118 protein-coding genes, 1 tRNA gene, 1 other RNA gene and 2 pseudogenes (1 of these 122 only partly in view) are annotated in these 111290 nt (G+C 54.3%); 49 read left to right on the top strand and 73 right to left on the bottom strand.

The genetic code is table 11. The features are described from left to right. The first annotated feature begins 250 nt into the window (after positions 1 to 250). Positions 251 to 326: transfer RNA gene (locus QZH36_RS11230), tRNA-Ile, on the top strand. A 142-nt stretch (positions 327 to 468) separates the two neighbouring features. On the opposite strand, the gene QZH36_RS11235 is transcribed toward QZH36_RS11230, so the two are convergent. The 16 genes from QZH36_RS11235 to QZH36_RS11310 form a co-directional block, all read right to left on the bottom strand. Next, positions 469 to 687 (bottom strand): ogr/Delta-like zinc finger family protein, encoded by a 219-nt coding sequence (locus QZH36_RS11235; RefSeq protein ID WP_124234400.1) that lies wholly within the window; start codon positions 685 to 687, stop codon positions 469 to 471. A gap of 78 nt (positions 688 to 765) precedes the next feature. Continuing rightward, positions 766 to 1923, bottom strand: a complete 1158-nt coding sequence (locus tag QZH36_RS11240) for a phage late control D family tail protein (RefSeq protein WP_301730231.1) — start codon at positions 1921 to 1923, stop codon at positions 766 to 768. Continuing rightward, positions 1920 to 2447 (bottom strand): phage tail protein, encoded by a 528-nt coding sequence (locus QZH36_RS11245; RefSeq protein ID WP_301730233.1) that lies wholly within the window; start codon positions 2445 to 2447, stop codon positions 1920 to 1922. Before QZH36_RS11245 ends, QZH36_RS11240 begins: the two co-directional genes overlap by 4 nt. Before the next feature lies 1 nt (position 2448). Further along, positions 2449 to 4908, bottom strand: a complete 2460-nt coding sequence (locus QZH36_RS11250) for a phage tail tape measure protein (RefSeq protein WP_301730234.1) — start codon at positions 4906 to 4908, stop codon at positions 2449 to 2451. Then, the gene (locus QZH36_RS11255; RefSeq protein WP_301730236.1) at positions 4901 to 5023 is read right to left on the bottom strand and encodes a GpE family phage tail protein; all 123 of its coding nucleotides are present in this window, start codon (positions 5021 to 5023) and stop codon (positions 4901 to 4903) included. The genes QZH36_RS11250 and QZH36_RS11255 overlap by 8 nt, the downstream gene beginning before the upstream one ends. A gap of 32 nt (positions 5024 to 5055) precedes the next feature. Then, positions 5056 to 5334 (bottom strand): phage tail assembly protein, encoded by a 279-nt coding sequence (locus QZH36_RS11260; RefSeq protein WP_301730237.1) that lies wholly within the window; start codon positions 5332 to 5334, stop codon positions 5056 to 5058. Between the two features lie 54 nt (positions 5335 to 5388). Next, entirely contained in the window at positions 5389 to 5898 is a 510-nt protein-coding gene (locus QZH36_RS11265; protein ID WP_301730238.1) for a phage major tail tube protein, read from the bottom strand. 10 nt (positions 5899 to 5908) lie between these two features. After that, positions 5909 to 7078: a phage tail sheath protein gene (locus QZH36_RS11270; RefSeq protein WP_301730239.1), complete on the bottom strand. Its 1170-nt coding sequence runs from the start codon at positions 7076 to 7078 to the stop codon at positions 5909 to 5911. Between the two features lie 167 nt (positions 7079 to 7245). Next, positions 7246 to 7557 carry a DUF1493 family protein gene (locus tag QZH36_RS11275; RefSeq protein ID WP_301730240.1) on the bottom strand — a complete coding sequence of 104 codons (312 nt, stop codon included), beginning with the start codon at positions 7555 to 7557 and terminating at the stop codon, positions 7246 to 7248. Positions 7558 to 7564: 7 nt separating this feature from the next. Next, positions 7565 to 8008, bottom strand: a complete 444-nt coding sequence (locus QZH36_RS11280; protein WP_301730241.1) for an STM2901 family protein — start codon at positions 8006 to 8008, stop codon at positions 7565 to 7567. Positions 8009 to 8135: 127 nt separating this feature from the next. Beyond that, positions 8136 to 8723, bottom strand: coding sequence for a tail fiber assembly protein (locus tag QZH36_RS11285; protein ID WP_301730242.1), 588 nt, complete (start codon positions 8721 to 8723; stop codon positions 8136 to 8138). After that, the gene (locus tag QZH36_RS11290) at positions 8723 to 9838 is read right to left on the bottom strand and encodes a phage tail-collar fiber domain-containing protein (protein WP_301730243.1); all 1116 of its coding nucleotides are present in this window, start codon (positions 9836 to 9838) and stop codon (positions 8723 to 8725) included. Before QZH36_RS11290 ends, QZH36_RS11285 begins: the two co-directional genes overlap by 1 nt. After that, complete coding sequence (locus QZH36_RS11295) at positions 9835 to 10443, bottom strand: phage tail protein I (protein WP_301730245.1); 609 nt, start codon at positions 10441 to 10443, stop codon at positions 9835 to 9837. The genes QZH36_RS11290 and QZH36_RS11295 overlap by 4 nt, the downstream gene beginning before the upstream one ends. Continuing rightward, positions 10436 to 11344: a baseplate assembly protein gene (locus QZH36_RS11300; protein WP_301730246.1), complete on the bottom strand. Its 909-nt coding sequence runs from the start codon at positions 11342 to 11344 to the stop codon at positions 10436 to 10438. The genes QZH36_RS11295 and QZH36_RS11300 overlap by 8 nt, the downstream gene beginning before the upstream one ends. Before the next feature lies 1 nt (position 11345). Beyond that, positions 11346 to 11693: a GPW/gp25 family protein gene (locus QZH36_RS11305; protein WP_301730248.1), complete on the bottom strand. Its 348-nt coding sequence runs from the start codon at positions 11691 to 11693 to the stop codon at positions 11346 to 11348. After that, entirely contained in the window at positions 11693 to 12283 is a 591-nt protein-coding gene (locus tag QZH36_RS11310; protein ID WP_301730250.1) for a phage baseplate assembly protein V, read from the bottom strand. The genes QZH36_RS11305 and QZH36_RS11310 overlap by 1 nt, the downstream gene beginning before the upstream one ends. A 338-nt stretch (positions 12284 to 12621) precedes the next feature. On the opposite strand from QZH36_RS11310, the gene QZH36_RS11315 reads away from it, so the two are divergent. Both QZH36_RS11315 and QZH36_RS11320 read left to right on the top strand, forming a co-directional pair. Further along, positions 12622 to 13083, top strand: coding sequence for a hypothetical protein (locus tag QZH36_RS11315; protein ID WP_301730251.1), 462 nt, complete (start codon positions 12622 to 12624; stop codon positions 13081 to 13083). Between the two features lie 7 nt (positions 13084 to 13090). Continuing rightward, a complete protein-coding gene (locus QZH36_RS11320) occupies positions 13091 to 15850 on the top strand; it encodes a tyrosine-protein kinase family protein (protein WP_301730252.1) in 2760 nt (919 codons plus the stop codon). Between the two features lie 226 nt (positions 15851 to 16076). Here the strand turns inward: QZH36_RS11320 and QZH36_RS11325 are convergent, their stop codons facing one another. The 11 genes and pseudogenes from QZH36_RS11325 to QZH36_RS11375 all read right to left on the bottom strand — a co-directional run bounded on the left by QZH36_RS11325 (position 16077) and on the right by QZH36_RS11375 (position 21607). Further along, complete coding sequence (locus QZH36_RS11325; RefSeq protein WP_301730367.1) at positions 16077 to 16523, bottom strand: phage virion morphogenesis protein; 447 nt, start codon at positions 16521 to 16523, stop codon at positions 16077 to 16079. Then, positions 16520 to 16987: a phage tail protein gene (locus QZH36_RS11330; protein ID WP_301730253.1), complete on the bottom strand. Its 468-nt coding sequence runs from the start codon at positions 16985 to 16987 to the stop codon at positions 16520 to 16522. Before QZH36_RS11330 ends, QZH36_RS11325 begins: the two co-directional genes overlap by 4 nt. Beyond that, entirely contained in the window at positions 16920 to 17240 is a 321-nt protein-coding gene (gene lysC / locus QZH36_RS11335) for an Rz1-like lysis system protein LysC (protein WP_301730254.1), read from the bottom strand. The genes QZH36_RS11330 and lysC overlap by 68 nt, the downstream gene beginning before the upstream one ends. Then, positions 17161 to 17532 (bottom strand): annotated as a pseudogene (locus QZH36_RS11340) (Rz-like lysis system protein LysB); the annotation flags it as partial. The gene lysC and the pseudogene QZH36_RS11340, both read right to left, overlap by 80 nt. Further along, positions 17508 to 18014, bottom strand: a complete 507-nt coding sequence (locus QZH36_RS11345; protein WP_301730255.1) for a lysozyme — start codon at positions 18012 to 18014, stop codon at positions 17508 to 17510. The gene QZH36_RS11345 and the pseudogene QZH36_RS11340, both read right to left, overlap by 25 nt. Then, positions 18001 to 18213 (bottom strand): HP1 family phage holin, encoded by a 213-nt coding sequence (locus tag QZH36_RS11350; protein WP_301730256.1) that lies wholly within the window; start codon positions 18211 to 18213, stop codon positions 18001 to 18003. The genes QZH36_RS11345 and QZH36_RS11350 overlap by 14 nt, the downstream gene beginning before the upstream one ends. 5 nt (positions 18214 to 18218) lie before the next feature. Then, positions 18219 to 18422: a tail protein X gene (locus tag QZH36_RS11355; protein ID WP_301730257.1), complete on the bottom strand. Its 204-nt coding sequence runs from the start codon at positions 18420 to 18422 to the stop codon at positions 18219 to 18221. Then, positions 18419 to 18883 (bottom strand): head completion/stabilization protein, encoded by a 465-nt coding sequence (locus QZH36_RS11360; RefSeq protein WP_301730258.1) that lies wholly within the window; start codon positions 18881 to 18883, stop codon positions 18419 to 18421. Before QZH36_RS11360 ends, QZH36_RS11355 begins: the two co-directional genes overlap by 4 nt. Positions 18884 to 18972: 89 nt before the next feature. Next, positions 18973 to 19641, bottom strand: a complete 669-nt coding sequence (locus QZH36_RS11365) for a phage terminase small subunit (RefSeq protein WP_301730259.1) — start codon at positions 19639 to 19641, stop codon at positions 18973 to 18975. Between the two features lie 3 nt (positions 19642 to 19644). Further along, the gene (locus tag QZH36_RS11370) at positions 19645 to 20727 is read right to left on the bottom strand and encodes a phage major capsid protein, P2 family (RefSeq protein ID WP_301730260.1); all 1083 of its coding nucleotides are present in this window, start codon (positions 20725 to 20727) and stop codon (positions 19645 to 19647) included. Positions 20728 to 20758: 31 nt separating this feature from the next. After that, positions 20759 to 21607: a GPO family capsid scaffolding protein gene (locus QZH36_RS11375; protein WP_301730261.1), complete on the bottom strand. Its 849-nt coding sequence runs from the start codon at positions 21605 to 21607 to the stop codon at positions 20759 to 20761. Between the two features lie 143 nt (positions 21608 to 21750). Here QZH36_RS11375 and QZH36_RS11380 point away from each other — a divergent pair, with 143 nt between their 5' ends. Next, positions 21751 to 23508, top strand: a complete 1758-nt coding sequence (locus QZH36_RS11380) for a terminase ATPase subunit family protein (RefSeq protein ID WP_301730263.1) — start codon at positions 21751 to 21753, stop codon at positions 23506 to 23508. Beyond that, complete coding sequence (locus tag QZH36_RS11385) at positions 23505 to 24524, top strand: phage portal protein (RefSeq protein WP_301730368.1); 1020 nt, start codon at positions 23505 to 23507, stop codon at positions 24522 to 24524. Before QZH36_RS11380 ends, QZH36_RS11385 begins: the two co-directional genes overlap by 4 nt. Positions 24525 to 24555: 31 nt before the next feature. Here QZH36_RS11385 and QZH36_RS11390 read toward each other — a convergent pair whose 3' ends face one another. The 10 genes from QZH36_RS11390 to QZH36_RS11435 all read right to left on the bottom strand — a co-directional run bounded on the left by QZH36_RS11390 (position 24556) and on the right by QZH36_RS11435 (position 32022). Further along, on the bottom strand, positions 24556 to 26331 hold the full coding sequence (locus QZH36_RS11390) for a DUF262 domain-containing protein (RefSeq protein ID WP_301730265.1): 1776 nt from the start codon (positions 26329 to 26331) through the stop codon (positions 24556 to 24558). 286 nt (positions 26332 to 26617) lie between these two features. Continuing rightward, entirely contained in the window at positions 26618 to 26809 is a 192-nt protein-coding gene (locus QZH36_RS11395) for a hypothetical protein (RefSeq protein ID WP_301730266.1), read from the bottom strand. 178 nt (positions 26810 to 26987) lie between these two features. After that, on the bottom strand, positions 26988 to 29237 hold the full coding sequence (locus QZH36_RS11400) for a replication endonuclease (protein WP_301730369.1): 2250 nt from the start codon (positions 29235 to 29237) through the stop codon (positions 26988 to 26990). Continuing rightward, on the bottom strand, positions 29237 to 30241 hold the full coding sequence (locus QZH36_RS11405) for a phosphoadenosine phosphosulfate reductase domain-containing protein (RefSeq protein WP_301730267.1): 1005 nt from the start codon (positions 30239 to 30241) through the stop codon (positions 29237 to 29239). The genes QZH36_RS11400 and QZH36_RS11405 overlap by 1 nt, the downstream gene beginning before the upstream one ends. After that, positions 30238 to 30465, bottom strand: a complete 228-nt coding sequence (locus QZH36_RS11410; RefSeq protein ID WP_301730268.1) for a TraR/DksA family transcriptional regulator — start codon at positions 30463 to 30465, stop codon at positions 30238 to 30240. The genes QZH36_RS11405 and QZH36_RS11410 overlap by 4 nt, the downstream gene beginning before the upstream one ends. Beyond that, complete coding sequence (locus QZH36_RS11415) at positions 30465 to 30692, bottom strand: DUF2732 family protein (protein ID WP_301730269.1); 228 nt, start codon at positions 30690 to 30692, stop codon at positions 30465 to 30467. The genes QZH36_RS11410 and QZH36_RS11415 overlap by 1 nt, the downstream gene beginning before the upstream one ends. Before the next feature lie 68 nt (positions 30693 to 30760). Then, positions 30761 to 31102, bottom strand: coding sequence for a DUF5347 domain-containing protein (locus tag QZH36_RS11420; protein WP_301730271.1), 342 nt, complete (start codon positions 31100 to 31102; stop codon positions 30761 to 30763). After that, positions 31066 to 31257: a phage filamentation protein Fil family protein gene (locus QZH36_RS11425; protein WP_367652771.1), complete on the bottom strand. Its 192-nt coding sequence runs from the start codon at positions 31255 to 31257 to the stop codon at positions 31066 to 31068. Before QZH36_RS11425 ends, QZH36_RS11420 begins: the two co-directional genes overlap by 37 nt. Positions 31258 to 31259: 2 nt before the next feature. Continuing rightward, positions 31260 to 31769, bottom strand: coding sequence for a phage regulatory CII family protein (locus tag QZH36_RS11430; RefSeq protein WP_301730272.1), 510 nt, complete (start codon positions 31767 to 31769; stop codon positions 31260 to 31262). Between the two features lie 31 nt (positions 31770 to 31800). After that, on the bottom strand, positions 31801 to 32022 hold the full coding sequence (locus QZH36_RS11435) for a regulator (protein ID WP_253455671.1): 222 nt from the start codon (positions 32020 to 32022) through the stop codon (positions 31801 to 31803). A gap of 120 nt (positions 32023 to 32142) precedes the next feature. On the opposite strand from QZH36_RS11435, the gene QZH36_RS11440 reads away from it, so the two are divergent. The 9 genes from QZH36_RS11440 (at position 32143) to QZH36_RS11480 (ending at position 40088) form a co-directional block, all read left to right on the top strand. Further along, the gene (locus tag QZH36_RS11440; protein WP_301730274.1) at positions 32143 to 32727 is read left to right on the top strand and encodes a phage repressor protein CI; all 585 of its coding nucleotides are present in this window, start codon (positions 32143 to 32145) and stop codon (positions 32725 to 32727) included. Between the two features lie 14 nt (positions 32728 to 32741). Then, positions 32742 to 33293, top strand: coding sequence for a PH domain-containing protein (locus QZH36_RS11445; RefSeq protein ID WP_301730275.1), 552 nt, complete (start codon positions 32742 to 32744; stop codon positions 33291 to 33293). 2 nt (positions 33294 to 33295) lie between these two features. Beyond that, entirely contained in the window at positions 33296 to 34336 is a 1041-nt protein-coding gene (locus QZH36_RS11450; protein WP_301730276.1) for a phage integrase, read from the top strand. 1111 nt (positions 34337 to 35447) lie between these two features. Continuing rightward, the gene (locus QZH36_RS11455) at positions 35448 to 35828 is read left to right on the top strand and encodes a hypothetical protein (RefSeq protein ID WP_253455684.1); all 381 of its coding nucleotides are present in this window, start codon (positions 35448 to 35450) and stop codon (positions 35826 to 35828) included. 19 nt (positions 35829 to 35847) lie between these two features. Next, positions 35848 to 36066, top strand: a complete 219-nt coding sequence (locus tag QZH36_RS11460; protein ID WP_301252963.1) for a hypothetical protein — start codon at positions 35848 to 35850, stop codon at positions 36064 to 36066. A 664-nt stretch (positions 36067 to 36730) separates the two neighbouring features. Further along, positions 36731 to 37645, top strand: a complete 915-nt coding sequence (locus QZH36_RS11465; protein WP_301730278.1) for a TauD/TfdA family dioxygenase — start codon at positions 36731 to 36733, stop codon at positions 37643 to 37645. Positions 37646 to 37656: 11 nt separating this feature from the next. Continuing rightward, positions 37657 to 38469 carry a sulfite exporter TauE/SafE family protein gene (locus tag QZH36_RS11470; protein WP_253455693.1) on the top strand — a complete coding sequence of 271 codons (813 nt, stop codon included), beginning with the start codon at positions 37657 to 37659 and terminating at the stop codon, positions 38467 to 38469. After that, positions 38469 to 39047, top strand: coding sequence for a GNAT family N-acetyltransferase (locus QZH36_RS11475; protein ID WP_301730279.1), 579 nt, complete (start codon positions 38469 to 38471; stop codon positions 39045 to 39047). The genes QZH36_RS11470 and QZH36_RS11475 overlap by 1 nt, the downstream gene beginning before the upstream one ends. A 153-nt stretch (positions 39048 to 39200) precedes the next feature. Beyond that, positions 39201 to 40088, top strand: a complete 888-nt coding sequence (locus tag QZH36_RS11480) for a LysR family transcriptional regulator (protein WP_301730280.1) — start codon at positions 39201 to 39203, stop codon at positions 40086 to 40088. 119 nt (positions 40089 to 40207) lie between these two features. Here the strand turns inward: QZH36_RS11480 and QZH36_RS11485 are convergent, their stop codons facing one another. The 5 genes from QZH36_RS11485 to QZH36_RS11505 form a co-directional block, all read right to left on the bottom strand. Beyond that, positions 40208 to 41422 (bottom strand): acyltransferase family protein, encoded by a 1215-nt coding sequence (locus tag QZH36_RS11485; protein ID WP_253455702.1) that lies wholly within the window; start codon positions 41420 to 41422, stop codon positions 40208 to 40210. A gap of 156 nt (positions 41423 to 41578) precedes the next feature. After that, positions 41579 to 42418: an MBL fold metallo-hydrolase gene (locus tag QZH36_RS11490; protein ID WP_253455704.1), complete on the bottom strand. Its 840-nt coding sequence runs from the start codon at positions 42416 to 42418 to the stop codon at positions 41579 to 41581. 10 nt (positions 42419 to 42428) lie between these two features. Next, entirely contained in the window at positions 42429 to 42755 is a 327-nt protein-coding gene (locus tag QZH36_RS11495; protein WP_301252961.1) for a hypothetical protein, read from the bottom strand. Positions 42756 to 42781: 26 nt separating this feature from the next. Next, the gene (locus QZH36_RS11500; protein WP_253455710.1) at positions 42782 to 43345 is read right to left on the bottom strand and encodes a peptidylprolyl isomerase; all 564 of its coding nucleotides are present in this window, start codon (positions 43343 to 43345) and stop codon (positions 42782 to 42784) included. A gap of 62 nt (positions 43346 to 43407) precedes the next feature. Next, complete coding sequence (locus QZH36_RS11505; RefSeq protein ID WP_253455713.1) at positions 43408 to 44190, bottom strand: alpha/beta fold hydrolase; 783 nt, start codon at positions 44188 to 44190, stop codon at positions 43408 to 43410. A gap of 545 nt (positions 44191 to 44735) precedes the next feature. On the opposite strand from QZH36_RS11505, the gene QZH36_RS11510 reads away from it, so the two are divergent. From QZH36_RS11510 to QZH36_RS11540, 7 genes and pseudogenes are all read left to right on the top strand, one after another. Continuing rightward, the gene (locus QZH36_RS11510) at positions 44736 to 46163 is read left to right on the top strand and encodes a bifunctional 2-methylcitrate dehydratase/aconitate hydratase (RefSeq protein WP_253455715.1); all 1428 of its coding nucleotides are present in this window, start codon (positions 44736 to 44738) and stop codon (positions 46161 to 46163) included. Between the two features lie 44 nt (positions 46164 to 46207). After that, entirely contained in the window at positions 46208 to 47350 is a 1143-nt protein-coding gene (locus tag QZH36_RS11515; RefSeq protein ID WP_253455718.1) for a hypothetical protein, read from the top strand. Continuing rightward, positions 47347 to 48327 (top strand): aminoglycoside phosphotransferase family protein, encoded by a 981-nt coding sequence (locus tag QZH36_RS11520; protein WP_253455721.1) that lies wholly within the window; start codon positions 47347 to 47349, stop codon positions 48325 to 48327. Before QZH36_RS11515 ends, QZH36_RS11520 begins: the two co-directional genes overlap by 4 nt. 27 nt (positions 48328 to 48354) lie before the next feature. Then, positions 48355 to 49737 (top strand): DHA2 family efflux MFS transporter permease subunit, encoded by a 1383-nt coding sequence (locus QZH36_RS11525; RefSeq protein ID WP_253455724.1) that lies wholly within the window; start codon positions 48355 to 48357, stop codon positions 49735 to 49737. A 154-nt stretch (positions 49738 to 49891) separates the two neighbouring features. Next, the gene (locus QZH36_RS11530; RefSeq protein WP_253455727.1) at positions 49892 to 50257 is read left to right on the top strand and encodes a hypothetical protein; all 366 of its coding nucleotides are present in this window, start codon (positions 49892 to 49894) and stop codon (positions 50255 to 50257) included. A gap of 49 nt (positions 50258 to 50306) precedes the next feature. After that, positions 50307 to 51518: pseudogene (locus QZH36_RS11535) on the top strand (FAD-dependent oxidoreductase). Between the two features lie 618 nt (positions 51519 to 52136). Continuing rightward, positions 52137 to 53342 carry an FAD-dependent oxidoreductase gene (locus tag QZH36_RS11540; protein WP_301252957.1) on the top strand — a complete coding sequence of 402 codons (1206 nt, stop codon included), beginning with the start codon at positions 52137 to 52139 and terminating at the stop codon, positions 53340 to 53342. 26 nt (positions 53343 to 53368) lie between these two features. On the opposite strand, the gene QZH36_RS11545 is transcribed toward QZH36_RS11540, so the two are convergent. From QZH36_RS11545 to QZH36_RS11555, 3 genes are all read right to left on the bottom strand, one after another. Beyond that, positions 53369 to 54478, bottom strand: coding sequence for an AI-2E family transporter (locus tag QZH36_RS11545; protein WP_301730281.1), 1110 nt, complete (start codon positions 54476 to 54478; stop codon positions 53369 to 53371). Between the two features lie 639 nt (positions 54479 to 55117). After that, positions 55118 to 55273 (bottom strand): Hok/Gef family protein, encoded by a 156-nt coding sequence (locus QZH36_RS11550; protein WP_253455735.1) that lies wholly within the window; start codon positions 55271 to 55273, stop codon positions 55118 to 55120. 317 nt (positions 55274 to 55590) lie between these two features. Next, entirely contained in the window at positions 55591 to 55881 is a 291-nt protein-coding gene (locus QZH36_RS11555) for a hypothetical protein (protein WP_301730282.1), read from the bottom strand. Positions 55882 to 56052: 171 nt separating this feature from the next. Between QZH36_RS11555 and QZH36_RS11560 the strand changes: the two genes are divergently transcribed. Both QZH36_RS11560 and QZH36_RS11565 read left to right on the top strand, forming a co-directional pair. Beyond that, entirely contained in the window at positions 56053 to 58056 is a 2004-nt protein-coding gene (locus tag QZH36_RS11560; protein WP_253455737.1) for an NADPH-dependent 2,4-dienoyl-CoA reductase, read from the top strand. 111 nt (positions 58057 to 58167) lie between these two features. Then, on the top strand, positions 58168 to 58881 hold the full coding sequence (locus tag QZH36_RS11565; protein WP_301252952.1) for a purine nucleoside phosphorylase YfiH/LACC1 family protein: 714 nt from the start codon (positions 58168 to 58170) through the stop codon (positions 58879 to 58881). On the opposite strand, the gene rlmG is transcribed toward QZH36_RS11565, so the two are convergent. Beyond that, positions 58878 to 60005: a 23S rRNA (guanine(1835)-N(2))-methyltransferase RlmG gene (gene rlmG / locus QZH36_RS11570; protein ID WP_301252951.1), complete on the bottom strand. Its 1128-nt coding sequence runs from the start codon at positions 60003 to 60005 to the stop codon at positions 58878 to 58880. The genes QZH36_RS11565 and rlmG overlap by 4 nt on opposite strands. Before the next feature lie 195 nt (positions 60006 to 60200). Then, entirely contained in the window at positions 60201 to 60716 is a 516-nt protein-coding gene (locus QZH36_RS11575) for a thioredoxin family protein (protein ID WP_301252949.1), read from the bottom strand. 146 nt (positions 60717 to 60862) lie between these two features. Between QZH36_RS11575 and QZH36_RS11580 the strand changes: the two genes are divergently transcribed. Then, positions 60863 to 61363, top strand: coding sequence for a M48 metallopeptidase family protein (locus tag QZH36_RS11580; RefSeq protein ID WP_253455745.1), 501 nt, complete (start codon positions 60863 to 60865; stop codon positions 61361 to 61363). A 45-nt stretch (positions 61364 to 61408) separates the two neighbouring features. On the opposite strand, the gene QZH36_RS11585 is transcribed toward QZH36_RS11580, so the two are convergent. Then, positions 61409 to 63100 (bottom strand): chloride channel protein, encoded by a 1692-nt coding sequence (locus tag QZH36_RS11585; protein ID WP_301252947.1) that lies wholly within the window; start codon positions 63098 to 63100, stop codon positions 61409 to 61411. A gap of 166 nt (positions 63101 to 63266) precedes the next feature. Between QZH36_RS11585 and QZH36_RS11590 the strand changes: the two genes are divergently transcribed. The 3 genes from QZH36_RS11590 to sstT all read left to right on the top strand — a co-directional run bounded on the left by QZH36_RS11590 (position 63267) and on the right by sstT (position 66885). Continuing rightward, on the top strand, positions 63267 to 64256 hold the full coding sequence (locus QZH36_RS11590) for a Gfo/Idh/MocA family protein (protein ID WP_301252945.1): 990 nt from the start codon (positions 63267 to 63269) through the stop codon (positions 64254 to 64256). A gap of 244 nt (positions 64257 to 64500) precedes the next feature. After that, on the top strand, positions 64501 to 65469 hold the full coding sequence (locus tag QZH36_RS11595; protein ID WP_253455751.1) for a TerC family protein: 969 nt from the start codon (positions 64501 to 64503) through the stop codon (positions 65467 to 65469). A gap of 177 nt (positions 65470 to 65646) precedes the next feature. Continuing rightward, entirely contained in the window at positions 65647 to 66885 is a 1239-nt protein-coding gene (gene sstT / locus QZH36_RS11600; protein WP_301730283.1) for a serine/threonine transporter SstT, read from the top strand. A 99-nt stretch (positions 66886 to 66984) separates the two neighbouring features. On the opposite strand, the gene QZH36_RS11605 is transcribed toward sstT, so the two are convergent. Together QZH36_RS11605 and uxaC are read right to left on the bottom strand one after the other, a co-directional pair. Further along, positions 66985 to 68475, bottom strand: coding sequence for a UxaA family hydrolase (locus tag QZH36_RS11605; RefSeq protein WP_301730284.1), 1491 nt, complete (start codon positions 68473 to 68475; stop codon positions 66985 to 66987). Positions 68476 to 68654: 179 nt separating this feature from the next. After that, positions 68655 to 70064, bottom strand: coding sequence for a glucuronate isomerase (gene uxaC / locus QZH36_RS11610; RefSeq protein WP_253455758.1), 1410 nt, complete (start codon positions 70062 to 70064; stop codon positions 68655 to 68657). A 352-nt stretch (positions 70065 to 70416) separates the two neighbouring features. On the opposite strand from uxaC, the gene QZH36_RS11615 reads away from it, so the two are divergent. The 9 genes from QZH36_RS11615 to QZH36_RS11655 all read left to right on the top strand — a co-directional run bounded on the left by QZH36_RS11615 (position 70417) and on the right by QZH36_RS11655 (position 76077). Then, entirely contained in the window at positions 70417 to 71718 is a 1302-nt protein-coding gene (locus tag QZH36_RS11615) for an MFS transporter (RefSeq protein WP_253455761.1), read from the top strand. Between the two features lie 67 nt (positions 71719 to 71785). Then, positions 71786 to 72562 carry a transcriptional regulator ExuR gene (gene exuR / locus QZH36_RS11620; RefSeq protein WP_301252938.1) on the top strand — a complete coding sequence of 259 codons (777 nt, stop codon included), beginning with the start codon at positions 71786 to 71788 and terminating at the stop codon, positions 72560 to 72562. Between the two features lie 304 nt (positions 72563 to 72866). After that, on the top strand, positions 72867 to 73541 hold the full coding sequence (locus tag QZH36_RS11625; protein WP_253455768.1) for a DedA family protein: 675 nt from the start codon (positions 72867 to 72869) through the stop codon (positions 73539 to 73541). After that, a complete protein-coding gene (gene mzrA / locus QZH36_RS11630) occupies positions 73538 to 73912 on the top strand; it encodes an EnvZ/OmpR regulon moderator MzrA (protein WP_253455772.1) in 375 nt (124 codons plus the stop codon). The genes QZH36_RS11625 and mzrA overlap by 4 nt, the downstream gene beginning before the upstream one ends. 165 nt (positions 73913 to 74077) lie before the next feature. After that, a complete protein-coding gene (locus QZH36_RS11635; RefSeq protein ID WP_148101255.1) occupies positions 74078 to 74452 on the top strand; it encodes a DUF1090 domain-containing protein in 375 nt (124 codons plus the stop codon). Between the two features lie 41 nt (positions 74453 to 74493). Next, positions 74494 to 74799, top strand: coding sequence for an ElaB/YgaM/YqjD family protein (locus tag QZH36_RS11640; protein ID WP_125290365.1), 306 nt, complete (start codon positions 74494 to 74496; stop codon positions 74797 to 74799). Between the two features lie 2 nt (positions 74800 to 74801). After that, positions 74802 to 75194 (top strand): phage holin family protein, encoded by a 393-nt coding sequence (locus tag QZH36_RS11645; protein WP_125290364.1) that lies wholly within the window; start codon positions 74802 to 74804, stop codon positions 75192 to 75194. Continuing rightward, complete coding sequence (locus QZH36_RS11650; RefSeq protein ID WP_253455775.1) at positions 75194 to 75475, top strand: YqjK-like family protein; 282 nt, start codon at positions 75194 to 75196, stop codon at positions 75473 to 75475. The genes QZH36_RS11645 and QZH36_RS11650 overlap by 1 nt, the downstream gene beginning before the upstream one ends. A gap of 209 nt (positions 75476 to 75684) precedes the next feature. Then, positions 75685 to 76077: a DoxX family protein gene (locus QZH36_RS11655; RefSeq protein WP_125290362.1), complete on the top strand. Its 393-nt coding sequence runs from the start codon at positions 75685 to 75687 to the stop codon at positions 76075 to 76077. Between the two features lie 160 nt (positions 76078 to 76237). On the opposite strand, the gene QZH36_RS11660 is transcribed toward QZH36_RS11655, so the two are convergent. Continuing rightward, positions 76238 to 76525, bottom strand: coding sequence for a hypothetical protein (locus tag QZH36_RS11660; protein ID WP_301730285.1), 288 nt, complete (start codon positions 76523 to 76525; stop codon positions 76238 to 76240). Positions 76526 to 76853: 328 nt separating this feature from the next. Here QZH36_RS11660 and QZH36_RS11665 point away from each other — a divergent pair, with 328 nt between their 5' ends. After that, positions 76854 to 77840 (top strand): glutathione S-transferase family protein, encoded by a 987-nt coding sequence (locus tag QZH36_RS11665; RefSeq protein WP_301730287.1) that lies wholly within the window; start codon positions 76854 to 76856, stop codon positions 77838 to 77840. A 6-nt stretch (positions 77841 to 77846) separates the two neighbouring features. On the opposite strand, the gene QZH36_RS11670 is transcribed toward QZH36_RS11665, so the two are convergent. After that, on the bottom strand, positions 77847 to 78761 hold the full coding sequence (locus QZH36_RS11670; protein ID WP_125290359.1) for a LysR family transcriptional regulator: 915 nt from the start codon (positions 78759 to 78761) through the stop codon (positions 77847 to 77849). Between the two features lie 128 nt (positions 78762 to 78889). Between QZH36_RS11670 and QZH36_RS11675 the strand changes: the two genes are divergently transcribed. Next, a complete protein-coding gene (locus QZH36_RS11675; protein WP_253455784.1) occupies positions 78890 to 79594 on the top strand; it encodes a pirin family protein in 705 nt (234 codons plus the stop codon). Between the two features lie 47 nt (positions 79595 to 79641). Here QZH36_RS11675 and QZH36_RS11680 read toward each other — a convergent pair whose 3' ends face one another. Then, complete coding sequence (locus QZH36_RS11680; protein ID WP_253455785.1) at positions 79642 to 79869, bottom strand: hypothetical protein; 228 nt, start codon at positions 79867 to 79869, stop codon at positions 79642 to 79644. A 148-nt stretch (positions 79870 to 80017) separates the two neighbouring features. On the opposite strand from QZH36_RS11680, the gene QZH36_RS11685 reads away from it, so the two are divergent. Then, positions 80018 to 80374: a hypothetical protein gene (locus QZH36_RS11685; protein ID WP_253455787.1), complete on the top strand. Its 357-nt coding sequence runs from the start codon at positions 80018 to 80020 to the stop codon at positions 80372 to 80374. Positions 80375 to 80699: 325 nt separating this feature from the next. Here QZH36_RS11685 and rnpB read toward each other — a convergent pair. Further along, an RNA gene (gene rnpB / locus QZH36_RS11690) (RNase P RNA component class A) lies at positions 80700 to 81077 on the bottom strand. Between the two features lie 32 nt (positions 81078 to 81109). Further along, on the bottom strand, positions 81110 to 81967 hold the full coding sequence (gene rsmI / locus QZH36_RS11695) for a 16S rRNA (cytidine(1402)-2'-O)-methyltransferase (RefSeq protein ID WP_253455789.1): 858 nt from the start codon (positions 81965 to 81967) through the stop codon (positions 81110 to 81112). A 62-nt stretch (positions 81968 to 82029) separates the two neighbouring features. Between rsmI and QZH36_RS11700 the strand changes: the two genes are divergently transcribed. From QZH36_RS11700 to dolP, 4 genes are read left to right on the top strand one after another with little or no spacing between them, the layout of a single operon-like run. Further along, positions 82030 to 84063: a penicillin-binding protein activator gene (locus QZH36_RS11700; protein WP_301730288.1), complete on the top strand. Its 2034-nt coding sequence runs from the start codon at positions 82030 to 82032 to the stop codon at positions 84061 to 84063. After that, positions 84021 to 84413, top strand: coding sequence for a YraN family protein (locus QZH36_RS11705; protein WP_253455794.1), 393 nt, complete (start codon positions 84021 to 84023; stop codon positions 84411 to 84413). Before QZH36_RS11700 ends, QZH36_RS11705 begins: the two co-directional genes overlap by 43 nt. Positions 84414 to 84442: 29 nt before the next feature. Beyond that, the gene (gene diaA / locus QZH36_RS11710; protein ID WP_125290352.1) at positions 84443 to 85033 is read left to right on the top strand and encodes a DnaA initiator-associating protein DiaA; all 591 of its coding nucleotides are present in this window, start codon (positions 84443 to 84445) and stop codon (positions 85031 to 85033) included. Between the two features lie 9 nt (positions 85034 to 85042). Further along, entirely contained in the window at positions 85043 to 85615 is a 573-nt protein-coding gene (gene dolP / locus QZH36_RS11715; protein WP_301730289.1) for a division/outer membrane stress-associated lipid-binding lipoprotein, read from the top strand. 55 nt (positions 85616 to 85670) lie between these two features. Here the strand turns inward: dolP and QZH36_RS11720 are convergent, their stop codons facing one another. From QZH36_RS11720 to pmbA, 12 genes are all read right to left on the bottom strand, one after another. Beyond that, the gene (locus QZH36_RS11720; protein ID WP_253455800.1) at positions 85671 to 87581 is read right to left on the bottom strand and encodes a BglG family transcription antiterminator; all 1911 of its coding nucleotides are present in this window, start codon (positions 87579 to 87581) and stop codon (positions 85671 to 85673) included. A 72-nt stretch (positions 87582 to 87653) separates the two neighbouring features. After that, on the bottom strand, positions 87654 to 88394 hold the full coding sequence (gene dagF / locus QZH36_RS11725; protein ID WP_301730290.1) for a 2-dehydro-3-deoxy-phosphogluconate aldolase: 741 nt from the start codon (positions 88392 to 88394) through the stop codon (positions 87654 to 87656). Next, positions 88391 to 89512, bottom strand: a complete 1122-nt coding sequence (locus QZH36_RS11730; protein WP_301730291.1) for a DgaE family pyridoxal phosphate-dependent ammonia lyase — start codon at positions 89510 to 89512, stop codon at positions 88391 to 88393. Before QZH36_RS11730 ends, dagF begins: the two co-directional genes overlap by 4 nt. Beyond that, on the bottom strand, positions 89496 to 90629 hold the full coding sequence (locus QZH36_RS11735) for an amidohydrolase/deacetylase family metallohydrolase (RefSeq protein WP_301730292.1): 1134 nt from the start codon (positions 90627 to 90629) through the stop codon (positions 89496 to 89498). Before QZH36_RS11735 ends, QZH36_RS11730 begins: the two co-directional genes overlap by 17 nt. A 58-nt stretch (positions 90630 to 90687) precedes the next feature. Then, complete coding sequence (locus QZH36_RS11740) at positions 90688 to 91329, bottom strand: DUF4310 family protein (protein ID WP_301730293.1); 642 nt, start codon at positions 91327 to 91329, stop codon at positions 90688 to 90690. Between the two features lie 10 nt (positions 91330 to 91339). Further along, a complete protein-coding gene (locus tag QZH36_RS11745) occupies positions 91340 to 92116 on the bottom strand; it encodes a DUF4311 domain-containing protein (protein ID WP_253455811.1) in 777 nt (258 codons plus the stop codon). Positions 92117 to 92167: 51 nt separating this feature from the next. Beyond that, the gene (locus tag QZH36_RS11750; protein ID WP_125290344.1) at positions 92168 to 92464 is read right to left on the bottom strand and encodes a DUF4312 family protein; all 297 of its coding nucleotides are present in this window, start codon (positions 92462 to 92464) and stop codon (positions 92168 to 92170) included. Positions 92465 to 92467: 3 nt separating this feature from the next. Further along, entirely contained in the window at positions 92468 to 92830 is a 363-nt protein-coding gene (locus QZH36_RS11755) for an SFCGS family glycine-rich protein (RefSeq protein WP_125290343.1), read from the bottom strand. A 24-nt stretch (positions 92831 to 92854) separates the two neighbouring features. Next, a complete protein-coding gene (locus tag QZH36_RS11760) occupies positions 92855 to 93196 on the bottom strand; it encodes a glycine dehydrogenase (RefSeq protein ID WP_301730294.1) in 342 nt (113 codons plus the stop codon). Between the two features lie 407 nt (positions 93197 to 93603). Next, complete coding sequence (locus QZH36_RS11765) at positions 93604 to 94035, bottom strand: hypothetical protein (RefSeq protein WP_301730295.1); 432 nt, start codon at positions 94033 to 94035, stop codon at positions 93604 to 93606. Continuing rightward, entirely contained in the window at positions 94032 to 94400 is a 369-nt protein-coding gene (locus QZH36_RS11770; protein ID WP_125290340.1) for a tlde1 domain-containing protein, read from the bottom strand. The genes QZH36_RS11765 and QZH36_RS11770 overlap by 4 nt, the downstream gene beginning before the upstream one ends. Positions 94401 to 94972: 572 nt before the next feature. Then, positions 94973 to 96313, bottom strand: coding sequence for a metalloprotease PmbA (gene pmbA, locus QZH36_RS11775; protein WP_125290339.1), 1341 nt, complete (start codon positions 96311 to 96313; stop codon positions 94973 to 94975). A 162-nt stretch (positions 96314 to 96475) separates the two neighbouring features. On the opposite strand from pmbA, the gene yjgA reads away from it, so the two are divergent. Next, positions 96476 to 97018, top strand: a complete 543-nt coding sequence (gene yjgA / locus QZH36_RS11780; protein WP_253455830.1) for a ribosome biogenesis factor YjgA — start codon at positions 96476 to 96478, stop codon at positions 97016 to 97018. Positions 97019 to 97063: 45 nt separating this feature from the next. Here the strand turns inward: yjgA and mpl are convergent, their stop codons facing one another. Continuing rightward, complete coding sequence (gene mpl, locus QZH36_RS11785; protein WP_301730296.1) at positions 97064 to 98416, bottom strand: UDP-N-acetylmuramate:L-alanyl-gamma-D-glutamyl-meso-diaminopimelate ligase; 1353 nt, start codon at positions 98414 to 98416, stop codon at positions 97064 to 97066. Positions 98417 to 98585: 169 nt separating this feature from the next. Here mpl and fbp point away from each other — a divergent pair, with 169 nt between their 5' ends. Beyond that, a complete protein-coding gene (gene fbp / locus QZH36_RS11790; RefSeq protein WP_253455834.1) occupies positions 98586 to 99584 on the top strand; it encodes a class 1 fructose-bisphosphatase in 999 nt (332 codons plus the stop codon). Between the two features lie 186 nt (positions 99585 to 99770). Then, entirely contained in the window at positions 99771 to 100298 is a 528-nt protein-coding gene (ppa, locus tag QZH36_RS11795; protein ID WP_125290335.1) for an inorganic diphosphatase, read from the top strand. A 68-nt stretch (positions 100299 to 100366) separates the two neighbouring features. Here ppa and QZH36_RS11800 read toward each other — a convergent pair whose 3' ends face one another. From QZH36_RS11800 to tamA, 3 genes are read right to left on the bottom strand one after another with little or no spacing between them, the layout of a single operon-like run. Next, complete coding sequence (locus QZH36_RS11800) at positions 100367 to 100720, bottom strand: gamma-glutamylcyclotransferase family protein (protein ID WP_125290334.1); 354 nt, start codon at positions 100718 to 100720, stop codon at positions 100367 to 100369. Positions 100721 to 100722: 2 nt separating this feature from the next. Continuing rightward, positions 100723 to 104496, bottom strand: coding sequence for an autotransporter assembly complex protein TamB (tamB, locus tag QZH36_RS11805; protein WP_301252910.1), 3774 nt, complete (start codon positions 104494 to 104496; stop codon positions 100723 to 100725). Further along, positions 104493 to 106208 (bottom strand): autotransporter assembly complex protein TamA, encoded by a 1716-nt coding sequence (tamA, locus tag QZH36_RS11810; protein WP_301730372.1) that lies wholly within the window; start codon positions 106206 to 106208, stop codon positions 104493 to 104495. Before tamA ends, tamB begins: the two co-directional genes overlap by 4 nt. A 524-nt stretch (positions 106209 to 106732) precedes the next feature. Between tamA and paeA the strand changes: the two genes are divergently transcribed. Continuing rightward, a complete protein-coding gene (gene paeA / locus QZH36_RS11815; protein WP_253455841.1) occupies positions 106733 to 108058 on the top strand; it encodes a polyamine export protein PaeA in 1326 nt (441 codons plus the stop codon). 56 nt (positions 108059 to 108114) lie between these two features. On the opposite strand, the gene QZH36_RS11820 is transcribed toward paeA, so the two are convergent. Continuing rightward, complete coding sequence (locus QZH36_RS11820; protein WP_246760837.1) at positions 108115 to 108321, bottom strand: stringent response modulator YtfK; 207 nt, start codon at positions 108319 to 108321, stop codon at positions 108115 to 108117. Positions 108322 to 108611: 290 nt separating this feature from the next. Here QZH36_RS11820 and QZH36_RS11825 point away from each other — a divergent pair, with 290 nt between their 5' ends. Next, positions 108612 to 109166, top strand: coding sequence for a YtfJ family protein (locus QZH36_RS11825; protein ID WP_369895295.1), 555 nt, complete (start codon positions 108612 to 108614; stop codon positions 109164 to 109166). Positions 109167 to 109205: 39 nt separating this feature from the next. Here QZH36_RS11825 and cysQ read toward each other — a convergent pair whose 3' ends face one another. Beyond that, positions 109206 to 109946: a 3'(2'),5'-bisphosphate nucleotidase CysQ gene (gene cysQ / locus QZH36_RS11830; protein ID WP_301730297.1), complete on the bottom strand. Its 741-nt coding sequence runs from the start codon at positions 109944 to 109946 to the stop codon at positions 109206 to 109208. 318 nt (positions 109947 to 110264) lie between these two features. On the opposite strand from cysQ, the gene QZH36_RS11835 reads away from it, so the two are divergent. Beyond that, positions 110265 to 111290: the 5' portion of a bifunctional 2',3'-cyclic-nucleotide 2'-phosphodiesterase/3'-nucleotidase gene (locus QZH36_RS11835; RefSeq protein ID WP_301730298.1), read on the top strand. The gene runs 912 nt beyond the window's last position; the window shows 1026 of its 1938 coding nt (coding positions 1-1026); its start codon is at positions 110265 to 110267; the stop codon falls past the right edge of the window.

Raw genomic sequence — 111290 nt, forward strand, 5'->3', positions numbered from 1 at the left:
CAGGTGGCAGGTGGCAGGTGGCAGGTGGCAGGTGGCAGGTGGCAGGTGGCAGGTGGCAGGTGGCAGGTGGCAGGTGGCAGGTGGCAGGTGGCAGGTGGCAGGTGGCAGGTGGCAGGTGGCAGGTGGCAGGTGGCAGGATAATAGTTTGTTATTCAATCATTTCTACATTTAACCTGATGCCTAAAAAACAGACAAACAGTGGTGGATAGCTGGATTGCATCCGCAAGTTACTTTATAATCCCGCGCCACAGGCCCCTTAGCTCAGTGGTTAGAGCAGGCGACTCATAATCGCTTGGTCGCTGGTTCAAGTCCAGCAGGGGCCACCAGATTTAATGATGTAAATCATGCAGTTAAGCCACTTCGCAAGGAGTGGCTTTTTTGTTTGTGGTAGCCAGTGTCGCAAAAGTGTCGCATGACTTTTTTGGCCCTTCTGAACGCAGGTACAAAAAAACCCGCTTTCGCGGGCTGTCAGTGAAGCAATGATGGCTGTCTGTCGTTGTGTGTAAAAATTGGCACCTTGTTAGTCTGGCCCGGCGAGACGATCATCCCCGCTATGCTTTCGTGCGTTTTGAAGGTACAGCTGCAGTTAATGTTCTGGCACTGGTGATAACGTTCTTTTGTCTCGCGTGAGATATAGCGGCTGCTTTTGGCATGGGCAGCGGTCTGGCAAAGCGGGCAATGCATCATGGTAGCGTTCTCCTTGTGTACACTGCCTTAATAACTCAAACCTACAAAAATAACAATAAAATTCACTTAAGGTGAGTTTTAATTTTCTGATTCAGTTTCATACTCAACATCCAACAGCAACACCTCAAACTCCAGCGCTGTCGTATATCCGCTGCCGCTCAGGCTGTGCGTTACCTTGCTGATTAGCCACGGCTGCGCGTCGATCACTGCCTTAAACCCGCTGACTTTTACCGGCGTTTCCGGGAAGAGATCCGCCCGCCCCATTGCAAGCGTCAGCGAGAACTCAGCAACGCCACGCTGCAGCTTGTCCCATTTGGCCTTTGCGGCCCGCATCGCAGCGGCTTTGGTTGCGTAAACCGTAGTCAGCGCAAACACGTTATCTTCCGTGCCGGCCAGATAGTCGCCCTCCTTTGCCTCCGGCGTTTTGGCTGCTGTGGCCTTTTTCTTTTTCGCCGCCGGGTGCTCCAGCGCGCGCAGGTGCTGCTCTTTCGGCTTGCGCTTCACCTTTACCTTTTTCGGCTTCGGGTCTTTGGTGTGCAGCCAGCTGGCCGATACGCCGGTATATGCGCCACGGTCGGCAATGCTGAAGCTGTGCCGGTCGCCGTCCTGCCGGGTAAGGGTCAGCTGCGGAATGGGCTTGCCGCTGACCGTGACGCCGCTGCCCGGCCGCAGAAACAGCAGCTTTCCGGCTTTTACCGCCGCCACCGCGCCATACAGCGTGGCAAGCCGCGTCAGGAATGCCGCATCGGTTTCCTGCGTCTGGTCAATATGGCTCACTGCCTGCGCGGCGAAGCCGTCGGCCAGCACGGGGCTTAGCTTGTTGCGCTCCGCTATCTGCTTCACGACCTCGCCCAGGGTGGTATTGTGATACGACACCTCACGCCGGGAATTCAGCGAGCCGCGAAAGTCCGCGCTGCGCGCCCGAATCGTCATGGTATCTGGCGCGCCGTGGTGCTCCACCTCATCCACCGTAAACTCGCCTTTGCGGACCAGCGCCTGCCCCTTCCAGCCGAGAAACAGCTTAATCACCGCGCCGCGCACCGGCATCGCCAGCAGCCCGTCAGCGTCGTCCAGCTCAAGGTCGAGCTGGTCGGCCTCAAAGCCACGGTTATCCGTCAGCGTCAGCGAGATAAGCCGGTCGCGGATATTGGCCGTTACGTCTTTGGAGTTCACCGACAGCATAAAGTCCGGGGCCATCTGCGCGCCCGCCTGTATTGCCATGCTGCTGATACTCATGACAGCAGCCCGCCCACGGTTGCGCTCACGCTGGCGGCGGCATTTTTTACCTGGCTGATTGCCGACGTGACCTGGCCCGGCAGGCTCCTCGCGCCGCTTATCAGCCCGTCGGCCTGCTTCTGCAGGTCGCCGAACATCGACGTCAGCGACTCGTCAACGCGCTTCAGGCTCAGCGTGAAGGTGATTTTCAGCGCGCTACCATTGCTTAAAAACTCGCTGTGCGAGGCGGAAAAGTTCTCCATCACATACATGCCGTAAATGGTGCCGTTACCGCCAATCAGCGGCCACGCCCGGCCCTCGTCGGCCAGCAGCTTAAAGCTCAGTAGTGAAACCGCACCACCGGTCACCTCCGGGCGTAGCTCGCCGGTTAGCGTGATTTTTTCATCGCCCACGCCGAGGAACTGCGCCGACGCCCGCTGCCCGACGCGGCTGTTTGTGGGCCAGCGGTAGTCGATATTCTGCTGCATGTCCGAATAGGGCAGCGTCTGGCGCATAAACGGTAGCAGCCCGTAAATCATCATCATGTTATTCCCATCCCATTTTGCTGCGCTGCTGCGCCTGGCGTTTGCGTTGCTCGCGGGCCTGATGCTCCGCCATCAGTGCCAGCGCGTCGTCTTTGGTCATGCCCGGATGCATGTGGATATCGTACTGATAGCTGTTCTGGCTCTGGTCGCTGTAGCCGCCCGCCGCCGGTGACGTTACCGGCTTATACGGTGTGCCGGTATCGGCCAGGCTCCACGGCAGGCCGTTCGGCGCGACCGGGTCATGCTTATCCTTTGGATTGCTCGGATCGCCTCCCGGCACCTTGTCTTTAAGGTCGTCGGATTTTGAGTCGATAAGGTGCAGCTTTTCCAGCATCCAGCTGATGCCGCTTGTAAGCTGGTCGAGCGCCTTGCCGGGTATCTTCAGCCCCTCGGCCAGCGCATTGCCGAACTTTTTACCCATATCCCCGGCGCTTTTCAGCTCCGCCTGCGTGGATTTCACCGGCTCCAGTAGCTTTTTAAACCAGTTCCATGCGGCCTTAATTTTTTCCATCAGCCAGTCAAAGACGGGCTTTAGCGGCGCAAAGGCGTCGCTTATTGGCCCTGCTGCAGCCTTAAAGCCCTCGGCCACGCCGCCTATAAATGCCTTGATGGGCTGCCAGTATTTACGGATAAGCAGCGCCCCGGCCACGATGGCGGCGACCACAAGCACGACCGGCAGCGTGATAGCGCCAAGCGCGGTGGTAATCGCGCCGCCTACCACGCTAAATACGGTGCCCAGCAGGCCCACGCCCGCAATAATGGCGTTTACCCCGGCCATGACCGGCCAGGCAATCAGGCCGATAGCGCCCAGCGCGCCCACAAAAATCAGGCCCGCCGTCGCGGCTTTCGCAATACCTCCGGCCAGCACCGGGTTTTTCTGGATCCAGCCGTCCACGTTCAGCAAAAATTCCGTGGTTTCTTTGGTCAGCGAACGCAGGGTTTTATCGAGGCCGTCAAAGAGATCGGTGCCAATAGCCTCTTTCGCCGACTGCAGCTCCTTTAAGTCGCCGCCGAGGTTATCCTGCTGCACGTTAACCAGCTTTGCCGTGCTGCCGTCCGATCCCTGAAAGGTTTTTGTCAGCTCGTCAAGCTGGCCGCTGGCAGCGGACTTCATCAGCGTGACCGCCGAAGACGCGGCTTCCTCGCCGAAAATGGTCTTCAGGTATTCCGCCTGCTGCGCCGTGCCGAGCTTGTTCTTTTCAAAGGATTTTTGCATCTCCTTCAGGATGGTGAAGAACGGCCGCATATTGCCCTTGCTGTCGGCGGTATTTACGCCCAGCTCTTTTATCGCCTTTCCCGCTTCGCCGGTTGGCGCCTGCACGCGCAGCAGCATGGCGCGCACGCCCGTCCCGGCCATGCTGCCGGTGGTGCCTTCTTTCGCCAGTGCGCCGATCATTGCCGTGGTCTGCTCCACGCTGACGCCCGCATTTTTGGCAACTGGCGCGATGTAGGTTAACGCGTCGTTCAGCCCGTCAAAATCCGCCGCCGTTTTGTTGAGCGTGTTGGAAATCACGTCGCCCAGGTGCGCGACCTGGCTGTTAGCCAGTCCGAAGGCATTCTTCGTGCTCATTAAGAGCTTTGCGCTTTCCTCCATCGTGCGGTTGTTCGCCAGCGACATATTCAGCGTTACCGGCGTGGCCGCCCTGATGTCGTCAACGCTTCCGCCCGATTTAGCGATAACGATCTGCGCCTGCGCGGCGTCGTTGGCCGAGGCCGCCGTGTTGTCGCCGATGCTGCGCGCCTGGGTGCGCAGCGACTGAAAGTCGGCGGAGTTTTTATCAAGGCCGAGCGTCGCCTGCAGCGTGGAATTGGCCAGCGCAAAGTCGTAGCCCGGACGCAGAACGGAAGAGGCCGCGACCGCGCCAACCGTGGCGGCACCAACACCGGCCGCGCCAACGTTGCGCATCTTCGCCGACATTTCCTGGCCCTTACGGTAGCGCTCGCCGGTCTGGTTCAGCCGCTCCTGCTGCTGACTCAGGCGCTGCAGCTCCATTTTCTGACGGCTCAGGGTGACGGTCGCCTGTGCGGCGGCGGTTTTCAGCCGCTGCTGCTCGTTGCCGAGGCTTTTGGTAGAGATACCTGCGGCGTTCAGCGCCTCGCGCTGCTGCTGCACCGACAGGCGCAGGCCGTTGGTTTTGGTCTGCAGCGCGCTGGCCGCCTGCCGGGCTTTCTCCAGCGCGCGGGCCTGCGCCGTGGTGGGCTTTTCAGTGTTTTTAAAGGCCACGGCCAACGCGGCCGCTTCGGCTTTGGCATCCTTCAGGCTCTGCTGCGTGACCGCAAGCTGACCGCTCGCCTTGCGAAAGCCGTCAATCTTTGCCGCCTGTGCGTTCAGCTCCTTCAGGCTGCTTTGCGTGTCGCGGATGCCGCCCGCCAGCGCTTTCGTCTGGTTCTGAATGGCTTTAAACGGGCGCGACGCCTGGTCTACCGCCTTCAGCAGCACCTGCAACTTGAGGTTATTCATCGGTCTTTACTCCGCTGCGCACGACAGCCTTGTGCCGCCAGTCGATAAGCTCGCCCAGCGGCATGTCGTACATTTCAGACGGCGGCCAGTGAAACACGGTAGCTATGTCCGCCATCAGCTCGTTAACGGTCAGCGCTTTGGGCCAGCTTACTCGTCCGACTTCGGCGACAAAAAACCGATCACCTTACCGGCCAGCGCAATCAGGTCAGCCGGATCGAGGTTCAGGCATTCCGCCTTTGTCAGCGTCGGCAGCGTGATGCGCGGCAGCACGGTAATCAGCGCGTCCACGTCCGAGCCTGCAAGGTCGGCAAGACGGGTGCCGCGCAGCGCGCCGGAGTTGGGTTTAATCACCTCAACGGTACTGATTGCCTGCTCGCCGCGCATAACCGGGGTTTCCAGGGTGACGATATTTTCTTTGTTTTCCATGACTGCTCTCTCTGTAAAAGGGGATAAGGCCAGCGCCGGGCGCTGGCTCAGGGGTTAAACGAGGCCGATATTTTTACGACGCTGCTCCAGACGGTCGGTGCCGTTGACCTTTTCCACCATGTTGATGGTGTCGATTTCAATCAGCTCCTTGCCGTTAAAGGTCATTTTGTAATAGGTGCATTTGGTGGTGATTTTGGTTTCGGTATCCTCGCCCTGTTTGGCCTCGCCAAAATCAAACGCCTGATGCTTGCCGCGCACCTCAATCTCCACCGGGATTTCCTCGCCGGTGTCGTCGCGCTGGTAAGAGCCGGTAAAGCGCAGCGGCACGGAAGTTGCGCCCCACTGCGTCAGCACCAGCTCGTCAATACCACCGATGCTCCATTCGATATCCAGCGCGTCGTCGTCCAGGCCCATATCAATATGCGCCGCGCCGCTCATGCCGCCGCCCCGGAATGGGTCGAGCTTGCGGCTCAGCTTCGGCAGCGTGACGCTGGTCACGACGCCCTGATAGCTGTTTGAGTCGTTAAAGAGGTTCATCCCCTTGAGTTTTCGTGGCAGTGCCATTTTTCAGTCCTCAGCTGTTAACGGACGCGGCGAAGTTCGCCAGATAAGAGTCGGTGATACGCTGGCGCAGGGTTAAATCTTCCAGCGGTGGCACCGGCGTGTAGTCGTAGTCAATCGACAGCTTGCCCGCCTTCAGCGTGTCCTTGTCGTTGGCCGCCTCGTCATACCAGCACGACGCGCCCAGCAGATAACCGGCGTTGACCAGCTCGCGGAATTTGGCATTGATGCCCGCGATAATCTCGCGCACCAGTACCGGCGTCAGCGGCTTGTCGTTGGCCCACATATGCGCCTCGGCCATCGTGTCGGCCAGTACCTGCGCAGTGCGGGTGTAGTTCTCAAACGCGAACAGCGGATCGTCGCTGCAGGTGCGGTTGCCCCAGAAGCGAAAGCCGTCCTTGCGGATAAGGGTGGTCACGCAGGCTTCGTTAAGCAGGTCGGCGTCGGTGCCGGTCTGCTGTAAGTCCCAGAAGACGCCCGCCGAAATACCGGTGACGCCGTTCACGCCGACGTTAGAAAGCGTCTTGTGCCAGCCGGTATCGTTGTCGATTTTGGCGCGCAGGCCCAGCGCGCGGGCGGTGGCGTAGGCGGTTTCGGACGCGTTGGCCGTGGTGTTCCAGGCAATGAAATCCGGCCAGATAACCATGATTTCGCGCTGACTGAAGTTCTCTCGGTACTTCATGGCGTCGGAAACGGTTTTACAGTTCCACGCCGAGACGTAGCAGAAGGCGCGCAGCTGCTGCGCGATGCTGGCAAGCGCGGTCGCTACCTCCAGCGAATCGAGGCCCGGCACGCCGAGAATACGTGGCTTGACGTCGAGCTGGGTCTGCGCGCTTAACAGCGCCTTCATGCCGGTATACTGGCCGTTTTCGTCGGTGGTGCCGATGATATTGGAGATGGTTTCCGCTTCGGTCGCGCCTTCAGCCACGCGCACTACTACCGTTACCGGTTTAGACTGGTCGGCAATCGCCTGCAGGGACGCGGCCAGCGTGCCTTTTTTACCGGCTTTCGCAATACCGGCCTGCACGTTGGTTAACAGTACCGGTGTGTTCAGCGGGAAAGCGGTCGCGTCGGCGTCGTCGGCGGTACAGACCAGCCCGACAATCGCCGTGGAGACGGTGGAAATGGTGCGCGTGCCGTCGTTGATTTCGACGACGCGGACACCGTGATGATAATCAGACATCTGATGCACTCCGTGTAATAGGTGCGCTCAGATTGTCAGGTCAGGCGGGGCAGTGCATGCGATTGGGGTTTGCTGAAGGATCAGCGGACAGAAGATGACTCCAGCCAGTTGATATCTGTTTTGCTAAAGATTTTAACGTCTCTTACAAATGGCCTATGTTACAACTATCAGTAAAGCCAACGCCCCGCTTCAGCAGATTCAATCAGCATATGAACTGTTAATGGCTCGGGCTGATTATCATCACTGCGCATAAATTTTGGCAAAATGGCGTTGGGTAAAAACCGAACGCCCTCATTAGGGAAATATTTCCTGAAGTCAAAATTTTTCATATCGACTTGAAGCGAAGAAGCATACTCTTCAATAAAATCACTGGCCTCTTCAGGCAACACGCTTTTCTTACCTGTACTCAGGGAAGCATCATCGGACATCGCCCAAAAATATTTAGCAATCAGGTTGCGTACAGCTTCAGCTTTATTCATACCGTCGTTACCCTCTTACCCCTGTTATTAATTTATATCGGTGAATAACATTCCGGGTAATAATAGAGAGATCGTAAGCCGTTATCGCAGCTCCAATCCACGGAACCCAACGCCCGACATAAGCTCCGACACTTGTCGTATAGGCCCATTCACCACGTAACATTTTCTTCCAGGTAATTGTTCGCCGTGGCTTCTTAAATCTCTGACGAATATACATCCGGCTCATCATTGAAAGGGGGCTTGTTCCCCTAGTCGCTTTTTCGGCGTCCAATTTTCCTCTGACAGGGATAACAGGAAAACTTGATAATATTGAGGCGACAGCCACAATATCTGTGATTTCACTAAATCTTTTTCTGAATTCATCAAGTATTAACCAGAGCAAAAGTTCATCGCCATCAACGCTCATTCCATCGAAGAAATATTTTCCATTCAGCTGCTCTACCGTATCCATACCTTTCCTCTTTATTCTCAATAAACAAGATATCCTAACGCCTGCTTTTTACTCAGTCCATACTAAAACAAAACTTTATAATTCTTCGTGCATGGTTTCCCAAAATGACAAACATAAACGGGTTTGATCACGCAGGCTCTTCCGGCCAGACAATATCCGGTGCGGCGGTATCAACGGCCTGCACGGCCTGCACGTACTTCATCCACGCGGTAAGCGATGCCTTATCCGCATCCGTGATAATGTCGAGCCTCAGCTGCGTCTGCCATGCCTGCGTCGTAGTATTGGCTTCACTGATGCGCGCTGCCTTTTCCGCTTCGGCTTCGCTCACCGCTGCAGCCTGCTGCGCGTCACTGTCCGTTACCCATTTTTCGCCATCCCACTTATCAAACGCGGTTGCCGGTGCCTGCGTGGTGATGCCTGCCGGGTAATCACCCGGCGCAGTGATTGCTGTCGCCGAGCCGTCCGCCGTGAAATAAACTGTTTCGCCCCGGTGATCGGCCACGGTCTGCCAGCCGCCGTCCCGGTAAACTGCTACAAAACCCGACTCTGCAGAAGGCGGCGCGCTGCTGCAGGCGCACGCCGGGACGCCCACGCCCTGCGGTAAATATTCATCCGTTGCGCCGGTAAACTCGCCGGACAGGCTGTCGTAGTTATAAACCTTCAGCGTGCCGGACGCTTTCGCCAGGCCGCTTTTATCCAGGGTAATCGTTGCCATTATGCGGCCCTCACGATGTAGTTAAATGCAATGTTTCGCGGACGTACTGAAATCCACTGGCTGCTTGCCACGCTTCCGCTCTGCTTCTGCTCGGCAACCATGCTGTTATCACTCAAAACCGTCCCCAGCGCGCCATTTGCCGGTGCCTGCGCATCGGCAGGCTGCGAGATGGTTACAGAGTCGGCCTTACTGAAGGCCGTGCCGACCGTGGCGTTTGTAGTGGTGCTGTCAGCGCCGTAATAGTCCAGCGCCGCCGTGCGGATGCTGGTTGCGCCCTGCGCGGTGCCAATCCCGCGCCCGTTATCCACGCCGCGCCCGTCGTCCCAGCCACGAATAAACTCGCCGCGCAGGTCGGGCAGTTTCAGCGACGGATAGACCTTCGCCAGCAGCGGATAGGTCGTGGCACTGAACGATGCGCCGTTGCACTTCAGCCAGCCGTCCGGTGCGGTTGCCGCCGGGTAAGGTAGCGGCACGCCAACTGGCACCGCCGAACCGTCGCCCAGCGCTAAAGCCTCAAGTGCTTCCGTTACCAGTCCGGCCTCTTTGATTTCACTCAATGCGTTAGCCGTTTGCAGGTACTGGCTGTGCGGATTGGCGGCGGCAACGTGCGCGGCCAGTGCCTTGTCAGCGTAAGCCTTCACCTCAATCACCGCGTTGCCCACATACTGCCGCGTTGCCAGCACCACGGACGGGTCGATTTTCAGCGTCACCGCGCTTGTACTGTTGACGATTAAAATCATGCGCACGGTCTGCGTGCGGCCGCTGCCCTCGGCGAGCTGCGGCTTGTAGGTCTCCGCGCAGTTGGCAACCGCAATCAGCACGCCGTCGGCGTCAAACAGCCCGATTTCGCGTATCCAGAAACCGCCCTCGCTTTCGGGGATAATCTGCTCGGCAATAATCTGGCTGCTGTTGGCCGCGTCAATGGTCAGCGCGTTCAGCGAGGCCCGGCGCTTTTCGCCGATAAGCTTTGTCTGCGCCGCATCGGGCGTGGGCAGCGTGCCGCCGCCGTCGCCCACGGCCATTTCGGTAATCTGCAGCTTTGTGCCGAGCGTCGCAGCGTTCGCCAGCTTTGCCGCGCCCTGGCTGGTCAGCAGGGCAAAATATTTCGTGGTCATGTGCTCACCTCCGTCAGGTCAATAAGATGCACCGCCGCGCCGGAATAAACCGGCCCGCCGACGCTGATAAGTTCAGGGGTATAGGGGTAAACCGTCAGCTCGTCGCCGCTGTAGCAGGCGGCACCAACCGGCAGTGCGCCGCTGGCGTCGAGGTTAATCGACAGCCCGATAAGGTGGCGGCTGCACGGCTTCGCGTCGGCAATCAGGCGCTCCAGCTCGTTATACATTTCTTCGGTAATGCCGGTATCCAGCACACCCACATCGAGGCGAAACGTGCCCGGCTCGCCGCCGGTTTTCCACCATTCAACGATGCGGATCAGGTAGCCGAGCGGCTCCACCACGCGCCGGATCGAGCCGAGCGTGCCTTTATGCTTATGCACGTACTGCGAGGCCGACACCACGGCGCGCTTTGTGGACTCGCTCCAGCCGGTATCCCACCGGTCAACCGACCACGCCCAGGCGAGATACGGCAGCAGCTCCACCGGGCAGGTTTGCGGGTTCCATAACCGGCGCAGCGGTGCCGGGATGGCTTCAATCGTGGCGCAGGCTTCGGCGGCGGCCACCTCCAGCGCCGACGAGCTCGACGGCAGCAGGCGATCACTCATCCGCCCCCCCGACCGTAATGCCGTAGCCGGTGCAGTAGGCGGCCTGCGTTTTATCCAGCACCACGTCGGCGGCGGGCTGCGCCAGCTCCACGCGCTGCACGCCTTCAACGTGAAGCGCAGCGTATAAAGCCGATTTGCGGATATCCCGGCCGAGACGGGCCTGCGCGCTGACAAAGGCGGCAAGCTTTTCCTCGGCGGCTGTGCGTATCGGTTCAGCTTCCGGCCCCGGATAGAGGTACAACACGGCTTCAACGGCGTAATCCACAATCGCCGCCGACTGCACCGTTACCCGGTCGGCCACCGGGCGCACGTCCTCATCGTTTAAGGCGGCATCCACCACGGCCAGCAGGTCGTCGGCCGCCTCGCCGTTGCCCTCGCGCGACAGCACGGTGATGGTGACGCAGGCGGGCGACGGGCTGATGGCGGATGCATCGGCCACACGACCGTCGGCGCTTTTTGCGTGGTACTCATACGCGCCGGACGGCCCGGCCACGCTCAGCCCCTCAAAGGCAGCGGCGATGCGCACGCGGTAATCGTCGTCGCTTTCCATCACGGCGGCAGTCGGCGGGGTTGTGGTATCGTCGGCAGCCGTCAGCGTCAGGCGGGTAACGCCGTTGTTTGCGCCGAGCTGGTCTAAATCATCCGCCAGGGCATAGGCCACCATGACGGCCTTTGCCGCCTCGTTGACGCGCTGGCGCAGGATAACCTCGCGGTATGCGTTTTCCTGCAGCAGCTTCACTACCGGCTCGGACTCCAGCGCCAGCGTGCGCGCAACAGCGTCCTGCTGCTCCGCCGGATACAGCGATACCAGCGTGGCCTTGCGCTCATTGAGTAAGGTTTCATAGTCCAGCGCTTCCACCACGTCGGGCGCGGGTAGCTGGCTCAGGTCGATAGTTGCCATATCAGCTCACGGGAACGGTTAGGGAAAAATCCTGCGCGGTGTCGGTGCGGCTGCCAGTGATTTCTACCACCATGCCGCCGTCGAACGCGGATTCGTAGGAAATGCCGGTCAGCCTGATGCGCGGCTCCCATTGCAAAATCGCCATATAGCAGGCCGACATAATCTGCAGGCGCAGCACCTCGTTTTGCGGCTGGTCAATCAGCGCGGATAGCAGCGAGCCGTAGCTGCGGCGCATCACGCGGGAACCGACCGGCGTTAAAAGAATGTCGCGCACGGACTGGCGAATATGGTCAAGGTCGGTCAGCGACCCGCCGGTGTCGCGGCTCATGCCGGAATATCTCACGGTCATTACTGCGGCCCTCCCGATGTGTCGCTGCCGGACTTCACGCCGCCGTGTTTGTGGGAATGCACGACCACGCCGTTAGAGGTAAAGCTGCCGCCGCTGTGCTGAACGTCGCCTTTCATCGTGCCGCCGCCGGTCACTTCCAGCGTGGCGGCTTTCAGCAGCGCCGAGCATTCCACTTCGGGCGAGTCCAGCATGATTTTGACGGCGGCCTGTATGGTTGCGGTCTGTATGCCGGTTGCCTTCAGCGCGCCGCTGGAAGGCTCGTACTCAATCATCGCGCCGTCGGGAAACGACCAGTGCAGCGCGTCAGCGGATGCCGACGGTGCCGGGTTGTCGTCAGAGAACACGCCCGGCAAAATAAAGCCGGTGTCCAGCTCGCCGCCCAGGCACAGGACAAGCACCTGCTCGCCGACCGACGGCGCATTCCATGAACGGGTACGACCGGCACGGGCGGTCAGCCAGTGCAGCCAGTTGGTTGTGTTATTACCGGTATCAACGCGGCACAGCCCGTCGTCGAGATTGACGGCGGACACGGTGCCGATGCGGATCAGGTTGCGCAACAGGCGCAGGATTTCTGGGGTTTGTGAGTTCATATAAGAAGAGTGCCAGTTAATTTAAGCGTACTCAAAAATGGAGTGTTCATTGAAGGTTAGGCAAACAGAACCACTAGTTCCTTGGCACCGCTTATCTAACAATTTTTGAAAACAAAATAGTCATCAGCAAAGAGCCATCAAATCTAACTTAAGCAGTGATAACTTAGGCTCTTAACATGTGAGTTATCTCAGCTTGAACTCACCTTAACTATATGATAATTAATGCATTAACCTCAATTATCCGGTTAGAGGGCTTAGCTTCTAACAATTAATGAACACTTCATTTACAAAAGCACTCCTGCTATGATTGTCAGAAAAGGAAAAATGAGGTTTTTTTGATGAAATATCCTGATTACCTATCGTCTGCCAAAAGGCATAATCATGCATGCAGAGTATTGAATGAAAAAATAGAAATAATAATTGATAATGAGTTAGATACAGACGATTATAAGTTCTTAGTTGGTTCATTATATTATTTAACTGGCTACATTATAGAGTGCTCATTAAAATTTAAAATATTTGAACTTAGCAATTTCGGTAAAGAATTTGAGGTCAATGATACTGAGTGCAATAAGGTAGGAATAAATTATAGAAAACAAATAAAAACACATGATTTCTCTAAACTTCAAAATAGCCTAGATTCGCTGATAGGGGATATGAATCATCTAAGCGATGACGAGGAAATAAATGCATTACTAAGAAGCTGGTCTCCTGAAGTTCGGTACTCCAATATTGCTTTTGATTATAGCAAGGTAAAAGAGCTTTACAAACACACAAATAAATTCCTCAAAAAAATGTAGGTTGATAATGTTAAAATCAGTTGATTTCATAAAAAGACTACATAATGATTTAGTAGAGAATATTAATAAAAAAACCATTAAAAACTTTTACATTGAACTAAGAATAAACCAAGTTGTTGAAGTGTACATTGTTAGTGATGATGTAAAAAGCATTGATGAAATTTACTTTAGTGAAATTGATATTAATGAATTTAATAATAAAAAAATCGAATTATCATTTTTAAGCTTAAAAGCTTCGAAAGATGATGACCACTCCCATCATTTTGAAGGAGAAAGAATATCAATTGGTTTAAGGCGCTCGCTAACTGCGCTTCTTGATATGAAGAACGGCAATGTTCTAAGAAGAGGAAATGTCGTCACATTTTTTAGTTATAAAGGTGGGGTGGGAAGAACTACCTCGCTAGCTTTAACAGCAACCTATTTATCTCGGCAGGGTAAAAAAGTCTTTGTCATTGATTGCGATTTTGAAGCGCCTGGATTAATAAATTTCTTTAACACTTCCCAAGCTGCTATTAATAAGAGCGGCTTAGTAGAGTATCTCAATGATAAAGAGTATACTCAAGATTGTAACATTGAAGATTATATATATAATATAGAAAAAAATTACTCGGGAAGCGGCGTTATAAATATGCTACCTGCAGGTAATATATTACATAATAGCGAGGATTTAACTAGTTACTTAGAAGGACTTGCAAAGATAGACTTGCAAAGCTCAAAGTTAACTAGCGTATTAAATGGCTTATTGGATGACATTAATGAAAAATATAGTCCTGACGTAATATTAATTGACTCCAGAACAGGGTTTAATAATATATTTGGTTGCCTGTGTCAATTATCCAGCACTGTTGTTGTTTTGGCGGGGGATGATGCACAAAACCAGCCTGGTATCGAGTATGTAACTAAAACATTAAACGAAAATAACGTTAATTCTTGCTTTATCCTTTCTATATTGAGCAGTAATTTCAGTCGCCGATACAACAACTTTTCTAATCAGATAAAAGGTTTATCATCATTTGATGCTGAGGTATTCTATTTTGACAGGCAAAACACATTAGAATTTATAGGTACTTCATTAGAAGATAGTGACGATTTAGATGATTTTATAAGTGGTGAAAACGGTTCGATTCAATATCAAAAATTCTTTAAATATATTTATGATGTAACTTCTTACCCAACTCAATCACTTAAAGAAAAAAGTGCACTAGACAATCAAACTAAAGAAGATGATGCACCCTTACTCTCGGATGAGGAAATAGAAATAAATGAAACACAAAATAGTATAAAAAGTATTTCTTTGCAGGATGAAATATTAAATAATGTGAAGGATAAATTGCCTAACCTCTATGCAGAAAACATAGAATATTCTGATGAATATATAAATAGATACTTTTACTTTCGCCCTTGCATGGAAGATTTATTTATACCCGAAAAAAACATTCTCCTTGGGGATAAAGGGACAGGGAAAACCGCATTTTATAAAGCCCTTCAAATAGATAGCTTTTTTAAAATGTTAACATCTAAAGCCCAAAGGGCTCACTTGGATTACCAAGTTTTAAATATCACAAATTTTGAGAAAGACAACTTTGAATTTATAGGCTTCGATAATTACATCAAGGATGAACTATTTATCAAGCGGTTTTGGATGTTTTACATTTGGAATGCCATCTGTGCCAGAGGCAATTATGCCGGAGAAAATAAAGAATTATTAATTAATCTCGGAAATTTCGGTGCGCAGGATAAGATCATAAACCTCATTAATGATCCTATCTCCTACGCAAAAATCGAAGAGGAATTAAGCGATATAAACAATAGGTTAAAGAGCGAGAGTAAAAGATTAGTCATAACATTTGACCAATTGGACAATATTGTAAAACCTTTCCTATGGAATGATGTTGTTTCACCATTGGTTAAAATTGCTATGCGATTTGCTTATGATAACATACATCCTAAATTATTCTTGCGACGCGACCTTTATGAACGGTTAGGTAATCTTACTAACAAGAGCTCTTTTAGTGCAAGAATAATAAACTTAGAGTGGTCTCAAGATGAGATATTTTCATACTTTCTAAAAATAGTTTTCAATTACTCCAAGGATAGTTTCTTTAAATTTCTGGGTAACTCACTGGCAAGTCCGGCACTCATATCGCAAATTAGAAGAAAATTAAAAACCAAAGATTTTGAGCATAATCAACTCCCTCTAGATAAATATTTAATTCAACCTGTGATCAATGTTTTCTTCGGAGATCCACGGGTAAAAAATAATGGTAGAGTAAGCACGGCTTATGAAGACCTGTATCGCAACATACAAAGCGCGGATAAAACTGTAAACTTACGTCCTTTTATTGATTTACTTACACATGCAATAAAGGTTCAAGATGAACAGGATATCGAAAAGAAATTTAGAAAAAACGCCGTGTTAGGGTTGGCTTATTGTACCAGCAGTCAAGTTAGGAAAAGTGCAGTTGTTAACTACTTAGAGGACTTATGGAATGAAAAAGGAAATGAGTTTGTTAAATATTTCTGCCTAGACATTTCCAATAACCAAGTCAATTCGGATTACAAAAGGAATGTATTAAATGAATACTCGTTTGATAAATTACTTGAGGAAGTAAAAACTAATCATAGTGAGGATGAAACTATAAGAAATGGAACTTTAGATGAATTCAAACAAGTTTTAATAGCTAATAAAATTATAACACCCTATATGGTTGGAAGTAAGACAAAGTATGGATTTGCTTACCTCTATACTAACTATCTAGGCATGTAAATACTAGCCAATATGAAAATAATGCTTTAAATTAATTTAAAGCATTATTTATCTAAAAACACCTTAGTAAATAAATTTAACCGCCCCCCACTCTAAAGATTAATGCTCATTTTTAATTACATATAAAGCGCTGGTTTTACTTCCAAATGAGGCAGCTAACATAATTATAAAGATTTAAGTAAACACGCCCTACGAAATCAAACTGATAAAAAATTACGAAAACTTATCATTCTTTAAAATTCTGTAAAATGATTTCATCTATGATAACCAAATCTTTTTCCAATAAACCGAATAGTGGCCGCACCTCATACCGCACTTCTTTCCCTCCACGGGCTGGCCGATCGCGCAGCCCGTAATGATGCACGCGGGCCATGCGCTGCACGTTCCCGGTAAACTCCACCACGGCGTCGTCGGCGGTGCCTTTGGCCTTCATGTATTTAGCCGTCCGCAACTTTGCGAACATCTCGCGCTTTATCCAGCCTTTCTTTTTGCGCGCCGGTGCCTTGCGCGGCTTAAACGACGTGCCGTCCGGCGCCTGCTGGCGCTTTATATTCTGCTGCTGCGTGGCACGCAGACGCTTTGCGATGGTGCGCGCCATCTCCCTGCGGGTAGTAGGCGACAGGTTGACGATTAGCGCGTTTAGCCTGGCGTCGAACGTCTCCAGCCCGTTCATGGCTGCCACTCGCTGACCAGCTCGCCGCCCGCGTAAAGCTGCGTTGGCCGGGCCACATTATCCGGCAGCGGATTTTCGCCCGCGTGGGTAACGTGCAGCGCGCCGCCTTCCTGTTTCACGATCACGCGCTCGGTCAGCTGCAGGTCAATGCTGATATCGCACAGCGTGTCGCTCAACACGTCCACCTTAAAGGTAAAGCCGGTGCGGCGCTTTTCTTCCGTCGCCATTATGTCCGGCTGGTTCTCGCGCAGCCACGCCAGCAGCGGCACCATCAGCAGGTCGATATCGTCGCCGTAGTCGGTTATCACAAGATTAAGCTGATACTGGTACTCAAACGACAGCGAGCTGGCGAGCGTCGAGGCGATGCGCCCGCCGTCGATAAACATATTCAGCCCGTCAGGATTTCGCTGCAGCAGCGGCACGCTGTCGGTCAGCGCCTGCCGTAGCTGTTTCGGCTTCTCCATCGTGCTGCTCCTGGCATTCTTTGATGATTTCAACCTGCAGCCCGCACGACGCAAGCGCAGCCTCTAACTGGCGGTTATCCGCCGCCAGGTCGCCCTGTGTCTGCAGGCTGTTTCCCGGCAGCGGGCAGCTTGTCACGCGCGGACAGCCAGTCCAGATAATCGCGGGCGTTGCGGAATGCGGGCCGCGCGTGCAGCCGGATAACGTCAGCAGGCAGAGCAGCAGCAGACCAGTCGCGTAAAATCGGATTGGCATCGGTTTCCCTCTGTATGGTCATTTCACGGTTAAGGGCCGCAGTACCGGCGCGGCCCTGCAGCAGGCGCAGCGCGGCCTCGCGTTTCTGGCCCGCTTTTGCCTCGTCGTTCAGGCGGGTAATCGCCTTATCTCGGCTTTCGATCCCGACGGACAGCGTGCCGATAATGCGCTGCGCGTCTGTAAGGTGGCCGTTTACCGTATTCAGACGCCAGCCGGTCAGGCCCAGCGCCACGAGCGCCACGGCCAGCAGTGCCGTTAACAGGCGGATCATAACGCCCCCTTTAAACACCATGTTTTTTCCCGCTGGCGGCGGTTTTCCAGCCCGACATTGCTCACGCCGTTCACGTATACCCAGCGGTCGAGCTGGCCGCACGCCTGCCGCCACTGCTGGCGCTTAAGGTAGCCAACCAGCGTTGACCCACAGGCCGCGCCAGTGCCGACGTTAAAGGAGAAGCTCACCAGCGCATCGTAAACGGATTGAGGCATCTCGACCGGCACGCAGACGGCAAGCTGACGTTCAACGCGCATCACGTCATACACCAGATTAACGGCGGCCTGCCGTTCGCTGACCCGACTTTGCGGCGTGACGCCTGCGGTGTGGCCGATGCCGTTAGTCCAGACTCCGGCGCTGCACCGGTACGGCGAGGTGCGGCAGCCCTCCGCATCGGCAATCAGCCGTAATCCGCCGTCGGATATCTTCAGGGCTTTGTACTGCGGCAACAGCGTTGCAATTGCCAGCACGGCGATCACGGCGCAGTGTTTAGCGGCCTTCATGGTTTACCCCCTGTCGCTGTAGCTCATAGGTCTTGCGGCGGTAGTGCCAGTTGATAAAAAACGTGGCGACGTTAATCACCAGCGTCACCACGGCGACGCCGGAGCCGACCATAAAGGCGATATCCTGCGGGGTGTGGCGGCCGAACCACATCAGCACCAGGCCAATCAGGTAGTTAACCAGCGAATTGATTTTCTCCATCTTTTTCAGTCCCACAGGTTGATGGTTTCATCCGCAGCGGCGTCGGGCAGATCGGGCAGCGTCACTTCGCAGCCGTGCATCAGCACCGGCCCGCTTTCGGCCAGCCCCGGATTAGCGGCATAGACCAGTTCGACGGCCTGCGCCGTGCGTCCGTAGTACCGCCAGCAAATCTGGTCTACGGTGTCGCCCTGCTGCGCATAAATAATCACAGCAGGCTCACGATGCAGCCGGAACGCCCGGCAATGCGGCTGATACTGAAGCGCGCGTCGCGCCAGTACTCGTCCGCACTCGCCTCCACCTCGGCACCTTTTTTGCCGCTGGCGTCATAGCCGCGATAGCGCTCCACGATGGCGGCGCCGGTCAGCGCGCTGACGGCAGCGAAGTAGTGCGCGGCCTTTTCGCTTTCGCCGTCGAAGGTTTCCGCCGGAACGTCGGAAAGCTGGTTAAAGCCCGCCGCCATCTGTTCGGCGCGCCAGTCGTACAGCTCGGCATTCACTTCGGAGATGGCCGTTTTTACCGCAAGGCGCAGGCGCTGCGCGGTCACGGTGCCTTCGTAGCGCAGCGTGTTGCGCAGCTGCTGCAGGTTCACGTCAGGCCAGAAAAAGGTGTTCTTTACCGGCGGCTCGGCATCGTCTGCCGGTCGCGGGGCGGGTATCACAATCGTGTTCATAGTCGGCCTTAAAATAGGTGGGCGGTGGAGAGTCGCGCAGGCATTAAAAATACGTTGCGACTCTGCCGCCCGGCGCGGGGCGCGTTCGGTCAGCGGCGGGTAAGGGCCTGCTTTTTCAGGTCAGTAGCCAGCCGCTCAATGTCTTTTTTGACGCCGCAGCCTTCATGCAGCTGCAGCGCTCTTTTTAAATGTTCCATCGCATCCAAAGCCCTGCCCGCATCGCGTAAGACGTACCCGGTTATCTTGTGCAGCTTTGCGCGCACCTGGTCGGGCATGTCTTCGGATTTCGTCAGCTCAAGCGTTGCCAGCAGCGGGGCAACATCAACCGCCTCGCCCAGCGTCCGGGCGCGGGTTGCCGCGTCGGCGACCTCTTCGGCCAGCAGGTAGGTGGTTGCGTCGCGCTTAAAGCCGGACGGCGGCACTAATCCGTGCTGAAGCGCGTAGCGGGCTATATCCAGCGCGCCCGGCACGTCGCCCGCATCCAGCCGCCAGATCATGACGGTCATCAGTACGGCGTCCTGCGTGCCGGTGCCTTTTGCCAGCACGCCCGCCACCCAGGGCAGATACTCAGGCAGCATCTGCCGCTTGAGTTCCGCCTTGCGTTCCTGCGAGCGCACTTTCTTCAGGCGGCGCTTGTCGTCGTTGAGCTTCAGCAGCATCAGCTCGTAGCCGTTGGCGTGGCGCAGCGGGTTGCTGGCCTGCTGTGAAGCCGCTTCCGCCTGCTGGCGCATAAGGTGACGTCGGGCAGGGCTTAACATGCGTTATGCCTCCGGCGTTGCCGCGTCAGTTTCAGTTTTCGCCGCGGCTACCGGCGCGTCGGACAGGGTGATTTTTTCAATCAGGCAGCCCGCCGCGTAATCCTCCACCACGTAGTCCTCGTTGATGGACTCGTAGTTTTCGATGCGGTCGCGCTTCGCCACCTCGTCGATCATGCGGCGGTGCGTGCCTTCCTGAAAATAAATCGACAGGTTGTCCAGGCGGGTGATCAGCATCGCGTCCGCCGGGAAGTACGGTACGCGCACGGCGGGCAGGTTGCCGATACGCTTCTGGCTCACAATCAGATCGCCCGCCAGCGCCTCGGTGTTGGCCTGCACCTGGTTAACCAGCGGGAAATACTTGTCGGCCAGCAACTGACGACCACAGACAACAACCAGCTCCGGGTCTTCCTGATACCACGGCTCGATCAGGGTGTTAGTTGCATCCATCACCACGGCGTCAAGGTTGGCGTAGGTGCGGCCTTTACCGATCAGCACGCCGTCGGTCACGGTGCCGTCTTCCGCCGTGGTTTTGTTCATCACGCGCTCCGGCGCGTCGTTGCGGTACTTCTGCAGCCAGCCAACCGCCACGTCCTGCAGCATCGGATTTTTGGCGCGGTTGGAGGTTTTGGCGCGCGACACGCCGTTAAAGCCGATCATGATGCGGTCGAGCGACTGGCGCTTGATGATGGCGTCACGCAGGCGGGCCTGAAAATCCTCATAGCGCGCCCACAGGTCGAGCGTGTTGTAGCGGATATGAAAGTCGTAGTTAACCTGCACGCACTCATAGCCGGTGCTGTCCAGCGCGGAGAAGTCGGCGGTTTCGCGCTCGTCGCCGCCCGCAGTGTCGGCGGTGCTGGCAATCGAGCCGGACACGCCGATCCCGATTTTCTCGCCCTTCATTTCGGACACCGGCACGATGTTAATGCGGGTCAAAAAGTCCGACGACTCCTGCACGCGGTTCATCAGCGTCTGCGTCACCGCTGGCTCAACGGTGAATTTCTTGTTCATGTCGCCGGTTTCGACGCCGTTCAGCTCGGCCAGGCGGGACATAAAGGCGTTAAATTTAAAGCGGGTGTTCTGGCGCATTTGCGCTCCTGTATTCGGTTAAGTTTTTAAATCAGCAGTCGGTCTGCACGCTGGCGGTGTTGTCGCCGCCGGTCGAGGCCGGGCGACGGGAAAAGCCCGCATCGGTTTTCGCAAGCTGCGCCTGCAGCGCGGTAAAGGCGGCGCGGTCTTCCCCGGCCTGCTGCTCCAGCGCGTCGAGCCGTTCGGTTAACGCGACTTCCAGCGCCGACAGGTTTTGCGCCTGCGTCTCGCCGTTCTGCTGTACCTGCTCGGCAACGGCAGTCACGGCCGCGCTGACGTCGGCAAACTGCAGATCGGCGCCTTTTTTCTTCGCGGAGAACATCGCGGTAACGCGGGCCAGCAGCGACGGCACCGGGTCGGCCTCTTCGGTGAATTCAATCAGCGTTTCTTCGGCGGCGGTAAACAGGTTGTCCTTGTGCTGCTTGCGGGACGCCAGCGGGTTCGCTGCGGCGCTGGCGCTGAAGCTCAGGATTTCGGTGCCGAGGCTCGCCGGATCGTCGGTCACGGCAAGGCCAATCAGGTACGCCTCTCCGGTGTCGGCAAACTTCGGATTGACCTCAATAGAGGTGTAGATTTTCTGGCGGGCTTTGGTCAGTTCGGCCAGCTCCGGCGTCGGGCTGATATCGCCGTACAGCGCCAGCTTGCCTTTCAGCGGGCCGTCCGCGATTTCTTCCGCGCTCAGGGCGGTGACGTCGCCATAGCGGCGAAACGGGCTGTCAGGGGTATAGCCCTTGATGTGTTCCATATTGATGCGCGCGCCGTACATTGCCGGGTCATAGTTCGCCGCCATCTGTGAAATCCAGTCGCGGGAAATCACGCGACCGTCGGTGGTTGCGCCTTCCACGGCGATACGAAAACGCTTTGCTTTGAGTGTTGCCATTAACAGGCTCCGGTTGTGGGTTCGTTCAGGTCGGGGTCAGTTTCACCGCCAAGGCGCATCCGCTCAACGAAAGCCAGCCCGCTCAGCGACCAGCAAACAGGGACAGCGGGCGCGCCTTTTTGCGCCCCGGTAGCCTTGTTGCCATGAACATACAAACCACCATCAGCGATCCGCGCCGTCAGGCCGCACTGCTTTACTGGCAAGGTTATTCCGTGCGCCAGATTGCGGAGACGCTCGGCCAGAAAACACCGACCGTACAGAGCTGGAAGCTGCGCGACGCGTGGGAAGATATCGCGCCCATCAGTCGTGTCGAGGCCAGCATGGAGGCGCGGTTAATTCAGCTCATCATGAAAGAGGTCAAGGGCAACGGGGACTACAAGGAGATAGACGCGCTGGGCCGCCAGATAGAACGTTTGGCCCGCGTCGAGCGCTACCGCAGCTCGGGCAACGAGGCGGATTTAAATCCTAACGTGCGCAACCGCAATAAGGGCGAGCGCCAGCCGGTAATTAAAAACGTCTTCAGCGACGAGCAGACTGACAAGCTTACCGGCCTGTTTATGGATAACTGCTTTCAGTACCAGCTCAACTGGCATAAGGCCGGGCTGGAGAACCGCATCCGCAATATCCTGAAGTCCCGCCAGATTGGCGCGACGTTCTACTTTGCCCGCGAGGCGCTGATTGATGCGCTGACCACCGGGCGCAACCAGATATTTTTATCCGCCAGCAAGGCGCAGGCGCACGTTTTCAAAAACTACATTATCGACTTTGCCCGGCAGGTTGACGTTGACCTGAAGGGCGATCCGATTGTGCTGCCGAACGGCGCGCGCCTGATTTTTTTGGGTACGAACGTGCGCACCGCGCAGAGCTATACCGGCAATCTGTATCTGGATGAATATTTCTGGATCCCGAAATTCCAGGAGCTGCGCAAGGTCGCCAGCGGCATGTCACTACATAAAAAATGGCGCACCACCTACTTTTCCACGCCGTCGAGCCTGTCGCACAGCGCCTATCCGTTCTGGTCGGGGGAATTATTTAACAAGGGCCGCCGCAGCAAGGACGACCGCATCGAGCTGGATTTGTCGCATTCGCATCTGGCGAAAGGCGCGCTGTGCGGCGACGGCCAGTGGCGGCAGATTGTCACGGTTGAGGACGCGCTGACCGGCGGCTGTAACCTGTTTGACCTGGACCAGCTCTCGCTTGAATACAGTCCGTCGGAATATCAGAACCTTTTAATGTGCGAGTTTGTCGACGACGAGGCGAGCGTGTTCCCATTCGCCGAGCTGCAGACCTGCATGATCGACAGCCTGGAAGAATGGACGGACTTTAACCCTTACGCGCTGCGCCCGTTCGATTACCGCCCGGTGTGGATTGGTTACGACCCGTCGCACACCGGGGACAGCGCTGGCTGTGCCGTGATTGCGCCGCCGCTGGTTGCGGGCGGCAAGTTTCGCGTGCTGGAGCATCACCAGTGGCGCGGCATGGACTTTGCCGCGCAGGCGAAATCCATTGAAGACTTAACCAAAAAATACACCGTGGAGTATATCGGCGTGGACGCTACCGGCATCGGCCAGGGCGTGTTTCAGCTTGTCCGCCAGTTCTACCCGGCCGCCCGTGAAATCCGTTACTCGCCGGAAGTCAAAACCGGGATGGTGCTGAAGGCAAAAGACACCATCGGCAGCGGCCGCCTGGAGTACGACGCGGGCAGCACCGATATCACGCAGTCTTTTATGGCTATCCGTAAAACCATGACCGCCAGCGGCAACCGTTCAACCTACGAGGCGAGCCGCAGCGAAGACGCCAGCCACGCCGACGTCGCCTGGGCCATCATGCACGCGCTGTTAAACGAACCGCTGACCGCCGCCAGCGGCGGCGCTAACCCTTCAATTCTGGAATTTTACTGATGAAAAAACGCAGCCGTAAGGCATTTAAGGCAGCACCAGCAGCATCGGCCGCCCCGCAGCAGGTTGAGGCGTTTACCTTCGGCGAGCCGACGCCGGTCATGGATAAGCGCGATATAATGGATTACGCGGAGTGCATCGGCAATGGGCGCTGGTACGAGCCGCCGGTGAGTTTTCACGGACTGGCAAAAAGCCTGCGCTCGGCGGTGCATCACAGCTCGCCCATTTACGTTAAGCGCAATATTCTGGCCTCAACCTTTATCCCGCATCCGATGTTAAGCCAGCAGGAGTTCAGCAAGTTTGCGCTGGACTATCTGGTGTTCGGGAATGCGTTTGCCGAGCTGCGTCGTAACAGCCTCGGCAAGCCGTTCAGGCTGGAAACTACCCCCGCAAAATTTACCCGCAAGGGCGTTAAAGAAGGTGAATACTGGTTTGTGAATGACTGGAAGGAGCCGCACCAGTTTGCAGCCGGCAGCGTGTTTCACCTGCTTGAGCCGGACATTAATCAGGAGCTTTACGGCCTGCCGGAATACCTCAGCGCGCTTAACTCCGCCTGGCTGAACGAGGCGGCCACGCTGTTTCGGCGCAAGTACTATCAGAACGGCGCGCACGCGGGTTACATCCTGTATATGACCGACGCGGCGCAGAGTTCCAGCGACGTCGACCGCATGCGTCAGGCAATGCGCGACACGAAAGGCCTGGGCAACTTCCGTAACCTGTTTATGTATGCGCCCAACGGCAAGCCGGACGGGATTAAAATCCTGCCGCTCAGCGAGGTGGCAACAAAGGATGATTTCTTTAACATCAAGAAGGCCAGCCGCGACGACCTGCTAAGCGCACACCGCGTGCCGCCGCAAATGATGGGGATTATCCCGGATAACTCCGGCGGGTTCGGGGATGCAGTGAAGGCATCACAGGTTTTCGTCAGGAACGAGTTAACGCCTCTGCAGGAGCGGATGAAGGAGATTAACTATTTTTTAGGAAGTGATATAATAAATTTTAAACCCTATAAGTTTTGAAATATGAGGGCGGATAATATCCGCCTCAGTTTTACATCGACTCCAGCATTAATTGTGCCAAGGCTAAACTTCTTGCATCAACTTTTTCTTTAGTCCAGTTATCGTCAGTAGATTCAATGCGTTTAATGAATTCTGAGACAATAGAAAGATTGGACTTCTTATACTCTGGCAACTTCAATAACAATGAATTATCTTTGCAATCTTCATTTATAGAAAAGCATAACGGCAGTAAATTGCCCATTGAGCCAGAATTGCTTTCAAGAAAATTCTTTTGGGAGCCAATGTGCTCTAAAGACACTATATCAAACTTTAATTCCCGAGTACCTTTAAGATGCATTTCTATTTTTTCAAAAATATATATAATTAGTTTTCTTTGAGATGTCTTGCTGTTTATATAATATATATCATTTACAAAGCTGCTTTTGAAAAGTTCGTCGCTAGGAGTTTTCGATTGAAAATATTCATTTGTTTCTTTAGTTCGTATGGCTAACTCGCGTTTATTATCAGCATTGCTAACATTAACTGCAAAAACAGAGTATTTAGCATCAAGTCCAGAAGGCCGCTGACGGCAAACTGCACTAAATTTGAAATGAAAATTCTCAACTCTCTTAAGACAGTCTATGAGATCCGACTGTCTAAGAGTTTTGGGTTTATCTCTTTTCTTCCTTAAAAGTGATAAAATATATGGTCTCGGAATAGATATATTAAAAATAGACAGAGAATTTAAAGCATCAAATATTTCTCGCTGGTCCGCTTGAGGCCAGTCACCTTGCTCAGGGGATATTATTTTAACATATAAATCTACATCTTTGTAAAGCTGTTCTAAGAAGTCAGTTGCTGTTAGTGAAGAGTTATCATCAAGCATTTCCCTTTTAAAAGCTCTATAAAGTTGCTCCTCTCCTATATAGTTATATTTGGACAGCCACCAGCATCTAACGTATTCAGTTATGGTTATACTTTCACTTCTGGATTCAATTTTTTTTACAATATAATCCCATTTCCTTCTTGCTACATCGACCGGGAAGGTTTGAGTGCAGTTTTGAAATATTTTATTTTTAATAAGATCTAATGAGGTTAAGTTTATACCTCGAGCATTTAGAACCTCAAATATATCATATGCATCATCACCTTTATCCACAGATATACGAACCAATTTAAGATAAGATGTAATCATTCGATATAACGCTCTCAAGCAGTATATATGATCAGTTTTATTATACTTACCTTCTTTTTGTAAAATTAAACTACACAAGGATTTCCTCTGCAATTTTCTTTGCAAAAAACTTCCGGCGTAAGATAATTTCCTGTCCTCATCGCATGCCGGTTTTGATGAATGATCTATTCTATCCTGAAACTTCAGTTTAAAATAATCCCTCCCTGAATTCTTCTGGATTTTCTCAACATAAGTTTCGCCATCTTCACCTAAACTATTTCTATCTATAGCGTCACTTATAGTTACAATATAGGTAGTAAATATGTCTTCTGCAATTCCTTCTTGGCCAGCTTTTCTAAGTAGCCTCGAGATAATTGAAAGCAACATTGTTATAACGGAAAGCCGCTGCTGCCCGTCAACAATCTCTAAAACTTCATCACTATCAACACCCGATAAAACTATTGTCCCAATAAAATATTCAGAAAAATTTAGTTGAGTAGTATCATCAAAGCTTATGTTCCTTATAATATCTTGCCAGAATTCATCCAGTTGTAATTTTTCCCAACTAAATTCACGTTGGTTCCTGGGAATAATGTAACGTTGCTTCACTGATAAAATAGAACGGATATTAAGAGGACTAGCATCAAAGTTCATTAACAACCCCATTTTAAGATAATTCTTGTTGATAATTACCAATAAAGGTAAGTTGCTAACATTACTATCATCCTGCTTTAAGAAGCAACATTAATGTGTAGCGCGCAATGCTATCCCCGCCACGCCTGCCCGCTTTGTGCGTCGCTTTTAATGCAGTTGCATGACCCAGCCGGATCCGCGCCAGCTCAGGTCTTCAAGGGGATCCTCAGGAGGGATCGAAGCATGCAAAACCATGCACCTGATGCATGCATGGCTGCTTACCCGTTTTGCTGACAGTCACCTGAAATTATTTTTGACAAGGCATGGTCGAAAATGCGACCGAAAAATTTCCATCTGAAAGCGTGTTGTTGGCTGCTATCTCGGCGATCAGGTTCAGCGCGATTTCTCTGTCCCGCTCTTTACACATCCCTTCTGTTGTCAGCCTGGCTATCAATTCGACACGTTCAAGCGTGACACGCTCTTGTAACTCGTTATCCACATTCCCTCCCATATTCACTGTGTTTTTATACAGTACCATAACCTCAAATCGTAGCGTAAGAAAATTCTTATGCTAAATATCAATTTTTATCTTACTGATTAAAATGGCTTTTCATTCATTAGACGAGTCAGCCGCTTCTACCTGTGATGCTGGATAATCTCGGCCTCAATGTTCGCATCTACTCCAGCGCATTCTTTGTCCTGCCCTTATCCGCCAGTCGGTTGAATCTGCTTAGCAGGCTTTCAGCATCAATACGCTTTTTCGGCCTGAACAGCTCACCACCGGCAGAGCTACGGAACCATTGCCCGTCGATTTTGGTTTCTGTACCGCTGATAAGGCGCACGGCGACCGCCCGGCTAATGGTTTCGCGAGTGATATCGCGTATCTGACCGATCACGTTGTCGCATGCTGCCTCTGTTTTTTCAGAGCGGCGCAGCCGGGTATGCCTCTTTTCCGGTATATCAGCCCTTACCCTGGCTAACATCTGCCGCCGTTCCTTGCGGCTCAGCGCTGTAAAGTCTTTATTACCTCCACTTTCCGGCAGTTTCGAATCCTGCGATCTCAAACCTCCCGTACAGTTATTGACAGAACTCCGAGAGGACGCGGACGCGTCCTTAAAATCAACGGCCAGGTCTACGGCGCGCTTTGGCACAATTTTCCACTGTGCGAGGCGGGTTAAAATTGGGGTATCTTCACCAACTGACGTGGCGTAAACGCCCTTGATACGCACGGTTTCCTCGCCATATTCGTTGCAGTCTTCACTTGCCTGATACCAGGTGCGTACGGCCAGCTCGTCACGCTTAACGAACGGGCCGCCCTGGGCGTTGACGTATTCCGCCCAGTCGCCCGCGTCCGCTGCATCATGCGCGGCGGCAAACTCAATGCTTAAGCCCTGCGCCGTCTCGCTGTCTGCCATACGGCGCAGCTCGCGGTAAACCGTGACCGGTGCACCGCCGACAAACTGGAATTGCCGGATGTGCCAGCGCGCCGCCCAGGCAGACACGGCGGGCGCGGTTTCCTTCAGCTCTTTGCCGCTTTCGTCGTCCAGCTCGCCGTCGAGCGCATAGCCGTCGATGTTTTTGGAGATGTACTTAGCCACATAGCCGGTCGCGCTGCCTTTCTCCGGATCGATAGCCTCAGCATGAAAGCGGGCCTTTCTGGCTTTGTCCGTAGTCAGTTCGTAGCTGTCCTGCTGATACGCGTAATCGCGGATCACCTGCCGCACGCGCTGCACGTCTTCCGGGCGCATGAACATCAGCATATGCCAGTGTGGCGTACCGTCGTGATGCGGCTCGGCCACGCGAATGCCGAAAATGCGGATCTCTTCCCGATGCAGTTTGGCGCGGACCTTCTGCCAGACATTGCAGAGATAGCGCTGCGTTTCCGCCGGGCTGGCACCGCTCCATTTGCGGTTACGATAGCCGGTCTTGATCGTGGCGTGATAGCGGGCGGGCGCGGTCAGCGTATAGAAATCGCCGACAAAACCCATATCGTTGCAGATATTTTCAAAGCCGCGGATGCGGGTCATCAGCTCGCAGCGACGGATCGCCGGGTTTGCCACGCTGCCGTCGTATTTTTCAATCAGGCTGATGCGGTTGCCTTCCTCGTCTTCCAGCTCCATGCCCTTGAGGAATTCACGCGTGCGGCGCTTTTGCTCGCGCCACTCGTTTACGGCCATAGTGCTGGCATAAGGCGTATGCTTTTTACTGACGTTCGCAAGCGCGATTTGCAGGTGTTCACGCCATGAGGCGGCCACGCGGCGCAGGCGGCCTTTCCACCATTTTTCTGTCTGCATACGCATAATGGCGGGCGTTACGTCTTCCGGGCAAAACAGCCGCGAGGTAACTTTTTCCCACAGCGGCGGCGTCTGCTTCAGCTCGCGCGTGATGGCCGCAGCGGTCATGTAAACACGGTGCGTGTATTTGTAGTCCGATTCATCCTCAGACTGGCCATGCGCCTGCACCATTTCCGCCAGGATAAAGCTGGCGATATCCCCGGCCAGTAAATCCACGTCGGCACGGGCCAGATCCGGCAGGCGGTTAAAGCGGTTCATCAGCTCCCACAGCGTACCCGCCGCACCGGCGGCCCCGGTTTTATCAGAGGCGTTGCTGGTAAGCCGCGTAAAGGTGCCGGCGCTCATTTCGCCGAGGCGATACTGCGAGCTGACGCTTTCAACGCGTGGCAATGTGCGCTCGACGAATGTTTTCGTTAAGTACGCATTGGCACGGGCTGTGCCATGTGTTTTCTCCAATTCACCGGTGCGGCGCTTTACGTCAAGTTGTACAAGCGTCGGCTGCTTTTCGAGTAAGTTCTGCGCATGTGACAAAGCCGCAATCATTCGACTGCGGCTGTGCTCCTCTTCATAGGTGCGGTAAGGGCTGGCGATCGCTTCCCGTGGAGCGTTCCACGAGTAAGCGTATTCCTGCATCACTCACATACCCCCAGATATACGCTGCTACAAACGGACTTGTTATCCATTGCTGCCAGCATATCGAACTGACGTCCACCACGCGTGGTCAGCGCCCAGTCGCGATAAGTTTCGATGCCGTGCGAGGCCAGTGTTACCTTGCAGCTGTTCGTCTCTGCCTTTACCGGATCCATGCCTGAATGGAAAAATGCAGCATTACCACGGCGTGAGCACTGAGCTACGATCCTTTCCCACTCGGCCACACGACTTACCTCTTCAGGCCAGCGGGTGAAAATTTCTGCCAGTTCGGCTTTATTCACGTTTACGCACGGCATACAGCCGACACGGCTGCAGCCCTGCTGATAAAGCGGGTTAGGCTTGATACCGTGACGCCTTGCCAAAGCAAAAACATCATCATGTGTCCATTTGAGAATTGGCCGGTAAAGAGACAATCCGGGTCCGAGGTCAAAGCCTTCCTCCCATTCGGGAAGCGCGGCCCGGCTTGCTGATTCCTGCGCACGCACACCCTGCCACGTAATGACTTGCTTTCCTGCAGCAATCAGCCGGTTTACTACCTGTTCCTGCATTGGAATTTGTTTGAGTTCGAAGGAGCAGAATCTGCGCTGACTTGACGGGAACGTGCCTTTCCAGATGCATAAATCAAGAAAAGGAATGCCGGTAGGCTTCAGGACATTCAGGGCGCGACGTACCGTTCGGGTCGCTTCCTCCTCTGTAAAATTTAAATCCCTGACCAGTAAAGTCGGCCATTTATCCTTTACGAAAATTCTTTTATCAGCGATACGCTGTGTGAAATCAGCCCGGACACGCCGCAATGGCCCGAGCTTTGTTTCCAGGTAATCAAGATACTCAACGGTTTCAGGGTGCTCATGACCGGTGTCAGCATGTGCCGCCTGAAACTCAACGCCGGATTCAATAGCAAGCAGCCAGTCGGTCAGACTGTCCTTACCGCCTGAAACAGTCACAAGATTCATTACGCCTGGTGTGAAACAGCGGGCATCGATCATGCTGTACCACCGTTAAACTGAGCATTGATGCGTTCCGCCATTTCCTGACAGGCCACGCAACGTGTAACGCCCTGAACGGCGCGGCGGCGCGCTTCGGGGATGGGCGCATCGCAGTCTTCGCAAAAAGAGGCACTGACCGTTACCGGGCGATAAATTACCTGGGCGATATTACGCGCCAGCATTTCTTCAGTGCGCAGCTGTACCAGATCCATAGAGTCGGCCATCAGTGCAGCTCCTGCGATTCATTGATGTAACGCTCGGCCTCACGGCGGATAAGTTCGGCGGCCTCGGTGCCGTTCAGTTCCTGCTGATGGATATGTACGGCCAGCTCAACCAGGCGATCGGAAACGGCCAGCGCACGGTCTTTACGCTCTTCAATGCGGGCCTTATTCAGCAGCGCGGTCAGCGCCTCTGTTTCGCTGTCAAAATTACGGGTTTCGATATTTCTCATTTCTCTTTTTCCTGAATGCGGGCAAAGGGATGCCCGACGGGTTGACGTCATTTATTTAAAAAGGATGATTAGTTGGGCAGAGTCATTCTCTTGGGAAATAAGCTCACAACTGCACGAAAATGGTTCATCGCACGGATAAGCGCGCTTCTTTCATCAGTGGTCAGCTCACTGAAATCAAGCTCATGCCGCTCAGTCCGAATATTCGCCAGATAGAAAATAGCGCTTAATGCCCGCTTGTTTTCCTGATAGTTCCGGTCAGTGGTATCGCGCATTTCATCAAAAAAGCGGGTGATATCTTTTCCGCAGTCATTGCCCCAAAATTTAGAGCGCAGCTCGGCAACGTGATTCAGTCCTGCCACTCGCGCGCCTGTTTTTATTTCAGCCAGTGCTGTTTCAGCTTCGATAGCCATGATTTACCTCTTTTGCTTACTGCCATATTTTCGGCGGGTTGCTGCTTGCTTAATGTCGGGTGCCAGCGCTGGCCTTCTTTAGTGATAATCCAGCCATGACCGTATGCGGGCAGCGGGCTTCGGCGCTTTAATAACGCAGCCATTGAAATCGTCATAATTAACTCAGTCCCATGGAGGCACTGAGGCCGCTAATTGCATCAACGGTGTTAGCCAGGGCGGGATTAGAATGCACACGGGCGTGAACGCTTAGACCGATCAGCGACAGACAACGGATGCCTGCATTGATGTTTTCCATAAAAGCGCTCTTACAGGAAGGCGTCATTTTCTGACCTGACACAGCAGCAGCGGCCACCTTCCCTATTTCCGACGTTGCCTGTAAAACGTAGTGCGTCATACGTTCGGCTTTTGCTTCATTGACCGGCACCGCTGGCATGCATTTCATTTGTGCCAGCAAACCATCTATCAGCGTTGCGTCCTCGGTAATATCGGTAATCGCCGCTATCTCCATCGCTGTAAGTTGATGCGCCTGTTCCGGGTTCAGCTTGTTACGCAATGTCTGGTGCTTCATCCCTAACCTGTCGGCCAGCTCACGAATGTTATGGCGGCTGGCAAAAGCCTGACAGGCGTTATCGAAGTGCGGTTGTATGGAAACCTGATAATCAAACATGATTCGCTTCATCCTAGCTGATACGATCTTTTTACGCCTGAAGTGAGACGTTGCATTCACTTAGCGCCTGAATAGTCAGCGCCGCCATGTTCACTTCTACTAAGGCCTTTTTCTGTTTTCCTTTAGCCTTGATAGGCAGTTTTCCGTACTCAATCAGGTTCTTAGCTGTCTCTTTGTTTGTGCCTGTCCTGCGGCAGTACTCATCCAGCGGCAGATAAGGTTCGGGTATCACAATTGTAATGTTGGGACGCATGGGGCAAACTCCGTTGGTTAATCCGATAGGTCAATATCGGGCAATAAGCGTTAATACTTCCTTAAACCTACAAAGCGAAGTTTAAACTCACTTCGTGAAAACTTGCAAGGTCAAACTTTCGTGAACCTACAAATAAACTTCACTCAGGGCGGAGCTGCGGTACTGGATCGGGTTATCGAAGCGTACGGTTTTAGTACAAAACTTGCTCTGGCCGACCACCTTGGGATCGCAAGTAGTAGTCTCGCCAATCGTTATAAGCGTGACTTTTTCCCTGCTGATGTTGTGGTGAGATGTATGGCGGAAACAGGTGCGACGCTGGAATGGCTGGTTACGGGTCAGGGGCTTAAGCACAGCGACGGCGAGCTGGATGTGTTGAGTTTTCCGCGCCATAAAATTGTGGATGGGCAGCTTTTTGATGATGGCACTTTTATGCTTGATAAGAACGCATTCTTGCCCGGAAAGGCTTTACCAAAAGATCCTGTCTGTGTGGTAGAAGGCTCAACGCAGTACATTATCGATAAAGATTTTGGTGAAATTTACGATAACAGTTGGTTGATTGAGATTGAAGGTAAAACCAGCGTAAGAGTACTTACACGTATTCCTGTTAAAAAAGTGCGCGTGTCCGGTGTTGGCGCAGGAGCATCTTTCGACTGCTCGCTTGATGAAATCAATATAATCGGCCGCGTTGCTTTAACGATAAATTAGCTAAAGGATTGATTATGTTAGACTACACAAAGGCAACTGAAGCACAATTAAAAGAAGAATTTAAAAGGCTTGCACAGGTTGTAGGCGATATTCCTTTCGGGACGAAGAAAGAATTTTTCCACTTACCGAAAATCCTGAATGCATCGGAGCAGCCTTTAGCCATTGCCAGCGGAATGATGGATGGTAATACCTGGCTAATAACCCTGACCAATCAGCGCATCATATTCCTGGATAAAGGGATGCTATTCGGCGTGAAGCAGGTTGATGTGAACCTCAGAAACGTTGTCAGTGTCGGGGGCAAAACTGGTGTACTTCTCGGTGAGATTTTTATCAGCACAAGCGGGCAAAATTACACCATTAAAAACGTGCAAAAAGGTACGGTTGTCCCTTTCACTAACCTAATCAATGCGACCCGCAATGCGATGGACGAAAAGCCGCGAGCACCAGAAAGCGGCGCGCCTACAGATATCGTCTCCCAACTTGAACGGCTTGCTACGCTGAAAGAGAAAGGCATCTTGAGTGATGAGGAATTTCAGCAGCAGAAACAAAGGATTTTAAACAGCTAATTATGCCAGTCAGAAAGCTCCCCAACGGTCAATGGATCGCTGATTTCTACACTATTGACCGTAGCAGCGGAAAAGAAGGTAAGCGCGTCCGCAAGAAGTTTGCGACCAAAGGCGAAGCCCTGGCGTTTGAAAGCTATACGCTTGAGAAAATAGAAGCGGCTCCTTGGTTGGGTGAAGCGAAAGAAACGCGCCGCTTAACTGACCTGGTAGAACTTTGGTTCAGCCGTCACGGTATTACGCTCAAGGATGGCGAAAAGCGTAAAGCCGCTATGACGTGGGCGTGTGAATGTATGGGCTTTCCGCTTGCAGCAGAATTCAATGCACAGCTTTTCACTTCCTATCGAGCTAAACGGCTTGAAGGTCATTTCGCTCGCACTAAGCGAATAAGTAAGGTCGCGCCGCGAACCTTGAATCTGGAACTAGCTTATTTTCTTGCCGTATTTAATGAACTTAAAAGGTTAGGCGAATGGACGTTACCGAATCCCCTCGAGAACGTCCGCCATTTTCGCGTCGATGAAAGCGAAATGGCTTACCTGACTACAGATCAAATCGCATTGTTATTAAACGCCTGCGAAGCCAGTTCAGCGAAAGACCTACTGATGATCGTTAAGCTATGTCTGGCGACCGGCGCGCGATGGAGCGAGGCGGAAGGACTGAAACGTTCACAGGTTTCAGGACAGCGTATTACCTTCGTCAAAACCAAAGGGAAGAAGAATCGCACCATTCCCATTTCTTCAGCCTTGGCCGAAGAACTGCCTAAAAAGAACGGCGCGCTTTTTACACCTTGCTATTACGCGTTCCGTTCAGCTCTGGAGCGGGCCGAAATCGAGCTGCCTGATGGGCAAATGACGCATGTGTTGCGGCATACTTTTGCCAGTCACTTTATGATGAATGGCGGGAACATTTTGGTACTGCAGCGAATACTCGGCCATACCGATATCAAAATGACGATGCGTTATGCGCATTTTGCGCCCGATCACTTTGAAGATGCCGTTAAGCTCAACCCTTTGGAAATGTGTCGCAAAAGTGTCGCTGAAGATTAGGTTTATTGCCCTATATTGCCTTATATTAACTTCATAACTTATTGATTTTAAGGTAAGTCATTGTTTTTATATAGCGCCTGATAGTTCTCATAATCGCTTGGTCGCTGGTTCAAGTCCAGCAGGGGCCACCAGATTTAATGATGAAAATCATGCAGTTAAGCCACCCTTTATGGGTGGCTTTTTTGTTTGTGTTTTTTGAGTGGCGATGAAATGGCGATGTATTTTTCATTCCTCTGAAATTAGCGACAAAAAATCCCGCTTTCACGAGCCCTTCATCAGAGCAATCATGCTTTGTCTGTCATTGTACTAAAAAATCGACACCTTTCCGTCTGGCCGGGCAAACGCTCTCCCCGTCACGCCTGTCCGTTTTGTAAATCAATTTTTCATACAGCCATATCGAGCCATTAAAACGGTGCTAATACAGGTCGGCAATATCAAAAATGAGAGGAAGTAATGCATGTATAATAATGCACTCAATGCATGCATAACTTTGATGAAGGTGATTATCGGTAATGCATGCTTCACTTGCTCTCAGGGCGTGACCATGATCGATAGATTTTGCTCACAGCGGAGACAGTGAGAAAAGCCAAGACGACGGAAAAAAGGCCCAGGAAAATTATTAGCGAGAGTAAGGGGTTCATCGCTCCCCCTAAGCTCGTAAAATCACTCATCCTCGCGAGCTGCTCAGGCGTTAATACACGAAGAATGACCTCCGGTATAATTAAAAATAAAATAATAACAGTCGAGACATAAATCAGCAATTTTTTTGTTTTTCCCATCTTCTTTCTTGCTCTTGTTGGTGAATATGATCAAAAATTGGGCGAATAACACAACAAGGATCTAAGGTAGATCACAAACCTATTTGCAATTGAAGATGCAGGCCAATAAGAAATTAGCTATTGCATTAACAAACTCTCTAAATGACCTCAATGATGATTATATGTCTACTATCGAAAAGATAAAGCTGGGTGAGCTGCGTATTATTAATTATGGATCTTGCCTTGTTCCAAATTAATATTATCGTAGTTCATGCCGCGATACATTCAGAGAAGATAAACGGTTAGTCTTTTCTTTAAGTGAGATATATAGAAGAAACAATATAGCTCTGGATATGGTTGAAATTTACTTCCGCAAAACATTAGCAAGACCTGGAGATGAAAAAAGCTATAAACTTGCATCTCATATCCAAAATTTGTTAGGTAAAGCAGCAGAGCATGCATCAACCAAAGCCAGCAAATTGGTTCTGTCCTTCACAATTGCTAACCTGGTACTTAATAGTGCCGAATTCAAAGAAAATCATATAAGAATTGTTAATTCTTTTTCAACGTGGTTTGTGAATGCCGCGACACTTTATGCAAAAGCGCAAGTAGCTGCATCAGCCGCAAACAGGCTAAAGTTCCAGAACCCTTCATATTATCAAGCGCTATGTAAAGAAAACATTGAAATGCTTTATTTTCTTATTGAATCCCAAACATCTGAAATAATCTATTAGGTAAACTCTGAAGATAACAATGAAGAAAAAATTGCAGATGCGCTGTATGAGATTTTACGCAAATGAAGCGCGCATTATTATGGCTACTTCAGTAATTTTTTATTTGGTACCTGCCGCAATCATTGTGGCAGGCGTGTATGTTTTTATACGTTTCATCCCTGGCTATGCCGCACCTCTTATTTTATTATGGGTAATTATCGTTTCTTTGGTATATGTCAGGTATAATAAATGGTATTAATAATACCCAGCCCCCTAAAAGTTAGCTTGTAAGGGCAGTTATTAAAATTATTATAAGATGCTGTATTATGCGCTCATAGAAAATATCATCATGTTTAATAAGGCGTATAACACCATTCCTGAAAAGTAGATCCTCAGCCTTTTGATGCTGGCAAACATCGTTATATTCATCGGTGAAACAAGATGTGTAATACAGCAGACGGGTAGCTCCTTTTTTCAACTCTCAGCTTGATTAGCAACCGGCTGCCCGACCGCAGAAACAGCCTAGTAAAGCTGAGCACTGCCACCATGAAAACGCCGCCCCGGAAAGATGAATAATTTTGTTGTGGGGAACAGCCCTGTAAAAAACTCACACCCCGAAAGACTCCACTAATCGCTGGCCCTACTCCACCATTACAAGCATCTCAAATACGGGTTTCCCCGCTGCTAAAGCGCCTCAGAAACCTTCTCATAACGTCGGAACAAAAATTTGTTAGCGCACCTTCTGCAAGAACTTTCGACTGTAAAGAAACGTAGTTAAATGTAAATAAACCAATTTTTAGATAAACGTTATTTATGCATTTGCCGCACGTTAATCATATGTTAAATATATATCCACCTTCAAATCAGCATTTTATCTTAGTTGAATCAGAGCTATTTCTATTGAAAGGTTGGCAGTTCAAATAATGAAGAATGGACTAATTTTAACAAAAGCGGGCAGGATACGTGATGCACTGCCGATGAGTACCGTGGAATTTACCACCGGGTTAAAAAGAGAGTGTTTTGTATTATGGTCTTCGCCGCAATTCAGGGCAGACGAGCTTACCAAAACGCCTCTTTTTCCATCAGATGCAGATCTTGTTGAAAGTAAAAATTCAGATTTACACGGGGCTTTATTATCGGCGCATTTCGAGGCTGGCCTGTGGCCCGTAGTCTATCAGGGTGAGAATAACGGCCATTTAATCCGCCACGTCTGTCCGATGATGAAAGCAGAAGATAAAATCAGTTCTCAGGGAGGAAAGTATGATTTTTATCCGCACGTCGATAATCCCGATCTGCCGATTACCGGAGAAACGCCGTTTTCAACCTTAGGTAATTGTCCCGATACGCTGACGCTTCTTTGTTTACGAAAAGAAGATAATGTCAGGACCAGTTTACTGAAGCTGGATTCAGTCATCGCCCTTCTGTCTGAAGAAACAAAATTTATTCTGACGCAGCCGTTTTTTAAAGTCGACAGGCCGGCAAGCTTTGAAGGAAATGCTTCTGTAGAAGGCGTCCCTGTTCTTGTAGCAGAGAGCGGCGTATGGTACTCGCGCTTCGACTGGCACAATACCAGCGGCATGAATCCTGAAGCAGAAAACGCGCTGAAAATTATGCGTGAACTCACTCTGGACCGAAGCCTGTGGTTTGATGCGCCGCTCAATCCCGGCGATGCCATTACTTTTTTAAACCAGAGAACCATGCATACCCGAAATGCATTTCAGCCACGTTTTGACGGCACGGACAGATGGCTGCTGCGGGTCTTTGGTTTACTCAATCGTCCGCTTAACAGTCAGCTGCTTGACGCTGCAAACTGCCTTCATCACTTACGCACTATTTAACGGAAAGAAGTATGCCTGAATTATTTAATTCCTCATTTTTTATTGAGGGAAGCCTCATTGCCCACTATTTTTTTATTGGCTTAATTCTGCTGGTCGCAGCCTCTTTTGTCGCTGGTTATATTGATGCCATTGCCGGTGGAGCGGGTCTGATTCTTATTCCTGCCTTTATTTTAACCGGGCTTCCTCCGCAGCTCGCGCTCGGTCAGGAAAAATTAGTCAGTACCATAGGCACCATTGCAGCAATAAAAAACTTTATTAAAAACAAGTCAGTAATATGGAGTGTCGTACCAGCCGGTCTGATATCTGCGCTCGTTGGCGCCTATGTCGGTGCCCGGGTAATACTTTTATTACCTGCTGAGGCGCTATCTCTGGTTATCGTTGCGTTGCTGCCTGTCGGCTTACTGGCCGCCACCATCAAAGGCAGGGTAAAAACCACGGCGCAATCTGCAGGTAATGCCTCGTTTCTGGCCGTGTTCCTGGTTTGCTTTACCGTGGGTTTTTATGATGGTTTCTTCGGGCCGGGCACGGGGAGCCTGTTTATTATTGCGTTGACGGTAATTAATAAGTTTGGGCTTTTACAGGCCTCTGCTACCAGTAAAATATTCAATTTCTCTTCAAATATCGGCGCGTTTGTGGCTTTCGCCATTGCCGGAAAAATGGCTTATCTTATCGGCATTCCAATGATCGTTGCCAGTCTGCTGGGCAATCATATTGGCAGCCTGCACGCGATACGCACTAACGGTGAAATAATAAGAAAAGTTCTTTTTGTTTCCGTTGGCGTGATGATGATTACTTTACTGGTTAAATATTTTACGGGTTTTTAATGATGAAAAATTGTGCTGAAAATATCACTTACCGTTTGGCAACCCACGATGATATCGCCGGAGTTAAACAGCTGCTGGAGCGGCATCACGTTAAGAATCTGAATAGCGACCAGCGTGAGAACGGCTTTGTTACTACCGATATGACCGAGCAGCAGCTACAGGATTTAAGCGATAGAGAGAACGGCGTGACCATTGCTTACGATGAAAAAGAGAAAAAAGTCGTTGGCCTGTTATTAGGGGCATCATGGGTTTTTTTAAAACCCTGGCCGATGTTCGATTATATGGCGAGCATTCTTAAAGATTATTCGTTCAATGGCGAGGCGCTTTCCGCCGATACTTCCTATCAGTACGGGCCTGTTTGTATTGATGTTGCCTACAGAAGCCAGGGAATTGGCGAGAAATTGCTGGCCCATCAGCGTAAGGTTTTTGCCTCTCGTTATAAGCACACCGTGACTTTTGTTAATGTGCTTAATCCTCGCTCTTACGCTTTCCACCACAGGAATAATTTCGAAGACTTAGGCTTCTTCGAATTCAACAGCAATAAATATTATATGCTGGCCATTAACACCGCAGAGTAAAAAGCTTTTCAACCCGGCCCTGGCGACGTCAGGGCTTTAGTCTGAAAGTGAATTGTCCGTACGGCCACAGAAGCAAAAGAAAGTGACAAATTTATTAATAAACCTTATAAATTGTTTTGTGCCGATGGTTTGGTTTTTAGCATGGGGTATTAAATGAAGTTAAATGAACTTCTTGCGTTCGTAACGGTTGTGGAGACAGGAAATATTACTCAGGCCGCCGAGCGTCTGAATCGCGTGCAGTCGAGCATTTCACACCGAATCAGAAGCCTTGAAGATAATCTGGATGTCACCCTGCTCGACCGGAAAAGCGATGGCTGTTCGCTGACGGCGCAAGGCCAGATACTCTACGACTATGCAGTTAAAATACTGAACCTCGCGGATGACTGTAAAAGCAACATCTTCCACTCCAGAAGCAGCCAGGTGAACATGCGTATTGGCATAATCGAATGCCTGCCCGCGTGGGTGATCAGTTCAATGATCGACTCAGGTTACGATCTGGGCTGGAACATCGATGTGTCGATTGGCAATACTATCAGCCTGCTCAACGCTTTCGATCAGAATGAATATGATACAGTAATCATTGGTGCCGGTTTCTCTAATGCGCAGCATACGCGGTCGACTTTGCTATCCAGCGAGCTGGTCATCATTACAGAAAAGGATTTTCCGACCATCACGGATATCTCCACGCTGGATGACGAAGTTTTTATGCTTAGCAGCAAAAAGTGTGCAACCTCGACCCGCAACTATACCACTTTGTTCAAAGAAGGCCGTATCACCCCAAGACGAATTGTCGAGTGCGGCTCTTATCCCGTGCTGTTTTCAAGCGTTGCTGCGGGTAAAGGCGTCTCTCTGGTATTGCGCTGTTCAATCAGCAGCGAGGTACAGAACAAAATTAAAATCCATGAGCTCTCCGGCCAGTTTAACGACTTCAGAATCGAGCTCGTTTACCGTGCCGATTGCGCTAACCTGGACAGCACGAAATTCAGAAGCGTGATGACATCCGTTTTTCAGGATCCCCGTCTGCACAATCCCGGTCATTAAGACCTGGCCTTTCCGCCAAAGCGCATACGGACTTCCTGCTGAGCCAGCAGGAAGTCCGTAATCTGCTACATGCTCTCAACCTGAATAACCGAGCTGTTTGTTGATCCCGTTGCCTTAAGTTATGAAGGCTTACGCACAATGACCAGCGCCTTGGTTCGGCACTTTTCCAGAATCAATTTCATCACTGGCACTTCAAAATACTTGTACATAAATGACGCCAGCGAAACGGAGAGCACCAGCGCAACGGCGATCAGCGCGATACCTTCCGGCAGGCTGAATTTTCTTCCCGCCGTAAGGTTTAAAAAATAGAACAGTACTAAAAAGTGAACCATATAGAACGCATAGGATATTTCTCCCAGCCATACCGAGGTCTGATTATTCAGCACGGTCTTTCTGGTTTTCAAATCATCGCCAGCCATAGAGATAATCAACAGGCAAACAGGAATGATGAATACCACGCTCATGCTGAACTGGTAGGGAATATACATTGAGCCGACGTAAGTCGCCGCCAGAATGGCAAGCGAGGCCGTTTTACTCAGCACCAGTGCCCGACCGTTAATCAACAACCTGGCGGCAAACATACCGGCGAGAAACTCAAATATACGCGCCGGGGGAAAAATATATGACACCCAAAAATGCTGCTGCGAAATCGGAAATGCGCCCATCATGTGGTTCGGCTCAACCCAGAGATAAATGCCGGTCTGCACCAGCAGGGAGGCAGCAGTAACGGCGATTAATCCGGGCAGGTCAAATTTTGCCGGTATCGCTTTCATGACCCTGAAGAGGAAAGGAAAGGAGAGGTAAAACATCGCTTCGATGCACAGTGACCAGCTGGGGCGGTTGCCCACAAAGAAATAATGTACATCATCAAACCAGGTATTCAGCAGCAGCAGGTTCACGGACCACAGCTTATATTGATAAAGGCTGGTCGCGCCAATAATAAACGCCATCACCCAGGTGAGGCAGTGGGTAGGATAGATCTTGGCAAAACGACGCAGATAGAAATCGCCAGGCGTATCGTTATTTTTCGCTGACCATACCATGATAAAGCCGCTGAGTATGAAGAAGTAGGAAACGCCGAGCCAGCCCGCTTTCCCTACCATCACCGTAAAGATGTGCTGGATGTTGGCATCAGCAAACGGCGCCAGATCGCTTGGCAACGATGAATGAAATAAAAAAACTAAAAAGGCGGCCCAGAATCTGCTCCCTGTTAATGAGGGAAGTTTAGGCAGCCTGGGAAGTTCTCCTGGGCCCAGCGATTGACCGTCATTAAAATGATTCACCTCGCCGCAAGCGGCATTAACACCTGTTTCTCTATTAAGCGCAGAATTCATTATATTCCCTATAAGGATAGTATTGAGATACCAAAATATATTCTGAAAGATAGCGATATGCAGAAAAAAGCAGCGATGACAAAGCAGCCTGAATAAATACTGCCTTGCCATTCGATAAAACAATTATTTTCAGAGCATGAAGCTCATTACGTTTTTTTATTTTTTAATATTGACGACTCCGTATCCTGAATTGCCCTTTTCAATATGGCCAAAGCCGTATTCTCCGAAATGCATGCCGCCAATAAGAACGCGATCGGAGCTGACCATATCGAGCACGCGAGAACGAGTTTCTGCCGCCATCTGAGCGTCGTAATCAAAGGCGATCGTCACTTCCGGTTTCTGCAATTGAATGTGCGGAAAATGTACAATATCGCCCCAAATCAGCAGGCTCTCCTGACTGCCTTCAATTCTGTAGCCCGTATGGCCCGGCGTGTGGCCTTTCAGCGGCATGGCAAAAATACCGGGCAGTACCTCACCTTTATCGAACGGGCGAAAATTCTGCTGATACTTTTCAAATATGCTGCGCGCCAGCAGGAAATTCCCCTTAACCCGATCGGCGACCGCCGCAAAATTTTTGTCATCCTCCAGATAGCGATATTCCTCATTATTGATCACCAGTTCGGCATTGCTGAAGACCGCTTCACCTTCCGCATTGAGCAGGCCACCGATATGATCGGGATGCGCATGTGTCAGCAGCACCGCGTCGATATTTCCCGGCTCCAGCCCCATTTTTGCCAGGTTAGCCACCAGCCCGCCTCCCCAGCCCTTAATGCCGCCGGCTCCGCTATCGATAAGAATATTTTTGCCCTGGCGGCGCACCAGGAAAGTATTGATATGCACATCGTTAAGCCCGTTTACCCGTGCGCCATTCTGAATGTTTTCGCACTCTGCTGCGTTGACGTTAGCCAGCATGCCAAAGTCAACCTGCAGATAGCCGTCGCTCACCGCAGTAATCGACATATCACCGAGTTCGAGGGTGGGAAATAGTGTACTCATAGCCTGTTCCTTAGTTTTTTACACAGATGTTATTTACGTCATAAGAGAAACAGCGGATCCTCGCAACGACCCCCATTTTCTCCCTAATTAATTCATCAACCTGATGCAAAAATTCTTCCAGTACCGGCGCGGTACGAAATGTTTCCTGCCTTAGCTTTGCTTCAAAGTATACCGGCGTACCAAAACCTATTTCGGCCGTAAGGTAACTAATATGAATATTGTTTTCTTTTGCCTTTAATACCTTCATAGCAATATGAGTTAACGAGGCTGAAAATTCCGCAAAGGCATCGTGGTTAATGCGATGGGCCGCGGATGTATAAAGGGTAATACTGGGCATTTTACCTCGCTCCTGCGAATGGATATTTACGCTGCTTTCAGTGGGATTAATCTCATGCTTTTTATAACGTCAGGATTGACCACCGTACCGAGTTCAGAACATCCACGGCGAAGCCCATCGATCAGTTCCATTCCGCGCGTCACTTTGCCAAAAGCGGTGTAATTTTGATCCATAAAGCGCGAGCGGGCGGATGTGATAAAAAACTGATGGCTGGCACTGTGCGGATGTCTGGATCGGGCCATGCCGAGAGTGCCGCGTTCAAACGGCAGGCTGTTAAATTCTGCCGCCAGTTTCGGTAGCCTTAAATAATCCAGGCCAGTCTCTTTTACCGGATCTCCCGTTTGTGCCATAAAGCCTTCAATAACTCGCGCGAACGGCATGCCGTCATAGAATCTGGCCTGCACCAGAGTTTTAATGCGATCCACGTGATTAGGAGCCAGCTCGGGAAACAGGCTTATGGTTACCGTTCCACTGTGCAGCTTCATTTCAATGAGATCATGACGGTTATTTGCCCGGTTAATCATGCCGGGCAATATCAGCGCCCCGGCACACAGGCCCAGGCTACCGCCAATGAACTTCCGACGATTCATAGTGTTACTCCAGTTGCGCGGCCGGATCTTGCCGGGCATAGTTTGCTCAGCCCGAACCTGCCTCAGGATGGCTTATCGGCACCAATAAACGAGAGAATTTCATTCGTAAGGGCATCAGGCTGCTCAAAATTGGGCAGGTGTGCCGCCCCAGGTATGGTGTGCAGCTCTGCGTGCCATTTTTCAGCCAGGCGTCGCGCATAATCTGGCGGCGTGAGCAGATCGTCCGCACCTCTCACCACTACCGCCCTGACGCGTGGAAAAGTCATATTGGTCAGATCGGTATCGGCGATGGCATAAGAACAGCCGGCGAAGGCTTCAACCGTGGTGCGGCGCAGCATCTGCTTCATGCCGTCTGCGTAGGGCGAGTCGATAAACTTCGGCGTGACCCATTTACCCAAAATACCCGTTTCAAGATGTTCAACACCGTGGTGAAAAACATCTTCCGCTCTGGCTCGCCAAAGTGAAGGCGGAGCGGCATTGACCAGCGAGGTATCGACAATCACCAGTCCCTGTACACGCTCAGGTATCTTGAATCCGATCCACTGCGCGATGGTTCCACCAATTGACACTCCCGCAACCGAAAACTCAGTGATGTGCAGATGGTCCAGCGCGGCGATGACATCGTCGGCCAAATCGGCCATGGAGAATGGCAGCGCGTCGATTGCGCTTAAACCGTGGCCTCGAATATCCAGCCGCACCACGCGATAGCGTTCGGTTAAACGCGGCATTTGCAAATCCCACAGGTGCAAATCCGTGCCCAGCGAATGAAGAAGTACCAACGTTTTCGCATTTTCTGGCCCCTGCACGTCTACATGCTGAGTTATTTTAAGCGGCCGAATAAACATTCAATACTCCCCATTTTTATTTTTTCTTTCTCTTCGGTTCCATCGCTTGCACTATTTGAATTTGCAATATTTACTTATGGAATCCGTGAATTTTTTTGAGCTGCAGGACTATGCTGCCGCTCTTATTAATAGGGTAATCCGGCCGTTTGCCCTAATGGATAATTTCGATACCGCTATCGAAATTATTGAGTCGCCCCGAAAATTCGCACCGACGCTGATGTTAAACAGCACCAAACGGATAGCTTCTCCTGCCAGGATAATATAAGTAATCAAAAAATATTCAGCCCGATCTCCCGATTTTTTTCGTAATGCTGCCCATCTCATTAGCCATCTTCCATTTTCAGAATATCGCCAGAATATTCATATTTTCGATGAAGATCTCGATTTTATTCGCTGGCGTTTACCTGACGTGAAAAATAACATCTGGCGAACAAGACCCGGCGATAACTCACAGGTTAATGCTTTATTTTAATTCTCTGCATATAGCCGTAGCGGATCGCCGTTGCTGATTTCCTTTAAATCTGTTTTAGCGTATGGGATAAATTATGGCGCAGGCCGAATTTGATAAAATAATGGTTGAACTGGTTGATTATGCCTATGAGCAGTCAACCTTTGATGATGAGACTTTGCGCCTGGCGCGTTTCTGTCTGCTGGATTCCGTCGGCTGCGCGATTGCCGCCTCCAGCGATGACGACTGCTTAAAACTGATGCGCAGCGCACAGTTCAGTAAGAGCAGCGAGGGTGTTCCGGTGATGGGGACCGCCCTGAAGCTGGGACCGATTGAGGCTGCCTTTCAAATCGGGTCGATGATCCGCTGGCTTGAGTATAACGATACCTGGCTGGCGCAGGAGTGGGGACATCCCTCCGATAACCTGGGCGCAATCCTGGCCGCCGCAGCATGGCATAGCCTGACAGACGGTAGCCAGCAGGAACCCGATATGGCAGCCGTATTAAATACGCTGATTCGCGCCTACGAGATCCATGGCGTGCTCTGCCTGTCTAACTGCTTTAACGCGCTGGGCATCGATCATGTTGTGCTGGTCAAGCTGGCCTCGGCGATCGCCTCAGCTCAGCTGCTTGGCCTGTCAAAAGCGCAGGCGCTAAGCGCCCTTTCCAACGCCATTATCGATGGCCATTCTCTCAGAACCTACCGGCATGCGCCCAATGCAGGCACGCGTAAATCCTGGGCGGCGGGTGACGCGACAGCACGCGGGCTTCAGCTGGCGCTGTTCGCTCAGACCGGCGAAATGGGCTATCCCTCCGCGCTTACCGCCAGCCGTTGGGGATTTGATGATGCGGTTTTACGCGGAAAGCCCTTTAATTTGTCACGCGGCCTCTCCGACTTTGTTATCAAAAATATCCTGTTCAAGGTTCCCAATCCTGCGGAATACCATGCGCAGACCGCAGTGGAGGCGGCGATTAACCTGCGCGAGCGGATAGTCGCCGCCGGATTCTCGCCCGAAAGCATTGAATATGTCCGCGTGGAAACGACGCGACCGGCCATGCAGATTATTGATAAGTCAGGGCCGCTTAAAAACGCCGCCGATCGCGATCACTGCCTTCAGTACATGATTGCGGTTGGGCTGCAGACCGGAAATCTCACCGTACAGGATTTTCACGAACCGCTCGCCGCCGATCCGCAGCTGGATGCACTACGCATGAAAATTACCTGCACCGAGCGGCCTGCTTTTACCGAGAGCTACTACGACCCGGAAAAACGCGCCATTCCCAATGCGCTTTACCTGAAGTGTCGCGGCATGACGGAAGAGATCGCTGAAACCATCCACTATCCGCGCGGCCATGTACGTCGTCGTGGAGAGTGTTTCGATGCGCTGCTGGCCAAATTCCATCTGAATCTTTCAGACAGCCCGCTGCGCAACCGTGCGTCGGTTCTGGCCGACACCCTGATTTCTGAATCAAAGCTGGATGCGATGCCCGTTACCGACTTCCTGAAGATGTTCTCATGGCTATAGATCCCATAAAAACAACATCCGTTAATTTATTTCGAGGTGATGAAGTGAAAAAAGCAATACTGGTTGGCTGCGGCGCGGAGATCGGCGCAAACCTGCTGATTCAAAACGATCCGGCAAAAGATGGCTTCGCTATTCAAACCGTGGTGACCAATCCGCCGTCTTTAGATAAGCATTATCCGGACCTGCGCCCGATTGACGGCATCATTGCCCGCCTGGCGATGGCGCAACCCGGCATGCAATCGCGTATTGAGATTATTAGCGACAATACGCTCAACATCGAAGGTCGCGAAGTTCACTTCTTCTTTGGCAATTTAGCCGAAGAGCTTCCGCCGCAAAGCGGCCGCTTCGACATCGGTTTTATCGCCACCAGCAAGCTGGATATGGACAGAAACAGCCCGGTTGCCCGTAATATGCTGGAGCTCGCCGACGTGGTGCTGGGCGTTGCAGAGGCAAACGAGCTGCCGAGCATTTATGGCTGCCTGGAGGATCTGACCAGCGATGAGATCGGCACCATTCAGCGCCGGGTGGTTGATTCCGGGATGTACTGCCTCGGCTCCTGCCAGACGAACGGCATGCATGCCTCGCTACGTGTCGTGACCGAGGCGCTGAAAGCCGTTCATTGCAATGCCTCGCATATTATTTCGGTAGAAACCGATATTGTGCATCCCGATACGCCTAACGGCGTGCTCGGCACGCGATCTTTTGAAGGGCGCATGCAGGACGCACGCGACAATCTGCGTCCCAGCTTCTCGCAAATCGCCATGAGTCAGGAGAAAGTTATGCCCTGGGCGCCGCTGGTGAATACCGTTTCACTACGCGCGCCCGTCCACGCGCCTGGCTATCAGATTAACCGTTTTATCGTCCGGGACAGCGGCGCGTTAAGTCTCGATCTTATCAAGACGGCGATCGAGCGCGTGAGTGAAACGCATCCGCACGTCGTCAGAGCATCCCAGACGCCTTTGGGCAGCCGTGCCTATGCCTGGGAGCGCCGCTGCTCCACCATCCTTTCCGACAAGAATCACCTACTTATCCTGCGTCCGGCCTGGCTGGCAGAGCAGAATTTAAGTGAGATTATCGTTCAGTCATTTGTAAACAATACGGTTGGCTATAGCGCAGTCGTTCGCTCCGTCGCGCGCAGCGTCGCGCTTGGCCTGCCCGTCGCCACTTTCCAGGGGATTGAAAAATGACACGCTCCCACACGGTCGATCTGTTGAGTTCAGGCCTTGTCGTTAAGACGGCCAGCTCCGCCACGTTTAACGGCAAACTAAAAGCTGAAGTCGATCAGATACGCGCGCTGCACGATATTTACCCGGATTTGATGGTTCCGGTATTGCACGACGGGCTGGCCGCCGGACGGCAGTTCTATATTCTGGAAAAGATCGACGCCCTTCCGCTGTCGAAAATCGTGTTTGACGACGGGCGCCCGCTGGCTGAACGCAGAACAATTGTTATCAACGCGCTGGAAAACGTTCAGCGAGCCATCGGCATGGAGCTGGATAATCAGCTGGCGACGTTCGACGATATGCCGGCCAGGCTACGGGAAGAGTGGGAAGGCGCGCGTTTCGCCCATGACCTGTTCGATAAGCCGATTCTGCTTAACGGGGCGAGGTGCAACCGAACCGCCCGCGAGATCGTCGAAAAGTCGCTGGAGCTGGCGCGAACGGAAAAATTCAGATCGGTGGAAAAAGCCCACTTCAATTTTCACTTTGGCAACGTGCTTTACAACGAGGAACAGGCGCAGACCCGCTTTATCGATCCCGATTTTTCAGTGCGGGGACTCGATCCGCTTTTCGGTTTCTCCCGATTTGCCTTTTCTTTTTGGCACGAACTTGCCGCCGAAGTGAAGGATGCGGTGAAAGTGGTGCCGATGGCTGACGCGTTGATGTTCGTGCTGGCGAAGCCCGACTACGGCAACATTCTCGGTGCCATCCCGGAGCTGGGAGGCATTGCCGGGCTGCTGCCGCTGATGGGCGAAAGCATGCGGAATCGGTTCTACGTGCTCACCACCTACTGCTTCCTGAGAAGTATCCGCATCAACGGCAGTAAAACGCTCTGGAAAGCCCCACGCTCCCCTATGGTAGCCAGCCCGGAAGAAGTGCTGATGCTGGGCCTGGTGGCTTACCTCGAAGGGGCGAATGTTGAAACTGAAAGTCTCTGTGCATAATTTTCACCCACTACAGGATGTTAAGGCATGTCGTTGGTAAGCAGCAGTACCCTGGAACAGGGATTTGAGGCCCCGAGACGCTATCTGGCGGCAGCGGCTATTTTAATCGGTGTGATCATGGCGGCGCTCGACAGCTCCATCGTTAATATCTCGCTGCCCTCAATCGCCGCAGCCTTACAGGTGGATTCAGCCTCTGTTATCTGGGTTACCAACGGCTATCAGGTTGCCAGCGCGGCGGCGATGTTGATTTGCGCCTCGCTGGGTTCGAGGATTGGGGAGCGGCGCTTCTACACGGCGGGAATGATTCTGTTTACGCTGGCGTCGCTGGGCTGCAGCCTCTCCCCAACCTTTGGCGTTCTGGTGGCGATGCGGGTGCTCCAGGGAATCAGCTACGCCGTTATGATTAGCGTCGGGCTGGGACTTTATCGGGTTATCTTTCCGCCGCACATGCTGGGCACCATACTGGGGCTGAACGCGCTGGCGTTTGCGGTGGGAACGGCGATTGGCCCTGCGCTGGGCGGGCTGATCATCTCTTATCTCTCGTGGCCCTGGCTGTTCTATATCAATCTTCCGCTGGGGGCGCTTGCCATCGTGTTTTCGTTTGTCTCTCTGGGCGTGGATGCGGAGAAGGAAAAAGGCTTCGACTGGGGAGGCGCGATAACGTCGGCCGCTGCATTAGGCCTGATGGTTGTCGCAGTCGATCAGATCGGCCGCTGGGATAGCCGCACGCTCGTGCTGTGCGGCGTCGCATCGGCAGTGCTGATCGCCATTTTTGTTAACGCGCAGAGGCGTTCAAAACATCCGCTGCTGCCTTTTGATATCTTCCATTCCCGGCAATACACCTTTGCGGTGCTCTCTTCCGTCTCCATGTTTGTGGCGCAGGGGATGGCGCTGGTCGGGCTGCCGTTTGTTCTGCAGCACGCCTTCCACTATTCCGTGCTGGAGGCCGCGTTTATCTTTACGCCATGGCCGATTGCCGTAGCCGTCTGCGCCCCGCTTGCAGGCAGACTTTCTAACCGTTTAAATCCGGCGCAAATTTCTACCGTCGGCGTGGTGATTTTCTGCCTGGGCCTGGGGTCGCTGGCGCTGCTGCCGGAAGCCGCCACGGTCAATGATTTCCTGTGGCGGGTGGCGGTTTGCGGGATCGGCTATGGGCTGTTCCTGCCGCCGAATAACAAAGAGATGTTTTCCAATGTCGCCGCGAACCGTACGGTAACCGCCTCTGGCGTTTTATCAACGGCGAGAACCGCCGGCCAGTCGATCGGCGCGGCGCTGGTGGCGATGGTCATTGCCCTGCTTAACGGATTGAGCGACCCGGCCGGAATGCGGTTCGCCGTCTGGGTATTTGGACTGGCCTGCCTGATATCGGCGCTGTCGGCACTTTCCAGCATGCTGCGCCTGCAGCGATAGCGATTGAGCCACTTCGCAGGAGGTGGCTTTTTTATCTCCTTTTCTTGCTTCAGCGGGAGATTAAAATAGCTTATCGATCCTTCACTTAGAGGGCTTCACATCTCGTAAAAATAAGATTAATCTTAACTGTTCGTTTTTTTTAAGGTTTTTCAGCATGAAAAAATTTCTGGGATTCGCGTTATTTTTTGCCGCCTGCGCGGCTAATGCCGCTTTTGTTCATCCAATGGATTTCGACGGTTCAGAAGCGCAAAAAAAAGGAGTGATTGAATATATTCAGGCCAAAGTTAAGAAGGATTACTGCGAAGGCAGCATCGATATGTGCCAGCCGACCACGCTTCGCATGATGGAAAAGCAGAATCTTAACGCCTTCAAACATCTCACCGCGGCGAAAGATCGAACCATTCTTAACAAGGTCATCAGCGATTACTGCAAGGGCTCAATTGATATGTGCAGTTATGTGACGCTGGATATGATGTATAAGCAGAATCTCAAAGCCAGCAAGGAATCGCTTTCCTGGTAAGCGACAAGATAACTATTATCACGTAATACTTATTTTTGGACGCAATGCCATGACCTCTTCCCGCGCCTCACTCCCCTCATCCTGCTGTATCGCAGGCGCGGGCCCTGCCGGGCTGATGCTCGGTTATCTGCTGGCCCGCAACAGCATTCCCGTCACCGTGCTGGAAAAGCATGCCGATTTTCTGCGCGATTTTCGCGGCGATACTATTCATCCCTCTACGCTGGAAATTATCTGGCGGCTGGGCTTTCTGGAGGAATTTCTGGCGCTGCCGCATCAGAAAGCGGAAAGGCTCTCCGGCGAGATCGACGGTCAGGAAGCCACCATGGCGGATTTCACCCGTCTTCCTACCCAATGCAAATACATCGCCTTTATGCCGCAATGGGATTTCCTGAACTTTATCAACGCGAAGGCCGCAGAACTGCCGGGCTTTACGCTTATTCATAATGCGCAGGTTGATGGGCTGATCGAAGCACAGGGTAAAGTGTGCGGTGTTAAAGCCACCATTGACGGTGAGCAGCAGGAAATTCGTAGCGAGCTGGTGATTGGCTGCGACGGCCGTAACTCGGCAGTGCGTAAACATGCTGACCTGGCCGTACAAAATTTTGGGGCGCCGTGCGATGTGCTGTGGTTGAAAATTGCCAAACTGCCCGACGATCCTGAATAGTCCGTGGGACATCGCGGGCCGAAGAAGCATTTTATTATGATCGATCGCGGCGATTACTGGCAGTGCGGCTACTCCATTCCCAAAGCGAGCCTGGAGGCGCTGCAGCAGGCCGGTTTGCCTTCATTTCTGGAAACGCTGGCGGAGGCATCGCCTTTTACCCTCGCGCGGCTGCGACAGGAAGTAACGGACTGGAATCGGGTAAAGCTGCTGGAGATCCGTATCGATCGCCTGCAGCAGTGAGCAAAGCCGGGACTGCTCTGCATTGGCGATGCGGCCCATGCGATGTCGCCGATTGGCGGCGTTGGCGTCAACCTGGCGATTCAGGATGCCGTTGCCGCTGCCAATCTGCTCTCTGCACCATTAAAGGCCGGTTCGCTTACGCTCAAAGATCTGCAAAAGGTGCAGCGTCGCCGGATTTTCGCCACATGGGCAACGCAGTCGCTGCAAATCATGATAAGCAAGGCAGGGCAGAAACCGCGCCGCAAACCGCCCGGTAACATGGAGAAGTGGCTGCGCAAGCGGAAGTTTTTGCCTTTCCTGTTTGGCCGCCTGATTGGCATCGGCTTTTATCGCGAGCTGCCGAAAGAGCCGCAATAAAAAACGAGATTGTTGACAAAGTCTGGTCAGGTCAGCGGCAAGATCGAGTCTGTGCAGGGAACACGGTCAGATCGGAAAGACGCAAAAAACGTCGTCCCTGACAGCTCGACCCACGCCGTCCATGGCGCGGGACGCTTTCCTCCTCTGCTTGTGTTCCCTGCACCTTGAGTCTATGGGGTGCTGCCAGATTCACCCTGTTCCAGGTTTGTCAGTACGCTAAACGGCCCTTTCGGGCCGTTTAGCGTACTGAGCAAAAAGCGGGCTCAGGCGCCGGAAGGTCGCTGCTGCCGCTATTACGCTACGGCCCTCTTTGCAGCCTTAGAAAGCAGAACAATTAATTGCCATGCTGATCATCCGCTGATGAAACGCTACAAAACTGCTCTTATTTCTAATTAAGTGAAGTAAGGGTTAGCCTGTTAATAATAAAAACACACGCCTTTTCTCATAGCGCTAAAACCTGCCGGACTATGCTAAACCGGTTGCCTGTATCGGCTTGCCGCAGCGCAGCTTTGCCAGCACCAATATGAAACATTAGTGCTGTCCGGCCCGATGTAGTTTGATCTTCTTCCTGACCAATGATAACAATTATCATTTATTGAGTTAGCCGGACGGTCCTGAATGAACACCTCTACCCCTTCTTCCTGCTGCATCGTCGGCGCAGGCCCGGCCGGGCTGATGCTGGGTTATCTGCTGGCGCGCAACGGCATTCCTGTGACGATACTGGAAAAACACGGGGATTTTTTACGGGATTTTCGTGGCGACACTATCCATCCCTCTACGCTGGAAATTATCTGGCGATTGGGTTTTCTGGATGAATTTCTGGCGCTGCCACACCAAAAAGCAGAGAGGCTTTACGGCGAAATCGATGGTCAGCCCGCGACGATGGCGGATTTCACTCGTCTGCCTACCCGCTGTAAATATATCGCTTTTATGCCGCAGTGGGATTTTCTGAACTTCCTGCACGCTAAAGCCTTACAGCTGCCCGGTTTTCAGCTAATCCAGAACGCAAAGGTTGACGCATTAATTGAAGAGCAGGGCCAGATCAAAGGCGTTAAGGCGACAGTGGAAGGCGAAGCGCGCGAATTCCGCAGCAATCTTGTTATTGGCTGCGATGGCCGCCGCTCCGTCATTCGAGAGCTCGCCGGTCTGGAAGTACAGCGTTTCGGCTCGCCACGCGATGTTCTGTGGATGAAAGTCGCTAAACAGGCCGACGATCCTGAATGGTCGCCAGGCCATCGTGGGCCTAAGAACCATTTTATAATGATCGATCGCGGCGACTACTGGCAGTGCGGCTATTCGATTACGCAGGGCAGCTTTACTGCTTTGCAGGAAACCGGACTTTCCGCTTTTCTGCAGCAGGTTGCCAGCGCTTCGCCTTTTTCCCTTGAGCGACTCCAGCTGGAAATTGCCGACTGGGATCGGGTTAAGCTGCTGGAGATCCGCATCGACCGTTTGCAGCAGTGGGCCAAACCTGGCCTGCTGTGTATTGGGGATGCCGCGCACGCCATGTCACCCATCGGCGGCGTGGGGGTCAACCTGGCGATCCAGGATGCCGTAGCGACCGCTAATCTTCTGTCAGGGCCTTTGAGAAAGGGTTCGCTGACGTTGAAAGATCTGGAGAAAGTCCAGCGGCGGCGCGCTTTCGCTACCTGGGCTACGCAGTCGCTGCAAATTATGATTAGCAAAGCGGGGAAAAAGCCTCGACGCAAGCCGCCCGGTCGTATGGAGCTTTGGCTGCGTCGTCGCCCTTTCCTGCCATTTTTATTCGGCAGGCTGATAGGGATGGGATTTTATCGTGAGCTGCCTGAAGAAGCGCAGAAATGAAAGCGGCCCCGCAGGGCCGCATTTAATCAGCTGGCCGACGGTGTTTTGCCTTCCTCAATAAACTCTGGGTCCAGCTCTTCGCTGTTGCCTTCGTGATCGCGTCCGGAAAGCAGGTTCCAGCAGGCAATAAACATTGCGGCAATCAGCGGGCCAATGACAAAACCGTTGATGCCGTAGATTTCCATTCCGCCTAACGTAGAAATGAGGATCAGATAATCCGGCATCTTAGTGTCTTTGCCTACCAGCAACGGCCGCAGGAAGTTATCCACCAGGCCTACAATCACCACAAAGAAAGCGACCAGGAAAATGCCTTTCCAAATTAATCCGGTAGAGAAAAAGAAGATGGCGGCGGGCACCCAGACAATAGCCGAACCTACGGCCGGCACCAGCGACAGGAAAGCAATCAGCGCGCCCCACAGCAGGCTGGCATCAATGCCGGTCACGTAGAAGGCAAAGCCGCCAAGCGCGCCCTGCACCACCGCTACCACGACCGTGCCTTTTACCGTAGCGCGGGCCACCGCAGCGAACTTCGCCAGCAGATGGTGTTTTGCATAGCGTGAAAGCGGCAGCGATTTCAGAATAATGTTGACCAGCCAGGAGCCGTCTTTCAGCAGGAAGAACAGCAGGTAAAGCATGATACCGAAGCCTAACGCAAAGCTCAGGCTGCTTTTCCCGATCAGGAACACGCTGCCGGCCAGATACTGGCTGCCCCGCAACGCAACCTGAGAAAGCTTCTGCTGAATGCCGCCCACGGTATTCAGCTGATGATCGGCCAGGTAATTTTGCGCCCATTGCGGAAGATGGTGCACCGTATTCGTCATCATTGTCGGTAGCGGCGTGCTGTTAGCCTGAATTTTGCTGTAAACGATGTTGAACTCAACCGCCAGCGACGAGAGGATCAGCGCCAGCGGCGTAATAACGATCAGACAGATAATCGCCACGGTCACCAGGGAGGCGGCGCCGTTTCTTTCTCCCATCCACTGGCGGATTTTGTTTTTCATCGGATGGAAAATGACCGCCAGGATCGCTGCCCACAACACAGCGGAATAATAAGGTTGCAGCACCTCGAAAAAAGCGACGGTCACGATAAGCAGGATTAAGAGAAAAAATCCTTTGGTCAGGCCGGGAAATCTCATTTTATGCTCTCTGAAGCAAGAATTTGCTAACGCAGCATAGAGGGCTGTGCTGGTTTTGCAATACCAGCCCAAAGATGAGGCCGTACGCCCGGCCCTTTTATCCACGCTTTTTTCTGAATATGGCTTTAGTGCCGTAAAAAAACTCTCTTTGCAGCAGCGGCATAACAAGATGCGATGGCAATCAGGCGACCTGACACACATCCCTCTCCCTGACTTCCTTCTCCGTTGCTTTTCAGCGGGTAAAAGGCTACCTTCATGTTGTCTGACATAAGGGTTGGCCTCACTTTGATAATATCGGGTGGGGCCTTTCTCTTTCTGTCCTTTGCTATGCCCGGGACCGAAAGATCCAGAGCATCCGCCGCGCAGTTTACCCCTTTCCCTTTGTTATCCCACCGGCAAAGCGCAGAGTTGCGTGACAGCTCGGCAATTCCTGCAACGGCGTCAACGGATCGCATTCCCGATCGTGGGGTCGATCAAAAAATACCGTACTGACCGTTAAAACAGAGCCGCCACAAATATAATCCGCAAGTCCATTTATCAATATTTATGGCCCTAAAAAAAAGAGTAACGTACAAAAAGAAGGGTGCTCGTGGATCATGCCGCAACAGGCGGCGGGACTACGCCCGCCGCCGGGTCGCCTTACCTTCCGGATTCGTAAGCCAGGCTGGCGACAACCTCCGTTCCTCCCTGTCTGATATGCAGTTCACACAGCGAGCCGCGCGTTATCCATGTAAATATCAGTACCGTTACACAGAAGATGAGCAGGCTCAAAAAGAGTAACTTTGCTGCCTTCATTGGCTTCCTTCTCCGTTGCTTTTCAGCGGGTAAAAGGCTACCTTTATGTTGTTGGACATAAGGGTTGGCCTCACTTTGATAATATCGGGTGGGGCCTTTCTCTTTCTGTCCCTTGCCATGCCCGGGACCGAAAGATCCAGAGCACCCGCCGCGCAGTTTACCCCTTTTCCCTTGTTATCCCACCGGCAAAACGCAGAGTTGCGTGACGGCTCGGCAATTCCTGCAACGGCGTCCGGGGAGCCAACACTCAGCTGTGGGGTCAATCAAATAACAGCGATCCGAACGTTATAAAAAGGTCCGCTATAAAATGTAAAATTTTAGTTTTTAATAATATGCACTTGGTACGAAAAGAAGGATGAAAGTACCTGAAGGTTAAAAGCTTCAGCGATGATGGCGAAACGGCTGAGTTCAGCCTCCACCGAATCTACCGAATCTACCGAATCTACCGATTCCGTTAACTCTAACGACCGCACCAAAGCCATCAATTCCAACGACTCCACCAAGTCCAGCGACCATACCAAATCTATCAAGTCCACCAAGTCCACCAAGTCCACCAAGTCCACCAAGTCCACCAAGTCCACCAAGTCCAACCACTCTACCAGGTCCAACGACTACACCAAGTCCAACCACTCTACCCATTCCAACGACTACACCAGGTCCACCCACTCCCGTTTTATCCAATTAGCCGGGCATACATCACAATTTTATCTGCACCGCTTTCGGAAACAGGGCGCCGCCGCTACAGTGGAACTCATCCGACCACTTTGATGATCGCAACTATGAGCCGCTCACTTTTTTCGCCTCTGGATTTAGGGTTCACCCAGTTAAAAAACCGTGTGCTGATGGGATCGATGCATACCGGGCTGGAGGAGCATCCCGACGGCCCGCGCCGCCTGGCCGCTTTTTATGCGGAACGCGCGGCCGCAGGCGTGGCGCTGATTGTTACCGGCGGGATTTCTCCCTCGGCGGAAGGCGTGGTCACGGCTGGCGCTTCCGTCCTCAACCATCCTGACCAGCTTGCGCACCACCGCGTAGTCACCGAAGCCGTGCATCAGGCCGGCGGCAAGATTGCGCTGCAGATTTTACATGCTGGTCGTTACAGCTATCAGCCAGGCCTGGTTGCGCCGTCCGCATTACAGGCGCCCATCAATCCCTTTAAGCCAGCCGTGCTGAGTCATGAGAGCATCCTGACGCTTATCGCTGATTTTGCGCGCTGCGCCGCACTGGCGAAACAGGCAGGCTACGACGGCGTGGAAATCATGGGTTCAGAAGGCTACCTGATTAACCAATTTCTGGCTGCCAGAACCAATCAGCGCGACGACGAATGGGGCGGCGACGAGCAGCGGCGCATGCGGTTCGCGCTGGAAATCGTGCGGGCGGTTCGTCAGGCGGTCGGCGAGGCGTTTATCATTATCTATCGCCTGTCGATGCTCGACCTGGTGGAACAGGGTAACACGCTGCCGCAGACGGTGCGGCTGGCACAAGCCATAGAAAAAGCGGGCGCGACGCTGATTAATACCGGCATAGGCTGGCACGAGGCGCGCATTCCCACTATTGCCACCTCCGTTCCGCGCGGCGCTTTCGGCTGGGTGACAAAGCAGCTGAAACAGCACCTGACCGTGCCGCTGATTACCACTAACCGCATCAATCATCCGGACGTGGCGCAGGCTTTGCTGGATGAAGGCTGCGCCGATATGGTGTCGATGGCGCGTCCTTTCCTGGCCGATGCGGCCTTTGTACGTAAGGCGCAGGAAGGCCGCAGCGATGAAATCAATACCTGCATCGGCTGCAACCAGGCGTGCCTGGATCAGATATTTGCAGGCAAGCTGACCTCCTGCCTCGTTAATCCGCGTGCCTGCCACGAAACCGAAATGGCGATCGCGCCCGCGGCAAAGCCGCAAAACCTGGCCGTAGTCGGTGCCGGGCCGGCCGGACTGGCTTTTGCGGTAAATGCTGCCGCACGAGGACATCGCGTCACGCTGTTCGATCGGGCAGCCGTTATCGGTGGTCAGTTTACGCTTGCCAGGCAAATTCCGGGCAAAGAGGAGTTCAGCGAGACGCTACGCTATTACACGCGCCAGCTGATGCTGAATAACGTTACGCTGCGGCTTAATCATGCCGTCACGGCAGAAGATCTGGCCGGATATGACCAGGTGGTGCTGGCAACCGGCGTATTGCCGCGCACGCCGGAAATCCCCGGTATCGACCATCCCAGCGTGCTGAGCTATCTGGCGGTGCTGCGCGATAAAAAACCGGTGGGCAAGCGCGTGGCGATTATCGGTGCGGGCGGTATTGGTTTTGATATTGCCGAGTATCTGACCCAGCACGGCGAGCCAACCAGTCAGAACATCACGGCTTTCTGTCAGGAATGGGGCATTGACCGCACGCTGCAACAGCCTGGTGGCCTGACAACGCCGCAGCCGCCGCAGAGCGAGCGCCAAATCTGGCTGCTTCAGCGCAGGCCAGGCAAACCCGGCGCCAGCCTTGGCAAAACCACCGGCTGGATCCATCGCGCCAGCCTACAGATGCGTCAGGTCAAGATGTGGGGCGACGTGCAGTATCTGAAAATCGACGATGACGGCCTGCATATTCTGCATCAGGGCGAGCCGGTTCTGCTGGCGGTGGATAACGTGGTGATCTGCGCGGGCCAGCAGTCCGATCGTCGTCTGGCGGAAGCGCTGGGCGACCGTCCGGTGCACATTATCGGCGGCGCGGATCGCGCGTTAGAGCTGGATGCACGGCGCGCTATCGCCCAGGGCACGCGGCTGGCGTTAACGATTTAGCCAGGCCAGCGCGGCGAAGCTTTTCCTGGCGGCGGCAACAAAAGTTATTCGCCGTTCACATCGCCAGGTTAAGCTGTCAGGACTCAGGACATCCGTTAAAAAGGTCGCCCGATGCCGCACGCTTACCATTCCACCCTGCTCTCTTCTCTTGCCTGGCTCGATCATGCTTTTCAGCCCGCTGGCGAGCCGCCGCCGCCGGAAAGCATCATGAATCGTCAGCGCCACACGGCTAATGTCCTGCTGAGCAGCGAAGCGCTGCCGGTGAAAAGCCACGAGGCCGACGGCCTGATTGCCACAGATTTGTACCCCGTTGCGGTCTATACCGCCGACTGCCTGCCGGTGCTGATCGCCGACGTGCGGCAGAAGCAGGTCGCCGCCGTTCATGCCGGGCTGAACGGCGCGCTAAAAGGCGTGCTCATTCAGGCTATCCATCGGCTTTGCGAGCGCGGTGCAACGCCGGACAGCCTGTATCTTGCCGTTGGCCCGTCGATTGGGCCGTGCTGTTATGAACTGGGCGAGGATCGCATCGCGGCTATGCGTCAGGAAAACCCGCACGACCTGCGGCCGTTGCTGGCGTACTCCACGCGGCAATATCGCAATCCGCAGGCGGTAAGAGCGCAGGCGATTGGCACCACGCAGGGCGTCTGGTTCGATCTGCCGCTGCTGGCGAAACGCATGGCGATGCGCGCAGGCGTGCCGGAAGCGCAAATCGAGCTGAGCGGCATCTGCACCTATTGTATGGCGGAAGAACAGGCGAGCTATCGCCGCAACGGCCATTTTCAGCATGGCTATCAGCAGCGATATGCCTGGATCAGGCGGCGTTAACGCAGTTTTACCGAACGCAGGATCACAAACTTTTGGTTAGAGGCGACGGTGGTGCAGTTGCCGAACAGCTTCTTCATTTTGCGATAGTAGTCGAGATGACGGTTGCCGACGATGCGCAGCTCGCCGCCGTATTGCAGACAGCGGCGCGCATCGCGGAACATCTGCCAGGCAATATGATCGGTCAGCGTGTTCTGCTGATGGAAAGGCGGATTGCAAAGCACCGCATGCAGGCGATCGGAAGGGAAACCGGCCAGCGAGTTATTGACCGCAAAGTGGCTGCGCGCCATGTCCTGCGGGCGGTTAACCTCCACGTTCATCCGGCTGCTGGCAACCGCCATCCAGGATTCATCAACGAAATGCACTTCCGCCGTGGGATTCTGCTCCAGCGCCATCAGGCCGATCACGCCGTTGCCGCAGCCCAGATCGACAATTTCACCGTCGATATTATCCGGCAGATGCGCCATAAAGAAACGCGCGCCGACGTCCAGCCCGCTGCGGGCAAACACGTTGGCGTGGTTATGAATGTGGTAAGGCGTGCCGTCCAGCGGCCAGCTGTAGGTTTCCGCGCCTGCGGCCAGTTCCGGCAGCGCTGGCGTACAGTAGATCAGCCGCGCTTTTTTCACCGCCAGCGACGTGGTGGTTTTCCCCAGCACGCGCTCGAACAGCTGTAGCGTCGAGGTATGAATATCTTTTGCTTTACCCGCCGCGATAACCTGCGTTTCCGGCGTTACCACATGGCGCAGCGCGCGCAGCTGTTGCTCCAGCAGCGCAAGGGATTTAGGGATTTTTATCAGCACGCGGCCCGGGCTGGCGGGCAGCGCGGCCAGGCTGTCCAGGAAATGCACGTCGCCTTCGTCCATGCCGTTTTCCAGCAGGTTCTGCCGCGTCGCCTGCTGGCTGATCCACGAGTCGCTGATGCTAAAAAGTTCTTCGCCCACCAGCGCACAGGCCAGCGCGCCAAAGGTGTCGTTAAAGATCAGCGTCGTGCCGTTGGCAGGCTTGTCCGCAACCTGTTGCAGCAAATATTCATCGGCGGCGTCCCACGCCTGTAACGGGCTTTCTTCACGCATCTGGGGAAAACGGTGCAGCGTCAGCGTGCGGTGGCTCAGTTCGAATTGGCTCATGGGATCTCCGGCTGGATAAAAATTCCCGCGAGTTATCCCCTAAAATGCGCCGACAGTAAATGTTTTTCTTGTTCAGGCGCGAGTTGCGACCGCTGTCACCTTTTCTTCTTTTGTCGCCGCCGTGCCGCGCTGACTTTGTTATCGCCTGAAATTGCTGATTTTTTCCTGACGGATCCGCGCTGCCTGCGGCTGCCGTCAGCTGCGGGTTGCCTGATGCTGATGAATAATAGCGAGAATGTCCTCAATGGTTGCGTTTAACAGCCGACCTTCCCGATAGGCCTGTAGCTCGGCTTCACCGCCGTGGATCGCTTTTTCCGGTCTTTCCACAAAAGTGCCGATCGGCTCAAACTTCTCATCCAGCACCACGGTAAAAGGGATCCGCACCTTATCCAGCGCCAGCGCGGGCAGCAGCGTACGTTCCGCCCGGCTTTTGCTGATAATCGCCTGGGAGATGGTCGGCTGTAGCTCGCTGATAAACTGCATCGCGGTCACGTTGCGCTGGCAGTCCGGACACCACAATTCCGCTGCGGTCAGCAGATAATAAGCGCCGCGCACCTGTTTTACCTGCTCCTTCAGCTCGCTGGAAACATACTCTTCCGAGTTCAGCTTCGCGCGCGCCTCTTTGACGGCGGCAATTTCGCCAGCCAGGCCGGTTTTGGCAAAAGCCTCAAAGCCCGCGCCCGCGCTGAACAGCTCTCTGTAATCAATCATGATGACTCCGAATCATTCACTAAACCGACAGTATGCGAAAAGGTCTTAAGGCTTGCAACGTCACGCGCCGTCGACGCAAAGATCCCCCGGCGCGGCGTCCGCATGATAAAATCCGGCTTTCGACCATTATTTATGTGGGAGCGCCTGTGTCTTTACTCTATTTACAAGGTTATCCGGAGTCATTGCTGACTCAGGTGCAGCAGCTAATCGATCAGCAGCGGCTGGGCGAAGTACTGCAAAAACGCTATCCCGACACGCACGCCATCACCAGCGACAAAGCGTTATATGACTACGCGCTGACGCTGAAAAACCAGGCCCTGCGTAACGCGCCGCCGCTGAATAAAGTGATTTACGACAGCAAAATCAAGGTAATGAAACACGCGCTGGGGCTGCACACCGCCATTTCCCGCGTGCAGGGCGGCAAGCTAAAGGCGAAGGCGGAAATCCGCGTGGCGACCATTTTTAAACAGGCGCCGGAGGCATTTTTACGCATGATCGTGGTACACGAGCTGGCGCACATTAAAGAGAAAGATCATAACAAGGCGTTTTATCAGCTTTGCTGCCATATGGAGCCGCAGTATCACCAGCTGGAATTTGATACGCGCCTGTGGCTGACCGAACAGGCGCTGCGCGGCAGAGAAAGCTAGCGCCGCCGCGACGTGCCTCCGTGCTCGCCGCGACCTGCTGTCGCATTATAAAAAGTCCTTTGCTTTCTGGATCAGGCTGGTTTTGGTAAGCGCGCCCAGAAACTTGCGCTCGACAGGATTATTCAGCACCGGCAGACGCTCCAGCGTCACCCTGGCGAAGGCTTCCCAACCTTCCGTAATGGTTTGATTCTCAAAAATATAAGGGAAATTCTCGTCCGTTACGCAGCTTATCGGCGAGTTCAGCGTAATCTCCTTATCCAGCACCTTGCGCGAAATATCGTGGATCGACACCGCGCCCATAAACTGACCGGTTTCGTTAATCACATAGACGAAACGTTCGCGCTTCAGCGAGCTCACCGCCAGCGCCTTGCCGACGGGATCCTGCGGCTGTAGCGCCGCGCCGGAAACGATAAACTGCGAGATAATGCCGTTGTCAAAATCGAACTTGGCGTCCGAACGGCTGAAATGGCGCTGAATAACCGGATAGGTGCTGCTGGATTGCAGACGGTACACCACCATAAAAGCCAGCACGCAGGCGATCATGGTTGGAAACAGCAGGCTGCTGTTTAGCGTCATTTCCAGCACCATCAGCATCGCCATCAGCGGCGCCTGGCTGACCGAGGCCAGCACCGCGCCCATGCCCACAGCGGCGAAAATGACGACGTTATCCACCGGCAGCCCGGCCAGCGCGGCCAGGCTGGCAACCACCACGCCCAACAGCGCGCCGGTCAGCAGCGATGGCGTAAACAGCCCGCCGACAGCGTTGGAGCCAACCGAAATAGCCGTGGCCAGCATCTTTAACAGCAGCAGCGCAATCAGCCCTTTTAGCATAAAGCTGCCGGCCATGATCTCCACAATCACCTCATAGCCGTTGCCGAGCACCTTAGTGCTGCCGATAGCCAGCACGCCCACCATCACGCCACCCAGCCCCAGCCGCAGCGGCAGGCTTTTAACGCGGCTAAAGCGCTTACGGCTCTGCGCGATCAGCCAAATCAGCGTCCAGCCGGCCAGGCCCGCCAGCAGGCCAATCAGCACCGTCAGCAGCATGTTTTCCGGCGTCAGCGCAAACTGCGCGTGGGCAAAAGGGTAGATGGCGGAACGATAGCCCAGCGCGGACATGGTCAGCACGGCCACGCCAGCCGAGATAATCAGCGGGATCAGCCGCTGTAAGGCGGAAATGCCGAACGCGATTTCCGCCACAAAGATAGCCGAGGCAAGCGGCGCATGATAAACGGAAGAGAGCCCGGCTGCCGCGGCCATCGCCACGACGTCCGTGTTCTTCAGCGGCAGATTTTTGAAGCAGAAGCGTCCCATCAGGCTGCCTACCAGCGCCGAAAGCTGCACCATCGGCCCCTCCTTACCAATGGACGCGCCGCTGCTGATGCTGGCGATGGAAGAGAGCGCGCGAAACAGCGAGGTTTTGGTCGGCACCGCGTCCAGCCGGGCGTTGATCACTTCCAGATAATCGGTGCGAACCGTCGCTTTCTGTTCAATAGCGGTGGCGTAGCGCAGAAAAAATCCGGCCAGTACCCCGCCGCCGCCGACAATCAGCGGCCACGTATACCAGGGCCAGACGCCGATGGCCTGGGTCACATCCTGACGGCTGCCGAACATCAGCAGATTGATGCCTTCTATCAGCAAGCGGAAGCCCAGCGTCACCAGCGAAGCCGCCAGCCCCACAGGAATAGCGACCAGCAGGCTGGTCCAGTTAAGTGCATGTTTACTGCCTGTGGACATGAATTTTTTGACCTCGCCGCCGTTAACCTGCTCTTATCGTGAGAGAGGCAGCGTTAAAAATCAAATAGTCAGCGCGCCCGCCGCGCTTTTTTGCCTGCTACGCTGGTAGATAAGGTTACGGCGCGCACGGCGCCCGGCTCAATGAATCAACCGTTCGGGAAAAATTATGATCCGCTTCGCTGTTATTGGAACCAACTGGATTACGCGTCAGTTTGTCGACGCCGCGCACGAAACCGGGAAAATGAAGCTTACCGCCATTTATTCACGCACGCTGGAGCAGGCTCAGGCCTTCAGCCGCGACTATCCCGTTGAGCATTTTTTTACCTCTCTCGATCGGCTGGCGCAGTCGGAGGCGGTAGACGCCGTTTATATCGCCAGCCCCAACGCGCTGCACTGTCAGCAGGCGCTGCTGTTTTTACAGCACAAGAAGCACGTGATTTGTGAGAAGCCGCTCGCCTCTAACCTTCGCGAAGCGGAAGCGATGATCGCCTGCGCGCGCGCTAATCAGGTGGTGCTGTTCGAAGCGTTTAAAACGGCCAGCCTGCCGAACTTTCACATTTTGCGCCAGGCGCTGCCGAAGGTCGGCAAGCTGCGCAAGGCGCTGTTTAGCTACTGCCAGTATTCATCACGCTATCAGCGCTATCTGGAGGGAGAGAACCCGAATACGTTTAATCCGGCCTGGTCAAACGGCTCGATAATGGATATCGGCTACTACTGCCTGGCAGCGGCGGTCAGCCTGTGGGGCGAGCCGGCGCGCGTGGTCGCCACGGCTTCGCTGCTGGAGAGCGGCGTCGACGCCCACGGTACGGTGGTTATGAGCTACGACGGTTTCGACGTGACGCTGCTGCACTCCAAAGTCAGCCAGTCCGATCTGCCCGGCGAAATCCAGGGCGAAGCGGGATCGTTGGTTATCGGGCAGCTGGCCGACTGCCAGCAGATCCATTTCATACCGCGCGGCGCGAAGCCGCAGGATCTTAGCCAGCCTCAGCACATCAACACGTTACTGTACGAAGCGGAAACCTTTGTCCGGCTGGTGGAAGAACACGCTGTAGACCATCCGGGCCTGACCGTGACGCGCATCACAGCGGCGCTGCTGACGGAGATCCGTCGCCAGACCGGCGTGGTTTTTCCTGCCGATGCGCTGGCCGTCGTGTAAATATTGCTAAATATTTCTGCGTAAGATTGACCAATGTGCTCGCGGCCACTATCTTCACTGCTGCAAAGGGGAGTAACTTCTTCGTCGGTCAATCGTCATTACGGTGCGTAAGCGCCCGGTTGCCGGGCAGTCAGCAAGCTGACTGTAAGTGAGACCTTGCCGGAAGGCGAGGTTTGCTCACAGCAAAAATAGTGTGGCTGACGTCTTCCGACGTTGGCCATTTTATTTTTGACAGGACAAAACTATGAATACTGTAGGCACGCCGTTACTTTGGGGCAGCTTTGCTGTCGTGGTGGTGATTATGCTGGCCATCGATCTGCTGATGCAGGGGCGGCGCGGCGCGCAAACCATGTCGATGAAGCAGGCCGCCTTCTGGTCGCTGGTCTGGATTAGCCTCTCGCTGCTGTTCGCCGCCGGGCTGTGGTGGTATCTGAAAGAAACCGTCGGGCCGCAGATCGCCCATACGCAATCCCTCGCCTTTCTGACCGGTTACGTGCTGGAAAAAGCGCTGGCCGTCGATAACGTTTTCGTCTGGCTGATGCTGTTCAGCTACTTCTCCGTTCCTGCTGCGCTTCAGCGCCGCGTGCTGATTTACGGCGTGCTGGGCGCCATCGTGCTGCGTACCATCATGATTTTCGCCGGCAGCTGGCTGGTGTCGGAATTCAGCTGGATCCTCTACCTGTTCGGCGCGTTTCTGCTGTTTACCGGCGTCAAAATGGCGATGGCAGGCGGCGATGAAGGCGCGGTAGGCGATAAGCCGGTGGTGCGCTGGCTGCGTGGCCATCTGCGCATGACCGATAACCTGGAAGGCGAAAAGTTCTTTGTGCGCCGCAACGGCCTGCTCTACGCCACGCCGCTGCTGCTGGTGCTGATTATGGTCGAGCTGAGCGACGTTATTTTCGCCGTGGACAGCATTCCGGCTATTTTTGCCGTTACTACCGATCCCTTTATCGTCCTGACCTCTAACCTGTTCGCTATTCTTGGCCTGCGCGCGATGTACTTCCTGCTGGCTAACGTGGCGGAACGCTTCTCTATGCTGAAATATGGTCTGGCGATCGTGCTGATTTTTATCGGTATCAAGATGCTGATCGTCGATTTCTATCATATTCCGGTGGCGGTTTCGCTGAGCATCGTCGGCGGTATCCTGGCCATTACGCTGCTGATTAACGCTCTGGTTAACCGCCGCAACGATCGTTTAGCGCTGCGGAAATAACTTTTACCCTGACGTAACAGCCAGGCCTGACGGCAGAATATTCCGCCGCCGTCGGGCCACTTTTCGCTTCCCCTGCCAACACATTTCCTTATACTGCCTGCGCAAACACACCGATGCCGTCAGTTCAGCGCACACGACGCTGAGGCGCATTCCATCACTTTTACAGCTGGTTTTTATATGAGTAATGAAAAGAATCGTCCCGGCCTGTTGCAGCGTCTGATGCAGGCAGGCCTGGTTACGCAGATCTTGATCGGTCTGGTCGCTGGCGTGGCGCTGGCGTGGTTTTCCAAAGAGAGCGCGCTTTCCGTCAGCCTGTTCGGCTCGCTGTTTGTCAGCGCGCTGAAAGCCGTAGCGCCGCTGCTGGTCATGGTGCTGGTGATCTCCTCTATCGCCAACCACAAGCAGGGCCAGAAAACCTCTATCCGCCCTATCGTGATACTGTATCTGCTGAGCACGTTTTTTGCCGCCGTGCTGGCTGTGGCGTTCAGCCATTTGCTGCCGCAGACGCTGACGCTGAGCGCCGCCAATAATGAAATCACGCCGCCGTCCGGTATCCTGGCCGTCTTAAACGGCCTGTTGATGAGCATGGTTTCCAACCCGATCGACGCGCTGATGCATGCCAACTATATCGGCATCCTGGTGTGGGCGATTGGCCTGGGCTTCGCTTTCCGCCACAGCAGCGACACCACGCGCGCTTTCCTGAATGATGCCTCCGATGCCGTGACTTACCTGGTGCGTATCGTGATCCGCTTCGCTCCTGTCGGTATTTTCGGCCTTGTGGCGTCGATTCTGGCCTCTACCGGCTTTTCGGCGCTGTGGCAGTACGCGCATCTGCTTGCCCTGCTGCTGGGCTGTATGCTGCTGATGGCGCTGGTTATCAACCCCATCCTGGTCTACTGGAAGATCCGCCGTAATCCTTACCCGCTGGTCTTTACCTGCCTGCGGGAAAGCGGCGTCACCGCCTTCTTTACCCGCAGTTCGGCGGCCAATATCCCGGTAAATATGGCGCTGGCGAAGAAGCTTAATCTGGATGAAGACACCTATTCCGTCTCGATCCCCGTGGGCGCCAATATCAGTATGGCGGGCGCGTCCATCACCATTACCGTGCTGACGCTGGCGGCGGTGAATACGCTGGGCATCCATGTAGATATCGGCACCTCAATCCTGCTTAGCCTTGTGGCCTCCATCTGCGCCTGCGGCGCGTCCGGCGTGGCGGGCGGTTCGCTGCTGCTGATCCCCGTCGCCTGCAATATGTTCGGCATCCCTAACGATGTGGCGATGCAGGTAGTAGCCGTAGGCTTTATTATCGGCGTTCTACAGGACTCCGCCGAAACGGCGCTGAATTCTTCCGCCGATATTCTGTTTACCGCCGCGGCCTGCATGGCCGAAGAGCGTCGGGTGGAACAAGAAGCTTAACCGGCGGCGCCGTCAAAAGATGGCGCCCTGCTCAGCGAGAAATCCTGCCCTGCCGAACGGGTGGGCTTTCTCGCCCTGTCGCGCAGCGTTACGCGCCCGCTATAAAGTCACCCCGCTTTTAAAAATCGCCAGTTCGCGAAAATCATTCAGCTCGTTTCTGGTCTGACGGCCGCAGGCGATTTCCACCAGCAGATCGATAAATTTTTCCAGTAGCGTCGTCATCTCCACACCCTGAAGCAAAGGCCCGGCATCAAAATCGATCCAGTGCGGTTTCTTCGCCGCCAGTTCGCTGTTGGTCGCCAGCTTAACGATGGGCACAAAGCCGCCGTAGGGCGTGCCCCTGCCGGTACTGAACAGCACCATATGACAGCCCGCCGCCGCCAGCGCGCTGGTCGCCACGGCATCATTGCCCGGCGCGCTGAGTAAATTCAGCCCCGGCTTGCGTACGCGCTCGCCATATTTCAGCACGTCCACCACCTGGCTCCGACCCGCTTTCTGCGTGCAGCCCAGCGACTTTTCCTCCAGGGTAGTGATGCCGCCCGCTTTGTTGCCCGGCGAAGGGTTTTCAAAAACGGGCTGGTGGTGCTGCAGGAAATAACGCTTGAAATCGTTAATCATATCGACAGTTTTGCGAAAGGTTGCTTCGTCCCGACAGCGGTTCATCAGGGTCTGTTCGGCGCCAAACATTTCAGGCACTTCCGTCAGCACTGTGGTGCCGCCGTTGGCTATCACCTCGTCTGAGAAACGCCCCAGCAAGGGGTTAGCGGTAATGCCGGAAAGGCCATCCGAGCCGCCGCATTCCAGGCCAAACGTCAGCTCGCTTAGCCGTCCAGCCTCGCGGCGATCGTTACGCATCGCTTTATACAGGCGACGTAGTTGAGCCAGCCCGGCTTCCACTTCATCATCGTGCTGCTGTAGCGTCATAAAGCCGACGCGATCGGCATCCACTTCGCCCAGCGTCTCGCGAAAAGCATCGATCTGATTGTTTTCGCAGCCCAAACCTATCACCAGTACCGCGCCGGCATTTGGATGGCGCACCATATTTTGCAGCAGGGTGCGCGTATTGAGATGGTCTTCTCCCAGCTGCGAGCAGCCATACGGATGGGTGAAGAGGAAAACGCCGTCAATATCTGTCGCGCCCTCGCTTTCTGCCATAAAGCGGGCCACCATTTGCTTTGCTATACCGTTGACGCAGCCAACCGTTGGCAGGAGCCAGAGTTCGTTACGAATGGCGGGCCTGCCGTCACGGCGGCGGTAAATCTGCACTTCGCGATCGCCAGCCGGTTTTGGCAGCGTGACGAAATCCGGCCGATAGCGATAGGCATTTACGTCCCCAAGATTGGTACAGAGGTTATGAGAATGGACCCCTTCCCCTGCGGCGATCGCCTGGGTGGCATGCCCAACAGGCAGGCCATATTTTATAACCGGCTCATCCACAGCCAGCGGTAAAAGGGCGAACTTGTGCCCACGCGCGACAGGCTGTTGCAACACGATTACGTGCCGGTTTGCTTCCAGCGCCTCGCCTTCCGCCAGGTCAGCCAGCGCGACGGCTACGTTATCTTCAGGATCGATCCGGATATAACGCTGCATAATGTTTTCCTCAGCTAAGCGGGGCTGGCGTATGCCCTTGCTGATAAGTCGTGGCACAAATACCGTTACCCTTGCGGTCAGTCCCGGTACGGCATTGCGCTCCTTCCCCGGTATTGCGTTTCGCCCAGGGCGTTTTCTGTCCGTACTGGTAGCGGAGCCGCAACGGTTCAGGACGGCGGTTACAGCTCAACGGCAAAATAGTCGCGCGCATTGTTAAAACAGATGTTTTCCACCATTTTGCCCAGCAGATTGAGATCGGCCGGTGCTTCACCGTTATCCACCCAGCCACCGATGGTTTCACACAGCAGGCGACGGAAATATTCATGCCGCGTGTAGGAGAGAAAGCTGCGGCTGTCGGTTAACATGCCAACGAAACGGCTGAGCATGCCCATTTGCGCCAGCTGCGTCAGCTGTCGCGTCATGCCGTCTTTCTGATCGTTGAACCACCACGCGGAACCGAACTGCATTTTGCCCGGCGCTCCTTCGCCTTGAAAATTGCCGGCCATCGTGGCGATAACTTCGTTATCCCGTGGGTTCAGGCAGTAGAGAATGGTTTTTGGCAGCGCATCCTTTCGGTGCTGGGCATCCAGCAAACGCGCCAGCGGTACGGCGATCGGAGCGTCGTTAACAGAGTCATAGCCCACGTCCGGCCCCAGCCGCGCAAACTGACGACTGTTGGCGTTACGCAATGCGCCGATATGATACTGCTGAACCCAGCCGCGCTGAGCATACTGCGCACCAAGCCATACCAGCACCGCCGTTTTAAATTGCGCAATCTCCAGCTCGTTCGGGCTTTTTCCGGCAAGACGCCGCGCCAGGATGCCGTCCAGCGTGGCTTCGTCCGCATCGGCATACAGCACAACATCCAGCGCATGGTCGGCAATTTTACAGCCGTGAGCGGCAAAATGGTCAAGCCGGCGGCTGAGTGCCTGACGGAGATCGTCGAAGCGGACAATATCCGTATCGCTAACCGCAGCCAGTTTTTGCAGATAGTCACAGAAGCCGCCAGCCTCCAGATTTAACGCCTTATCAGGACGCCAGCCTGGCAATATTTTGACAGTGAAGCTGGCATCTTCAGCGAGCAGGCGATGGTAGCGCAGGTCGTCGACCGGATCGTCGGTCGTGCCCGCCATTTTCACATTCATCTGCTGCATGATACCGCGGGCGCTGAACGCATCCTGTGCCAACAGCGCGTTGCACCGCGACCATATTTCTTCCGCCGTTTCCGACGACAGCAGCGTGTCCGTAATGCCAAAAGGTCGACGCAGCTCAAGATGCGTCCAGTGGTAAAGAGGATTGCCAATAGTATCGGGCACCGTGCTGGCCCAGGCGGCAAACTTCTCACGATCGCTGCCGTTACCGGTAATCAGCGCTTCCGGTACGCCATTCGCCCGCATCGCTCGCCATTTGTAATGATCGCCTTTTAGCCAGATGTCATACAGATTTTTGAATCGATAATCCTCGGCAATCTGCTGCGGCGGCAGATGGCAGTGGTAGTCAAAAATGGGCTGCCCGGCCGCAAACTCATGGTACAAGCGGCGCGCAAACTCCCCCGACAGCAAAAAATCTTCCTGCATAAAACCCGACATACCCTTCTCCTGTGGTCAACATCCTTTGCTGCAAAGTTATCATACCAATTATTGAGATACGGCGTAATTTTGTGCAACCCCGATCACAAAAATGCCATTTACGCCTGACGGCGTTGCCGGGATAAAAAATAACCTATTGATTAATATGATATTAAAAAAAACATTAGCCGCCTGGGCTGCAATTGTGACGTTTCTCTCCTTTAGAATCTGTATGACAAGTTATTGTTGCGGCATTCAGCCTCCTGACACTACGGCGGTTGGAGAGTTAACGTGCGGGTGCCAACCAGCAAGCCGTCCCGCGTTGAAAAGGAAGCCATAAATCAATAGGGATTAGAAAAAGCGGGAGAATTTTATGCGTAAAATCAAAGGACTGCGTTGGTATATGATAGGTCTGGTCACGCTGGGCACCGTGCTGGGCTACCTGACACGCAATACGATTGCCGTTGCCGCGCCTACGCTGGAATCACAGCTGCATATCACGACCCAGCAGTACTCCTATATCGTCGCCGCCTATTCGGCCTGCTATACCGTGATGCAACCCGTCGCGGGTTATATCCTTGACGTGCTGGGAACGAAAGTGGGTTACGCTCTGTTTGCCATTCTTTGGGCGATTTTTTGCGGAGCCACGGCGTTGGCCAATAGCTGGACGGGACTGGCGCTGGCTCGTGCCGCCGTAGGCGCGGCAGAGGCAGCGATGATCCCCGCCGGATTAAAAGCCAGCAGCGAATGGTTTCCGGCCAAAGAACGATCTATCGCGGTAGGCTATTTTAATGTCGGCTCGTCCATTGGCGCCATGCTGGCACCGCCTCTGGTTGTCTGGGCTATCGTGGCGCACAGCTGGCAGATGGCCTTTATTGTTACCGCCATCCTTAGCTTTATCTGGGCGTTATGCTGGCTGATTTTTTATCAGCATCCAAAAGATCATAAAAAACTGCATGAAACCGAGCGTCGGTACATTCTTTCAGGCCAGGAAGCGCACCATCAGGTCAGCAATGCGACCAAAATGAGCGCCTGGCAAATTGTTCGCAGCAGGCAATTCTGGGGGATCGCGCTACCGCGCTTTCTGGCTGAGCCCGCATGGGGAACGTTCAACGCCTGGATCCCCCTGTTTATGTTTCGGGCCTACGGCTTCAATCTGAAAGAAATTGCGCTGTTCGCCTGGATGCCGATGCTGTTCGCCGATCTTGGTTGCATCATCGGTGGCTATCTACCGCCGCTGTTCCAGCGCTGGTTCGGTGTCAATCTTATCGTCTCGCGTAAGCTGGTGGTTACTATGGGCGCGCTCCTGATGATTGCTCCCGGCACCATTGGCTTATTTAGCAGTCCCTACACCGCGATTGCCCTGCTTTGCGTAGGCGGCTTTGCTCATCAGGCGCTGTCGGGCGCGTTAATAACCCTTTCCTCCGATGTGTTTGGCCGCAATGAAGTGGCGACCGCCAATGGCCTGACGGGGATGGCGGCCTGGAGCGCCAGCACGCTGTTTGCGTTGATCGTCGGCGCCCTGGCGGACACGCTGGGATTCAGTCCGCTGTTCGCCGTGCTGGCGCTGATGGATGTGCTTGGCGCAGTAGCTATCTGGACATTATTAAGCAACCAACCCGCAGTCGATCAGAAGCAGCAGAGCGTCAGGTCGGCCGGGGCCGCCGCGCGCTAGTCCGGGTTTCTCCCGCCCGGCGGAAGTGGTATAACAAATTCCATCATTGTGCGGCAGGAGAAAGATTATGGTGTTGGCCGAATCCCGACGTCTTTACCAGCAGCTCGCTGCGGAATTTAAACGTCGTCTGGAGGAAGGGGTTTATGCCGTTGGCGAGAAATTACCGGCTGAACGCTTTATTGCAGAAGAAATGGGCGTCAGCCGCACTGTGGTGCGTGAAGCGATCATCATGCTGGAAGTAGAAGGATACGTTGAGGTACGCAAAGGCTCAGGTATCCATGTGATCTCACAACACCAGAGAAACAGCGTCGTTCCGGACGAACAGTCAGAATTTGCCAGCTTTGGCCCGTTTGAACTGCTACAGGCTCGCCAGCTGATTGAAAGCAATGTGGCAGAGTTTGCCGCCACTCAGGTAACCCGGCAGGATATTCAGCAGTTAATGGAAATCCAGCAGCAGGCCAGAAAAGAAGATCGCTTCCGTGATTCAGAATGGGATTTAAAATTCCATGTGCAGATTGCCCGCGCCACGCAAAACGGCGCGCTGGCCGCTATTGTAGAAAAAATGTGGCTGCACCGTTTGCACAACCCCTACTGGCTGAAACTGCATGAACACATTGACGACAGCGCTATGGAAAGCTGGTGTGACGATCACGATCGCATACTTAACGCCTTGATGCGTAAAGATCCGGCCGGCAGCAAGCTGGCCATGTGGCAGCACCTTGAACATACCCGCCAGATGCTGTTTAAAGCCACTTCAGACGATTTTGAACCCAGCATCGATCGTTACATGTTTACTGAAAATCCCGTTGTCGCCATCAAAGGCATCTCTGTGACCGATAAGTAAGGGTTTTGCCGCCGCCAGGCGGCGAAATTATTGCAGTTAACCCTCTAATTATGTCAGCCTGTGTAAAACTCCTTTGCACCTCCTGATTGCGCCTGTACAACAACGGTAATGCTGGCTTTGCCCAGGCTGATCAGACCGCATTCATAACGATTTGACGGCCCGGTGTATCAAGCCCGACAGGCCGTTTATTTTCACCTATGTTTCTTTTTTTCGTGTTAAGACCAGGTTCCGCACGCATACTAACTACAACCATTTGTGATGAACTTTGCCGGAACATGGCGAAAATGCTATTCAGGGACACTTTATGGATATTTTAAAAGCGCTGGTCCATGCCCTCTGGCACCAGGATTATGTCATGCTGGCCGATCCCTCCTTGGTCTGGGCAATCTATTTAGTGCTGTTTATGATCTTATTTCTGGAAAATGGCCTGCTTCCTGCCGCTTTCCTGCCGGGCGACAGCCTGCTGATCCTGGTCGGCGTGCTGATTGCCAAAGGCACGATGAATTTTCCGCTTACGCTGCTGGTATTGACTACCGCCGCCAGCCTGGGCTGCTGGGTAGGCTATATTCAGGGGCGCTGGCTGGGCAATACGGCCACGGTGCAGCGCTGGCTCGCCCATCTACCCGCGCAGTACCATCAGCGCGCGCACGCTTTGTTCCATCGCCACGGGCTTTCGGCCCTGTTGATTGGCCGCTTTATCGCTTTTGTCCGCACGCTGCTGCCGACCATTGCCGGGCTGTCGGGCTTAAACAACGCGCGCTTTCAGTTCTTCAACTGGGTGAGCGGGCTGCTTTGGGTACTGATCCTGACGGTGCTGGGCTTTGCGCTGGGCAGAACGCCTCTTTTTCAGCGGTATGAAGATCAGCTGATGGCTTGCCTGATGATGCTGCCGCTGATTTTATTGGTTGTCGGCCTGTTTGGGTCGCTTTATGTTTTATGGAAAAAGAAACGCACTATGAATGAGAAAGGAAACTCATGATGAAAAATTACGCTTCCCGCAAACGAATACTGGGCCTGGTGGCGCTGGCATCGGTTGCGCTGACAATGATTGCGCTTTTGCCTGCCCTGTTTGGCGGTGAAACGGCGCTGCAAATTCGGGCCTCTCGCCAGGGTATTACGGTGCCGGACGGCTTCTATGTCTATCAGCGGCTGAACGCGGAAGGCATCCATATTAAAAGCATCACGCCGGATAAAAACACGCTGGTGATTAAATTTGATTCACAGGAGCAAAGTACCGCCGCCGAGAAAGTGCTGCGCCGCCTGCTGCCGGAAGGCTTTGATATCGCTCAGCTCGAACAATCTTCTGAGTGGCTCAGCCGCATCAGCCCGCATAAGCAGAGCATTGGCTAAGAAACGTGCCCGGCAGTGCCACTTCCGGGCCTCTATCCTTAAGAATCTTCTCTCTTTTTGAGCTTTCCGCATTTCCTGACTATGCTTAACTGGCCGGCGTAAGCGGCAAGCATGACAGGATTAACGGGGTTGTATCAGCGAACCCAAACAATGGAAGGTCACTTTATGAAATACCGCACGATCCTTGGCCTCAGCCTTTTATCCCTGACCACTTTCGCTCAGGCGGCAGACTCGCTGTGCCTGCAAAAAGAGCAGGACATTCAGCACGAGATCGATTTAGCCCGTCAGCACGACAACCAGCGCCGCGTTACTGGTCTGGAGCGGGCGTTGACGGAGGCTCGCGCGGGCTGTACGGACGACAAACTGAAGGCGAGCCATCAGGAAAAGATCGATGAGCTGCAGCAGAAAGTGGAAGAGCGGCAAAAAGAGCTGAACCAGGAGAGAGCGGATGGCGATGATAAAGAGAAAATCGCTAAACGTGAACGCAAGCTGGCAGAAGCAAAACGTGAACTGAAGGAAGTCCAGGCCGCCCCTTACTGAGGCAGGCAGGATTCTCATTACTGATTATAAAGGAGTTTGTTATGTCAAAAGATATCACTTCCGATCATCTGCGTGCGGAATTAAAGAATCTGGCGGATACGCTGGAAGAAGTGCTGAGCAACACCACTGACAAATCAAAAAACGAGCTGGACAAGCTGCGTAGCAAAGCACAGAGCGCGCTGAAAGATACCCGCGCACGTTTAGGCGACTCTGGCGATCGCCTCGCCAAAACTTCGCGTGAAGTTGCCGATAATGCGGACGTTTACGTGCGCGAAAATCCATGGACCAGCGTGGGCATCGGCGCCGCTATCGGCGTAGTGCTGGGCGTGCTGCTGACGCGTCGATAACAATGAAAGATTCCCAGCAAAGCCAGGGCCCAGGCAAAGGGGTCATCAACATCGGGCAGCGCCTCGTCACCACTCTGGTCGGGATTGTAGAAACCCGCGTCAGGCTGGCCGTCGTGGAGCTGGAAGAAGAGAAGGCGAACCTGATCCAGCTGTTGATCATGGTCGGGCTGACCATGCTCTTTACCGCTTTTGGCCTGATGAGCCTGATGGTGCTCATTATCTGGGCGGTGGATGCACAGTATCGCCTGATGGCTATCGGCATTACCACGGCGGTGCTTTTTGCATTAGCGCTGTTCTTTGGACTCTGGACGCTGGCCAAATCTCGTCGTTCCACCCTTCTGGGCGCTACCCGTAAAGAACTGAAATCCGATCGTAAGCTACTGGAGAACGATTAATGAGCCGCGAGCGTGACGAGCGTAAGGCCGAACTGCTGCGTCAGATCCAACAGCAGCGGCTCGATCTCAGCATCCAAAAGAAATTCTGGCTGGAAAGTACCGCCCGTTACGATCGCGGCTGGCTAACGCTGCTCAGCCTGAAGCGTTATATTGCGGTCGGCAGCGGCCTGGCGGCTATCTGGTCGGTGCGTAATCCACGCCGTATTACCCGCTGGGCCAAGCGCGGCCTGGGTATCTGGAGTACGGTGCGTATGGTACGCAACTTCCTGCCGGGCCGCTGATGCTTTCTGTTCTTTTTCAGGTTCGGCCTCGCTGAACCTGAATACTCAATTTTTCTGAAGAACTTTGACAGTTTAACTCGCTTACAATCCTCTCTCCTGACGAATATTATCTTCTGCAACGACCGGGAATTAACGCGTATTCAGCGTCATAACCGGGCCTCATGCGGCCAGGAGCTATTCCGGCCAGATAAAATTTATCGGGGATTAACATGAAAAAATTAGAAGATATCGGCTTTCTGGTCGCGCGTATTTTGATGCCTGTCCTGTTTATCGTGGCGGGCTGGGGAAAAATTACCGGTTATGCGGGCACGCAACAGTATATGGAAGCAATGGGCGTACCGGGCTTTTTACTGCCGCTGACCATTTTGCTGGAGTTCGGCGGCGGTCTGGCTATCCTGTTTGGCTTCCTGACGCGCTTTACCGCTATCTCCACCGCTATTTTTACGCTGATTACCGCATTTGTGTTTCACAGTAATTTCAGCGTGGACGGTAACTCTATTAACTTTATGAAAAATATGAGTATCTCTGGTGGTTATCTGCTGCTGTTTATTACCGGCCCTGGCGCATACAGCCTCGACCGCTTAATTAAAAGAAAAAAATAAAAAATGATGAAAGCAGGGCTTTATGCCCTGCTTTCAATAAGCGCCAGCGTATCTGATTAAAAGATTAACCAATTTCTTAACCAGACGACTATAACGTTAATTTTTCTGTATGGTATAAAAATAATACCAGGAGATGTGACTCTCCGAACCAGACCGCTAATTAAGCCGATTTATTTTTGATCTGTGAGATAGCGCTGATGCCAAAATTAACGATACCGACGATGCCGGAACCGATATTCGTAATAGCGCTAATGAAATCCAGTTCCAGAATGCTGCCGATACCGGATCCCAGCGTACCCGCCGCCGAGGTTGCATCCGTTGTCAGGCCGCCAGCAGAGGTGCCCAGATCTACCACGCCTCCAATTGCTGCGCCAATGCTTTTACCTAAATCGGCAAAGAAGCTGGCACCTGAGACGACGTCAACTTCCTGGCTGTTTAATTCACGCATAAAATTCTCCTTTTTTATTAATAACCCCACGCCATAAAACAGGCGAGGAACTATTTTAATGACAGCCAGCAAAAAAAGTCAAATATCTACAGGCCCAAATCAATACAGAATAAAGGCAGCCTTAAAACAGGCATTGTATTAATGGTGAAAACCAGAATGTAATTAGCGCTTTTAATTATAAAGCCGGGGCATTACATCCAGTAAAGTTAAAAAAACCAACCTGATACCCTCTATTTTATCGCATAATTATTTTTAGGAGAAAGTAACGAGCTTTTTTCTGATAACAGGTTATATTCTTTTATTATCATTTAATTATCAGGGAGTTTACATGGGACAGCTTATTGACGGCGTCTGGCACGATAACTGGTACGACACAAAATCCACGGGCGGGCGCTTTAAACGTTCTGATTCTGCCTGGCGCAGTTGGGTAACGCCCGACGGCTCTGCCGGCGCAGACGGCAAAGCTGGTTTTCGTGCCGAGGCGGATCGCTATCACCTCTATGTTTCGCTTGCCTGCCCCTGGGCGCATCGAACGCTGTTGATGCGTCAGCTAAAAGGGCTGGAAAAGCTTATTTCCGTGTCGGTAGTCCATCCGCTAATGCTGGAAAACGGCTGGACGTTTGATGAAGATTTTGCGGGCGCGACGGGCGACAGCCTTTATCAGAACGAATTCCTGTATCAACTTTATTTGCACGCTGATAAGGACTATACCGGCCGGGTCACCGTCCCGGTACTTTGGGACAAGCAGCAGCAGACTATCGTCAGTAATGAATCAGCCGATATTTTGCGAATGTTTAACAGCGCATTCGACGCGGCAGGCGCCCGCGCCGGCGATTACTATCCGGCGGACTTACGCGCCAAAATCGATGAGGTGAACGGCTGGGTTTACGACACCGTTAACAACGGCGTCTATAAAGCGGGGTTCGCTACTTCTCAGGCGGCCTATGACGAGGCGGTCACCGCCCTTTTCCAGTCACTGGACAGGCTTGAACAAATGCTGGGGCAGCATCGCTATCTGACCGGCGACCGGCTGACCGAGGCGGACCTGCGTCTGTGGACGACCTTAGTTCGCTTCGATCCGGTTTATGTGACGCATTTCAAATGCGATCGCTACCGTATTGGCGACTATCTGAACCTGAGCGGCTTTTTACGAGAAATTTATCAGCTGCCGGGCATCGCTGAAACGGTCGATCTGGCGCATATCCGCCACCATTATTACCGTAGCCATAAAACGATCAATCCCTACGGCGTTATCTCGACCGGCCCGGCTTTCGACTGGGACGAGCCGCACGGGCGCGATGAACGCTTCCGCTAGCCGGCGTTATCCCCTGAGCGGCGCGTGACGCTTCGCCAGCAGCTTAGGGATCTCCCGCAGGCACCATGATTTGGCTTCGCCCATGCTGTCGCGGCGCCAGGCCATAATGATATCGACCTCTTTGCTGTATTCAGGGCTGACAACACGCAGACGCCCTTCGGCAATATCTTTTTCCACCATCGGGTACGGCATGGACGCCACGCCCAGCCCGGCCAGCAGCGCACGGCGCTTATCTTCGATTGAACTGACGGTCAGCCGCTGCTGCTTATCCAGTAGCTGTACGGTCAGTACCGGGCGCTCGCGCGCCGTATCCGCTACGGCAATACCCCGATATTTCACCCGTGATGGTTCCGATAACGGTTCCGGTTCCTGATGGATAGGATGATCCGGGCTGGCGACGATCACGCTCATAATGCTGTACAGCTTGCGGGTGTTGATCTCTGAAGAGGCACGAAAATGCATATCCGGCGCGATAACGATATCCGCGCGGCCCTGCTCCAGCCTTTCCCAGGCGCCCGCCAGCACTTCCGTCACCAGCGCGATTTGCGTATTGGCTTTTTCGGCAAGTTTATCAATCAAAGGAAAGAGATATTCGCAAGGAACCAGCGCTTCGGTAACGATAGTCAACTGTGTTTCCCAGCCCCGCGCCAGCGCTTCCGCATCGGTGGTCAGCTTATCGGCCGCTTCCAGCAAAATCCGGCCCCGCTCCAGCAGCATGCGTCCTACGTTGGTAAACTTAGTTCGGTGTCCGGAGCGGTCAAACAGCACCACGTCCAGCTCCTCTTCCAGCTTTTGCATGGTGTAGCTGAGCGCTGAAGGGACGCGGCCCAGCTCATCTGCCGCCGCCGCAAAGCTGCCGCGTCGATCGATAGCATCCATTACTCGCAGCGCCTCCAGCGTCAGAGCGCGATCTTTTGCCATAGCGGTTCTCTTTCAGGATTTTTGAATATGGCAAGCAGATTAACTGGCTAACAATCTGGCGTCCAGCGCCTTACTATAGCGGCATAATAAATGACCGACGCGGTTTGCCGGTTAATAAGGAGGAAAATATGATTACCAGTCGCACCGTACAACAGTGTGGTCAAGCCGATTACGGCTGGCTCCAGGCGCGATACACGTTTTCCTTCGGCCACTATTTTGATCCTCAACTGCTGGGCTACGCCTCTTTACGCGTGCTCAATCAGGAAGTGCTGACACCAGGGGCTTCCTTCCAACCCAGAACCTGGCCAAAGGTCGATGTTGTTAATCTGATCCTGCAGGGCGAAGCGGAGTACCGCGACAGCGACGGCAACCATGTCGTGGCGCGCGCGGGCGAAGCTTTGCTGCTGGCTGCCCAACCGGGGATCAGCTACAGCGAGCATAATATCAGTGGCGAGAAGCCATTGACGCGTATGCAGCTTTGGCTGGACGCCTGTCCCGACAGGGAAAACGCGGCGATTCAATGCCTGTCGATCCCGACTAACGCGAGCGCCATACTGCTGGCCTCGCCGGACGGTGCACAACAGAGCCTGCAGCTTCGCCAACAGGCCTGGATTTATCATCTGAGACTGCAACCGGGCGAAGATGTGACGCTGCCGTTACGTGGTTCGCGCGCCTATCTGCAATCAATTCACGGCGGCTTTACCGTGACCGCATCTTCAGCGGATCGGCAGACGCTTGCCTGCGGCGACGGCGCATTTATCGAAAAAGAGCAGAGCGTGACGATAACGGCAACCACGCCAACGCGCGCGCTGGTGATTGATTTAGCCGAGTAGTCGCCGTTGCCTACTCCTGTAAAACTCGCCAGCGATGCATGACGGGTTTAGCTGCCTGATACGTCAAATAAGCTGATGGGCACGGCGACCCTCTCGCCGATTGACCAGCCTTTTTTGCCTAAAATATGCTGAGGCGTGTTTTCCGGCACGGTAAAAAAGAAGGTGTTGCTCTCTTCTTCTACTTTTCCCTCGTCTAAATCTTCAGGGTCCAGATCCATCTCGTCCAGCTCTTCTTCAGACAGCCCTAAATGGGTGGCCAGTATCGATCTTTTCATCGTTTATCTCCTCAGCGTTAACGCTTACGGTTAAAATTTTCAAAGCGCCGTAGTTATTTTATATCCTCAGGTAAATTTCGTTCGTTAATCGCACGTTGATTTTCTCTGGCCTATTGTCAGAGGTGAGCGATAACACGAGGAGCAGGGAATGAAAAAGCTGGCTGTGATGTTTGTGCTTTTACTGGTTGGCTGTGTCGATTTAGGGCGCATTGGGACGCATCCTGACATGAAACAGGTCTACCTGAAGGGATATCCACACAATGTTGCCGACTGTCTTTTTGCTGCGGCGCAGAGTCAGCACCTTCGGCTGGAGCGGGACGGTCGCCTGACTCAAGGTATTGAAAAGTATAATCTGACGGACAGAAATTACGACAACGTGGCCTGGATTGAAATTGCGGCAGCAGGCCGTCAGCAATCCAGCGTGACCTTCTATTATGCTAAGGAGCCTGATGTCAGCGCGGCGGTTTCCGCCATGGCGGCGCGCTGCAAAGACTCGCGCTTTTAAGCTTTTGCTTTCACAAAAAGCGTTGTGAACAGGCCGCACCGCAGAAAGCAAAAAACCCGCCGAAGCGGGTTTCTTACTGCTGACAAACCTAAATAGCGGATGCATCCTGGTGTTTCTTACAGCAGCCCAGCTGTTTCACGGCGGCAGAGGCTGAGCGGATAAGCGGACCGTTTTGGCGCATGGACGCGCCAAACGAGCCTACAGGGACGTATTTACGGCGTGTCCGTGTTCCGATCTGCCTCTGCGGCTGTTCACCAGCCCGATAGCGACCTGATGCCCTTAAAAGAAAGCAAAAAACCCGCCGAAGCGGGTTTCTTACTGAAAATGTTGAAGCTGACCGGTAAGCCGGGTTCTGTCGTGGACAGTCATTCATCTAGGCCAGCAATCGCTCACTGGCTCAAGCAGCCTACCCGGGTTCAGTACGGGCCGTACCTTGTGAACCCCTATTTGGCCTTGCTCCGGGTGGAGTTTACCGTGCCACGAACTGTTGCCAGCCGCGCGGTGCGCTCTTACCGCACCCTTTCACCCTTACCTGATCCCACAAGTGGGCCATCGGCGGTTTGCTCTCTGTTGCACTGGTCGTGGGCTTGCGCCCCCCAGGCGTTACCTGGCACCCTGCCCTATGGAGCCCGGACTTTCCTCCCCTTTGTCTGTCTCCCCCGAAGGAGGACGGCAACAAAGCGGCGACTGTCTGGTCAGCTTCGGCGCGGATAATAGGGCATTCCGCGCGGTTTGTCACCCCTCTTGCTGCTCCAGCGCATACTTATAGAGCGCATTCTTTTTTACGCCGTGAATTTCGGCGGTCAGCGCGGCGGCTTTTTTCAGCGGCAGCTCCTGCTGCAACAGCGCCAGCGTGCGCAGCGCTTCCGGCGGCAGCGCGTCTTCCACGGCCTGATAGCCTTCCACAATCAGCACCATTTCGCCTTTGCGGCGATTTTCGTCTTCTTTAACCCAGGCCAGCAGCTCGCCCACCGGCGCGCCGTGAATCGATTCCCAGGTTTTGGTGATTTCCCGCGCCAGGACTACGTAGCGCTCGCTTCCCCATACGCTGACCATATCCTGTAAGCTTTCCAGCAGGCGATGGGTGGATTCATAAAAAATCAGCGTGCGGGATTCCTGCTCCAGCGCGCGCAGCGTGTCGCAACGGCCTTTGCTTTTGGCGGGCAGAAACCCTTCGTAACAGAATCGATCGGACGGCAACCCCGCCGCGCTTAATGCTGTAATCGCCGCGCAGGCGCCAGGCAACGGCACCACGTTTACGCCCGCTTCCCGGCAAAGACGAACCAAATGATAGCCGGGATCGTTAATCAACGGCGTGCCGGCATCGGAAACCAGCGCTATGCTTTGCCCGTCCCGAAGCTTTGCCAACAGCGTTTCCGCCTTCTGCTGCTCGTTGTGATCGTGTAATGCGAACAGGCGCGCATTGATGGCGAAATGTTGTAGCAACAGCCCGGTATGACGTGTATCTTCCGCTGCGATCAGGTCGACGCTGGCAAGCACCGAGAGCGCACGCTGGGTAATATCGCCCAGGTTACCAATCGGTGTGGGAACGATGTAGAGCGTGCTGGCCGAAATCTCTTCGCGTTGTTTCATTGTTTGATCCGAATTGCCGATTTAATATTGAGCATCTTGAAAAAAACATAACTGGATACAGTATGCTTCCTTCGAAAGTCATTCATAACAAAGCAGGACGCTGCGTGCCTCTGCTGCTGGCGGCCCTGATTTTTGCCGGTTGTTCCGGCCAGGGCCCACAGGCGCCGACGGTCAACGTGCAGGGCACCGCGACAGGCACTTCCGACTCTTATTTGCAGCAAATGCAGCAAAGTTCAGATGATAACAAGGTTGACTGGCAATTACTCGCAATCCGGGCGCTGCTGAACGAAGGAAAAATTCCTCAGGCCAGCGACCAGCTGGCCAACCTGCCGCAGCAGCTGAATGATGTCCAGCATCAGGAATCGCTGCTGCTACAGGCGCAGCTCAAGGTGATGCAGAAGGATGCGGCCGGCGCGGCGCAGCTTTTGCAGCAGATTGATGCCGCCTCCCTGTCGAAGGAGCAGCAGGCCCGTTACTACCAGCTGCAAATTGCCGGCAGCCAGGGATTAACGCAGCTGCGCGCTTATATTGCGCAGGAACCGCTGCTGAGCTCGCCAGCCGATAAGCAGAAAAATATTGATGCAACCTGGCTGGCGCTGAGCCAGATGACGCCAGAGCAGGCCAACGGCCTGGTGATCAACGCCGATGAAAACACGCTACAGGGCTGGCTGGATCTGCTCAACGTCTATAAGGCCAACGTCAGCGATCCCACGATGCTGAAAGCGGGCATCAGCGACTGGCAGACGCGCTATCCTAACAACCCGGCGGCGAAAATGCTGCCAACGGCGCTGAGCCAGGTGCAGAACTTCCAGCAGTCGTCGACCGGTAAAATTGCGCTGCTGCTGCCGTTAAGCGGCCAGGCGCAGATCTTCGCCAAAGCGATTCAGAAGGGGTTTGACGACGCACGCAATGGTGCGCTGGCCCAGCCGGCTGCACAGCCGCAGGCCGCCGCCGCCAGCACCGCGCCTGTTGACGCCAATACCGCCACGCCTGTCGATGCCAACACCGCGCCAGCAGCAGCCAGTCCGGCCACCGATAGCACTGCTGCTCAGCCAGCTGCGCAAAACAGCGATAGCGCCGCTCAGCCTGCCGTGCAGAACGGCAGCGTGGCGCAAACCGCGCCGCCATCCAGTTCGGCGCAGGTTCAGGTCTACGATACCAGCAGCCAGCCGATAGATCAGGTGCTGGCGCAGGCGCAGAAAGACGGTGCCACGCTGGTGGTCGGCCCGCTGCTGAAAAGCAACGTCGAGCGTTTAGCTGCCTTACAAACGCCGTTGAATATCCTGGCGCTTAACGAGCCGGAGACGGTACAGAACCATCCGAATCTTTGTTACTTTGCGCTTTCTCCTGAAGACGAAGCGCGTGACGCCGCGCATCATATGTGGGATCAGGGCAAGCGTTCGCCGCTGCTGCTGGTGCCGCGCAGCTCGTTGGGCGATCGCGTCAGCAAAGCATTTGCTGCAGAATGGCAGCAGCTGGGCGGCGCGACCGTGCTACAACAGCAGTTCGGTTCGCAGGGCGAGCTGAAGCAGGGCATTAATAGCGGTGCGGGCTTGCGTCTGACCGGTACGCCGATCGTTGCTCAGCCGCAGGGCGTAACTATTGCGGGCCTGACCATTCCGGCGCCGCAGGCGGATACGCCAGCGGCAGGCGACGGCAGCGTGGATTCGCTGTATGTCGTGGCGACGCAGGACGAGATGGCGCTTATCAAGCCTTCCCTCTCCATGCGCGTCAGCAGCCGCAATATGGCACAGATTTATGCCAGCTCGCGCAGCTATCAGGCAGGCAGCGGCCCGGACTATCGTCTGGAGATGGAAGGCGTGCAGTTCAGCGATATCCCGCTGCTGTCGGGCGCTAATCCCGCGCTGATGCAGCAGGCGGCTAAAAACTTTAACAACGATTACTCTCAGGTTCGTCTCTATGCCATGGGCGTGGACGCCTGGACCCTGGCCAATCACTTCAATGAAGTGCGCCAGCTGCCGGGCTTCCGGCTGCAGGGGGAAACCGGCAACCTGAGCGCCACCCAGGACTGCGTCATCAACAGGAAGTTGGTATGGAGCCAGTATCGCCAGGGACAAATCGTTCCGGCATCCTGAGCCGTCAGCAAACGGGGGCGGGCTATGAGCTACAGGCCCGCCGCCTGCTGGAAGGTGCAGGATTAACTTTTATCGCGGCTAACGTCCGCTTTCGCGTCGGAGAGATCGACCTGATTATGCGTGATGGCGAGACGTGGGTTTTCGTAGAGGTGCGCTATCGCCGTAACGATCGGTTCGGCGGTGCCGCCGCCAGCGTAACCCGCAGCAAGCAGCAAAAGCTGCTGAAAGCCGCAGCCTTATGGCTGAACGGTCGCCAGAGCAGCCTTGAGAGCGCCCGCTGCCGCTTTGATGTGGTAGCGATAACCGGCGCACGAACGGACTGGTTGTCCGATGCTTTTACGGCGGAGTAATTTCGCCAACCACTTGCCAGGTGAAAAACGTGCTGGAAAGAATCAAAGTTTGTTTTACCGAAAGTATTCAGACGCAGATAGCCGCAGCGGAAGCGCTGCCGGATGCTATTTCGCGCGCGGCGATGACGATTGTCCAGTCGTTGCTGAACGGCAATAAAGTGCTGAGCTGTGGCAACGGCACCTCCAGCGCCAACGCCCAGCACTTTGCGGCCAGTATGATCAACCGTTACGAAACCGAGCGCCCCAGCCTGCCTGCGGTAGCGCTGAGCGCGGATAACGTGCTGCTGACGGCAATCGGCAACGATCGCCTGCACGACGAAATCTACGCCAAGCAGGTCCGCGCGCTGGGCCATGCTGGCGATATTCTGCTGGCCATTTCAACGCGCGGCAACAGCCGTGATATTGTGAAGGCCGTTGAGGCAGCGGTAACGCGCGATATGACGATTGTCGCGCTGACCGGCTATGACGGCGGCGAACTCGCCGGTTTGCTGGGTCCACAGGACGTGGAAATTCGTATTCCCTCGCACCGGAGCGCGAGGATTCAGGAAATGCATATGTTAACCGTGAATTGCCTGTGCGATTTGATCGATAACACCTTGTTTCCCCACCAGGACGTTTAAGGAGCTATGATGAAGCTGATTTCCGCAACCGCCATCGTGCTGTCCGCGCTGATGCTACAGGGCTGCGTCGCCGCCGTGATCGGCAGCGCGGCGGTCGCCACCAAAACGGCCACCGACCCGCGTACCGTGGGCACCCAGGTTGATGACGGCACGCTGGAGTTACGCGTCAGCAACGCGCTGGCGAAAGACGACCAGATCAAAAAAGAAGCCCACATCGTGGCAACGGCCTATCAGGGCAAAGTGCTGCTGACCGGCCAGGCGCCGAGCGCCGATGTCGCTAACCGCGCCAAACAGATCGCCGTCGGCGTGGATGGCGCAACCGAGGTCTATAACGAAATCCGCACCAGCGAGAAGGCCAGCTTTGGCACGGCCTCTTCCGATACCTGGATCACCACCAAAGTGCGTTCCAACCTGCTTTCCAGCGACCAGGTCAAATCTTCTAACGTGAAGGTCACCACCGAAAACGGCGAGGTGTTCCTGTTAGGTCTGGTCACTACCGCAGAAGCCAAAGCGGCGGCCGATATCGCCAGCCGGGTCAGCGGCGTGAAGCACGTCACCACCGCGTTCACTATTCTGCAATAAGCAGCAAAAGCCCGGCCAATGCCGGGCTTTCACTTTTATCATACCGCGTCGCCCGCTATAGCCGACTCAGGCAATCCATCGCTACCGCCTTGAAGCTGACGAAATCCTTGCTGTCGCGCAGCCGCGCCATCGCCCGCTCGCGCAGGAACGTCACGAACAGATCGTAAATCGCCATCGCCTCTTCATAATCGCTTTTGCTGATCGCCAGCAGAAAGATCACCGAGGCCGTTTCGTCTCCCCATGCGATGCCCTGCGGCGCCAGCACGGTATAAACCACGCTTTTCTTCGCCAGCAGGCCCAGCGAGTGCGGTAGCGCAATGCCTTCGCCAAACATCGTGCTGACAATGGCTTCGCGCTCCACGACGGAATCGTGAAACGTCTGGTCGACCGCGCCCTCTTTTTCCAGCCGATCGCAGAGCATACGGAACAGCTCCGCCTGGGTTACGGGCTGGTCGATAACAAGAAAATGGCCGGCGTCAAAGAACTTTTCCAGCATATAAGGCCGGGTGCGATCCACCAGCACCAGTTTGCCAATCTGCTCCAGCTGGTATTCCGTGGGAAAAGGCGACATCACCACCACCGGCTTCTGTTTCTCGACCAGGCGCGTAGTGGAGATAACAAAATCTTCTTCAATACCCGGCTGCTGCTCATACTCGCGCTGCGAAATAATATTGTTGACCACGATCTGCGGATATTTCCGCATCAGCATCGCCTGGATCATGCGCACGGTGGAATTGCCGGTATCGCACACCAGCAGCACCTGCGGATGGCGCCGGTAGCCGACGTCATAGTGCCGCTCCAGGCCGACGCCGATATGCAGCACCAGAAATCCCATCTCGTTTTCACTGATGGTATAAGGGGTGTATTTTCCCCAGCTGGATACGGCGGCCAGCGTCACGTCCCACGCCATCGGATAGTGCTGCTTGATGTTCGCCAGCAGTGGGTTAGGAATAGCGATCTGGTAACGCACACGGGTGATCATGGTTTTAATATGCGTCAGCAAATCTGCCCGCAGCTGCCCGTCGCTTTGCAGATTAAAGTTGTAGTGAGTATTGATGTAGCTAAGGATGTAATTGACCAGCGATTCGCCGTCGTCCGGGCTGATGGCATCCGGCGCAATCGCCTCAACGCGCCGTGCCGCGATATTAACGCGCAGGTAGGCTTCCTCTGCGGCTGAGAACGCTTTGCCGGTGAGCGGCTGTAGTAGCGCAATCAGATGGCGCGCCGCGCCTCGCACGTCGTCATCCACGTCGTCAGCCGTGAAATCAGAAAGCGGATAGCCTTCGCTGATGCGCCTTACGGACACCGCACAGTAGAGGCGCAGATAAAACTCACCCTCATCCGTCATCCTGACGGCAAAACGCCCCAGCGACTGGCTCAGCAGCGGCTGTAGCGTAGCCAGAATGCCGCTGTTCAGCACCTCCAGATGCAGCAGCGGATCGTCGGCATCCTCCTGCGCAATCTGGTAGAGCAGATCGGTCAGGCAGGTGCGCACGGCCATTTCGCTGCCGAACAGCTTCATGCCGTAGCGCGGCCGGGTTTCAATCACCAGCTGATAGCGCGCCAGCCACTCTCTCACTTCAGCCATATCGCTTTGCAGCGTGGCGCGGCTGACAAACCATTCATCGGCCAGATCTTCCAGCTTAAGGGAATAGGCTGAGGTGAGAAATCGGGTTAACAGGTAATGTACTCGCGCCGCCGAGGTGCGGGGAATGCGTAAAGACGAAGGCGACTGGTGCCGCAGCTGGCTGTAGCGTTGCGCATCTTCAATTTTTAACCGATAGCCCTCGCCCCGATTCAGCACAAAGCGGATGCCATGATCGGCCAGCAGCTCATTCAGCGCGGTAATGTCCGTACGTACGGTGCGGGTAGATACCGCAAAACGGCGCGCCAGCTCGTCCTGAGGCAGCGTTTCGTTTTGCAGCGTATCGAAAAGTCTTGCAAGGCGTTGGTTAGGGAATCTCACCGGGTTTCCTGTGGTTGTCTTGGTTGCTCTCCGTTGACGAAACGGGCCGGGATCGCCCGGCCTTGCTCGCGCTTACCCCACCAATTTTTTTGTCATGGCCAGCAGCGCGCGGACGTCGTCCGGACGAGTATTGCCGGAAGCCTTATCAATAATCGAGCTGTAAATGTGCGGGATGATTTTGCTGACGCCCGCCTCCAGCGCGATTTGCAGAATGGCGGCATAGTTATCCAGGTCGATGCCACCCGTCGGCTCCAGCCAGAAATCCTGTTCGGCGCAGGCTTTCGCCACCGCGCGAAACTCTTCGATCGCCTTCAGTCCGCCCATCGGGAAATATTTCACCGAGCTGCCGCCCATATCCTTCAACAGCGCAATCGCGGTCGCTATCGGTACTATCCCCTCTGGCGCCTGCGAACTGAGCGGCCCGGTGGAAATTTTGACCATGCCTGGCCTGCCCGTCGGCGAAATCAGGCCGTTAACCACCGTCTGGCGCTGGCCCAACAGCGCGCGGCTGGTCGCCACGCCGGTAAACACCTGGTTCACGTGCTGCGGTTGCAGCTGGCCTGCAATAGCGCTGACCATCGCCGACTGGTTCGGATCGCCCGCCCCCAGCCCAACGGAGAGCGCATTGTCGATCAGCGCCGCGTAGTCACGCATATCGGCAACGGCGCCTGCCACGCTGTCATAGTTTTTCGACAGCACGCCAACCAGCACATGGCCTTCAGCTGCCTGCCAGATCTCGCGGGCGTTCTCTTTGGATCCTGCCAGCACGTTCAGACAAACGCGATCGCGATAGAAATTTGGCATAAGCGTCATGCTTTTTCCCCTCCTGATAATAATGCCCTGACGGAAATGTAAATAGTATGCAGCTGCTCTGGCGAGACGCTGCGCACGTCGACCTCGACAATGCCTTCATTGGCTTTATAGCCGCGAAAATAGATCGCTATCTCGCCGGTTTTTAACCTCTGCACGACGTCGCCCGTGGTCAGACCGATCTTAAGCTCGTCGAAATGGATTTCTGCCCTGGCGATATCTCGTCCGGCGGCATCCCAAACCACGCGCGCGCTGATGCCGTCCAGCGCGTTCAGGTTGTCGATAAACGGCGTCATCTTCTCGACCATCTGCGCGCCGGACATTTTCGGCTGTTGCAGATAGTTTTCGATCGCCTGCGTCAGGCCAAGGATGCCTTCCTTGCCGACCTTCATTGCCCGGCCGATGCCCTGCGACTGGCGCTTCACCCACTCAACGTATTTTTTGCGCCCCATCACCAGCCCGCTCGTAGGGCCTTCGATAGCCTTCGCGCCGCTGTAGATCACCAGATCCGCGCCGCCCTGGTAGTAGCGCTGTATATCTTCTTCCGCCGCCGCATCGACAATCAGCGGCAGATTATGCTGGCGCGCAACGGCGGCCGCCTGTTCGACGCTAAGGTGGCTTTTCTGCACGCAGTGATGCGATTTGATATAAAGAATGGCCGCCGTTTGCGGCGTCACGGCGGCGGAAAGCTGCGCGGCGGAGCATTCGTTGGCGTAGCCTGCTTCTACCAGACGCCCGCCGCCCAGCGCGACCATAGTGCCGACGGGCGCGCCGTAATTAACGTTATGGCCTTTCGGCATCACGATATGGTGAGGAACAATCAGCGGCGCGGCGTGTAGGTTTTCCAGCAGCCAGTCGTCATCTTTGACGATGACCGCCGCCACGGATTGCGCGATGCCCGCCGACGCGCAGGAAACCACCACCGCATCCTCACAGCCGAGCAGGCTGGCGATATAAGCGCCGGTTTTATCAACCAGATCGTTCATTTCAAAATAGTGGTTAAGGCCGTACTTTACCGTGTCCACCACGTCGGCGGCAGGGGTAGAGACGCCCAGAATGGTCATGCGGCCCGAAGCGTTAATGACCTGTTTTAAGCCATATTTCTCATAAATCGAAGACATGATGCTTTTTCCCTTCTTCGGTAACAAACCAGCGGCCAGCCACCACGGCGGCCAGCGGCACCAGCTGCTTTTCGCCCGTGGCCGACTGGCCTTCGGAATCGGTAAACACGCAGGACGCATCCTGCACGTCGAAAACAGTCAGATCGGCGTCATAGCCCACCTCCAGCCGTCCCTTCTGCGATAGCCGCAGGCCGTCAGCCGCGTTGGTGGTCACGCAGTCAATAATTTGCGGCAGGGTCATGCCTACGCTGAAGAATTTCGCCATCACGTGCGCCAGCGAATGCACCGGCCCGTTAAGGCGGTTGCGACAGTAAATATCCGAGCTGATGGTTTGCGGCAGAATGCCCTGCGCGATAGCCACGCGCGCCACGTCGAAGCTGAAGCTGGCCGTGCCGTGCCCCACATCCAGCCGCACGCCGCGCTCCAAAGCACGATGAACGGAGGCGCGCAGCTGACCGGCAGGCGTCAGGATGCGGTTGGGCTTGCCGTTATAGCAGTGGGTGATGATGTCGCCGCTGTCCAACAGATCGGTTATTTCATCCAGATCGGGCGGGTTATTGCCAATATGCACCATCAGCGGCAGCCCGCCGTTTTCCTGCTGGATCGCTTTGGCACGGATCAGCGGCTGCACGCCGTTTTTACCTACCACGCTGCTGCTGATGCGCGCCTTGATGCCAAGAATAAACCCTGGCAAACGCTGCACCGCCTCACGCACGCCGACACGGTCGATTTGCGTCATATCCGCCAGCTCGTTTTGCGTTACGATGCCGGTGCGCGCGATATTCAGCAAGGCGTAAACCTGCGTGCGGGCGCTGCGGGTTAAACGACAGAACTCGTCAACATCGTCCGCGCCGGTGCTGCCCGCATCCACGACGGTCGTCACGCCGGTAGCGACGCCGATGCAGTCCGCTTCGTCGTGATAAATCGGCGAATTGGGATAGCAGTGTACGTGCGAATCGATCCATCCGGCGCTCAGGTAAAAACGCCCGGCCAAATCGTACTCGCGCGTGGCCTGGCCGCTGACCTCGCCCAGCGCGGCAATTTTTCCGTTGTGTACGGCGATATCGGTCAGCCCGCCGTCCGCCAGGCGCGCCCGGCGCACAATAAAATCAAACATGGCAAACTCCTCCGTCTGCAAAAGCGGTCGCCAGCGCCGCTGAGCCCTGGCGATCGGGCTAGAGTGCCACCGGGAAAAATGCGCCCAGCAGCATCGCGCCCAGAATGGCGCCGCCTGTAATAGGCTTGTTCCAGAGATAAAACAGCAGCGCGCCGATGAGCGAACCCAGACCGATGGGAATGGAGGCGGCCATAGCCGAGAGAATAATTAGCGGCCCGAGGAAACGCCCGGACGCGTTGCCCGCGCCCATCATGACGTCGGCGCCATAGGTTGAATCGCTGTTATTGATGGTGAACCTGCGCGCCAGAATAATGAGGTAGCCGATCGCCAGGCCCAGGATCAGGCCGGTCAGCAGCGAGGCGGCAAAGTTGGCCACGGGGAAGATAAACCCGGCGCCCAACAGCAGCGCCGGCACGCCAAGGCCGACGCCCGTCTGGATGGCGCCGCCAATATCCAGGATGCCCACCAGCGACCCTTCGATAATACGGGCGAACAGAAAGCTCGCGCCAAAGGCCGCCACCGCGCCATAAACGCCGGTTTCCATACCCGCGCGCAGCATAGAGACAAAGGCGACCTCGTTAAACGCGCCCAGCCCATAGACGTAATACATATGCGTTCCGGCGAACACGCCGGCGGAAAGCAGGCCGACAAAGATCGGGAAAGACCAGTCGGCACACCAGAAACCGCTTTTTGCTTCCATTTTCCTCTCCTTATTTTCCGCTCAGCGCGTTATGGAACATCGACAGCCAGTCCGGCACGCCCAGCCGGAAAGATTCCAGCATTTTCATATCGAAGCCGCGGAAGAAGCCACTCAGGACAAACAGCAGCACGATGGCGAACATCATCACTTTGGTGACGCGATGCCAGCCGCTCTCCTCAACGCCCTTGCCGATCAAAATGCCCAGCACCAGTCCCGGCACCGCATTGCCCATAATCAGCTGCGCCAGGCCGCCGAAGATGGTGGCCCAGAATCCCGATTTTTTACCGGCATCGATTGCCGCCAGCCAGAAGATTACCGGCATCACGGTATTGACCAGCAGGTTAGCCGCAGGCACCAGCACCTTAACGGCGGTGATCTGGAGCGCCGCCGGCACGGCCGAAGCGGTAGAATTCAGAAAGGCGACCACCACCATGCCGATCAGGCCGCAGGCGATGGCCATTTTTTTCGGATCGTGCAGCGTTTCTGCCAGGTTGCGGTTTCGGATCATCAGCGCCGCCGCGCCCCAGTTCGGGATAATGCGGTGGTCGACGTCCTGGGTAAACGAGCCTGCGGCAACGGAAGAAGCCCAGGCGTTAAAGAAGAAACCCAGACCAAACGAGAAGTGAGAGGCGGGATCGCCTTCACAGGAGTTGAGTTCACCCAGCGTGCGAAAGGCGCCCATGCCCTGAGTCGCCGGCGCATGAAACATACGCGCGGCGCCAGCGCCAACGCCTACTCCGACCAGGCCGCCGATAATAAGAGATTTAAAAAGGATAATTAAAAACATCACACTTTCCTTGCAGGCTTGCGCCAACGTTTTTAAGTTATGTTTGCCCGGCTAGCGCGTGAGGAAATCGATTTTGTCGACATCGATAGCGTTCACGCTGACGGTAATTTCCAGTTCGATGCTGTAACTCCGCCGCTCCCTCGCCAGAAAGAAAAACAAAAAGCGTTCTTTCCTGACGCTTTCCCGCGCCAGCACCACCCTGACCTCCTGCGGCTCAATGCGCAGCAGCACCTTACCGGTCGTCTTTAGCAGCGTGCTCTGCACACGGCTCAGCGCATCGGCGAACGCTTTCTCTTTGCTGTTGCCTTTGCCGCTGACCTTTACCGCTGTGGTAAATTGCTCCTTCATCGGTCAGGCACCGTGCTTCTTGTTCCAGGCCTGCACCAGGCGTTCGCCCAGCTCTTCTTTGTCCATAAAGCCAAAGCCGAGCACGTTCGCGCCCTCATTGATGGCGGTTACGCCCTCTTCTACAGAGCGCATGCCATATTTCGCTTTGTAGCCGTGTTTGGTTTGCGCGGTAATAGCGCCTGCGCCGCCGCTGCCGCAAAAAGAGATACCGAAAGTGGCATTTTCCGCTTTCATGACGTCGCCCAGCCTCATGTCCGCCGCCACGCCCGGCACCACCACGGCCTTCCCGCCCGCTTTCTCGACGCCTGCCGCGACTTTCTGGCCTTTCCCTAAACGATCGCCAATAACAACAATGACTTGTGACATAAGCATTTTCTCCGGCTGGTAAATTTACGGTTGGTTTTCTTTTGCGACTTCAACGTGAACGGAGAGCAGCCAGGCTTCTTCCTGGGGCAAGTTGCCAAAGAGATCCACCACCTGCTGGGCCAGCAACATGGATCCCGGCGAGATCTCATCAAACAGTTCAGCCTCGACTTCCGGCAGCGGTTCGCCCGTTAGCGAGCGCGAAGCCATTGCCCGCACGTGCGAAGCCAGCATTTTTTGCTGAACGGCATCAGGATAAATATTTTTGGCAGCAAACAGCTCGCTGATTTGCATCATCACTTTGTCGGCAAGCGCCTGAACCGCCTGTTGCTCGTCGGTTTCTTTTACCGCCACTGCTCCGTCTTTCACGCAACGCCCCTTATTTTCCGTTTTGGTTCGGCTGTAAACCGAATTTATTCGCGAGAGAAATAAAGTAGCGCCGGAGGTAGCGATTTTGTAGACCGCATTTTTCCGTTTCAAAGTGGAAATAAGCGCGAAGCCAGGGAAATCCTTCACAAAATGGTTATTTCACTTAACAGAAGAGCAAAAGTGGAAGGTAAATCACAGTACGACAGAAAAAATGTCTGCCTGATCGGCCGATAACGGCGATCGCAGCGGCTATCCTGATGGAAACCATAGGAATTGCTTATGGTAGTGGAGAACGAAATCATTATTTAAATAAAAAAAGAAAGATTAGCTCTATTTAAGAAATAAAACAGACATAAAGTAAATTCCCAGATAGTGAGAAGCCCCTGCGCGCTGACACAGGGGCAAAATCAGAATTCACGCTTGACAATCAAATAACCGTTAAATTCTATATTACACTCATAATCATTCGCAATGGTAGAGACAAGGAAAATATCCTCTTTTCCCTCCTTATCTTTAACAGTAAACTTAATTATGAGGTTAACAGGATTATCCTGTGAATATATTTCTTTGTTATCGCTTATCGATAAAAGGGTATCGGTTTTATAGGTTTTTTCGGCATAGTATTGTGATAACAAATCAGAGACAGGTTCGTTGAATAGCAATTCCGTGGTTACCCCATCGGGTGGTATGCTCTTAATGTCAATATGCATTTCCTCATGCATTTTATCCATCATTCTTATGGCAGTACCTGATATGGGCGACTTACAATTATTATCAAGCACCGGCGCGGCAAGCGTACAGGTGCTGCAAATAATTAAGGGGAGAAGAAAATATCTCATTCAACAATAATCTCCTTATCCTTTGAATCCCAAATTGCTTTACGGAACCTTGGATCCAGTATGATGCAGCCATTTGAGGCTTCGCCTGGATGCGTTTGACTTTCTCCATGAATTAGAAAACCACTCCGATTACACATATTGTTGCCTTTATCTGGCTCAAGGCGAAGCGTGAATCGACCCGCTTTTTTATGTGTGAATGGAACGCCTGTGATCCGGTATTTACCTCTGGGCAACGGGCCTCTATCGCGCAGACATTCATACTCAGGATTATCTTTATAGCCCGGAGCACCAGCATAAAGCGCGCTGAACTTGTATTCCCCGTTACGCTTAAAGGTCTTCATCATTACATTATACGTCCATGCCATTGTTACTCTCCTTGTTTACCTCACATGTTATAAAGCCTCTTAGCAAGATTACTTAACAGATATCGCTTAAGCGTTTCTATAGCGGCAGCAAAAAATTTAGGCCTCTTATAACCTCAATCAAAAAAGAATTGATTTTGCATAAACTTGGCGTATTATCGATTCAAGGTGGGATTTCTACGCATGCCACTTACGCATCATGAACCCTGGCAACCGACGGGGTTGTGAAGGCTATATGAGGAAGGTTATCTAATTTTTTCTATTTTACCGGCGATTTCATCGCCTCTATATTTATATAGCGGCGCTAGTGTAGGTTTTATGGTTGGTATTCTTTGCCTGGCGGGATTTCTAAATTGATAGTTACGATAGCTATCACTTTTTGTGCATTTATTTACGGTTTCAGCATCAAAATTCATTAAAGCCCTCCAAAGCAAATATTAATCCATGCAGAAATCTCACTGTGGCGGAGATCTTTTCATTTTAAGGTTTTACAGGGCAGAACTCATCACCATCAGTAGCAGGCTGGGAAGTAAAGGGAGGCGCAGTCTGCGCCTCCCTTACATAAGCCACCAGAATTATTGTCCGGCGATTTTCATTTCCGGGATCAGCACGGAGCCGCACTGAATATTGCTGCGAGTTTCGATATCGCTGCCCACCGTGACCATATTGCGCCACATGTCCTTCAGGTTGCCTGCGATAGTGATTTCGCTTACCGGATACTGAATTTCGCCGTTTTCGACCCAGAAACCGGCCGCGCCGCGCGAGTAGTCGCCGGTGATGCCGCTAACGCCCTGGCCCATCAGTTCCGTCACTACAAGGCCGGTGCCCATTTTTTTCAGCAGCTGGTCGAAGCTGTCGCCCTGACCGTTGATGCGCCAGTTATGGATGCCGCCCGCATGGCCGGTGCTTTTCAGGCCCAGCTTGCGCGCCGAGTAGCTGGTCAGCAGCCAGGTTTGCAGCACGCCGTCTTTGATGATGTCGCGCTGTTCGGTACGCACGCCTTCGCTGTCGAACGGCGTAGAGGCCAGGCCCTTACGCAGGTGTGGCTGCTCCTGGATGGTCAGCCATTCCGGCAGGATCTGTTTGCCCATCGCATCCAGCAGGAAAGTGGATTTGCGGTAGACGCTGCCGCCGCTGATCGCGCCGACCAGATGGCCAAACAGGCCGGTCGCCACTTCCGCCGCAAAAATAACCGGCGCTTTCATGGTGGCGAGCTTGCGCGGCGAGAGGCGCGACAGCGTGCGGCGGGCGCACTCTTCGCCGACCCACTCCGGCGACTTCAGGTCTTCGATAGCGCGGCCGATGGTGTAGGCGTAATCGCGCTCCATATCGCCGTTAGCTTCGGCAATAACGCTGGCTGAAATCGAATGGCGGCTGGATGAGTAGCCCTGGATCATGCCGTGGCTGTTGCCGAAGACCTTCATGCCGATATGGCTGTTGAAGCTGCCGCCTTCGGTATTGGTAATACGCTTGTCGGCTTTGAGCGCAGCCTGCTCGGCCCGCGCCGCCATCTCGATCGCTCTGTCAGGATCAAGATCGGTGGGATGGAAAAGATCCAGATCCGGCGCATCAAAAGCCAGTAGATCGCGATCCGCCACGCCCGCATAAGGATCGGCGGAGGTATAGCGGGCGATATCGACAGCCGCCTGCACGGTACGCGCGATGGCGTCCGGGCTGAGATCGGTCGAAGACGCGCTGCCTTTGCGATTCTGATGATAAACGGTAATGCCTAAAGCGCCGTCGCTGTTAAATTCAACGTTTTCTACTTCGCCGTAGCGGGTGCTGACGCCGATCCCCGTGGTTCTGGTGACGGCGACTTCCGCCCCATCGGTGCTGGCTTTGGCCAGCTCGAGTGCTGTTGCGACCGCCTCTTCGAGGGTTTTACGCTGTTCTGCAACTTGGGAGAGTAATTTCATCGACCTACCATATAATTAACAGAGGGCTTTTCTGGGTATACGCCACCAGATTTCCGGACTCTTCAGGGTTTCAGGTTTACCTGAGTCTAACAGACTCAGCGAACAATTTCGCAGTAGCCTGAGTTTCCTGATAGCATTAGCCTCTTTTTTAGGGAGCCTCCCATGACCAAACAGCCTGACGACTGGCTCGATGATGTACCAGATAACGAAGAAGAAGATGATGAAATTATCTGGGTCAGTAAAAGTGAAATTAAACGTGATGCCGAAGAGCTGAAGCGCCTGGGCGCCGAGCTGGTAGAACTGAGCGGTAACTCGCTGGATAAAATCCCGCTGGATGAAGATCTGCGCGCCGCCATCGAGCTGGCTCAGAAGATCAAGAAAGAGGGACGCCGCCGTCAGCTGCAGCTGATTGGCAAAATGCTGCGCTCGCGCGACGAAGATCCTATCCGGCAGGCGCTGGACAAGCTGAAGAACCGTCACAACCAGCAGGTTGCGCTGTTCCATAAGCTGGAGATGCTGCGCGATCGTCTGGTTGCCGAAGGCGATGACGCGATGGCGGACGTTTTACAGCTTTATCCGAACGCCGATCGTCAGCAGCTGCGCTCGATGATCCGCAACGCCCAGAAAGAAAAAGCGGCCAATAAGCCGCCGAAAGCTTCCCGCCAGATCTTCCAGTATCTGCGCGAGCTGGCCGAAGCCTCCTGAAAACGCTGCGGGTTTGCTTGCCCGCAGCGCCGACTGGCTGGCCCGTTACGCCAGCCGATCCAGCAGCTTCTGATGAATGCCGCCAAATCCCCCGTTGCTCATCACCAGGATGTAGTCGCCCGGCTGCGCCGTTTTAGCAATCATCTCTACCAGCGTATCCACGTCCGCGCTCCAGTGAGCGGGCTGTACGCACGCCTCTGCCACTTCGGCGACCTGCCACGGAATATGGTGCGGCTGCAGCAAAAACACTTCATCGGCCCGGCCCAGCGCAGGCGCTAAATCGTCTTTGCTGATGCCCATTTTCATGGTGTTGGAGCGTGGCTCCAGCACCGCCAGGATACGCGCTCTGCCGCCTACCTTGCTGCGCAGCGCGGTCATGGTCGCCAGAATGGCGGTAGGATGATGCGCAAAATCATCGTAAACCTTAATGCCATTGGCTTCGCCGCGCAGTTCCAGGCGACGGCGGGCGTTGATAAAGTCGTCCAGCGCCTTACCGGCATCTTCCGGCTTCACGCCTACGTGGCGTGCAGCGGCAATGGCCATCAGGCCGTTATGCATGTTGTGCTCGCCCACCAGCGACCAGTTCACTTCCGCCACGCGCTCGCCGTCCAGCCAGACTTCCCAATGCGAGGCGTCCGGCGTCAGCTTTTTCGCCTGCCAGCGGCCGTTTTCGCCGGTGCTTTCCTGCTCGCTCCAGCAGCCCATCGCTATCACCTGCTTCAGGTTGCTGTCCTGCTCCGGCACGATAATCCGTCCCTGACCCGGCACGATGCGCACCAGATGATGGAACTGCCGCTGGATCGCTTTTAAATCATCGAAAATATCCGCATGGTCGAACTCAAGGTTATTCAGGATCAGCGTGCGCGGGCAGTAATGCACGAACTTTGAGCGCTTATCGAAGAACGCGCAGTCATATTCATCCGCCTCAATCACGAAGAATGGGCTTTTTCCTAAAGTTGCGGAAACGTCGAAGTTACCCGGCACGCCGCCGATGACAAAGCCCGGCTCCAGCCCGCACGCCTGCAGGATCCACGCGGTCATGCCCGCCGTAGTGGTTTTTCCGTGCGTTCCGGCAACCGCAATCACCCAGCGGTCGCGCAGGACGAAATCGTGCAGCCATTGCGGGCCGGAGAGGTAAGGAATATTCCGTTCCAGCACCGCTTCCACACAGGCGTTGCCGCGCGTCATGGCGTTGCCGATGATCACTAAGTCGGGCGCGGGATCGAGCTGGGAAGCATCATATCCCTGAATTAAATCAATGCCTTGCTTTTCTAAAAGCGTGCTCATCGGCGGATAAATGTTGGCATCGGAACCGGTCACTTCATGACCCAACGATCGGGCCAGCATTGCCAGACCGCCCATGAATGTGCCGCAGATACCGAGGATGTGAATACGCATAAAAGGTCCGTTTACTGAAAGGGTCGGTGCACAGTGTAGCGTCCTCATCGTGCGGAAGAAACGGAATTTGCCCTATGTTCTTTAGCCCTCATTCGGCTAAACTGCCTCGACATACGTTGGCAGTTTGTATCGCAGGCTGCTGTTCAACCGCAGATTCAGGGATTGTGTTATGAAAACGTTAGGCGAATTTATCGTCGAGAAGCAACACGACTTTCCTCACGCCACAGGTGAACTGACGGCGCTGATTTCAGCTATCAAGCTGGGCGCAAAAATCATTCACCGTGACATCAACAAAGCGGGGCTGGTCGATATTCTGGGCGCCAGCGGCGTGGAAAACGTGCAGGGCGAACAGCAGATGAAGCTCGATCTGTTTGCCAACGAAAAACTCAAGGCCGCGCTGAAAGCACGCGGTATCGTAGCCGGTATCGCTTCTGAAGAAGAAGATGAAATCGTTATTTTCGAAGGCGTTGAGAACGGTAAATACGTGGTGTTGATGGATCCGCTGGACGGCTCTTCCAACATCGACGTTAACGTTTCCGTCGGCACAATTTTCTCTATCTACCGCCGCATCACGCCGCCAGGCACGCCGGTAACGGAAGAAGATTTCCTGCAGCCGGGCAGCCAGCAGGTTGCCGCGGGCTATGTCGTCTACGGTTCCTCTACCATGCTGGTTTACACCACCGGCTGTGGCGTACACGCTTTCACCTACGATCCTTCGCTGGGCGTTTTCTGCCTCAGCGCGGAAAAAATGGCTTTCCCGGAAAAGGGCTACACCTATTCCATTAACGAAGGCAACTACATCCGTTTCCCGCAGGGCGTGAAGAAATACCTGAAGTTCTGCCAGGAAGAAGATCAGCTGACCCATCGCCCTTATACCTCGCGCTATATCGGCTCGCTGGTGGCGGATTTCCACCGCAACCTGCTGAAAGGCGGCATCTATCTCTATCCAAGCACCGCCAGCCACCCACAGGGCAAGCTGCGCCTGCTGTATGAGTGCAACCCGATGGCGTTTCTGGCCGAACAGGCCGGCGGCAAGGCCAGCGACGGCAAAAACCGCATTCTGGATCTGGTGCCGGAAACCCTGCATCAGCGCTCGCCGTTCTTTGTCGGCAACACCGATATGGTTGACGACACCGAGCGTTTCCTGCGCGAATATCCGGACGCTTAAGGCCGACGGCTATGCAGACAGGGCGATCTTCGGATCGCCCTGTTTTTTTTGCGTGCGCTTTGCCAGCACGTTAAATAATCGGCCAGCGTACTGGAGCATTCTGAAAGCCCAAAAAGGGGGCATACTTTCATATCCAGTTGGCTATAATGAGCGTCACTTGATTTAAGACGATTAAAGGAATTCACCATGAGTTTAAACCAGGTTCCAGCGGGTAAAGATCTGCCAGAAGATATCTACGTTGTTATTGAAATCCCGGCCAATGCCGATCCGATCAAATATGAAGTAGATAAAGACTCCGGCACGCTGTTTGTTGACCGTTTCATGTCTACCGCGATGTTCTATCCGTGCAACTACGGTTACATCAACCACACGCTGTCTCTGGACGGTGACCCGGTAGACGTGCTGGTGCCGACGCCATACCCACTGCAGCCAGGCTCAGTGATCCGCTGCCGTCCGGTTGGCGTGCTGAAAATGACCGACGAGTCTGGCGAAGACGCCAAGCTGGTTGCGGTTCCGCACACCAAGCTGACCAAAGAGTACGATCACATCAAAGATGTGAACGACCTGCCGGAACTGCTGCGTGCGCAGATCACCCACTTCTTCGAGCAGTATAAAGCGCTGGAGAAAGGCAAATGGGTGAAAGTGGAAGGCTGGGACAACGCTGAAGCGGCGAAAGCTGAAATCATCTCCTCTTTCGAGCGCGCGAAGAAGTAAACCGCCGCCCGGACAGTAGATAAAAAAACACCGCTCAGTGAGCGGTGTTTTTATTTATGTCACGCGTGTCAGGCAGGATCCTGGTTATCCCGCAGCAGCCAGTCTCCGCTGGCTATCCGCTGCTTGCCCTCTACCGAACGCTGATAAACGTACAGCCATGCGCTGCCGTAAGGCGTCGGCATCAGCTCGCGCTTATACTCTCCGCCTTTGGTTCTGAGCGCGTCCAGCTCGCCCAGCGTGGAGGCGTCCACCCGGTAGACCTCGCAGTAAACCTGCCCGCTACCCGCGACGACGCCGGGGTAGAGACCCAGATTATATAGCTCGTAGCCGTCGATCTGATGATCGCCCAGCCACTGCCCGTTGGTCATCCAGTGACTGTTGCCTTGCTTGCGTCTCAGGCTGCCGTAGACAATTATTCGCATTGCTAGAACTCAAACTGATAGAGCACATCAAGCGCCTGGTCTACACCAGACACCGCTTCCAAATAAAGTTTGGGCATCAGGCGATAACGTAAGGTTAAGGTCGCCAGTGAATCAAATATGCCAACACCATATTTTACCTGTAGACCCGGCAGCACGTAACCGCTGACCTGAACCTGCTGGCTGTCGCCGACGCCCGCCGTGTCCAGCGCGAGATTACTTACGCCGAAAGTCTCCCCGATTTTACCCACAACCTGCCCACTTTGTGCAAGCCCTAATCCCACCAGCGCCGAGGTTAATGCGCTGCTGTCGCTGCCGGTCGCGTCCAGACCCTGTCCACGCAGCAGATAAGAGAGCGCTTCCTGCTGCGACATAGCCGGATCGGAGAAGACTTCCGCCTTCGGCTCGTCGGCCAGACCGGTAACGCGCACGCCTGCTGTGACGTCATTTTCCGTGGCTTCCGGGTTGCGGATAGCCTCGATGTTGAGGTAAGGCTGGTTGGCCGGGCCAGAGAATTGCAGCTCGCCTTTACGCACGATCAGATCCTGACCGTAGGCATGGAAACGCCCGGAAGGAATGTTGATCTGGCCGTTCAGCCCCAGCCCGCGTTTATCCTGCGCCAGCTTCAGATCGCCGTTCAGCTTCGCTTTCAGCCCAAAGGCGCTCAGACGCACGTCGTTACCGACGTGAATAACCAGGTTGCTGTTGATCGGAATCGAGGTGCTTTTCGGCGCAATCGGCTTGAGGTTTTCATCCAGCAGCACTTCATCCGACGAGACGCCAACGGCGCTTTCCGGCACTTCCTGGACGGTCACGCGCGCCCAGGGAATATCGACGCGGCCGTTCAGGTTAAACGCCTGCGGCGTGGCTTCAAACTCCAGATCCGGCGAAACGTCCATGCGGATCATCGGCGGCACCGTCACGCGGATTTTGCTGCCCTTCGCCGCAATACGCGCCCGCCAGGCGTCCAGCTGCGCCCAGTCCGCGTCGCCGCTGAGCGCCAGCTGCCCCTGAGACGTCTCGATCAGACCCTGTAGGGTAGAACTCATGCCGTTAAAGACCATGTTCAGATTGGCTGAGGTCAGATCGACCGGCATAAAGCTGCCCTGAACATCGACGTTTTTCAGCCCCAGTTGACCAAAGACCTGCGGTTTTTGCAGGCTGCCGCCCAGGCGCAGCGCGCTGTTAAGCACGCCGGCCACTTTTTCGCCCTGCATCAGCGCCGGATTGAGCAGCGTCAGATCGATGTTTTTAATATTAACGTTGCCGGAAAGCCCGCGTTTGTTCTGCGGATCGGCGATCTGCACGTTGCCATCCAGCTGGCCGTTTTTAGCGATGCGGATCAGCCAGTCGAGCTGGGCGCGACCGTTACGCAGCGCCGCGTTCAGGTTCAGCGTATCAAAGGCTACGGGCAGCGTATTGCCGTCCACATCCTGCGCGACCTTCACGCCGTTGCCTTTCAGCGAGACGCGGCCCTGCGGCAAACCGCCGTCTGCTGTCCAGCTGACGTCGGCATCGCCGCTGAAGACACCGCTGAGTTTGGTTTCATCCGTCAGGAAAGGTTTCACCATCGCCAGATCGAAACGGTTGAGCGTCACCTTCGCATGGCCGGACGGGCCGGCTTCGATGGTTTGCGGCACGCACAGTTCAGCGTTGGGGTTTTGCCAGCAGTGCGGGCCAACCGAGACCGTCTGGCTACTGTTGAGATAGTCCAGCGCAATGGCGCGCGTTAAGCGCCATTCCCCTACCGGGGTGTCGAAGCGGGTATTGTTCAGCGTGCCGCGCCAGCGCTGCTGGCTGCGATCGAAGCTGCCGTTCAGCTGGAGCTGGCCGGAAACCGGATCGCCATTGACCGTCAGCTTCAGCTGGTGCGCTTTTTCATCGCCGCTGGCGTCCAGATCCAGCCGGTTAACCGTCAGCGTGTCCTGCTTCAGCCGATCCACGCGCAGCGCCAGCTTGCCCTGGATCTGCTCGCCTGATTTCACGTCGCCCTGTAGCGCGACGCGGGCGATGCTCATCGCCTGCCAGCGGAGGCCGGTAGCGGTTAAATCAGCCAGCAGCTGCGGGGTTTTCAAATCGCCGCGCGCTTTGATGGTGCCCTTCGCCACGCCGCCCAGGCCAGGCAGCGCGTTATCCAGATGCTCAGCGTCAATATTGGCGTCCAGCGACAGCTTGTCGCCGAGCGAGCCTTTAACATCGACATTATTACGGCCCAACACCAGTTTGATGCCGGGAATATCCCACTGGTTGTAGCTGTTGCCGTAAAGCGAGCCGTCAGCGCTAACCGCATTCTGTTTCACGTTGCCGCGCAGCTTCAGTTCAGGTACGCGCATTTGCCAGCTGCCGCCGTACAGGCTGCCGCGCGTGGTGATTTTACCTTCCAGCTTCGCTGGCCAGTCGGGATACTGCCGGGCGGTGTTGATGCCGTTAAGCTGAAGCTCGCTGCGCCAGCTGATCGCCTTGCTCCAGTCCACCAGCGCCGTCAGGTCGGTGGTGCCCTCCAGCGCGGCCAGCCGCAGCTTATCCAGCGAGAACTGCTCCGCGTTACCCTTGCCGTCCAGCGTAAGCGTGGCGGGCGGAATGGCCTGGCCGCGCAGCGCGGCTTTCAGCGACATAACATAGTCCGTCGCTTTGCCTTTTATGCTGAAGTTCAGGTTATCGGCCTGATACTGCGTTTCGCCGGTCAGCGGCCAGCGCAGCTGCGCGCTTTGCATCGTCATCGCCAGCGGCAGGCCCGCTTCGGCCAGCTTCGTTTGCGCGTTCAGCTGCATCCGCACGGGGCCGGAAAGGTTCAGTGCCAGATCCAGCTGCTCACGCAGGCCGCCGCCGACGGTCATTTTGATCTTCTCGCCTTTGATCGGATCGACGTTAAGCGAGCTGGTGAGGTTGAAATTCACCGGCCAGGCATCCGCCAGCTGTGCCTGACCGCTGGCGTTGAGCTGACCCTGCGGCGAATCCACATCCAGCGTTTCCAGACGCAGCAGGCGATCCTGCGTTTGCGCCTTCACCAGCAGACGCGTGATGGCGATATCGGTATCGCCGGTAATGCGCAGCTGCTCGCCGAGGATCTGCTGGACGTTTACATCCAGCGGCATTTTGAAATCAGGCAGATCCGGCAGCAGCGGTTTGGCGAACATCGCCTTCAGCGTTTCGCCCAGCGGCGGCTCGTTAGCCTGCGGCTGCTGCACTTTTGGCTGCACCACCTGCTCGTCGGCCACTTTGGCCGCCTTCGGCAGCGCAATCAGCAAACCCTGAATATGGGTCGGCGTTAAGGTCAGCGCGCGCTGCTGCCAGCTGAGGCCAGAGGTAAAGTCCGCCAGCGAGATCGCCGTGTCGTCTACTTTTACCGTGACGTTATGCAGCGCCAGCTGGCGCAGCGTAATCGGGTACGGCGTGCTGAGATCGCCGGAAGAGGCTTCATCCTCTTTCGCTTCCGGCGCGGGCGGCCCCAGCTTTTTGCTGTCCACCACCACGCTGACGTCGCGCAGTGCAAGGTCATTGACGCAGAACGCGCTGTTTTTCAGGCAGCCCAGCTGCAGGGCCAGATGAAACTCGCCGGCATTAACCGTCACGCCAGGCATCTCATACTGCACGCCTTTTAACGTCAGGTTACGCCAGCCGCCGCTGACCTGTTTGATGTCCAGCCCCGGCACCCAGCGCGCCGCGCCGTTCAGCACCAGATGTAATCCGGTGGTGGTGCCAATTAAAAATGCCACGCTGCCGAGCAGCACAACCAGGAAAATCAGGATGCCAATAAGGACCTTTTTCCAGCGACTCATAATTCAGGCCCCAATCCGATATAAAACTGTATGTCCCGATCTTCGCTGTCGCCGACCGGACGGGCGATATCCAGCTTGATCGGCCCAACCGGCGACTGCCAGCGCACGCCGAAACCGGCGCCGGTTTTGACATTGCTCTGCTTGATGTCGTTGACCGCTTCGCCGGAATCCACAAACACCGCGCCCCACCATTTACCGGTTACGTTGTACTGATATTCCACCGATCCGGTCGCCAGCTTCGAGGCGCCGGTCAGCTTGCCATCGTCGTCGCGCGGCGAAATGCCTTTGTACTTGTAGCCGCGAATGCTGCGGTCGCCACCGGCGAAAAAGCGCAAATCAGGCGGCACGCGTTCAAAATCGTTGGTTTCAATCCAGCCGAGATTGCCGCGCAGCACGAAGCGATGTTTATCCGCCAGCGTGCGGATCCAGACGTTTTGCGCCTGCACCACGGCGAAATCGATATCCGAGGCCCAGGTCGTATCGGAGACATCCAGCGAGTAGCGCTGCGAGTCGCCCCACACGGGCATCAGGCCGCCGCGCGAACGGGTGCGGTTAACGCTGACGCCGGGATAGATCAGCATGGTGGTGTTGGTGACGTTACCCTGGGTAAAGTGATCCAGGCTCCAGTGCAGATTAATGGCGCGCTGCCAGCCCGTAGAGGATTCCCAGTAACGGGACGCGGCCAGCGTGGTGGAGTCGGATTTGGTGTCGTTCAGGTCGGTTCTTTTCAGGCCGCCCTGCAGCAGGTAATACTGCTCGACCGGGTTTTTCAGCAGCGGGATTTTATAGCTGAAGTCGAGCTGCTGCTCCGGCGCAGAGATATTGGCGCTGGTGGTAAAGCTGTGGCCGTAGGAGTTTACCCAGGGCCTTTTCCAGGTCGCTTTAACGCGCGGGCCGACGTCGGTGGAATAGCCCACGCCCGTTTCGATGGTGTTTTCCGTACGCGGACTGACCACGCCGTGCAGCGGTAATATTTTATTTTTGCGGGATTGATCGAACTGCGGCGCGACCACCACGGAATTAAACCAGCCGGTAGAGGAAAGGCGGCGGTTCAGCTCGGCCAAATCGCGCGAGCTGTAGTAGTCGCCCTTTTTAAACGGCACCAGGTTTTGCAGGTATTCCTCGCGGATCTGCGACCCTTCAAAGGTGACGTCGCCAAAGCGGTAGCGCTGACCGCTGTCGTAATCGATATCCCAGAAAGCTTCGTGCCGCTCGACGGAAACGCCCAGCTGGCTTTTGCGGTAGTCGCCGTCAAAATAGCCTTTGCGCAGCGCCAGATTGCTGAGCGAGCTTTTAAAGCTGTCGTAGTCGCTGTGGTTAAGCACGCCGCCGATTTTGGCTTTGCCGGTGCGTACCAGCGTCTGGTAATCCTCGTCGGTGCGCGCGCCACCGCGAATAATCACCGTTTCGCCCGCCAGCTTCACCGACGGGCCGGGCGTGACTTTCGTCAGCAGCACCGGACGTCTGCCGCCCGCAGGCGGCGGCTGCAGTTCAAATTCAATTTCCGGCTCGTAGTAGCCCAGCGCCTTAAGTCCTTCCTTAACCGCTTCGCTGACGCGCGCGCGGAAACGCCCATCGGAGGTCACTTCCTCGCTTGCGATGGTCGACAATCTTGCGCGCACGTTTTTTTGTAATTCCCCAGACAGGCCAGTGACCTGCAAACGCACCGTAGCCGCCTGAGCGGCAGGCACGGCTGCGATCAGACCTAACATGCAATAGACATGGATTCGTGGCACGCTAACTCCTGAATTTATTGCCGGCCCGGATTCCAGATGGGCGCAACTGCTGAATCTTGAAAATAGCCCGCTTAAGCATGGCAACTTTTTACGGGTTCAGAGGCTCTTTTTCACTGAAAGGCCGAAATTTGCGTTATTGTGTGCAAAGAATCGCCAGGTTACAACCATGGATCGTGAGGGAATGTTACGCTATATCAGCCTGCAATGCAGACTCGGATAAATCTCACCGCCGGTTCGCCTGCAGCGCCATAATTGTAAGCAATCCTCACCACAGCTATAATCTCTGGCAGAGGCCGCGCTGCGGCCAGTTAACGTCTTTCTGCCCAAGCCAAATGGCGCAGACATTTTTGGCACGGATAGCCCGGTGCCGCTCACAGGTACAGAAGGTCAGCTGCTCCTCATCTGCTGCCCAGGCCAAAAATGACAGGTAATCAACTTAAGGCCTGCTTTAGCGCATTTTCCTCTGAAAGCGCCTGAAGCGGCCATTTAATGGATGTTTTATGTTAGACAGCTTGCTTGTCATCTTAATGCTGATCGCCATCAGCTCATTTTTTTCACTTTCGGAAATCTCTCTGGCCGCCTCGCGCAAAATCAAGCTGAAGCTGCTGGCGGACGACGGCAACATCAACGCCCAGCGCGTGCTGAAGATGCAGGAAACGCCGGGGATGTTTTTTACCGTGGTGCAGATAGGCCTGAACGCCGTGGCTATTCTGGGCGGTATCGTGGGCGATTCCGCGTTTTCGCCCGTGTTCCGCTCGCTTTTCGATCGCATCACCGGCCCGGTACTGGCGGAGCAGCTGAGCTTTATCGCCTCTTTTACCGTGGTGACCAGCCTGTTTATCCTGTTCGCCGATCTTTTCCCAAAACGTCTGGGGATGATCGCGCCGGAAACCGTCGCGCTGAAAATCATCAATCCAATGCGGATGTGCCTGTTTATCTTTCGGCCGCTGGTGTGGTTCTTTAACGGCGGCGCCAATATTATTTTCCGCCTGTTTAAAATCCCGCTGGTGCGCAAGGACGATATCACCTCAGACGATATCTACGCGGTGGTAGAAGCGGGCGCGCTCGCTGGCGTACTGCGCAAGCAGGAGCACGAGCTGATTGAAAACGTGTTTGAGCTGGAGTCGCGCACCGTGCCCTCCTCCATGACCTCGCGCGAGAACGTGGTGTGGTTCAATCTGCATGAGGATGAGTCGAGCCTGAAGGAGAAGATTGCCAATCATCCGCACTCCAAGTTTCTGGTCTGTAATGACGATATCGACCATATCGTCGGCTATGTCGATTCCAAAGAGCTGCTGCTGCGCGTGCTGGGCAACCAGAGCATGGCGCTTAACAGCGGCGTGCAGATCCGTTCGGCGTTGATCGTGCCGGATACGCTGACGCTCTCCGAGGCGCTGGAAAGCTTTAAAACCGCAGGGGAAGATTTTGCGGTGATCATGAACGAATATGCGCTGGTAGTGGGGATCATTACCCTGAACGATGTGATGACCACGCTGATGGGCGATCTGGTTGGCCAGGGAATGGAAGAGCAGATCGTGGCGCGCGACGAGAATTCCTGGCTGGTGGAAGGCGGCACGCCAATCGACGACGTGATGCGCGTACTGGATATCGACGAGTTCCCGCAGTCCGGCAACTACGAGACTATCGGCGGCTTTATGATGTATATGCTGAGAAAAATCCCTAAACGCACCGACTTCGTGAAGTTTCACGGCTATAAGTTCGAGGTAGTGGATATCGACAGCTACCGTATCGATCAGCTTCTGGTGACGAGGATTGATGAAACCCGACAGGGTGCCGCCGTGCTGAACAAAATGGTCGAAGAATAAAAACAGAAAAGGCGCGAATTTCGCGCCTTCTTTCTTTTGAACCGGCCTGCCGGTTGCTAGTTGAACTCGGTCTGCAAACGCAGCACCTGACGGTTCACTTCTGACATCACGCTATAGTGCTGCTTATCTTTAATGCGTGGGATCAGGATCTTACCTTTATCGAACTCAAATGCGCCTACATCTTTGATGTAGATCCGGCCACGGAATAGTGTTTTGACATATTTGGCCACCTGCAGCGGATTATAGCGCTGGAAAATCTTCATGTTACAACTCCTGAAAGATGATGCGTGCTGCGTCGTTTCCAAGTTCGGTACGAATCTTTGCAGCACAAAGTGGATACACTATAGACCAGGTTTCACTTCTAAAATTCCTAAAACCGAGTTTTTTTACTGTTTTTACACATCATGACAGTAGGCTCTTTCACCCGGCTGCATGAACGCAGTATAAACCTTCGACCTTTACGGAATTGTGCGTTGTGTTGCAAAGATGTTGTATCGCTGCGACAGACGCATCATCCACGTTTATTATTGCAGAAACATGACTAATGAGTTCAATCATGATTTTTCGTCTTTTACTGCTGCTGTTAACGTTGCTGTCGTGCGCCGCCAGCGCCCATAACCTGGTTACAGGCCAGCGCGTGCCGCCTGTCGGCATTACCGATCAAGGCGAGCTGCGTTATCAGCAGGAGCAGTTCAGCTATCGAGTCTGGAACAGCGCCGCGCTGCCGGGCAAAGTGCGCGTTCTTCAGCACATCGCCGGACGCGCCTCGGCCAAAGAGAAAAATGCGGCGCTGATCGAGGCGATTAAATCGGCCCGGTTTCCCCACGATCGCTATCAGACCACCACGCTGGTGAATACCGACGATGCTATCCCCGGCACCGGCATGTTTGTCCGCAGCAGCATTCAGAGCAATAAGAAACAGTATCCCTGGTCGCAGTTTATCGTCGACAGCGACGGCACGGCCAAACGGGCCTGGCAGCTGCAGGATGAAGGGTCGGCGATTATTGTGCTGGATAGCGGAGGAAAGGTGCGTTTCGTCAAGGATGGCGCGCTGACGCAGCAGGAAGTCCAGCAGGTGATTATGCTGGTGCGTCAGCTGTTACGCTGACGGACAGAGGGAGGCGCCGGTGCCGCCTCCCCTGGCCGATTAAAAGATCGAGACGCGGAAGCCCGGATTCAAAAAGGCTTCGCGCGGCGCATAGTCCAGCGTTTTCCCCTGCCAGTCATGCACGTGCGCGCCTGCGGCAATGGCTACGGCGTGGCCTGCACCGGTATCCCAGATATTCGTTGGCCCAAAGCGGGGATAGAGCTGCGCCTTGCCTTCCGCGACCAGACAGAACTTCAGCGAGGAGCCAATAGCAATGGTCTGATGCTCGCCCAGCTGGCTAAGGTAATCCTCCAGCTCGCTGTCGGAATGCGAACGGCTGACCACCACCAGCGGCGGGCGCGCCTCGCGCACGTGGATCTGCGTTTTTACGCCGCCCTCTTCCTTCCAGGCTTTCCCCGCGGCGGCCGAATACATCACGTCCATCACCGGCGCGTAGACCACGCCCAGCACGGGCTTGCCGTTTTCAATCAGCGCAATATTGACGGTGAACTCGCCGTTCCGCTTGATAAACTCCTTGGTGCCGTCCAGCGGATCGACCAGCCAGTAGCGCTGCCAGTGCTGGCGGATCTCCCAGCCCGGCGGATCTTCTTCAGACAAAACGGGCACGTCGGGCGTCAGCGTGGTCAGCCCCTTCAGGATCACCTTGTGTGCGGCGATATCCGCTGCGGTGACCGGCGAATCATCGGATTTTGTGGCAACATCAAGCGGCGCCTGACCATCGTATATCTGCATGATGGCAACGCCCGCGTCTCGTGCCAGCTGGCATATATTCTCTAACATTGTCCACCTCTTGATTTGCTGGCTGGCGCTGGCTATCACTTTGCCAGCGCCAGCGCTCTCTGTTGATCATAGTCGATAGCGAAGATCGAAGGCCAAACGATCCGCCAGCGCTTAATTATCAATAGCATAAATTATTTTACGCCGCAGGGGCTGCTGTTTTTCATCAGGTTGACCCCGCAACGGCCTTAATCGTTCCCGACGGGCCGGGCCATAAGAGATAAATATTTGTAGCTGCTCACATAATTATGAGAAAGAAGGTATTAGTTTCATAAAACTTTGCGACGTTAGGGATTACACAAACGCTATTAAGGAGAAACAATGATTAAGTCCGTTGTGACGCCCGTTGCGCTGCTGGTCAGCTGCGCGCTACATGCTGCCACGGTCGATTTCCGCCTGCTGGAAACCACCGACCTGCACAGCAATATGATGGATTTCGATTACTACAAGGATACCCCAACGGAAAAGTTCGGGCTGGTGCGTACCGCAACGTTAATTGAGGCGGCGCGTAAAGAGGCCGCCAACAGCGTGCTGGTGGATAACGGCGACATTATTCAGGGCAGCCCGCTCGGTGACTATGTGGCGGCCAGGGGCTTACAGCAGGGCGAAATCCATCCCGTTTACAAGGCGCTGAACACGCTGGATTACACGGTAGGCAACCTGGGCAACCATGAATTCAACTATGGCCTGGATTACCTGCAAAAAGCCATCAGCGGCGCGAAATTCCCCTACATCAATGCCAATATCATTGATATCCACAGCGGTAAGCCGCTGTTCACGCCTTTTTTGATTAAGGCGAAGGAAGTGACGGATCGCGAGGGCAACAAGCATCAGCTGAAAGTGGGCTATATCGGTTTTGTGCCGCCGCAGATTATGGTGTGGGACAAGAAAAACCTCAGCGGTAAAATTACCGTGGAGGATATGACCGAAACCGCCCGTAAATGGGTGCCGGAGATGCGCCGCCAGGGCGCGGATCTGATCGTGGCTATCCCCCATTCCGGCCTCTCCAGCGAGCCGTGGCACGCGATGGCGGAAAACTCCGTTTACTACCTCAGCCAGGTTCCCGGCATCGACGCCATCCTGTTTGGCCATGCGCACGCCGTTTTCCCCAGCAAAGATTTTGCCGCGATCAAAGGTGCCGATATCGCTAAAGGTACGCTGAACGGGATACCGGCGGTGATGCCGGGCATGTGGGGCGATCATCTGGGCGTGGTCGATCTGGTGCTTAATAACGATGCAGGCCGCTGGCGGGTAAGCGAAGCGACCGCGCAGGCCCGGCCCATTTACGATACGGCGGCGAAAAAATCGCTGGCGGCGGAAGATCCGGCGCTGCTGAAGGTGATGGCG

This window comes from Erwinia wuhanensis, assembly GCF_030484085.1.
GTDB lineage: Bacteria > Pseudomonadota > Gammaproteobacteria > Enterobacterales > Enterobacteriaceae > Erwinia > Erwinia aeris.

Bases quoted from the DNA above. Each gene is read 5' to 3' on its own strand.
- QZH36_RS11235 (WP_124234400.1), bottom strand. From the start codon at position 687: ATGATGCATTGCCCGCTTTGCCAGACCGCTGCCCATGCCAAAAGCAGC.
- QZH36_RS11240 (WP_301730231.1), bottom strand. From the start codon at position 1,923: ATGAGTATCAGCAGCATGGCAATACAGGCGGGCGCGCAGATGGCCCCG.
- QZH36_RS11245 (WP_301730233.1), bottom strand. From the start codon at position 2,447: ATGATGATGATTTACGGGCTGCTACCGTTTATGCGCCAGACGCTGCCC.
- QZH36_RS11250 (WP_301730234.1), bottom strand. From the start codon at position 4,908: ATGAATAACCTCAAGTTGCAGGTGCTGCTGAAGGCGGTAGACCAGGCG.
- QZH36_RS11255 (WP_301730236.1), bottom strand. From the start codon at position 5,023: ATGGCGGACATAGCTACCGTGTTTCACTGGCCGCCGTCTGAAATGTAC.
- QZH36_RS11260 (WP_301730237.1), bottom strand. From the start codon at position 5,334: ATGGAAAACAAAGAAAATATCGTCACCCTGGAAACCCCGGTTATGCGC.
- QZH36_RS11265 (WP_301730238.1), bottom strand. From the start codon at position 5,898: ATGGCACTGCCACGAAAACTCAAGGGGATGAACCTCTTTAACGACTCA.
- QZH36_RS11270 (WP_301730239.1), bottom strand. From the start codon at position 7,078: ATGTCTGATTATCATCACGGTGTCCGCGTCGTCGAAATCAACGACGGC.
- QZH36_RS11275 (WP_301730240.1), bottom strand. From the start codon at position 7,557: ATGAATAAAGCTGAAGCTGTACGCAACCTGATTGCTAAATATTTTTGG.
- QZH36_RS11280 (WP_301730241.1), bottom strand. From the start codon at position 8,008: ATGGATACGGTAGAGCAGCTGAATGGAAAATATTTCTTCGATGGAATG.
- QZH36_RS11285 (WP_301730242.1), bottom strand. From the start codon at position 8,723: ATGGCAACGATTACCCTGGATAAAAGCGGCCTGGCGAAAGCGTCCGGC.
- QZH36_RS11290 (WP_301730243.1), bottom strand. From the start codon at position 9,838: ATGACCACGAAATATTTTGCCCTGCTGACCAGCCAGGGCGCGGCAAAG.
- QZH36_RS11295 (WP_301730245.1), bottom strand. From the start codon at position 10,443: ATGAGTGATCGCCTGCTGCCGTCGAGCTCGTCGGCGCTGGAGGTGGCC.
- QZH36_RS11300 (WP_301730246.1), bottom strand. From the start codon at position 11,344: ATGGCAACTATCGACCTGAGCCAGCTACCCGCGCCCGACGTGGTGGAA.
- QZH36_RS11305 (WP_301730248.1), bottom strand. From the start codon at position 11,693: ATGACCGTGAGATATTCCGGCATGAGCCGCGACACCGGCGGGTCGCTG.
- QZH36_RS11310 (WP_301730250.1), bottom strand. From the start codon at position 12,283: ATGAACTCACAAACCCCAGAAATCCTGCGCCTGTTGCGCAACCTGATC.
- QZH36_RS11315 (WP_301730251.1), top strand. From the start codon at position 12,622: ATGAAATATCCTGATTACCTATCGTCTGCCAAAAGGCATAATCATGCA.
- QZH36_RS11320 (WP_301730252.1), top strand. From the start codon at position 13,091: ATGTTAAAATCAGTTGATTTCATAAAAAGACTACATAATGATTTAGTA.
- QZH36_RS11325 (WP_301730367.1), bottom strand. From the start codon at position 16,523: ATGAACGGGCTGGAGACGTTCGACGCCAGGCTAAACGCGCTAATCGTC.
- QZH36_RS11330 (WP_301730253.1), bottom strand. From the start codon at position 16,987: ATGGAGAAGCCGAAACAGCTACGGCAGGCGCTGACCGACAGCGTGCCG.
- lysC (WP_301730254.1), bottom strand. From the start codon at position 17,240: ATGCCAATCCGATTTTACGCGACTGGTCTGCTGCTGCTCTGCCTGCTG.
- QZH36_RS11345 (WP_301730255.1), bottom strand. From the start codon at position 18,014: ATGAAGGCCGCTAAACACTGCGCCGTGATCGCCGTGCTGGCAATTGCA.
- QZH36_RS11350 (WP_301730256.1), bottom strand. From the start codon at position 18,213: ATGGAGAAAATCAATTCGCTGGTTAACTACCTGATTGGCCTGGTGCTG.
- QZH36_RS11360 (WP_301730258.1), bottom strand. From the start codon at position 18,883: ATGAACACGATTGTGATACCCGCCCCGCGACCGGCAGACGATGCCGAG.
- QZH36_RS11365 (WP_301730259.1), bottom strand. From the start codon at position 19,641: ATGTTAAGCCCTGCCCGACGTCACCTTATGCGCCAGCAGGCGGAAGCG.
- QZH36_RS11370 (WP_301730260.1), bottom strand. From the start codon at position 20,727: ATGCGCCAGAACACCCGCTTTAAATTTAACGCCTTTATGTCCCGCCTG.
- QZH36_RS11375 (WP_301730261.1), bottom strand. From the start codon at position 21,607: ATGGCAACACTCAAAGCAAAGCGTTTTCGTATCGCCGTGGAAGGCGCA.
- QZH36_RS11380 (WP_301730263.1), top strand. From the start codon at position 21,751: ATGAACATACAAACCACCATCAGCGATCCGCGCCGTCAGGCCGCACTG.
- QZH36_RS11390 (WP_301730265.1), bottom strand. From the start codon at position 26,331: ATGAACTTTGATGCTAGTCCTCTTAATATCCGTTCTATTTTATCAGTG.
- QZH36_RS11400 (WP_301730369.1), bottom strand. From the start codon at position 29,237: ATGCAGGAATACGCTTACTCGTGGAACGCTCCACGGGAAGCGATCGCC.
- QZH36_RS11405 (WP_301730267.1), bottom strand. From the start codon at position 30,241: ATGATCGATGCCCGCTGTTTCACACCAGGCGTAATGAATCTTGTGACT.
- QZH36_RS11410 (WP_301730268.1), bottom strand. From the start codon at position 30,465: ATGGCCGACTCTATGGATCTGGTACAGCTGCGCACTGAAGAAATGCTG.
- QZH36_RS11415 (WP_301730269.1), bottom strand. From the start codon at position 30,692: ATGAGAAATATCGAAACCCGTAATTTTGACAGCGAAACAGAGGCGCTG.
- QZH36_RS11420 (WP_301730271.1), bottom strand. From the start codon at position 31,102: ATGGCTATCGAAGCTGAAACAGCACTGGCTGAAATAAAAACAGGCGCG.
- QZH36_RS11425 (WP_367652771.1), bottom strand. From the start codon at position 31,257: ATGACGATTTCAATGGCTGCGTTATTAAAGCGCCGAAGCCCGCTGCCC.
- QZH36_RS11430 (WP_301730272.1), bottom strand. From the start codon at position 31,769: ATGTTTGATTATCAGGTTTCCATACAACCGCACTTCGATAACGCCTGT.
- QZH36_RS11435 (WP_253455671.1), bottom strand. From the start codon at position 32,022: ATGCGTCCCAACATTACAATTGTGATACCCGAACCTTATCTGCCGCTG.
- QZH36_RS11445 (WP_301730275.1), top strand. From the start codon at position 32,742: ATGTTAGACTACACAAAGGCAACTGAAGCACAATTAAAAGAAGAATTT.
- QZH36_RS11450 (WP_301730276.1), top strand. From the start codon at position 33,296: ATGCCAGTCAGAAAGCTCCCCAACGGTCAATGGATCGCTGATTTCTAC.
- QZH36_RS11455 (WP_253455684.1), top strand. From the start codon at position 35,448: ATGGTTGAAATTTACTTCCGCAAAACATTAGCAAGACCTGGAGATGAA.
- QZH36_RS11460 (WP_301252963.1), top strand. From the start codon at position 35,848: ATGAAGAAAAAATTGCAGATGCGCTGTATGAGATTTTACGCAAATGAA.
- QZH36_RS11465 (WP_301730278.1), top strand. From the start codon at position 36,731: ATGAAGAATGGACTAATTTTAACAAAAGCGGGCAGGATACGTGATGCA.
- QZH36_RS11470 (WP_253455693.1), top strand. From the start codon at position 37,657: ATGCCTGAATTATTTAATTCCTCATTTTTTATTGAGGGAAGCCTCATT.
- QZH36_RS11475 (WP_301730279.1), top strand. From the start codon at position 38,469: ATGATGAAAAATTGTGCTGAAAATATCACTTACCGTTTGGCAACCCAC.
- QZH36_RS11480 (WP_301730280.1), top strand. From the start codon at position 39,201: ATGAAGTTAAATGAACTTCTTGCGTTCGTAACGGTTGTGGAGACAGGA.
- QZH36_RS11485 (WP_253455702.1), bottom strand. From the start codon at position 41,422: ATGAATTCTGCGCTTAATAGAGAAACAGGTGTTAATGCCGCTTGCGGC.
- QZH36_RS11490 (WP_253455704.1), bottom strand. From the start codon at position 42,418: ATGAGTACACTATTTCCCACCCTCGAACTCGGTGATATGTCGATTACT.
- QZH36_RS11495 (WP_301252961.1), bottom strand. From the start codon at position 42,755: ATGCCCAGTATTACCCTTTATACATCCGCGGCCCATCGCATTAACCAC.
- QZH36_RS11500 (WP_253455710.1), bottom strand. From the start codon at position 43,345: ATGAATCGTCGGAAGTTCATTGGCGGTAGCCTGGGCCTGTGTGCCGGG.
- QZH36_RS11505 (WP_253455713.1), bottom strand. From the start codon at position 44,190: ATGTTTATTCGGCCGCTTAAAATAACTCAGCATGTAGACGTGCAGGGG.
- QZH36_RS11510 (WP_253455715.1), top strand. From the start codon at position 44,736: ATGGCGCAGGCCGAATTTGATAAAATAATGGTTGAACTGGTTGATTAT.
- QZH36_RS11520 (WP_253455721.1), top strand. From the start codon at position 47,347: ATGACACGCTCCCACACGGTCGATCTGTTGAGTTCAGGCCTTGTCGTT.
- QZH36_RS11525 (WP_253455724.1), top strand. From the start codon at position 48,355: ATGTCGTTGGTAAGCAGCAGTACCCTGGAACAGGGATTTGAGGCCCCG.
- QZH36_RS11530 (WP_253455727.1), top strand. From the start codon at position 49,892: ATGAAAAAATTTCTGGGATTCGCGTTATTTTTTGCCGCCTGCGCGGCT.
- QZH36_RS11540 (WP_301252957.1), top strand. From the start codon at position 52,137: ATGAACACCTCTACCCCTTCTTCCTGCTGCATCGTCGGCGCAGGCCCG.
- QZH36_RS11545 (WP_301730281.1), bottom strand. From the start codon at position 54,478: ATGAGATTTCCCGGCCTGACCAAAGGATTTTTTCTCTTAATCCTGCTT.
- QZH36_RS11550 (WP_253455735.1), bottom strand. From the start codon at position 55,273: ATGAAGGCAGCAAAGTTACTCTTTTTGAGCCTGCTCATCTTCTGTGTA.
- QZH36_RS11560 (WP_253455737.1), top strand. From the start codon at position 56,053: ATGAGCCGCTCACTTTTTTCGCCTCTGGATTTAGGGTTCACCCAGTTA.
- QZH36_RS11565 (WP_301252952.1), top strand. From the start codon at position 58,168: ATGCCGCACGCTTACCATTCCACCCTGCTCTCTTCTCTTGCCTGGCTC.
- rlmG (WP_301252951.1), bottom strand. From the start codon at position 60,005: ATGAGCCAATTCGAACTGAGCCACCGCACGCTGACGCTGCACCGTTTT.
- QZH36_RS11575 (WP_301252949.1), bottom strand. From the start codon at position 60,716: ATGATTGATTACAGAGAGCTGTTCAGCGCGGGCGCGGGCTTTGAGGCT.
- QZH36_RS11585 (WP_301252947.1), bottom strand. From the start codon at position 63,100: ATGTCCACAGGCAGTAAACATGCACTTAACTGGACCAGCCTGCTGGTC.
- QZH36_RS11590 (WP_301252945.1), top strand. From the start codon at position 63,267: ATGATCCGCTTCGCTGTTATTGGAACCAACTGGATTACGCGTCAGTTT.
- QZH36_RS11595 (WP_253455751.1), top strand. From the start codon at position 64,501: ATGAATACTGTAGGCACGCCGTTACTTTGGGGCAGCTTTGCTGTCGTG.
- sstT (WP_301730283.1), top strand. From the start codon at position 65,647: ATGAGTAATGAAAAGAATCGTCCCGGCCTGTTGCAGCGTCTGATGCAG.
- QZH36_RS11605 (WP_301730284.1), bottom strand. From the start codon at position 68,475: ATGCAGCGTTATATCCGGATCGATCCTGAAGATAACGTAGCCGTCGCG.
- uxaC (WP_253455758.1), bottom strand. From the start codon at position 70,064: ATGTCGGGTTTTATGCAGGAAGATTTTTTGCTGTCGGGGGAGTTTGCG.
- QZH36_RS11615 (WP_253455761.1), top strand. From the start codon at position 70,417: ATGCGTAAAATCAAAGGACTGCGTTGGTATATGATAGGTCTGGTCACG.
- exuR (WP_301252938.1), top strand. From the start codon at position 71,786: ATGGTGTTGGCCGAATCCCGACGTCTTTACCAGCAGCTCGCTGCGGAA.
- QZH36_RS11625 (WP_253455768.1), top strand. From the start codon at position 72,867: ATGGATATTTTAAAAGCGCTGGTCCATGCCCTCTGGCACCAGGATTAT.
- mzrA (WP_253455772.1), top strand. From the start codon at position 73,538: ATGATGAAAAATTACGCTTCCCGCAAACGAATACTGGGCCTGGTGGCG.
- QZH36_RS11635 (WP_148101255.1), top strand. From the start codon at position 74,078: ATGAAATACCGCACGATCCTTGGCCTCAGCCTTTTATCCCTGACCACT.
- QZH36_RS11640 (WP_125290365.1), top strand. From the start codon at position 74,494: ATGTCAAAAGATATCACTTCCGATCATCTGCGTGCGGAATTAAAGAAT.
- QZH36_RS11645 (WP_125290364.1), top strand. From the start codon at position 74,802: ATGAAAGATTCCCAGCAAAGCCAGGGCCCAGGCAAAGGGGTCATCAAC.
- QZH36_RS11650 (WP_253455775.1), top strand. From the start codon at position 75,194: ATGAGCCGCGAGCGTGACGAGCGTAAGGCCGAACTGCTGCGTCAGATC.
- QZH36_RS11655 (WP_125290362.1), top strand. From the start codon at position 75,685: ATGAAAAAATTAGAAGATATCGGCTTTCTGGTCGCGCGTATTTTGATG.
- QZH36_RS11660 (WP_301730285.1), bottom strand. From the start codon at position 76,525: ATGCGTGAATTAAACAGCCAGGAAGTTGACGTCGTCTCAGGTGCCAGC.
- QZH36_RS11665 (WP_301730287.1), top strand. From the start codon at position 76,854: ATGGGACAGCTTATTGACGGCGTCTGGCACGATAACTGGTACGACACA.
- QZH36_RS11670 (WP_125290359.1), bottom strand. From the start codon at position 78,761: ATGGCAAAAGATCGCGCTCTGACGCTGGAGGCGCTGCGAGTAATGGAT.
- QZH36_RS11675 (WP_253455784.1), top strand. From the start codon at position 78,890: ATGATTACCAGTCGCACCGTACAACAGTGTGGTCAAGCCGATTACGGC.
- QZH36_RS11680 (WP_253455785.1), bottom strand. From the start codon at position 79,869: ATGAAAAGATCGATACTGGCCACCCATTTAGGGCTGTCTGAAGAAGAG.
- QZH36_RS11685 (WP_253455787.1), top strand. From the start codon at position 80,018: ATGAAAAAGCTGGCTGTGATGTTTGTGCTTTTACTGGTTGGCTGTGTC.
- rsmI (WP_253455789.1), bottom strand. From the start codon at position 81,967: ATGAAACAACGCGAAGAGATTTCGGCCAGCACGCTCTACATCGTTCCC.
- QZH36_RS11700 (WP_301730288.1), top strand. From the start codon at position 82,030: ATGCTTCCTTCGAAAGTCATTCATAACAAAGCAGGACGCTGCGTGCCT.
- QZH36_RS11705 (WP_253455794.1), top strand. From the start codon at position 84,021: ATGGAGCCAGTATCGCCAGGGACAAATCGTTCCGGCATCCTGAGCCGT.
- dolP (WP_301730289.1), top strand. From the start codon at position 85,043: ATGAAGCTGATTTCCGCAACCGCCATCGTGCTGTCCGCGCTGATGCTA.
- dagF (WP_301730290.1), bottom strand. From the start codon at position 88,394: ATGACGCTTATGCCAAATTTCTATCGCGATCGCGTTTGTCTGAACGTG.
- QZH36_RS11730 (WP_301730291.1), bottom strand. From the start codon at position 89,512: ATGTCTTCGATTTATGAGAAATATGGCTTAAAACAGGTCATTAACGCT.
- QZH36_RS11735 (WP_301730292.1), bottom strand. From the start codon at position 90,629: ATGTTTGATTTTATTGTGCGCCGGGCGCGCCTGGCGGACGGCGGGCTG.
- QZH36_RS11740 (WP_301730293.1), bottom strand. From the start codon at position 91,329: ATGGAAGCAAAAAGCGGTTTCTGGTGTGCCGACTGGTCTTTCCCGATC.
- QZH36_RS11745 (WP_253455811.1), bottom strand. From the start codon at position 92,116: ATGTTTTTAATTATCCTTTTTAAATCTCTTATTATCGGCGGCCTGGTC.
- QZH36_RS11750 (WP_125290344.1), bottom strand. From the start codon at position 92,464: ATGAAGGAGCAATTTACCACAGCGGTAAAGGTCAGCGGCAAAGGCAAC.
- QZH36_RS11755 (WP_125290343.1), bottom strand. From the start codon at position 92,830: ATGTCACAAGTCATTGTTGTTATTGGCGATCGTTTAGGGAAAGGCCAG.
- QZH36_RS11765 (WP_301730295.1), bottom strand. From the start codon at position 94,035: ATGAGATATTTTCTTCTCCCCTTAATTATTTGCAGCACCTGTACGCTT.
- QZH36_RS11770 (WP_125290340.1), bottom strand. From the start codon at position 94,400: ATGGCATGGACGTATAATGTAATGATGAAGACCTTTAAGCGTAACGGG.
- pmbA (WP_125290339.1), bottom strand. From the start codon at position 96,313: ATGAAATTACTCTCCCAAGTTGCAGAACAGCGTAAAACCCTCGAAGAG.
- yjgA (WP_253455830.1), top strand. From the start codon at position 96,476: ATGACCAAACAGCCTGACGACTGGCTCGATGATGTACCAGATAACGAA.
- mpl (WP_301730296.1), bottom strand. From the start codon at position 98,416: ATGCGTATTCACATCCTCGGTATCTGCGGCACATTCATGGGCGGTCTG.
- fbp (WP_253455834.1), top strand. From the start codon at position 98,586: ATGAAAACGTTAGGCGAATTTATCGTCGAGAAGCAACACGACTTTCCT.
- ppa (WP_125290335.1), top strand. From the start codon at position 99,771: ATGAGTTTAAACCAGGTTCCAGCGGGTAAAGATCTGCCAGAAGATATC.
- QZH36_RS11800 (WP_125290334.1), bottom strand. From the start codon at position 100,720: ATGCGAATAATTGTCTACGGCAGCCTGAGACGCAAGCAAGGCAACAGT.
- tamB (WP_301252910.1), bottom strand. From the start codon at position 104,496: ATGAGTCGCTGGAAAAAGGTCCTTATTGGCATCCTGATTTTCCTGGTT.
- tamA (WP_301730372.1), bottom strand. From the start codon at position 106,208: ATGTTAGGTCTGATCGCAGCCGTGCCTGCCGCTCAGGCGGCTACGGTG.
- paeA (WP_253455841.1), top strand. From the start codon at position 106,733: ATGTTAGACAGCTTGCTTGTCATCTTAATGCTGATCGCCATCAGCTCA.
- QZH36_RS11820 (WP_246760837.1), bottom strand. From the start codon at position 108,321: ATGAAGATTTTCCAGCGCTATAATCCGCTGCAGGTGGCCAAATATGTC.
- cysQ (WP_301730297.1), bottom strand. From the start codon at position 109,946: ATGTTAGAGAATATATGCCAGCTGGCACGAGACGCGGGCGTTGCCATC.